Below are 114375 nucleotides of genomic sequence, written 5' to 3'. Positions count from 1 at the left end.
AAGTATATTTAACTCTAGCACATTCGACCTGTAATGTATAGAGATTGAGCCTACTTCCGATGTTTCCCAAGCCATAAGGAAAAGTAGCTTGGAAGCACGCCAAACCAACGATTCGCCAGTGGATCTTGCATCTGCTGCTGCGCTTCTTTTTTCTCGATCCGCTTTTGGACACGTTCTTCCTTCGGCTGATCCATATAGCGAACCAATTGCTGCGTTACGAATTTTACATAGTCATTTGTTGATGACATCTTCATCACCTCAGGCTTAGTATGCCCAAGGGGAAATTTACTTAATCAGCCCAAGCACCTCTGTACAAATATCTTCGACCGTACGACCCGTCGTGTCGACCGTAAAATCCGCCTGCTCGTAAAACGGTCTGCGCTTTTCTAAAAGCGACTGAAGTCCGTCTAACGAATGCTCCTGTACAAGCGGTCGGCCCGTATCTCCTTGAATTCTGCTTCGAATCTCATTCCAATCCGCATGCAAATAAATGCTGATTCCGTTCTCTTTAATAAACGTACGATTTCGCTCCTCAGCGAACATCCCGCCACCAGTGGAGACGATCACATCTTCCGTTGTAATTTCTTTCAAATAACGATGCTCAAGATCACGGAAAAACGCTTCTCCGTCACGCTCAAAAATCTCCGCAATCGTTCTTCCCTCTTTTTCCACGATATAGTGATCCACGTCCACTACCTGACACTCAAGCTTTGCTTTTAGCGCCTCACTAACGGTCGTCTTTCCTGCTCCCATAAATCCTACGATATATACCGACTTCATCCTACTCACTCCTATGCTTTTCTTTCCATTCCATGACGACCCCGTCTATCTTACGGAGCTTCGCCCATGCACGATATTGTTTATTATGAGCCGATTTTACGGTAATTTCAATGGAATATGAGAATTCGTCTGCGGTAGCCGTGTAGGAGACGCTGCCGTTTTGGAAACGGTAGGTATACTGTGGTGAGAATGATTGAGAGGTGATGTCTCGTTTTAGTAAGGTAAGACCGTTTTCTAGGAGATGGTTAAGCTTGTACTGTTCCTCTGCTTCTTTGTAGAAGAGCTTTTCGCTAATGTACGGCTGAAGCTGCTGGGTGACGAGGAAAATGGTGAGAAATGCGAGGATCATTGTAGTGGGAAGGATAAAAAAAGCTTTCATCCATTAACCTCCAACAAAAGAGCTAATACGCTGTTTGAAATGACGATCGTCTAGCGCGATGGTCGCTACCGTAATTCCTGCGGTAGACTGTGAGAAGACAATGGTTTTTATTCCTTGAAGAACAATTTCATGTCCTCTGCCGTCTACCTGTCTTCGTGCTTTATTTCCATAGCGCTCATACGTAACGGCTAGGTTGTCTTTCGTAATTAAAACAAGCTTCTGCTCCTGTATTCGAAATTCAGTGGCTTCCCTTAGATCAAAAGAAAGCTGTTGAATAAAAATCTCCCACTCCTGTAGCTCAATCGTCTCATCAGTTTGATGGAACTGTTTTATTAAGTTCATGAGTAACGGCTGAAAGGCAATCAAGAACGAGAATAGTGACAAGCTAATTAACATCTCTAACAAGGTGAACCCTTTTTGGTTTTTCATTTAAGAATATAATCACACCTTTCCATGGAACGCTTCAATTTATCCTCCCACTTAATACATGCTTTTAACTCCTGTTCGCTCGACTCCCACGACAGGTTGTATGTGCGCTGATTATGGGTAACCGTAGAAGGACTTGTCTCATTTCGATCATATTTGTAATGCAATATTTCTTCATGAAGCAGTCGGTCAGCTGTATTAATCGCAACTTGGTTGTCTCTTTCAATTCGAATGTGCGTATAAAGAGGGAATAGATGCAGGGTTAAAAGAAGTAAAACCGAGAATGCCACCATTGTTTCCAATAACATATATCCATTAGAATTTTTGAACATAAAATCTTCCACGTCCTATCAACACGACTACTCTGTATTTTTTCTCATGATGTTTTACAATGATCGTGCCACTTCTATCGACGTTTCCATCTTGTAAAAATGATACCCTTCCTTGTATAACTTCTGTTTGAAGAGTTACATCTTTCTCATAGTCTCGTGTCATAATCAGGTTGCCTCCTGATACCATTAAATATTTTGACTCGGCATTCAGAAATACGAGGGCTACACTTTTCTCACTATTAATGGCTACCTGCTGGGCATACCACATATCCGTTTGCAATTGTTTAAAAAAATAGTGTAATCGATATGTTTGCATGACAGGCTTTATAGAAAGAAGCAATACTCCCACCATGACTTGCAAAACCATTAAAACAAGCAGCATTTCTAGAAGAGTGAACCCTTTTTGATTACTTGCTGCCACTTTGCTGAACAACTCCGTCAACGATGGCAATCTCCTGCCCACCAGGACATTTAACATCTCCGTTAAGATAACCTTCTGTTTTTAATTCCTCTAGTGTTGGTATTTTGCGATTATCAATTTCATACGCTTCTACTTGTGACTGAACGGTTTTAATTAATGCAGAACATCCTTTCGTGTTAATTACCTCCTTATTTTTAACCACATTAGGAATAATAACGAGGAGCAAAACTGTAACCACTAGCATAACAACAAGCATCTCGATTAAAGTAAATCCTTTTTCTTTCATAATTACCTCCTATAATGACGACATCGTATTGAAAATTGGCAGCATGATGGAAAGATACATGAGTAGCACAAGAATCCCAATGGCTGAAAACATAAAAGGCTGAATGTATCCCAATACTTTCATAATTCTGGCATGCAATGTTTGCAACAACAATTCACTGTAATCGGAGAGTTCCTGACCTAAATTTCCATTTTTTTGCCCGTGTGAAATAATATAGGTAAGTTCTTTTTGATAATATTTTCTTCGTTGAAAGGTTTCTTCCAAAGAATAGCCCTCAGAAAGTTTCCGCATTAAATCATGCGCTTCTAATTGAAAAAAAGGAAAGTGACTTTGTTTCTCAAATAGAGAAAGAGATTCATAAACGGACAATCCTCCTCTAAGTAAATTACTCATATGAAAGGAAAAGAAATAGGCGTTGAACGTCCGAAGGTATGAACGGAGAAACGGAAGGTAGAAAAGAAACCTCATTTTAAATAAGGGAGACCTTTTACGAAACCACAGAGCGTAAAAAAGGCAAAGTATAACCAGAAAAACGAGGGCTAAAATCATTAGTATGGGCAAGTAAGCTAAAACGCTTAAAAAAGTGGAGGAAAAGGAGTTTTCGTTATCTTCGATGGATCCTTGTAAAGAAGTAAATTGAGGAAGAAGAATTTGGCTCATAATGATCATTACAATACCTAAGAACACCAAAAGAAACAATGGATATTGAATAACCTTTTTTAATTTCTGTTTTTGTTTTGTTTTTTCCATCATCATTCGACCTGCTTCTTTTAGAGAAAACGATAATTCTCCTCTATATTCAGCAAAAAACAAATAGCCTAACACATGATTATGGAAGTGGAGATCACGGAGGACTTCATGCAGTGAATGACCACTTTTGAGCTTAATTAAACACTTCTGTAAATCCCGCTTTAATGGTGGTCGAAAATGAAATTGTAAAAACTCTAAAGCAGTTGATAGCGTATAACCTTTGCCCAACAAATCAGATAATCGTAGCAGAAAAATCGATTGCTCACTCAATTTCCATTTATGATTTCTATTAATCATTACGCACCCATCTACTCAAATTTGAATCATGTACATATCCCAGAGCAATGCCTTTTACTATCGCATCCTTCAGAGTTTTGTAGTTATACGAGGACTCTTCTCCATTCACTTCATGAAGGACCGACATTAAGTTTTTTCCAGTTAAGATTTCATAAATGCTTGCTTGTCTATTTTTTCGACTACGCTTGCAAACAGGATGACAGGGCTCCCCACAAATGGGACAATAGATTTCTAACAGCCGTTGAGCGACCACTCCCACTAAAGTTTGTTCAATTTCTTGATAAGGGACACCAAACTCAAGCAATCTATAGATAGCACCTTTCGAGTCTCTTGTATGCATAGTAGTCAGAACCAAGTGACCAGTTAACGCAGCACGTACAGCTATTTGTGCCGTTTCCGCATCACGTATTTCACCTACCATAATGATGTCTGGGTCATGGCGCAATATAGCCTTTAAACCTGTTGTATAGGTGATGCCTGCCTTTTCATTGACCTGAACTTGCATAACCCCTTCACTTCTTCGTTCAATGGGGTCTTCTAGTGTAATAATATTTCGATTGAACATATTTTTGGATTCTTCCAGTAGCGTGTACAGAGTGGTTGTTTTTCCAGAGCCCGTTGGTCCTGTGAAAATCAATAATCCATGCGAATATTTGAGGAGTGCGATAAGTTTTGTGACTGTGTTTGGAAATAAAGAAAGCTTTTGAAGTGGTGTAAGGTGATTGGAAGGAAGTACTCGAATAACAAGACTTTCTTCATAAGCGGTTGGAAGCGTAGACAAACGAAGGTTAATATAGTCCTCTTGAATTGAAATTTTCAAAGCTCCATTTTGCGGTCTCCTTTTTTCTCCTATGTCCATTCCTCCTAAAAATTTAAAATGAGTAATGAGTCGTTCACATATCCGCTTGCTCATAGACTCTTTAAATACCAAATCATATCCGACCCTAAACTGTACGATAGCGTCTTGTTCTCTAGGTAAGATATGAATGTCTGACACCCTATGTTGATAAGCGTCAGTGATTAAATGTTCAGCTAGCTGTTCAATTTCTTGCAAATATTACTCCTCCCTTGCCTTTTAAATACACAGAAGCACGCGATTGTTTGCTTCTAAAACGTACAGTTCTACATTTATTGACAAATTCCTTCCAAATTTTTATGAAATTATAAAAAAAACGACCTCTATGGTCGTTTTTTAAACTACGCGCATTTCTTTCTCACGTACTTTGCGCTTCACTAAGTTTTTAAGAGCTGATTCATTATAACCGACCACAAGTTTTTTTCCATCTGTCAAAATAGGTCTTCTAAGTAAGCGTGGCTGTTCGATCATTAATTGTACAACTTCTGATAAACTCATTGCTTCAACATCCACATCTAAACTCTTATACTCTTGGCTTCTTTTTGCTAGTAGTTCATCAATGCCTTCAGTCGTTAGCGATAAGAGGTGCATCATTTCCTCGTACGTTGGCGTCTCACGGAACAAATGTCTTTCCTCTACCTTTGCTTGCTCCTCTGACAGCCATTTTTTTGTTTTCCGACATGATGTACAACTTGGATACGTATAAAAAGTTATGTTTTCCATTTTCTCGCCTCCATTAGTTTGTATAATCTTTGTTAAATGTATTGTACACCTTTTGTATAAGTTTTGTATACTATTTTAAATCTTATTTGTGAATTTTTTTTAACATTCCTCTTAAAACGCCTCTATAGTGTTTTATATTCATGACATTTGAACTATAATGGAAAAAATTAGCACTATAGGAGATGATACTGTATGAAGACCACCCTAAAAATCACAAAGGCCCTTGCAGATCCTACACGGTTTCACATCTATGAGTATGTATCACAAGTTCCAAAAGGCTCGCTTGTGCAAGAAGTTTCACAGAAATTCAAAATACATCCAAACGTTGCGCGTTTACATTTAACAAAACTTGAACAAGCAAAGCTACTTACCTCACTGAAATACCAATCTCCAAATGGAGGTCGCCCTAGTCGCTTGTACAAGCTAGCTGAAAAGCCCATCCACCTATCCTTCCCAACCCGCAACTACGAACTCCTCGCCTCTATCGCCGTTGAAGCGCTCGATTCACTAGGTGAAGTTGGGCATGAAGCCTTATTTGCGTATGCGTATGATTTTGGAATTAACTACGTAACACTCTATTACCCTCAAAGTATTGAATCTAGCCGTCCTTTATCAATTGATAAGAAAAAAATTTTATTTGTGGAAGCAGCAGGAAGTCTTGGGTTTACAGCAGCTTTCGATGAACAGCATGAACAGCTTGTTTTTTCTGTTCAAAATTCGTTGTTTAAGGAGATTTCCTTTTCAAATGACGATCTACCAAAGGAATTTCACGTGTCTCTTTTGCAGGGAATTGTGGACGCCATCTTTTTCGATCGCTCTCTTACAGCAGTTGAACCCATACCAGAATGCACTCACACATATGCCTACACGCTTTCTTCGATTAATTAAATGAAAACGCTTATTTACAATTGTGTGAATTTTCCTTTATAATTAAGGGAGCATTTTACATACGAGGACTTTTACACAAGGGGAATTCTGTAAAAGGGGGAGAACAGCGTGGAACGAATGTACCGTGTATTGGGATTTTGGACGGCTATTTTTGCTGTTATGTTCTATCTTGGACACATGGAAAAGGCGGCTCTACTTTTTCTCGGTCAAACTGGTTTTTTTGTCTTTTTAAGTTTCTTAAAATTATCTGAGCGCATGTATATCTATGTTTTTGGCGCTTATTTGACCGTTTTCTTCGTTGGCTTCACGTACTGGTCGACATTCATGATGATCCCAGGACAAGGGGAATAAAAAACAGCGGAAGCATTTGCTTCCGCTGTTTTTTATTGATGAAGAAGTTTTTTCCACTCTTCGCTTGTGAGAGAAAGACCTTTTTGTTGCAAACATACGTGAAAGTAGCTGCTAATCCCGCCGTCCATGACAAGCTGGCGCACAGCGCGATTTTGCTTGCTTTCACGAGAAAACGGATCAGGATTCGCCGTTGGAACGAGGAGCTTTAATAATCCAGCTTCTGCGAGGAATTGGTCCTGACGTAAAAAATCAACGAGTTGAAGCCCTTCCTCATTTCCCTTTTCGATAAGGGTATGAAATGGGATGTGTGAGGTCAGATCCATATCACCGGGATGCTTCAGGGGATCACGAACAAGCTGATGCTTAAAATATCCCCTGAGGCTGCCGCTATGACGCTCTGGCGTTTCCCACTCCTCCCTTACATATCCATAGTCAAAGGTGAACACCATTGCCCGTTCTGTATGCTCTGCGAGGTAGGTAATCATCTCAAGCATGACGAGCGGGATTTCAATGCGCTGCTGTTCAGATAGCGTGACGTCGTATACTTCCATATACTCTGCGATCTCTTCGTTCGCTAACGGATGATAGACCTCGATTAACTCATCGTGTTCTGTCATGGAAACAAACACCTCATAAAGCGCTCCGTCTAGCTTTTGTACAACGTGTACAGGAAGCGCATCAAACCATTCATTTGAAAAAATAATTCCATGGAATGAACGGTGATCAAAAAAGGCCATGAGGTGATCATGAAACTGAACGCGACCATCCTCGGCTCGTTCCCTGTGGTCCGGGCTTTTCTCAATCACATGATAGCGAAGGGAATTGTACGTATTCGGTGACATTTCTTTCCATTCGTCTAGCACCGCTTTAAAAAAAGCGCCGTCTCCACCACCTATTTCACAAATCTCTGGTGCAACAATCTCCTGTTCTACAAGCCTTGCGAATAGTCTTGCCATTACTTTTCCAAACACCGGGGAGTAGTGGCTGGTCGTTAAAAAATCCCCGTTTCTGCCGATTTTTTCACGTTCCTTCATGTAATAGCCGCACTGAGGATGATATAAAACGGTGTTCATGTACGCTGCATATGTGATGCATTGCCTAGGAGCATTTCGAATTTGCTGTTTCAAAATGTCGTTCATTGGCACTCCCCTTTAGTTCACTGATTTAAAATCCGTTCAAAAACGGATTTCCGTCCATTTCCTCTTCTACCGTCGTCTCTTCACCGTGTCCAGATAATACAAACGTATCCTCTGGAAGAGTGAGAAGCTTATCATGAATAGACTTCAACAGCTGTGGTTCATTTCCTCCTGGTAAATCGGTTCTGCCGATGCTGCGAGCGAAAAGGGCATCACCTGATACGACCCAGCGCTCCTCTGCAAAGTAAAACGATACGCTCCCAGGCGTGTGTCCAGGCGTTTCTAAAATTTGAAACGTGAAGCCGCCAATCGTTTGCTCGCCCTCTCCTTGGATCAGATCAGTTGCTGGTTTGGCGGTAATTTCGCCCAGTGGGAAAAAGCGAGAGCCGTTTAGCTCAGGATTTGTTGGCCATTCTTTCTCTAGTCGGTGCAAATGTACAGGAAGGTTGTAGCGCTCTCGCACTTCATCCACTGCTCCGATGTGATCAAAGTGAGCGTGTGTTAATAAAATGGCAAGCGGCTTTACTTTATGCTTTTCGATCGTTTGAAACACTTTTTGTGCTTCGCCTCCTGGATCGACGATTAAGCATTCTTTTTCATCATTAATAAGAAAATAGCAGTTTGTTTGTACTGCGCCTAACGGAATACGAATATACTTCATGTGTTCTCCTCCAATTTCACTATGTATTACTTCATATTTTACTACAAAGCTCACTTCTTAGAAAATCGTTCGCATCTTGACCTTCTCTCCCTACGATAAAAAGGCATTTTTCACCTCGACAAGATATAGGAAAACCATTAAAATAAATACTAGTTAGAAAATTTTTGCAAATGCTCATCTACGAAAAGAAAGCGCTAACTATTGATTGAAAGGAGACTCATAATGGGAACTGTCATTATCTTTGGTTTAATAGCTCTTCTTGGATTATTTGCAACCGTCTCAGCGTTCCGCAATAAAAACTTTCTCGGCCTAGCTTTTTCAGTTGCAACCCTTGCCGTATTTGGATGGTTCACTGTGATGACCGTCATTAATAGCGGATATCCTGTAGTTCACTAATACTTCTTCAGAATGTGCACATACAAAAAGACAAACCCTCAGGTTTGTCTTTTTTCTATTTTCGTACGCTTCCGATGCTCCGAACAACCTTCGCAATCTCTTCCATGCAATCTTCTGCCTGCGGGTAGACGCCCATTTTATCGATGAACGCGTGATCCATCCCCTTGTAGCGAATAACAGAGGTTGAAACGCCCGCTTTTGTAAGTCGCTTGGCGTATTCTTCAGCCTCTAAGCGCAGATAATCATATTCCGATGTTACAATTAACGTGTCTGGTAGACTCTCTAGACGCTCTGCAAGCAGCGGTGATAGAAGAGTATCTGTAATAGGATGATCTCTACAGTACAGACGACTTAGAAGCTCTCCTCCGTTTTCCATTCCGATTAAGTCCGCTAAAATGAGGTCTCTATGTTCCTCATTTTGAATGTCATAATGGCTGACATCCCACTGAAACAGCTGATCGTTTTTTCGATCAAGCAAAACGACCGGGTAAATGAGTGCTTGAAATTGGATAATTGACTTTCCAGAATTACGATCAAGAACAGAGCAGCCATTCGCTAAATTTCCTCCGGCACTGTCACCCGCTACGCTAATTGCGCCCGAGTGAATACCGAGCTTGTCTGCATGTTCATGAACCCATAAAACAACGTCATAGCAATCGTGGAGCCCAGCAGGAAACGGATGCTCAGGTGCTAACCGGTAATCAACGTTAACAACGACTGCACCTGCACGTTCCGCCAAGAACTTGCAGGCATTTTCTACGACATCGACACTTCCCCCGATAAACCCTCCCCCGTGGAAATAGACGACTGCCGGCTTTTTCTCTTCTTGCGGTGGCGTATAAATGCGAATCGGAATATCACCGCTTCGTCCACTAGCAAACGTATAGTGGACTTGAATCGCAGACGTTGTCACATCCGTATTTGGAAACCCCATACTCTTACGAATAGCCTCAATTGAGACGTCTTCAGCTGATTCTTCCTTTTTTTCTTCTCTAGCTGCACGTTCCTTCCGCTTCATTTCATACACGCGTGGATCTAGCTCACCGCTCTTTCTCGTATCTGGAATTGGCTTTTCCCAGAAAGAAACGTCCCCAAACTCTCCTTGTGAGGAGGTGTTTTTCAACAAATCTACCCCGTCTTTATATGCTAACTGCTTGCTCATGTGATTCCTCCCATCTCACCATATCATTCTCTTTGTTTGTTCCTAAGATAAACATATCATAATTTTCAGAATACATTCAAACGATAACTAAAAAAGGCACATGTCATCGCATGTGCCTCGTTCGTTTAGGAGCTGAAATTGGCGAGAATCCGCTTCTCTTTTCTGGTTAAATCCATAATTTCTTCTAGCTGATAGCCGTATAACGCCATCGTTCCATCAGGTGATAGTTTAAAAGGAATATTGTCTACGCCTTTAAAAAGTCGTTTCATTTTACCGTCTTTAAGTGAAAACGACACCATATCAAAGCCGCCTTTGTATTCACTTGCATCTCCCTTTTGATACGGAACGTACGTGTAAAAGACCTCTTGACGAGAATCAAACTGACTGTAAGGAAGGAGCCATCCTGAGAAGTTAGAAAGCACCGGCGCAGAAAACTGCTTCATTTTATGCCACTTGGAGGAATAAAACTCATACGTCCCATTCTTTTCTTTCTCCGAGTCTTCCATTGCTTTTACCGCCAGAAGCGTTTCTGGAAACATAGAAAACGTCCCAACTCCTTTTTCAAGCGTTGTCGTTTTACCTGTTTTCATGTTCATTTTACGAAGAGGCGCCTGAAGACTTTGTTGATCCTTCTTCCAATCTAGATACACCACTTCTTCCCCGTTCAACCACTGTGCGAACGGCTGTGGAATGTCGATTTTCTGTTTCGTATGCTTTTGGATATTGATTAAATACGTATTAAACGACCAATCTTCTCCGAAACCTGTAACGATGAGCTCGCTTGGCTTGGTCGGATTCCAGGAATATTGAATATCAAACGAATGAAGCGTAACGGAGTGAATTTCGTTTCCCTTTTTATCCAAAAAAAGCAATGATGCTTCTTTCTCTGACTTGCTTGTATAAAGAACGAATCTCGTATGGGAAGGATTCGCTTGCAGCGTAATAACTTTTTGAGGCGTTTTAAAAAACTCTTTTTTACTTCCGTTGTATAAATCATATAAAAAGATCGTTGAGATCCCGTTATGGTTTTCAATGTAAAACACGTGCCGATTATCATACCAATCAGCAAATGTATAGAAAGACGAATTTTGCACAGAAATTATTTTCACGTTCTGTATTGTTTGATGCGTAGTCGACTGATCTTGTTTTTGAGGATCTTTTTTAGTAGATGATTGTTCACACCCTGCTAAGAGTACGACAATTAATAGAAAAGCATATAGGATATATCGTTTTTTCACGTTTACTCACCTTTAATTTTTGTCCTTCTATATGCTAACACAGGAATCCCAATTGAAACAGCAATATCCCATTTATTTTGTTTGAATAGTAGCCAAAAGAATGCTCCGTGTTTCGCGATATATCTCCGGATACTGAGACAGAGGGAGAGGATTGACACCTTTGCCAAGCTCAAGCGTAAAACCAGGGCGACTCCACTCATGAATGAACCAATCCTTATACCCTGCGTGGCTGTCGACATTTCGCACGGACTTATAGCTGCTTACATCTGTAAGCTTTGACGCAATGCGTTCTGATTCTTCAGGTTCTTTGCCAAGATATCCCCAATAAAACTCCTTGCCCTGCGTATGAAGGGCGACCACACGATCAAACTGATAACGTTTTGTAAGCTCTGCCATTGCCTGTACCTCAGGCTCTGTTAACGGCTCTTCACCAGGATAGTCCCGCGGATAAGGCTCCTTTGGAATTTTCCGTTCTTTCTCAACATCCCAATAAGCGGGAAACTGATTGTTCAGGTCTATGCCTCTTATATTTGCTTTCCATCCTGTAAAGTCATCAAAGTCTCGATTGACGTATTGTACGAGAGAATAATAGGGTTCTACTAAGGGAGGTCCGTTCAGCACTAAGTTTACGCCGTCGGGATTCACCATCGGTACAACCGATAGCGTCACGCCTCCGTCACGTTCCTCGCTTTGTTTCATTCCTTCTGCATACTCTTCGATAAACTGCATGAGAACATTTGTCGTGATCCATTCATTCGCATGAAACGATCCGTTTAGGTGAACAGAGCGCTCACCCTTACCGAGCAATACGTGAAAGATCGGATAGCCAAGGACGCTCCTGCCAATGACTTCAAGCTTCATAAAAGGATAGCGGTATTGTAATACATACAAATCGTGAACCATTCGTTCATACGTATAGGGAATCATTGAATTCGTAATGCGGGTCATTTTCTCCTCACCTCATTCATATCTTTGTTTATTTATATGTTAAATGAAGGAGCTTTCATGAGTTTTTCCCGCACGTTTCTATTCATCGGTCTATATTATTAGTTGTAAAACCGAAGTAAGTCACCATAAATAATTTTGTCGGAATACTCGAGTTCTTTTTTCGCTTGATTCATATACGGCTTACAGAAGCTTTTATCAACTTCTTTTTTGGTATGCTGATTGTAGCATTTTGTATCCGTATATAAGTAGTCGTTTGTAATAAAACTACCGTTGCGTAGAACCGTCACGTTGTTAGCAGGAAGGGAAAAGAGATTATGACCAAACCGAACATCTCTCTCATCCGAAATGCCGAGCAGATGTAAAATCGTTGGCTTAATATCAATTTGTCCCGCTACGTTTGTAATCGTCCCCTTATAGCGGTCTCCTGGAATATGAATAATAAACGGCACGCGCTGTAGCTGTGTGGATAAAAAAGGCGTCACCTTTTCTCCCATGTATTGTCCCATTGACACTTGATGATTGTCTGAAATACCATAATGATCTCCGTAAATGATAATGATTGAATTATCATACAACCCATCTTGTTTCAGCTTCGTAATGAAATGCTTCAGCGCTTCATCCGTATAACGTACGGTCGGAAAGTAACGGTTTAGCGTTTTACTGTCAGACGTATAAGGTGCAATATACTGATCCTCCAAGCCGAGCTGAAATGGGAAGTGATTGGTAAGCGTAATAAATTTGGCGTAAAACGGTTGCGGCATATACGTCAAATATTCCATTGACTGATCAAAAAACGGAATATCCTTCAGTCCCCACCCAACGGAATTCTCGGGCGTTACATCATAATCACTTAGGGAAAAGAAACGATCGTATCCAAACTGTGGATACATCATATCCCGGTTCCAAAAGCTTTTATTGTTTGCATGTAAAACCGCCGAATAATAGCCGTGGCGCTTTAGGATGGTCGGCGTTGCATAATACTTATTGCCTGCATGCGTAAAAAAGACCGACCCGCGACCGAGCGGATAAAGGGAATTGTCCACTAAAAATTCAGCATCGGACGTTTTTCCTTGCCCTGTTTGGTGATAGAACTGATTAAAGTAGTAGCTTTCTTTTATGAATTGGTTCAAAAATGGGGTAATCTCCTGGCCATTGACCTTTTGATTAATCACAAAGCTTTGCGTGGATTCCATTGAAATGACGATTACGTTTTTACCCTTCGCCACGCCGAACAATGAATCCTTTTTTTCTTCGTGATTTCCTTGCATATAATTTTGAATCTCCACAAGCTCACTGCTATCAGCAAGCGCTCGCTGTGCTTTTGATTTTGATTGAAGAACCGCATCGTACACGTGGTAATTGTACGTGCCAAGGTTTTTTACGAGGATTTCCCGGTCAAATGTCCTCGTTAAGAGCTCCGGACGCTCTACTTCAGATAACACTAGGTTCGTACTGAATACGACTAGTACACATGTATAAAAGGCTGCTTTCATTTTCAAAGGCACATGAAACGCAGACGTTGATTCTTTTCGCTTCCATCTGCTCACAGCCCATAAAAGAAGGACATCACTAAATAAAAGAAAATCACTAACATTCAAAAGCTCTGCGACGCTTCCTCCTAAGTCTCCCATATTGCTCATTTGAAACAGCACGGGAAGCGTTAAAAAATCGTTAAAAAAGCGATAAAAGATCACATTCGCCGCTAATACGAATGATGTAAGAAAGCTTGCGATAATTATGTACCGATGGTGAGCACGCTGGCTTTTAAAAAAGAGCGAGAAGCCAAATAGAATAAGTAAAAAGCTCAGCGGATTTATAAATAAAATAAGTTCCTGATGCCAGTTTTCAATATCAATATCAAAGCACGTTTTATACACAATGTAAGTCTTGATCCAAAGTAATAATGCAGCGAATCCTAAAAAAGAAAATTTCCGTACATCCTTTTTTAAGCGCATAGGTCTCCTCCTTCCGATCTTCCCTCTGCTTCGTTCAGAAGGGTATCTTATATAGAATGACCTTAATGCGCTCATTTCTTACATCATTTGTATGTTTTTTCATGCACATTTCCTAAAAAAAAGAAAAAGCGAACCCCACTAAAAGGAGTTCGCCTCATATTTCATTAGTTTCCGCCAAATTTATGACGTGCTAACCATGCTCCGCCAATGACACCTGCGTCATTTCCAAGCGTTGCAATAGTTAATTCCGCACCGTCTGCGACACGTGGGAACGCAAACTTATTGAAGTATGCCGTAACAGGTTTTAAAAGCGTGTCGCCAGCTTTGGATACGCCGCCACCGATGACGATTTTTTCAGGATTTAAACCGTTTGCAATGTTTGCCAACGCTAATCCTAAATGAAATGCTACGTGATCCACCACTTTAAGAGCTAACGGATCGTTCTCTTTTACAGCATCGAATACAGTTTTAGACGAGAAGTGTTTTTCATCGTTATACAAATCTCTCAGCACGCTTGGTGTAGACGTGTTAGCGATTTCTTCAAGTGCCACACGAACGATTCCTGTAGCAGATGAAATGGTTTCTAAGCAACCTGATTTCCCACAATTACAGCGAGAACCGCCTTCTGGAATGGATGCGATATGACCAATCTCACCAGCTGCGCCGTTCGCACCGTGAACGATTTGACCATTCGCAATCACACCGCCGCCTACGCCTGTACCTAACGTAACCGCTAGCAATTCTTTCGCACCTTCTCCGGCACCTTTCCACATTTCACCGATTGCAGCAATATTTGCATCGTTATCAACGACAACAGGTAGGTTTACTTCCACTTCTAAAATATCTTTTAACGGGAAATCTTTCCACCCTAAGTTAACCGCTACATCAATGGAACCGTTTGCGGCATTGACCGGACCTGGTGCTCCAATTCCAATACCAAGAAGTCTGCTTTTCGGTTCATTAATTTCCTCTAGCTTTGTTACAACTGCTTTTGCGATCTGAATGGGAATTTTGCGTCCGTTTTCAGTTTTATCCGTTGGGACTTCCCACTTGTAAAGGATTTCACCGTAGTAATTAATAAACGCCATTTTAATTGTTGTGCCACCTAAGTCGACACCTACTAACCATTTTTCATCCATCGTATATTCATCCCTTTTTATCTTTTAATAGTTGTCGTTCACGTCGAACGATTAAGATTGCCATTTGATAGTCTTTCACATCAAGAAGCTGAGAGCTATATAGCTCCCTCAGCTCATCTTCCATTATCTCTAAATCAGCGATACGATCGCCTACATAGACGAAGATACCAAATGTTTTTAAAAGTTGTTGGACATCATAAAAAGTTTTCATTTAGTCACCTATCAATGCTTCATAAGCTACTAGTACATTACTAGAGTATAAAAGAACCTATCCCTTCGTCAAGAATAGAATCTTAAGCCCTATTAGGAATTTCCTTGTGGCACTTCTTGTTTGAGTCGATCTAGTAATTCTTGGTAACCTTGTGCGTCAGGATTTAGGTCTACTGCCTTTTGAACAAACTCTGTTGCTTTAGTAAGATCCCCTTCATTTGCATAAATCACACCTAGCACATAATAGGGATGAGCAAATGACGGATCATATTTAATCGCCTTTTCTAAATCGTCTCTAGACGCATCCATATTTCCCTTTTGAAATTCAATGACGCCAAGGGCCGTCATCATCTTTCCACTCTTAATATGGCGATCTTCATAAGGCTTCACAATTTTTAATGCTTCTTCGTACTTGTTTTCGGATACATATTGCTGAGTAGATTGAAAAGCCATATCTTCGTTTTTCACTAAATTTTGATCACTGTAGGAATACACGAGCGATCCACCAACAAGCAAAGCCGTCACAACAAATGCGCCGATTTGGAGGACTTTATTTCGATCTTTCGGCAGAGCCACGATCGCAGCAGCTAAAAAGCCACCGAGCATTCCTCCAATATGACCTGCGTTATCAATGCCGGACACGCTAAATCCGTAAATTAAGTTAATCACGATAATGCCAATAACGTTCACACCCATCGTGCGGAAAAAGAGTGCTTTGTGCTGCACGCCTAGATACAGCAGTGCCCCAAACAAACCAAAGATGGCCCCAGAAGCACCTGCAGAAAGCGAGGTACTAAACACCATACTTCCAAGCACTCCCGTAATTCCAGCTAGCAAATAAATAAAGACAAAGCGTGCTCGACCATAAATACGTTCTACTAGCGGACCAATGGAGTATAAAGCGAAGCTGTTCATTAATAGATGTAAAAAGCCGATGTGTAAGAAAATTGGTGTGACAAGACGCCACCACTCTCCTGCTAAAATATATGGCGTGAATTTAGCACCGTACTTCAAGAGCGTATTATTATCTTGACTTCCCCCGTTTAATTCCAACACAAGATACATAACAATTTGAATGGCTAAAAAGAGATACGAAAAGAAGGGCTTCGAGTAATTAAATAAATTCTTCTCTTTTTCCCTCTCCTCGTTAATTCCGTCCACAACTTCCATTTGCAACGCTCGTATGTCACTGTCTAACTCGTCCGTTTCTGGAATGAATAACGATAGTTGAAGCTGACGGTACAAGTCCTCATAGCTTTCTCGTTCTGCTGTGCTTAGTAAAAACGTTTGAACTTGAATGTGATCGGCTTTTTTAGCACCTATCACATCCGTCCAATCATTCACAGGCTCATGATCCGAGATATAAATATTAACAAGACGGAGGTTGCGCTTCATGCTGCGCTTTCGATATGTATCTGCTACGTAATAGACTTGATTTGCATCATGCTCCATTTCGTTCGCCCAGTTGAACGTATGTCGAACGACGCGTACGATCTGTGCTTCCTTTTTGGATTCTAGCCAAATTTCAGAAAGGTTTTCTGCAACTGACAACACGGAATACTTCTTTTCATGAATAAGCTTCCTTATCGTTTGCCAATACATGTATTCCTGCCTACTGCTCACTTCATCACCTCTTCATCAGATTTCGTTTACATAAAAAGAGACCCGTGGGAATACTCCCTACAGGTCTCTTTTTTCTCTCATGAATAGCGAAACACTTGGTTTAGCAATTTCTCACGCACAAATGGAAGTTTGAAAAATGAGCTTACCGCCAAGCCTCGAATAAATGGATTTCCTAAGATGATGTTGACGAATCGGTAGCGAAAGCGAAAGCCTACGAGCAATACCGCAAATCCTAGCAGCAGTAAAAGGAATCTTTGCATGCTTATAACCTCCTTTTACCATTACTCTGCCACCATTTAGGTTCAATTATCCATGATTCACTATTCAATTTTAAAAGTTACCCTACGCTATTAGGAGTATTGATATTTTGAAATTCGCGTTGCACGTTTGTATCGAAATGCTTTTCGGTTAACCAGTGTACGTTTAGAAGATCTAGCGCCTTCATGACACGCAGGTCCTGACGAGACAAGCAATCTTCTAACGTTGTCTTGACTCGTTCATGATACAAGCCTACAAGGGGCTGTGTGCGATTATGTATACAGCTTAGCACCGCATCGTCCTCGGTACGCTGATGTGAAAAGAATGTACGAATACTTTCCTTTGAAAGGTAAGGCATGTCACAGGGCATTACAAAGTACCAATGAGAATTCGCATAGTCCATCGCTGTGTAGATACCAGCAAGTGGTCCCTTTCCTGCATGATCAGGCACATCTGTGATCACCGTGACAGATGGCAGGAGCTTCTCAATAGTCGAGGCAATCGTTGAATGAGCAATAATCAGAAGATCATCCACTTCCTCCTGCAAAAGCTGTACCGCTCTTTCAATAAACGTTTGATTTCCAAGCTTCGCTAGTGCCTTTGGTGAGCCAAATCGCCTTGACTCGCCCCCCGCTAAAATGACGCCTGTTACAGTAGTTCGTTGATTCATAGGAATAGTCCTCCTATTAGTGTACCAAATAAAATAGATAGCGCATTCACAGCATCGTTATTTAAGAATGATATTCCACGTGCATAGACCGTTTTAGACCCACAGTGCTCTGTTCGCTCCGTTTCTATCCCGCATACCTGACAGCGATAGCTTACTTGAACGGTTGCACCTAGTACGCTATCAATCACGTTTCCAATAAATCCAAACAGCGCGATGAAAAGAGCCACACGCCATGTAACGGACGGAAACACGTAAAAAGCACCACAGGCAATGACAGCGCTCCCTCCAACAGCAGCGAATGTACCGAGCACGGAGATCGCCCCGGATGTTCCGCGGTCTACCACTCGTAAACGAAGTAAATGAAACGGCCTGCTTTTACTAAGTGATCCGATTTCAGATGCCCACGTATCTGAGTTTGCCGCCGCGAAACTCACAATCATCATCCACTCATAAAGCGAATGACCCGTAAAACGGTAGACTAAGGCGAACAGCGCCCCGATCCCTCCATTGGCACATACTTGAACCCAATCTCTTGCATCACTTTTTTCTAATTTTTCTTCCACGGCTTTCTTTTGCTGTTTTTTGTATTTACTCCAAAGAGTGGATGTTCCAAAAAAGAGTGCGAGAATGAATAGTCCCTGTATTCCGGCTCCGATCGAGATCGCCACGCCCGTTATGAAAGCAGCGACGGCTCCGCTGATCGTCAGTGCACGAAGACGATAGCCAGCATAAGCAATTACTCCGATTATGACATAGGTAAAAATGTCAATCCACATAAAGCACCGTCTCATTCGTGACAATTTGGTGAACAGGAACATCGTGCTTCTCGTAAGGAACGGAATTAACCAGCTGCCAGTCCATCGCCAGAGCGATTGTTCTGTGCGGATAATGAACTAAATAACGATCATAATAGCCGCCTCCGTATCCAACACGATACCCGCTGTGATCAAACCATAATCCCGGCACAATCATTCCATCAATTTGAGTTGCCTCAACCTTGATTGTTTTTTCAACGATCGGTTCCTTTAACCCGTAAAAGACCGTTTCAAGCTGATCAAAGGATGTAATGCGATGAAACGTCATTTCCTTCGTTTTTGGGTGGCATTTAGGGACAACAATGTCTTTCCCTTGCTCCCACGCCTTTTCAACAAGCATGAATGTTGAAACCTCTTTTGGCCCAGAGATCGTACATCCAATAACCTTACAGTTCTCCCAAAAAGAGCTATTTACTAGACGCTCTGTAATGAGCACGGAATAGCGATGAAGTTCTTCTGTCGTCATTTCATCCATTCGGGCTTTAAACGCGCTTCGCAATTCTTTTTTCACTTTGTTCACTCTCCTCTAGCTGTACGTGTTCGTAGCTCCATTATATCTGTTTCATCTTCTTAACTGAACTATTATAGCGTTTCGTTAAAAATGCATAAAAAAAAACAGTAGGAATAAATTCCTACTGCTTACTTTGTTTCGCGGTGTAGAGTAACTTTCTTAAGTCTTGGGCAATATTTTTTAAGCTCAAGACGGTCAGGATTGTTACGCTTATTTTTAGTAGTGATGTAGTTACGATCACCAGTTTCTGTGCAAGCTAATGTAATATTCACACGCATCATTTTTCCCTCCAAACATCAAAACATAAATCAGACTTTACTATAATATCATCTTTCTTATATAAATTCCAGCCTGTTTTTACGAAGAAGTTTATTTAATGTCGAAGCGACCTCTTTACTTCGACTTTTAATCACCCAATAAGAGGCGGAAACACTGCTAAATGGCGGTATTTCCCCTTCTAAAGTAAAGGCGCTCATTACATTTTTTGTTGATAAAGGCTGATAGTAAAGTCCACCTTTTTTTATATTTTCCCATAAATGAGGAAATGTATGTTTTTTCTGTGATTTTGTGGTGTACTGAATGATTCCTTTTTGTTGAAACGCTCCGTTGCAAACGTACACGTGTTTCAGAAGAGCATGAACAAGATATTGATCCGTAGGCGCATAGTATGCCATATGGTTACTGAGCTGGTGGTAGATTTCCTGCTGCATATATAACTTGATCCCTTTTTCTTCATTTGTATCATTATGAATGTGCATGACTAACTTTCCGACATCACATCCATTTAGCAAGGCCGTCGTAAAGTTCGCTTGTATGTCTAAGCCACGCCGTTCGACCTGCTCCTTGGACAGCAAATCATTCATCCAGACAAATTCTCCGTCCATCCAGAGTCCGATCGTGTGTTTCATTTCATGAAAATCAAAGCAGCTGTTATTCGTACTCATATATTCTTCGTTAAAGTTCGTATATAAAGTATCCATTGTTCACACCCTCTGATATTCTTTTATTTTTTCAATAAAATACGAAAGTGACTGTTCGGCGATTTGCTGATTAGTAGCATGTGAATAGATTGTTAAAATGGGTGCATACGAATCTGGCAAGATGAGTGTCCAGCTTCCATCATCATGGAAAATTTTGATCCCATCAATAAGCTCCTTATCAAATGCTTCTTCACTTAACTTACGCAGAACTTTTCCCTGCACCTCCCACGGACATTCGATATGTTCTTGTAGCATATGCACAACAGGAAGGTCGGCGAGTAATTCAGAAAGAAACGAATTTTTAACCGCGATAAGCTCCAAAAGCTGACATAACGCGTACAAGGCATCGGTCTGAAACTGAATAGGCGCTCTTGCCCTTATTATATCTCTCTTTTCCTTTTTGGTTCGTAGTGACGTACATCTAAAATGTTCGATCACCTGATCAAACGTCGACGGTGCGTGAACAGGAAGAGGAATTTCTTCGTTATTTTTCACCATGCATTCACTTAACACATACAAGGAGAGCATCTCCATTTCCGTCAGCTTCCGGCCTGTTTCATCAAACAAAACAAATTCATCACCGTTCGAAGAAATATTGATTCCAAGAAACGCTTTTTGCTTCGTAATCATCTCGCTCATTTCTTTGTCATTAATAGAAGGAGCGACGTGAATACACTCGACGCGAAGATCTCGGCAAATTTGCAGCAAAACGTCCCTCATGTAAGACGGACAACTAACAACAATAAACGCATTAACGCTTAAAATTTTAGGAATGTGAAACGAATAGACAAGTGAATCCACATACCCCTCTCGATCAAAGAGAGCCTGTTCTTTATAGCCCACGCGGTTAGAGGAATATAAACGGTCATTTGCCCAAAAAGCTTGTTCTAGCTGCCATTCTAGGCTTGATTCTAGCAACTCTCCATTGCCTTGGTAATATTCCATCTTCACTTCATGACGAGATGTGCTAACATGCACCCCAAACGAAGCTTTTGTAGTCATGACCATATGCTGTAGGCAAGGAACTGACAAACTATGTAAATCTCTTATTTCGTAGCCTTGAATCTGTAGCGAATGTGCGACAAGCTCCTTTATATGAAACGAGTCACGTTCTCCGTCACAGGCAATATACATCGTTGCCCCAGCTGTGTACAGAGAAGAAAATGCCTGACCAAGCCTCATAAGAAATTCTGACGTGATCTGAAAAAGCGGCTTGATCATTTGACCTTTTGAAAAAAGAGGCTCCCCTCTACTCAACCCTTTACCACCGTCACTAGACGTAAAAGGACTGCCATCTTCTCCGCTTTTTTTTATGGTAGAGAGCGTATGGTCTCCGCAGTGCATCATGACGCTGTGCAAGTGGCTTTCTTTTTGTACGTCGTTTTGTCCTAGCAAAATACTATACTGAACAGTAGAATCAGAGCCAATTCGGCAATTAGGGCCCACTACAGCGTAAGGACCTACCACAGATCGTTCTTGAATTTCTGTATTGGCTGCGATATAAATCGGCGGAATTAGAATGACTTCCTCGCCAATCGTCACGTTCTCCTCAATCCTTACGTAGTTTGACTGGTGCCTTTTCATAACGTCCCAATGCGCTTTTTTATAATGACTAACTTGCCCAATATCGACCCAATAAGGGTTTGTATAATAAGCAAAAATAGATTCATTTGCCGCAAGGAGCGTAGGAATGACATCAAGGCTAAAGTCAACTTTATGATTCTCTTGAATATAAGAAAGGGCCCGGGGTTCAAGAATATAAATACCTGTATTGATTCGATCACTCATTACTTCATGACGCTTTGGTTTTTCAATCACCTTTTCGACCTGACCTTCACCGTCACAAATGACCACTCCGTAATGAAAGGGATTCTCCACTTCCTTTGTCACCATCGTCATAATCCCGTGATGATTACTGTGGAAATCCATCACTTCTGCTAAATTCAAATCAGTAATGGAATCTCCGCTCATCACAATAAAAGGCTCTGTGAGAAAATGAGCTAAATGAGAAAGACTTCCCGCTGTTCCGAGCGGCTCTTCTTCAATAAAATATTGAATAGATACGCCCCACTTCTCTCCGTTACCGAAGTAAGTCATCACCGTTTCTGGCAGATATTCAAGCGTAATCACAATATCTGTAACGCCGTACTCCTTAAGAAGATTGATCGTATATTCTAAAACAGGCTTCCCAAGCAATGAAAGCATAGGCTTTGGCACATGTTTTGTCAGAGGATACAACCTGGTTCCTTTACCGCCTGCTAAAATGACTCCCTTCAAGTCGATATCCCCTTTCCGTTTCGATAATGACCAATTTCTGAACTAAAAAGCTCACTCGTATCAATCGCAACCTTATTCCAGCTAAATTCCGTAATCGCGTGCTTTTTTCCTCTAGCCGCCATCTCCGCTGCTCGATTTGCATCCCTCATTAGCCATTCAATTTGCTCACAAAGACTTTCTGAACTTCCAGGCGTCATTTTCAAACCGGTCACACCGTGCTCTACAATGCCTTTTAATCCGCCGGTATCAGATACAATCGTTGGTTTGTTTGCTACCATTCCTTCAAGAGCTACAATCCCAAATGGCTCATATAAGCTTGGAAATAGTACATAGTCAGCAAGAGATAAAAACTGATTGCGTTCGTCATCTGATATATAGCCAACAAACAATACGGTTCGTTGAAGTTGCTTGTCACTTACTAACTGGCGAAACTCTGCGAGAAGCGGCCCCTTCCCAGCAATCACAAATTGAATTGTTGGATATTTTTCCACTAGGTTTTCTGCCGCCTCGATAATCGTTTGAAAACCTTTTTCATAGACGATTCGGCCAATTGAAAATAACATCGGTCCTTGTGATAACTCATGCTTCTTTTTTAACTGACTATGTTTCGTGTGAGAGATCATCATATTTGGGTCGATTCCGTTTGGGAAAATGGATATTTTCTCCTCTGGAACATAAAATAAACGTGTAAGTTCTTCTTTCATATACTGACTGCACACAATGAGCGCATCCGACTGTTTGACGAGGCGTTCTTCTTTTTCATGGATCGTCTTTTGTAGTTCGGTGAAGATCCCGTTATTTCTTCCGTGCTCTGTTGCATGAATGGTCGTAATAAATGGAAGGGCTAGATGTTCTGCAAGAACCTCCGTCGCTTCACCTACTAGCCAATCATGCGCATGAACAAGGTGAAAGGACATTTGCTTTCCAAGCTTCATTCCCTGTCTCATCATCGCTACATTCAGACTGCTCACCCATAGGAGAAAATCTTGATGATGAGGTTGCAAACTCCGAACGCGATAGACATGAACCCCATACAACCTCTCATAAGATGGAAGGCCTTCTACAAAAGCCGTAATCACATACACGTTATGACCAAGCTTGACAAGTGCTCTCGATAAATCAAACACGTGTCTCGCTAATCCACCCACCACTAATGGTGGAAATTCCCATGAAAGCATTAGAATATTCATGCCTTCTTTTTTAGCAGGTGGGATGAACGGCTGAAGAGATGGATGTCTGAATGATGCGACACCGTAAAAACGTGCGACATAGGACAGCCATTTCGGCAGCGGTGACACGTAAGATTCTGTTCGATCCTGCCGCACATTAGCAGCTAGCTTTTTAAAATAAGTGAGCAGAGAGATAAAATAGCTCTCCTCACTACCTTGCGATAGATCGGTCTTCTCTTTTAAAAATATCTCGTGGCTTAGAAGCATCCATACCGATACGAGTTCAGTAAACTCCACCGTCTTCTCGTCTAAGCGATACGCTGGGTCATTCGCAAGCTCCACAATCGTCCTCTCCATGAAATGAAGCGCTCGGACGATCCATTCATTTTGTTCGGTTATCTGACTTTCTTTTTGTGGATTGACTCGTTCTCGTTCGTGCTGCAGTCCATTTATAAACGGGTAACAGCTTGTCATCACATCGCCGTTATTCGCCTCTTCGAAACAAACAAGCGTCGTTTGAAGCGATGAAACGTGAATGTGGAGCTGTTGTGTTTCAACATGATCACGACGAATCCCCAAAAATGCGGTATGAACGCCGTTTTCTCGTATCACACAATCTGCTACATCATCAAAGTGAGAAAAAGGAAAGTAAAAGGCTGATGGCCTACACCCTAACAATGTTTGACAAAGACGTAATGCATCGGATATTTGTGCCTGAAGCGCTTGCTTTGTCAAAAGCCAAGGCGTATACACACCTGTTAATGGCTTCAGGCATAACGTAATTTGCCCTTTTGTAATAAATTGTTTAAAGGTGGCCAATATATCGTGTCTACACGCTTCAAAGACGGTACTTCCATCATCGGTTGACATTCGCTCGCGTATTTTTTCTTGGATTGTTGAGTGTGCAAGTAAAGCGATGGTAAAGGGAGATAATACGAGAATCATTTCAGAAGAGGGGTGTTCTTCTAGCAGCTTTAGCGCAGGAAAATAGTTCTCAACTACTTCCTGACACATGCGTTCAAAAAGCAACTCTTCGTCATTCTCGTATTTTATATAGCATTCTTCTTGATCAATGAAAATATAATTAGTGAGGGTCATAGCTAGTCACCTTATTCGTTTCTAAATAACAAGAGTACGTACTGAACGTTTCTTTCCAGGCTGGGGGAGGTTCTTCGTCCTGCTTCCATCCTTCATTTGTATGAGAGCGTTCTGTATCTACATAGACAGGATTAGAACGAAGCAAAGCAAAGTATTGCTCATTTGGCAGCGTAATGCCTATTTCTGCCATATACGCCCCCTTAGCGAGGTCATCCATGAAGAAAGACGATTGATCAGACGAAACGTCGTAATCCTTGAACTGGTGAGCATTATGACCATTAAATGAAATACCTGTTACTTCGTACAGCCGGAGCGTTTTTGTGCATGTTACCCACGTTAATCCAAACATATTTCTTAGTAATGTTTGTGTTTCCCTAGAGGCACTCCAATATAAATAGATGGACTGATGATTTCTGTTGATGCCGATACATTGGTCTATATTTTCGCTTATTGTGTGATCCAAAACTGGTCCCCTGCCTCTTTTCAAAACGGTTACGCCTGTTTATTTTAATTTCTTATTTCTATCTTACCATCATCAAAAACTGCCTACAATAAACGCATTTTGTCGATTTAGCACAGATTTTGCTTCACCATTCGTGGAAAAACTCTATAACTTTTAAAATTTACATGATAAGATAAAGCAGGAAATCATTCCAATTATTAAATAATGAGAAACTCGTCATGCAATTACAAAACATCTTATTGATATTTGAGGTGATTCAATGAAACTCGTATTTATTATTTTAATCGTGACTAGTATTCTGCTTTACCTTTTGTCCTTCCTCAAAAAGGATCGTCTGAAGACATTAGAGAATCAGGTCGAAACGCTTTCGATCACAATGATGCAGGACCAATATCAGGTAAATAAAAAAATTGGGCTTCTCCAAGAAGAGCTACTGATGGACCACTCCCCGATTCCTGTTGCTACAGTAAAAAAGGAACATCCTAAAGCGGTCGAACATCCACTCGTTCAAAAACAAATTGTAGAACTGATTCAAAACGGAGTATCTCCTAGTGAAATTGCCACTACATTGTCTTTATCCATCCAAGATATTTTAGTTACGGTAGAAAAATACAAGCGAGGTCGTACGGAATGACTGCATCTACTATTCGATCCTTTTCCTTTGGACTGCTGCTTGCCACCTGTATTATTGGAATTGTCTATTACACATCGATGGAACAAACCATTGCCAAGCCGCAGGAACGGATTCCGAAACTGACTGAAAAAAGCGCAAAGAGTTTTCTAGAGGAAAAAGGGTACAAAATCGTGTCTAAGCAGGAATGGGCACAGCCACAGAGTGAACAGAAACCGGACAAACCGGTTTTGTCTCAGCCAGTGCCACCTTCGAACGTAACCATCACTGTTTCAGCAGGTACTACGAGCAGCGATGTTGCGAACGCGCTCCAAAAGCAAGGTGTAATTAAAAATACGCGTGACTTTATTCAATACTTAACAGATCATCAGCTCAATCAAAAGATTCAAATCGGTACTTACGAAATTAAACAAGGCATGAGTATCGTCGAAATTAGTAACATCATTACGCAATAAAAGGAGGCCGCTTAAAGCGCCTCCTTCTTTGTGTTAAATCGTAAAACGCTGCACGCTCTGTGTCAAATGCTCGGCATGATTTCCGAGCTGTGTGATACGTGTCAACATATGTTCAATTTCTTGATCTTGCTCTTGAATCGACGCTGAAAAATACATCGTGCCTGACGTAAAGTCTTGAGAAGTAGCCGCCACTTCCTGAAATGAATCTCGAACAAGACTTCCCTTCTCGTTAAGTCCCTGTAGCGCTGTAGAAATATGAACAATACGATTCGTCATATTTTCTACCTCTTCCTCAATATGAAAAAACTTCTGATTCGTTTCGGCCATTTGAGTGCTTCCTTCTTCTACTTGCGTGTATCCGTGTTGCAATGATTGCATCGTATCACGTGAGACGGACTGAATGGTTGCCGTCATAGCGGTAATATCGCGGACCGCATGATTCACTTGAGAGGAAAGCTTTCTGACCTCATTTGCTACGACTGCAAATCCCTTCCCAAATTCCCCCGCTCGTGCGGCTTCAATGGTTGCATTTAATGCGAGAAGATGGGTCTGAGCGGCAATATCTTTCACAATGGCCACTAGCTTTGAAATTTCCTCTGATTGCTGTTGCAAATCCTGCACTTTTTCATAGGATTGCATGACGACTTCATTAATTTGCTTCATTTTATTCATTGAATAGTTCATCGAACGGCTTCCTATGTATGTTAATTCTTTAACGTGCTGTGATGACTTCTCTAAAAATTTTCCTGATACGGCAACCTCATGAACGTCCTCAGAAAATGCTTCAATCGTTTCATTAATCACCGTGGCGTGATCAGCTTGAACCGTTGCATTACTTGCCAGTTCTTGAACAGCTCCTGAAATATCTTCACTTTTGCTTCGCACTGCTTCAGCTGAATGTAGTAAGCCCCTACTTTGTCCTCGAAGCTCGTCTGACACGGAAAATAGATGCGTAACCGTTTCTCGCAAATGATCTGTCATGCGCTGAACGGTCTTTGTTAAACGACCGATCTCGTCATTCGACTCATAAATACGCTGCGGAACAGCTAAATTTCCGCTCGCAATTTGTTCAGACGTATACACAACGTTATTTAGCTGGTGACGAATGACGCTTGTAAAAAACGTCACAATCAGAATGCTTACAAGCAGAATGATCACGACAGACAAAATCAACGCAAGCATCACGTAGTTCTGAAGCTTAGCAGAGGTTGTGTAGGCATGTTCACTTTCCTTCAACGCTTCCTTACGTAATTCCGCAAGAGTTTCCACGTTCTGATCACGCAGACTTGAAATATCTTTCCTAGCTGACGTATAAATGGCTGTATCCATTCGTACAACAGCAGGCGCCACAGTCGAAATGAACGTATCATCAATCTTCTCATTGTTATCCTTAATTCTGTTTAACCATTCCTTCTGTTTCGTACTAGACGTTTCGATCGTTACTTTATGTAGCAGTTCATTGAGCTCATTTCGAGCAGTTCGATATCCCTTCAAATCATCTTCTTTTAAAAAAGTGATATAGTCTGCAATACGGATATCCTTTGCTCGTATTAACGAGCCCATTTCTGTAATTACAACCGCCCGTTTGCTTTTTTCGTTAATAACCTCTGTCTCACCTGCAATGCTTCTTAGTGCCACCCCAACTACTAAAGTCGTAATAGCAATGAAAACAAATATAATTCCAAACACCAATCCAATTTTTTTACTAACGTTCAAATTGGCCCACTGTTGTTTCCCTGGAAATGCAGAGAGTTTCTTTAATGAACGCTCTCTTATTCTTTTTGTTCCTTTCCACATATGCTTTCCCCCGCTATTTATAGATCTAATTACCTCTTCTAGAGTAATTCATTTGACCTATAAAAGGCGGGTATTAACCAACTTTTAACAATATTTTTACATTCCTTAACATTTCAATCCATAAAAAAAAGCCCGTTTACTTGGGCTTTTTTTGCTACTCAATGATTAAGATCGTATAAATGGCCAGTCACTAAATAAATAATGTTTTCGCTGATGTTTGTAATATGATCACCGACGCGTTCAATGTTTCGGCAAATGAACGAAAGCTCCGTAATTTGCTTTACGTCTGACGTACGGATCGCCATTAGCTCCATAAGTTCCGTAATAATCTTTCCATACATCTCATCAACCGTATCATCTTTTGCGGCGATTTCTTTCGAGAAGTTGACGTCTTCTGAATAAAACGCTGTAACGGCATCTAATAACATCTGCTGAACAAATTGCATCATTTTTGGAATGTCTTCAATCGGCTTAATAAGAGGCTGATCTCCAATACGAAGCGTTGACTTTGCAATGTTCACCGCTAAGTCGCCAATTCGCTCTACGTCCGATGAAATTTTAATCGCTACGACAATGCGTCGTAGATCAGAAGCTACCGGCGCCTGCTTCGCCATAACAGCAATCGCTTTATTATTAATATCTAATTCCATCTGGTTAATAACGTTATCTTCATCGAGTACTTGCTTTGCTTTTTGTAAATCTTGATGCTGAAGGCTGTAAATGGCTTTGTCTAATGCTTTTTGTGCGAGCTCTGCCATGTTTAGTAGTTGATCTCTTAATTGTTTAAGCTCCAAATCAAAACTTTTACGAACGTTCATTGCTCTCCACTCCCTGAGATGATTTACAAATCTATAAAACGATAGTTATAGCTGTGTTGAATGACTTATCCAAATCGTCCGGTAATATAATCTTCTGTTTGTTTTTTCTCAGGATTTGAGAAAATTTTATCGGTTGCATCAATTTCAATGAGCTCACCCATTAAGAAAAAGGCTGTTTTATCTGACACACGAGCAGCCTGCTGCATGTTGTGTGTCACCATCACGATCGTGTACTTTTTCTTCAACTCAAGCACAAGCTCTTCAATCTTAATCGTTGAGATAGGGTCTAGCGCAGACGTAGGCTCATCCATTAACAGTACATCTGGTTTTGTAGCAAGGGCACGCGCAATACACAAGCGCTGCTGCTGTCCACCAGACAGCCCTAGAGCAGGAGCATCTAAGCGATCCTTAACCTCATCCCAAAGTGCTACGTCCTTTAAGCTTTTTTCGACTAACTCATCAAGCTCTTTTTTCTTTTTAATCCCGTGAATTCGCGGCCCGTACGCAACGTTGTTATAGATCGACTGTGGGAATGGATTTCCTTTTTGGAACACCATTCCGACGTTTTTACGTAAATCCACAAGATCCACTTTCGAATCCAAAATATTCATTCCGTCGTAATTAATTTCACCGGACATTTTCACGCTAGGATTTGTGTTAATCATTAGATTTAATGTTTTAATAAACGTTGATTTCCCGCATCCAGAAGGACCGATAATCGCCGTAATTTCGTTTCGATAAATCGAAAAGCTAATGTTCTTTAAGGCATGATTTGTTCCATACCATAAATTTAAATCCTTCATTTCAAAGGCTGCCGATTTCGTAGCCGGCTTTGTTAAAGTCTCAATCATATAAACGCCTCCTTAACCGAATCTTCCAGAAATATAATCTTCTGTTTGCTTTTGAGATGGACGTGTAAAAATTGTTTCTGTCGCATCATACTCTACTAGATCTCCGTTCAAGAAAAAGGCCGTTTTATCTGAAATACGAGAAGCCTGCTGCATGTTGTGCGTCACGATAATAATGGAATACTCTTTCTTTAGATCGAGCATCAGCTCTTCAATCTTTGCGTTAGAAATAGGATCGAGCGCTGATGCTGGTTCATCCAATAATAAAACCGTTGGCTTCATTGCAAGCGTTCTGGCGATACAAAGACGCTGCTGCTGTCCACCAGAGAGAGAAAGAGCCGAATCGTGAAGACGGTCTTTGACTTCATCCCATAGCGCTGCTTTTCGTAAGCTTTCTTCCACAAGCTGATCTAGGTCGCCTTTTCGCTTCGTGCCCGCAAATTTTAACGCGTGAGTGATGTTGTTATAAATGGACTTAGGGAATGGATTTGGCTTTTGAAACACCATCCCAATTTCTTTTCGAAGCTCAACTAGATTTACATCTCCGCGTAGGATATTTAAATCCTCATACATGATTTCTCCCTCTGCACGTGCTCCTGGGATTAAATCGTTCATGCGATTAATGCTTCGTAAAAACGTCGACTTTCCGCATCCAGATGGACCGATTAAAGCTGTTACCGCATGCTGATGGATATCAAATGAAATGGAATTAACCGCGCGCTTTTCACCATAATAAATGCTCAAATCACGAATTTTTAAAATGTGTGGCTGTGCGTTCACCATTTCTGCACCTCCATCAAGAACTGTGTTTCGTTCCAATTCCGCTACCATTTTTCCCATTGACAGAACCACCTATCTGTTAATTATTTTGATGCCGTTATTTTTTTATGAATAAAGCTACCGATAAATCGAGCTCCTAAATTGAAAATTAGTACTGATAATACAAGTACAGCCGAAGCACCGTTTGCAACTTCTTTTACGTCAGGAATTAAGCCCTGTGTGTTAACGGCCCAGATATGAACTGCTAACGTTTCTGCTGGTCGGAAAAGGTTAAGCGGTGACGTTGCAGAGAACGGATTCCAGTCGGCATAATTTAAAATTGGTGTGGTTTGTCCTGCTGTAAATAATAATGCCGCCGCTTCCCCAAATACACGTCCCGAAGCTAAAATGGCCCCTGTTAAAATAATTGGAAATGCACTTGGTAAGATAACGGTCTTAATTGTATGCCAGTGCGTGATACCTAGTGCCAAACTTGCTTCTTTTTGTTCTTTCGGAACAGAGCGAATTGCATCTTCACTTACACGAACCATAACAGGAATATTGAATACCGTTAGCGCAAGTGCACCACCGATGATGCTATATCCCCAACCTGTAAGGTTAACGAACATAAGTAAACCGAACATCCCGATCACGATTGAAGGAAGAGAAGCTAACACTTCAATACACGTACGAATAAAGTTTGTTACTTTTCCTGGTTTTGCGTATTCAGCCATGTAGATGCCCCCGCCTACTCCGAGCGGTACCGTAATAAGCATCGTAATAATTAAAATATAAAAGGAGTTAAATAACTGATCGCGGATACCAGCACCCGCCATAATATTACTCGATGGAGTCGTTAAAAAGTTTCCAGAAATATGACTCACACCGTTTACCAAAATGTATGAAAATAATCCAACGAGAATCGCAACGATAATAAAGGCAATTAATGAGAACACGCCCGTTGCAATTTTATCAGCTGTTCTACTATTCATTAAAACTTCCTCCTAGCAGATAGGTAACGGATAATCATGATGAAAATGAAAGACATCACTAGTAAGATTAAGCCCATTGACCATAGTACGTTGTTTTCTAAGCTTCCGAACGTCGTATGCCCCATGTTCAGCGTAATAATCGTTGTTAACGTAGCTGATGGATCTAAAATACTGCTAAATAAATTACGCGTATTACCAATAACCATTTGAACCGCTAACGCTTCACCAAATGCACGAGCCATCCCTAACACGACAGCTGTTAGTAATGATGGAAGCGCAGCTGGAATTAATACTTTACGAATCGTCTGCCAGCGTGTTGCACCGAGAGCATACGAACCTTCACGTAAGCTGTTTGGCAATGCGCTCATTGCGTCTGTTGCAATGGTTGTAACCGTCGGTAAGATCATTACTGCAAGGACGATCATACCGGATAATAAACTAAAACCTAGTCCTCCAAAATGTTCACGAACAAATGGCACTAACACTGTAAGCCCTATGAATCCATAAACAACAGATGGAATACCAACTAATAATTCAATGACAGGCTGTAATACTTTTCGTCCCCATGAAGGTGCGATTTCTGTCATGAAAATAGCTCCACCTATTCCTAACGGTGCGGCAATTAATGCAGCTAATACGGTAACAGCAAATGATCCTAGAATAAACGGAACTGTACCATATTCAGGGGAATCTCCACTAGGATTCCAATTCGTACTGGTTAAGAACTCAATTAGACTTACATCATTTTTAACAAATGCTTGTAAACCCTTTGTTACTAAGAAAATCGTAATCGCAAGCGTTGCGATAATCATAATCGCTGCACAAATCATTACAATTACTTTTCCTCTTACTTCATCCAAACGCCTATTTTTACTTGAATTAATCAGCCTTTCGCTGGCTGTTAACTTTATCTGTCTCTCCATTTTTAACACTCCCAATAACGGTATAATAGGGTAAATGCCTGTTTGACACGCACTTACCCTAGAATATAGCTAGTTGTGATCCTCTTACTTAGTGTTACCTTCTGCGTCACGTTCTACTTTCATGTCGCCTGCAGAAATGTATCCTTGTTTCGGAATGATGTTCTTTTTCACTTCGTCATCATTCATCATGTAATCAAGGAATGCTTTCGCTAATTCGTTAGGCTCTCCTTTTGTGTAAGAATGCTCATATGCCCAAACTGGGAATTCACCAGATTTTACGTTTTCTTCTGTTGCTTCTTTACCATCAATTGAAAGTGGTGTTACTTTGTCGTCCGTGAAGTATGAAAGAGCTAAGTAACCAACCGCACCTTTTGTTTCAGCAACGATCTTTTTAACTGTGTTTGAAGAATCTTCTGTGATTCCTTCTGCTGGAGTAGCACCATCTAAAGCAAATTTATTAAATACCGCGCGAGTACCTGAAGAATCAGGACGGTTTACAAGAACGATCTTTTGGTCTTTTCCGCCAACTTCTTTCCAGTTCGTTACTTTACCTGTAAACACTTTGATTAAGTCTTCTTTTGAAATATCTTTAATTCCAACTTCTGGGTTCACAGCTGCTGTCATTCCTACAACTGCCACTTTATGATCAACTAGCTTATCAGCTGGGATACCTTCTTTTTCTTCAGCGAATACATCAGAGTTTCCGATTTGTACAGAACCTTCAGCAACCTGACTAAGACCTGTACCGCTTCCTCCACCGTTAACTTGGATGCTAACTTTTGGATTCTTCGCCATAAACTGTTCAGCCGCTGCCGCTACTAAAGGCTGCATCGCACTAGAACCAGAAACTACTAACGAACCTGACAACTCTTTTCCTCCGCTTCCGTTTGACTTGTCTGAATCTGAAGCGTTATTCGAATTGCCACATGCTGCTGCAACTACCATCGTTAGTGCAAGCACTACAAGAAGAGTAAGACTTTTAAAGCGTTTCATTCAACAATTCCTCCCACGTTTGATCTCTTTGTATTTTGTTTCTTTCTACATTTCCTACAATAAAGCCCAAGTATTAATTGTGTTTGAAGGGAGTGTAAAGGTTTTGTAAATCCTATATCTATCGTATTAGTTAAAAGGTCACTAAATTGGAGACAACTTCCTTTCCCACCCCATTCGCATGGTGAAATTAAATAAGCAGACCAGTGAATTTCCCATATCCTAAACGCAAAAGGATCGTAGTGAAAGATGCATAGACTCCTACGGGATGGTCGAGTCAGCTGAAATCCCGCAGGAAGTAAAGCGACGAGGAAGCTCAGCGTCCGCCCCGTGGAAAGCGAAGCAATCTGTAATGGAGATCCGCACTATTAAAGGGGATTCCTTTTAAAAAAACGAAAACTTGTTTGTCTATCGCTACTTAGAACAGAGACAGACTGAATGAATCCTACTCCAACAACAAAAGGATCGTAGTGAAAGATGCGGAGACTCCTACCGGACTAGCGGTCAGCTGAGATCCCGCAGGAAGCAAAGCGACGAGGAAGCTCAGCGCTCGCCCCGTGGAAAGCGAAGCAATCTGTAATGGAGATCCGGACTAGTAACGCTTTTTTGAATTTATTCCATTCACATAATCAGACTAACGATCATTACACCTTCCCTATTCCAACAACAAAAGGGGCGTAGTGGAAGATGCGAAGACTCCTACGGGACTAGCGAGTCAGCTGAGATCCCGCAGGAAGCAAAGCGACGAGGAAGCTCAGCGCTCGCCCCGTGGAAAGCGAAGCAATCTGTAATGGAGATCCGAACTAGTAGAGGGGTTTTCAAATTTATCTCACTCACATAATCAGATTAGATAACCAGTCCACTGAACCTCCCCTATTCCAAACACAAGAGGATCATAGTGGAAGATGCGAAGACTCCTACGGGACTAGCGAGTCAGCTGAGATCCCGCAGGAAGCAAAGCGACGAGGAAGCTCAGCGCTCGCCCCGTGGAAAGCGAAGCAATCTGTAACGAAGATCCGGACTAGTAGAGAGGGTTTCCCTTTTAACGGAATATCTCCTTCGTGTCGCCTAGTGACAAGCAACGCAATTAGCTCGAAAATCCAAACTTATAAGCTTTGCATCCACAACAAAAACACAACAAAAAAGTCCACCCATTAACAGGTGGACTCACGAACTCTTTATTGAATTTTACTCACTTCAGATTCAATGCTTTTAGAAGACGTTTTGACAGAATTTTGATTCGCTTGACCCTGCTCCTCTAATTCCTTCTCTCCCTGCTCCTTCAACTTAAAGTAAGCATCCAACGCATCGCGACCAATCTCGCGACTAATTCCATTCGGAGACGTCGTATACGCATTCGGCACTACGACCGCAAATGCAACCTCAGGATTGTTATAAGGAGCAAATCCAACTAACGTAGAATTGTACGTCGGCTTCCCATTATAAAACGCTTGGGCCGTACCTGTTTTACCTGCCGGATCATAGCTTACGCCTCTAAAATAATTATAAGCCGTACCATGTGGCTCCTGATAAACCTTTTTCATTCCTTCTTGTACTTGCTTAATATACGATTCCTTCATCGTAATACGATTTAAAATCGTTGGTTCGGCATGATACAATACGTTGCTTGGCTCATTTTTATTAATTGTTGGCTCACGGATTTCCTTCACAATCTGCGGCTTCATACGATACCCGCCGTTGGCAATCGTTGAAATATACTGCGCCATTTCAAGAGGTGTGTACGTATCATACTGACCGATCGCAAAGTCAAGCGCCAAACCTGGTGTATGACTTTTCCCTTTGTAACCCGTCATCTCCTGTGGAAGATCAATCCCTGTCTTCACCCCAAGACCAAACTGGCTATAATATTGGCGCATCTCCTCAAAAATGGACGGACGAATATTCAACGACCCGTTGTACTTATACTCTGCTCCAGCCATTCGCATGATCGTCTTAAACATAAATACGTTTGACGACTCTTTTAAAGCGCGCTGTAAATTGATGGGCCCCATATTATGAGTCGACTTTTTCTCTTTTGTTCCTTTGAACTTAATCGGCGCATCGACTAAAAGTGTACTCGGCGTAATCGCTCCTGAATCCAGACCTGCGAGCACCGTAGCTCCTTTAACCGCTGAACCCATCGCGTAGGCAGACGTCATATTTCCAAGTGCAAAATCCTTCATTTCCATTTGACCCGTGTCGGGATTTTTCACAAGACGTTTCCCCGCCATGGTCAGAACTTCTCCTGTACGAGGATCCATCATGACGATGAACGCACGATCTAAATATTGCGTCGTAGGCTTCGCTTTCGTTTCACGAAGCTCTTTCTCAATGGACTGTTCCACTGCTGTTTGCAGCGCCACATCAATAGTTAACGAAATATCCTTTCCGCGCTGCCCTTTATCAATGGTCACTTGATCGACAATATTCCCTGCACGGTCTTCAATATCTTTTGTTTGAGATTTTTCGCCTCTTAGAATGCTTTCATACTGCTTTTCAATGTAGCTTGTGCCCACCTGCTCATTTCGACTGTATCCTTTAGAGAGGTAATAGTCTAAGCTATCAAGGGGAATTCCTTCGTTCGTAGACGAGATATTTCCAAACAGGGTACGTAGCGTATCATTAAACACGTAGTCACGATCCCAGTAAGTTGTCGTATCTATACCCGGAAGCTCAGCAAGATGCTCGCTCACTAGTGCATACTCTTTTGGTGTTACACCCTCGTTCTTAATCGTTTGAGTAGTTTGTGTGTAGCCGCTATCCATTTCGCGTTTAATCGCAATGACCTCAAGCTCTTGTTTCGAAATGGACTGCAAATCTTTTTCCGTAATACGTTCTAACTGCTTGTCGTAAATTTGCTTGTCCGTTAACTTGCTGTCACTAAACAGCGCCCATTCTTTTTTCGTAATTTTTTGCTTCGCCTGTTTTGGACGTGTTTGTAGCCAGTAATCTTTTTGGTCACGTTCTGTCACTTTGCTTGTGTCTTTGTCGATATACTGAGCCAATTTCCGTGCGACACGTAGGCGATCTTCCTGTGTCGTATTTGAGTAACGCGTATATGTAATAGCATTGAGCGGTTGATTATCAACCATTACACGATTGTAGCGGTCGAATATCTCACCTCGAGGCACAGGATTATCAATCGTTTTGTCCTCTGTTTTTTCTACCTGTTTTTCATACGTTTTCCCATTCACAATTTGGACGATTCCTAGTCGTAAAATCAAGGTAGAAAACAGGAGAAAAACAACCAAAAAAAGGACATTCAGTCTGCCCGTTAGATGGGTTTTCTTTTTTTTCTTTTTCTTCATTTCAACACCTGCAATTCTACATTTTCCTCTAGTAGTACTATACAGGACGTTGTTACGACTGAAAAGGAAAACCCCCTACCTTATCTAAAGAATAAGACCTGTCGGCCACAAAACATACTTTTTTTGTCACAAACGTAAGAAAAAAGAATAACCTCTCGTTTGCCCGAAGAACGTTTGTCTTCAACACGAGAGGCTTTTAAGAACTAGACAGGTGATTCACCGTCCCCTTCGTTCAAAATAGGTGTTGGTGCTTTCGGTTGTGTAATTTCTTGGGACGCTTGTTCTGCTTTTAATACAGATACGTGACGCACAAAAAAGTAGATGCACGTATGACCTGCTCCTACAATAGCTAGTAAGACAGGAACACTAATACGTTCGTTAAAAAAGGCCACCGCGATAATAAAACCAATAATCGATGTCATACGCCCCATATTTAAAAAGAGCTCTCTCACAACGATAAATTCAATACGCTTTTTACCTACATCTTGACACTTTCCAATCACATCATATGTTAAAGATGTGTAAGGGATCAGAAGCATTGGATAAGCTACAGCAATACAAATGGCATATAGAATTAAGTTTACAAAGGAAAGATGAACAATTAAAAGGTAGACGGAAGCATATAGAATGAGTCCACCTGTTAAGATTGCCTTTAACCGGTGCTTTTTCTTCAATAGCCTTGAAACAAAGTAATAGCCTAAAAACGCAACAGCCGAGTTCACTAGCCCAAATGTTCCAAGCGCTAGTTCACTGCCCGTCGTAATAAATACCAATACTGAAACAACAAAGATAAACGTTCCCTCTCTTAATCCTTGAAAGAAATGAGCGTTTAATACAAGCTTCCAATCACGATTGGTTGTTCGTTCTGCAAGAACCTCTTTTAAGTAGTAATGACCTTCTGCAGCACGCCTTTGAAGGAAAAAGCTTGTGATCACAGCTCCTACAAAAAGAGCCAACGAAATCCCAAACACGATGTTATATCCGTTAAAACGAAACAGAGTGGAAATAATCACACCAGCCACAATCGGCCCAATCATACCAGCGGAAGAGTTTAAAATCCCTAAAAACCCGTTGAAAAAATCTCTTGTTTCTGGCTCCGTAATTTCAAACGTTAACACGTTAAACGCTAGCCAATAAAATCCGGCTCCAATTCCTTGAATGGCTCCAAATAGCACTAAAAACTGGTGAGCATGTTCCCCAAACACTAACACGGCAATGTAGAAGGCTGCCAGAAAGGAGACACCGAGGCGTAAAACAACCACTCGATCAATTTTTTTCGCCAATTTCCCAGCCAATAAAAAGGTAAGCGGTTGAAACGTTACAATCGATAAATTATAAATACCGATGTCCAACAATTCACCAGACTGTTTCCACAAATATATATTCACAAATGAATTAGATAGCGCAATACTTAATGCATATAATCCTCCAATGGTTAAGAGCAAAAGTAAGTCTTTGCTTACTTCGACTTCACCCATGACTTTCTTTAAAACACTCATGATAAAAACCCCTTTTTTCTTCTCCACTATAGTGTGTGGAAAAGAAAAGGAGTTATGTAAAAAGGATTTATTGGAAAACAAAAGCCGGCAGAAGGTTCTGCCGGCTTTTGATTATAAGTAAAACTTATTTAGCGTTAGCGTAAAGTTTTGAAACCTCATCCCAGTTTACTACGTTCCAGAATGCTGAAATGTAGTCAGGGCGACGGTTTTGGTAGTTTAAGTAGTATGCGTGCTCCCAAACGTCTAAGCCTAGGATAGGTGTTTTACCTTCCATTAATGGGCTGTCTTGGTTTGGAGTGCTTGTTACTTCAAGCTCACCGTTGTTTACTACTAACCAAGCCCAACCAGAACCGAAACGGCCTTTAGCAGCGTTTGCGAATTCTTCTTTGAACTCATCTAAGCTACCGAATTTAGAGCTGATTGCGTCAGCTAATTCACCAGTTGGCGCGCCGCCACCGTTTGGAGAAAGTAATGTCCAGAATAAACTGTGGTTAGCATGTCCGCCACCGTTGTTACGTACTGCTGTACGTACTGATTCTGGTAAAGCTTCTAGATCAGAAATTAATTCTTCAACGCTTTTACCAGCTAGGTCATCATGACCATCTAACGCACTATTTAAGTTTGTTACGTATGTGTTGTGATGTTTTGTGTGATGAATGTTCATCGTTTCTTTGTCAATGTGTGGTTCTAGTGCGTCATAAGCGTAAGGTAATTGTGGTAATTCGTAAGCCATAATTAATTTCCTCCTTCAATGTATGTACCTAATTTGAGGTGATTAACACCTTTTAAAGTAAGATTAGCAAATTCAGGCTATTGTTTCAAACAATTTGCCTAAAAGATTGCTTAACGACTATATATTTTCCACTTACCCTCAATGTATACCTGCTAAACACATTGAAATTCAAAAAAGAAGCAGCGGCCATCGCTACTGCTTCCTTGCGTCTATTAAAAGAAAAGATGTAAGATTTGATACACAAGCGCTGCCATAATTGCTGAAACTGGCAGTGTGATAATCCACGTAATAACAATACGCTGTGCTACGCCCCATTTTACACCTTTGACACGTTGAGCAGAACCCACACCCATGATCGCAGATGAAATAACGTGCGTTGTACTTACTGGTAGATGCACTGTTGTTGCACCAAAAATAATCATTGCAGAAGATAAATCTGCTGCCGCACCGTTAACCGGACGGATTTTCATGATCTTTCCACCAACGGTTTTGATGATTTTCCATCCACCAATGGATGTCCCAATCCCCATTGCAAGAGCTGCTGAAATACGCACCCAGAACGGGATTGTATCGCTTGATGTATGCATGCCTGCTGAGATGAGAGCCATTGTGATAATCCCCATCGCTTTTTGTGCATCATTCGTTCCGTGTGTGAATGATTGCAGCGCCGCTGTGAAAATTTGGAACGTACGGAAGCCACGATTTGTTTTTTCCAGATTGAAGTTTTTGAACACAAAACGGAAAATCGTCATGACGATAAATCCTATTGCCAAGGCAAGGAATGGAGAAAGAATAAGTGCCTCAAGGATTTTAATAAATCCATCGTAGTTCAACACTTTAAATCCTGCCGCTGAAACCGCAGCACCTGCAATCGAACCGATGATTGCATGCGAAGAACTACTTGGAATTCCGAAATACCACGTAACTAAGTTCCAAATGATCGCAGAAATTAATCCAGACAAAATAACAATGGAACCATTTTGTAATGCAAATGGATCAACAATATCTTTTGTAATGGTTGTGGCAACACCTGTAAAAGTTAATGCCCCTACTAAGTTCATCGTTGCGGCCATTATGATCGCAATACGCGGAGACAATGCGCGCGTTGAAACTGATGTTGCAATCGCATTTGCCGTGTCATGGAAACCGTTAATAAAGTCAAATGCCAAGGCAAAAATAACGATTAGAATGGTTAAAAGCAATACCGTATCCATAAATAAACTCCTTACGCGTTTCTCATGATAATTGTATCTAACGTATTGGCTACATCTTCACAGCTATCCGCGATATCTTCAAGCATTTCATATAGCTCTTTAATTTTAATTAATTGAATCGGATCTTTTTGAATAACAAACAAGTTTTTAATCGATGAACGCAATAGCTCATCACAGCGAGACTCAATATCTTTAATTTCGATACCATGCTTACGCATTTCGCCAAGCTTCTTGCTTGCTAATAATTCAATCGCTTTTGAAATTTCAATGGATGCTTGATGAATCAGAGCAAAGAATTTTTTCATGTAATCGTCTGTTTCTGTCACAGAATACATTTCTAAACGAGCAACCCACTGTTCTAAGCCGTCTAATACATCATCCATCTTCATTGCTAATTGTAGGATATCCTCACGCTCAATTGGTGTAATGAACGTCTTATTTAGTGCCACAATTAATTCGTGAATATAAGAATCACCTTTATGTTCGTAGTTCTTCATTACTTCTGCAAATTCTTTTAAGTCACTTGCATTTTTAATGTTGTAATCAACGAAGAAATGTGTGGATTCTTTCATGTTAGCGGAAATTTTCGATAACATTTCGAAAAACACATCTTTTTTTGGTGAAAAAATCATAGGAAACCCTCCAAAAATTTATATATATATTTAAGAACCAACTGCTCACATTTTATCAGATCATGTCGAATTTACAATCGGTTTATTTAAAATTTACAAACTCTTAACAATTCCATTAACATTTCGTCGTGCCTTGCTTTTATCGTGCCACAAAACAAGAATTTATTGCACAAAAAAAAGACAAGCATCTGCTTCTCTTTTGAAATGTATATGTAATATGGAGGAGGAAGGGGGATTCGAACCCCCGCGGGCTGTTACACCCCTGTCGGTTTTCAAGACCGATCCCTTCAGCCGGACTTGGGTATTCCTCCGCGCTATAATGGTGGACCCTGCAGGACTCGAACCTGCGACCGGACGGTTATGAGCCGTCTGCTCTAACCAGCTGAGCTAAGGGTCCTATATGGCTCCACAGGCAGGACTCGAACCTGCGACCGATCGGTTAACAGCCGATAGCTCTACCACTGAGCTACTGTGGAACGTAATCATTCAAAATATGTAGTAAATAGCGGCGGAGGGGATCGAACCCCCGACCTCACGGGTATGAACCGTACGCTCTAGCCAGCTGAGCTACACCGCCATATGGCTCCACAGGCAGGACTCGAACCTGCGACCGATCGGTTAACAGCCGATAGCTCTACCACTGAGCTACTGTGGAAAAATCACAATTATGTAACGACATTAAAAATTTACCATGAATGCTTTCCACTGTCAATACGTTATTTTAATACCGCATATAAGAAATAGCCAACCATGAACAGCTGAATAAGCCCCTTCGTTAATACACCGCTAAAAAAGCCAATTAGTGATCCGATTCCTACCATAAATGCTTCTTTTAATGAACGCCTTTTAAAAATAAGCTCCGCAAGAACAGCCCCAACAAAAGGCCCGATAACAATTCCCACAATCGGTATAATGAATGGCCCAACAAGCAACCCAACCGTACTTCCCCATACCCCAGCTTTTGTTCCTCCGTATTTTTTCACTCCAACCAAATTCGCTAAATAATCAGCAAGGAACAGCGCAATGGTAAGAAATCCTTGGACGAACCAGAACACGACGCTATAAGAAGCGAAACCGTAAAACAATCCGTACAGAATAAATCCAATTGCTACGAATAACACGCTAGGAATGATCGGGTACACTAGCCCTACAAACGCAATTAAAAATGAGACGCTAATTAAGATCCAATATAGAATATCCATCTGTCACCTCCATCATTTCCTTTTTATTATAATATACCCCCCTTCTAAAAGAAATATTTGCTACCTTACTCTGACCGATAAAATTGTGAATATTTCCTTGTCTTTTACCGCCCTTCTTTTTACAATTAAAGGGATAGGAGGAGGAAAAATGAATATCCTTCAACAGACGCTTTACAGTCTTTATTCACCTAAAAAAATCGCACTTTTTCGTTTACTAAGTATCGGTCGAGTATTGAAGATGGGATTTTTCCTTGTCTTCCTTTCACTCATCCCTTTTTTCATTTTCTTTTCTCAGACGGTTTTGTCCGGATACGATGAATTTCAATCGTTTCTCTCCAAGCACCCTCATTCTTTCGTCATTAAAGATGGAGAGCTTATTTCCTCTGGCCCAAAAACCGTCGCTCTTTCAAAAAAGAAAATGATCTATTTTATCGACGACAAGCACTCTATAGAGGATCTTACCTTATCATCCCGAGAAGCCATTGGATTATCAAAAGATGGATTCGTTATTAAATCCAACAATCAGACTCAAGTATATTCCTATTATTTATTAGGGAATAAACCGTTAACCGGTGATCAGGTAGCCGATAAGCTTCAAGAATTTAAAACCTTTACTTATTTCCTTTTACCTCTTTATTTCGTTCTCGTTTATCTTTTTTCAGCCATGATGAAGTTTATTGGTATCAGCTTGTTTGGTTTCGTTGCAATGGCTATAGCAAAGTTGTTCAAGCGTACCCTTCTCTACAAGCAGCTGTGGACGATCTCTTTATATAGCACAACGTTCTCAACGGTCTTTTTTTCCTTGCTATCTTTAATAGGTATCTATACAGAACAGGTGTCTCTCCTGCACATCGGCATTTCACTTCTATTTATCATGATGAGTATTAAATCCGTCCCCCTAAAAAAAACAAAAGCGCCGAACAAACAGCTTCCTGCTTAATCGGCGCTTTTTTCTTTGCTGAAATTCTTTCCTAAAAAAGGATTCACAGAGACTTGCGTTGAACATGTAGCTGTATTCGTTTGTTTACACTACACCTCTAAGACCCACTCATACATCTTCTTGGACAGGCATACGTTGTATTAATGATGCATTTGCAGGAGGATAAGATGAAAAAACTGATAATCCTAGTCGTATGCTTGTTTTTCGCTTTTATTATCTACCACGATATTGCAAAAGGTACGTTACCTATCACGGCAACTACTGCTTCTGCTCCTGTTTACAAATCAACCGAAAAAGCTACAAAGAAAACCAAAAATTCTTCCTACGTCACCGTGAAAATCCAGCCTGGTGATACCGTATTGTCGATCATCGAAGAAGTGAATAAAGACACGCGTTCTATTCCTATGCAACGTATCATTTCAGACTTTTCAGGGCTAAATAAACAGACAACGCCTGATAAAATTCAGGTAGGCAAAACCTATAAATTTCCGATTTACAGTAAATAACAGCTTATTTCTTGTCAACATTGAGAAAACATTGATACAATATCAATTGGTTTCAGATTTTATACTAGTTATTTTCTCTACAAAGCGTTATTCTAGTAGGTGAATCAATCATTTGATTTAGGTTTAAAGGAGAGATTAACACGTGAGTGAAATTATACATCGTACAAAAACACGCCCCGTTAAAGTAGGTAATTTAACGATTGGCGGTAATGACCAAGTAGTTATTCAAAGTATGACAACAACGAAAACACATGATGTGGAAGCAACAGTAGCTGAAATTAAGCGTTTAGAAGAAGCAGGATGCCAAATTGTTCGCGTCGCTTGTCCTGATGAGCGTGCTGCAGATGCCATTCCTGAAATTAAAAAACGTATTAATATTCCGCTTGTTGTTGATATTCATTTCGACTATCGCCTAGCGCTAAAAGCAATTGAAGGCGGAGCAGATAAAATCCGTATTAACCCGGGTAATATCGGTCGTCGTGAAAAGGTAGAAGCAGTGGTAAAAGCAGCAAAAGAACGCGGCGTACCTATTCGTATTGGGGTTAATGCTGGTTCCCTAGAACGCCGTATCCTTGAGAAGTATGGCTATCCAACAGCAGATGGAATGGTTGAAAGTGCCCTTCATCATATTAAAATCCTAGAAGACCTTGATTTTCACGATATCATCGTGTCCATGAAGGCTTCAGACGTTAATTTGGCAATTGAAGCGTACGAAAAAGCTGCAAAAGCGTTTGATTACCCTCTACACTTAGGGATCACAGAATCTGGAACGCTTTTCGCTGGAACAGTAAAAAGTGCTGCTGGTTTAGGTGCGATTCTTTCAAAAGGAATCGGAAACACAGTACGTATTTCCTTAAGTGCTGACCCAGTAGAAGAAATTAAAGTCGCAAAAGAATTATTAAAATCATTCGGTCTTGCGGCAAATGCACCGACACTAATTTCTTGTCCGACATGTGGACGTATTGAAATTGACTTAATCAGCATTGCGAATGAAGTAGAAGAGTACATCTCTTTGATTAAAGCACCGATTAAAGTAGCTGTGCTTGGCTGTGCAGTTAACGGACCTGGTGAGGCTCGTGAAGCTGATATCGGTATCGCAGGGGCACGTGGCGAAGGACTGTTGTTCCGTCATGGTAAAACGGTACGTAAAGTACCTGAAGAAACAATGGTGGAAGAACTGAAAAAAGAAATCGACATACTTGCTGAAGCGCATTATGCTAAACAAGCTGCTGAGGCTGAGAACGCACAAAAAGCTTAAACAAAAAACGGAGACAAAGGTCTCCGTTTTTTTTTGTTTAAAAGAATGGCAAAATGAAAATGCCGATCACTAACGATACGATCCCAATTCCAATTGACCAAGCTCCTAGAGCATGTGCTCCTTTTCGTCTTGCGATAAATCCTAAAATGATACCTGCGGCACCAAGGATAACCGGCAAGAAAAACAGAGATAGAATTGCTGCGGCAATTGCTAAATATCCGTATACTTTCCCTTCCTCTGCTCCGTCACGGTCGATATCGTGATCACGATCGAGGTCACGATCATACTCACGTTCACGCGCAGTGGTTGGCACAGCATACTCAGCGGCTGTTTCTTCCATGAAATCTGGTTCTTGGTCTTTTATATCACGCTCATAGCGTTTGTGTTCATCATATTTCTGATCCATTCGTCTATCCCTCTCTTTCTTAGTAAGGATCATGTTTAGTATTTGATGAACGGACGAAATTATAGTTGTAAATGTTTGCTTAATTCGGAAACGCTTTTCTAAAAACCATCTGTGTTACAATATCATTGGACATTTTGTATCGAATTTTTTATCCCAAAAAGGAGTGCAGCTATTTTGAATAAGCGTTTTGGAATTGATATTGACGGGACGGTTACTTCTCCGTCAACTTTTATTCCCTATCTTAATAAATCATTTGATTTGTCATTAACCCTTGAAGATATTACCGAATACGATTTAGTGCCGATCGTGAAGGCTCCTGAACAGGAACTAGCGAATTGGTTCTTAAAAAATGAAGCGGAAATTTACGAAAATGCTCCGCTTGCAGAACAAGCGAAAGATGTGTTAGTAGATTGGGGGAAAAAGCATGAACTCGTCTTCATTAGCGCACGTCATGATGCCCTATTAGACGTTACAAAGAAATGGTTCAACAACCACGAAATTGCTTATAACCATATTGACTTGATCGGGTCTCACAATAAGATTGAGGCTGCTAAAACATATGATATTGATGTCTTCTTCGAGGATAAGCACGATAATGCCTGTGATATTAGCGAAGAGTGCAATATTCCCGTCTTATTATTTGATACTCCTTATAACCGTCTCCCAACGCCTAAAAACGTTGTACGAGTCTACAACTGGGCAGAAGCAAACGATTGGATTCAAAGCTGGCTTAAAACACAATAAAAAAACGAGGCGGCCGCCTCGTTTTTTTTATGCAATACATTCCTGACATCGTCCATAAATCTCAAACTTATGACCGGTAATTTCACATCCATTTAAATCTTGGCTAATTTGCTCCATCGGGCAAACCGCAATTTCAGCCGTCTTTCCACAGTCCAAGCAAATAAAATGATGATGGTGATGACTTGTTGCACACTGAAAGCGGAAGTTTTTTTCACCAGAAAGCTCTGTCATTTCTAAAATGCCTAACTCAGCAAACAGTGCCAAATTACGATAAATCGTATCAAAGCTTAATCCAGGGTAATCCCCTTTCATATGGTCAAGTACATCTTTTGCCGTTAGATATTTGTTCGTTGTCGCAAACAGCTCTAACATATCTTCACGTTTTCCCGTATGTTTGTATCCTTTGTCTTTTAACAACACAATGGCTTCGGATAAATTCATTTTCGTCCACCTCGCCCTTTATTAATTAAAATGGAAATCACTAAAATGAGAATCGCTAAAATAACGATTGTTCCCCCTGGTGCCAAATCTAAGTAATAAGCAGAGAACAAACCACCGACAACCGAAATTTCACCAAAGATAATCGCAAATACGATCGTTTGCTTAAATCCATTTGCTAGTCGAATACTTGCCGCAACCGGGAGCGTCATGAGCGCTGACACTAACAGGACTCCGACAATTCGCATAGATGATGCGATAACTAATGCTACCATAAGGATGAATACAAAGTGAATGCCGCGAGCTTTTACACCGGATGCGGCGGCATGCTCCTCATCAAATGATAAAACAAATAGTTCTTTATAAAACAAGATAATAACCGCAATAACAAAAATAGCGATACCAATAATCGTCCATAAATCGGCACGACTTACGGCACTAACGCTTCCAAATAGATAATTAAACAAATCGTTGTTAAAGCCGTCTGCTAGAGAAATTAGTAATACGCTGACCCCAATTCCACCTGATAAAATAATTGGGATCGCGAGCTCTTGATAATGCTTGTACACTCGGCGCAGCTTTTCAATAAACAGCGATCCGATGACGGAGAAAATCATTCCCATGTAAATCGGTGTGACCCCTGCCATAACACCAAACTTTTTCTCTAGCAGCACGCTCGCTGAAATTCCGGCGAGCGTAACGTGACTTAATGCATCCGCTATAAGCGACAATCGCCTGACAACGATAAACGCCCCTAAAAGCGGCGCGATAAGTCCGATAATAATTCCTGCCAAAAAGGCATTTCGTAAAAATTCAAATTGAAACAAACTCGAAATCATACTGGCTGTCCTCCGTGATCATGTGTTAAAACGTGCACGTGATGACCATAAAATGCGGACAGCTCATGCTGACATAAATGTTCATATTCTTCTGTTTCACCATGGAAATGTAGCTCCTTGTTTAAACATGCAACGTGCGTGACCTTCTCCGTAATTGTACCCGTATCATGTGTAACAAGCAGAAGCGTAAGACCATGGTTTTTATGCAAATCCTCTAATAGCGTGTAGAAATTATCGACGTTTTGACTATCGATTCCAACCGTAGGTTCATCTAAAATAAGCAGCTCTGGTTCACTTACTAACGCTCGTGCGATAAAGACGCGCTGCTGTTGACCACCTGAGAGCTCACCGATATTTCGACGTACAAAATCACTCATTCCAACTGCTTCAATCGCATCTAATACTTTTTGTTTATGATTTTTGTTCATAAAACGAAACAAACCAATTTTAGATGTTAAGCCTGTTGCTACGACTTCAAATACAGAGGCTGGAAAACCGGTATTAAAGCTATTTGCTTTTTGAGAGACGAATCCAATCTTACTCCAGTCACGAAATTTTGATATGTCTTGTCCGAATAAGCGAATGGTTCCTTGCTGTGGCTTATGCAAACCTAAAATACATTTAATTAACGTTGATTTACCTGAACCGTTCGGCCCTACTAAACCTAAAAATGATCCCTTTGGTATAGAAAGCGTAATATTATCTAATACCGTTTGGCGATCGTATTGAAACGATACATGATCAATTTCAATGATATGTTCATTCATTTTATCATCACCATACTTTTTATTTTCACCTTTTTAAGAATCGTTACGATTTACTTTATAAACAATTATCAAGTATACAGCCACACGCTACATTTGTAAACCATCTTTTATTTTCTGCGTTTTTTTATTGAATTTAGGCACATCTTTCTCTCTTCCCCCATACAATGATACATAACAAGGAGGGCGAATGATGAGAATCTTTCAACAAATTATTAACAACAAAGTCAATAACATTTCTGTGAAAGAACTGCTAAGCTTTAGCAAACAGTACAAGGTGCACTTAACCGAGGACCAGGCGCGTAAGCTTGTCGGCATTATTCGTGAACGGCCGATTGATATATACAATACCGCTGATCGCCAAGACCTACTAAAAAAAGTAGCTCGCGTTACGAATTACGAAACAGCTCAAAAAGTTCAAGAGCTATTTGATCAAATCGCACGCTAATAAAAAAATCCCTCTTTCTTGAGAGGGATTTTTTCGTTAACTCATCAATTTATTTTGTAGCTCTTCGTCAAATGTTTTCGCACGGAGCATTTCAATTTCTAATTTGTAAGGTGCTTTTTTGTTTTTCTTATCTGTTCCGACATAGGGTGTTTCTAAAATTTTCGGAACATCCGCTAGCGCTTCATGATGCACGATATAGTTGAGCGCTTGGAAACCAATATGACCAAACCCAATGTTCTCATGACGGTCTTTACTTGCCCCCATCGGATTTTTGCTGTCATTTACGTGCAGCACTTTAATACGATCAATTCCCACCGTTTTATCAAAATGATTTAATACCCCGTCAAAATCATTAATCAAATCATATCCCGCATCATGCGTATGACACGTATCAAAGCAAACGGAAAGCTTCTCATTGTGCGTTACGCCTGCAATAATTTGAGCGATTTCCTCAAAGGAACGACCGCACTCAGAGCCTTTTCCAGCCATTGTTTCTAATGCAATTTGTACTTCTTGATCTGGTGTTAATACTTCGTTTAATCCTTTAATGATTTGCTGAATTCCAGCATCAGCGCCTGCTCCTACGTGTGCGCCTGGATGAAGGACGATTTGCTTTGCCCCTAAAGCAGCCGTACGCTCGATCTCAGAACGTAAGAATTCTACTCCTAATTCATACGTAGCAGGATTTGTTGTATTGCCGACGTTAATAATATACGGTGCATGAACGACGATATTATCAATTCCATGCTCTTTCATATGTGCTTGGCCAGCAGCAATATTTAGCTCTTCAATTTTTTTACGGCGCGTATTTTGGGGTGCACCCGTGTAAATCATGAACGTGTTTGCTCCGTATGATGCCGCTTCTTCACTTGCACCTAACAGCATCTTTTTTCCACTCATTGATACATGAGATCCAATTCTCAACATGAACGACCACTCCTTTTTGCTTTATGAATTCATGAAAAAGCCTTTTAAGACCGTAACGTCCTAAAAGGCATTCACATTACTTGTTGCGCGTGCTACGTTTTTGTTTCTTTACATATTTCTCAATTTCATGCTCACGTTTTTTCTTATATCCAGGTTTAACCTTTTTCGGTTTTTTAATCAGTTTACGAGCCGTCGCGTCAGCCTCGTCCACTTTCTTTTTACGGTTTTTACGACGATTGCGATCCTCAATATTTGTCCATTGACCATTTTGGATATCACGGTTTACGAATTGGATGTCCATTTTTTCTAAACGTGCAATCGCATCCTCATCACTTGATGAGAAAATCGTTGTCGCAATTCCAGAATAGCCAGCGCGTGCTGTTCGTCCTACACGGTGAATATAGAAATCTAGGTCAGAAGGAAGCTCATAGTTGATGATATGGCTCACACCTTCAATGTCAATACCACGTGCCGCAAGATCTGTTGCGACTACATATTGAAACTCTAGGTCTGTAATTTGCTTCATCATTTTTCTACGCTCACGCGGGCTTAAGTCTCCATGAATACGTCCAACACGCATTCCTTTTGCTTCTAGTCCACGAGCTACTTCTTCTGCTTTCTTTTTCGTATTCGTAAACACAATCGCTAAATACGGATTATACGATAAAAGAATGTCCTGAAGTAAGTTCACTTTGTTACGGTGGCGCTCAGGAACAAGTACATGCTCAATTTTTTCAGCCGTTGCCCGTTTTGGCGCAACGTGCGTGTATTTTGGATTTTCAAGATATTTCTTTAAAAACGGCTTTAATTTCTCAGGAATCGTTGCTGAGAAAACAAGCATTTGAATTTCTTCCGGCATTTTTGCTCCAATACGATCCACGTCTTGAATGAACCCCATGTCTAACATTAAATCGGCTTCATCAACAACTAATGCCTTTGCATTGTGAATAAATAGCGCTTGGTCATACACTAGATCAGCAATACGACCAGGTGTTCCAACTACGATTTGAGGCTGCGTTTTTAATTTTTCAATTGTACGCTGCTTGTCCGTTCCTCCGATAAAACATTTCGCAGTAATCGGTGCATCCGGCTCGCAAAAATTCGTGATTTTTACTACCTCTTTGTAAATTTGCGAAGCGAGCTCACGAGTTGGCGCTGTAATAATTACTTGTACTTCTTGTTGAGTTGGATCGACGTTTTGTAAAAGCGGCAGCAAATAAGCGTGCGTTTTACCTGTCCCAGTCTGTGATTGACCGATCGCACTTTCTCCTTTTAATAATGAAGGAATTAAGCGCTCCTGGATCTCAGTTGGCTGCTTGAACCCTAATTTTTCAACAGCTTGTATAATAAATGGCCGAAAATCAAAACGGTCAAAATTCGTTTTTGTCATTTTTTTCTCCTTTTTACTTCTAAATTACGTTCCTATAAGTAAACACAGTATATGATTATAATCGATTTTTTTCAAGCTGACTACCAAAGTTATTGAATTAAGCGATGTTCGACAAACATTTATCTCCGCTTTGCATAAGATAGTAATGGTCATTTGACTCAATATAAGGAGGTGCTCGACATGCTCGGAAACAGACAGCCCTTTCCACCGCAAATGCAAAACCGCATGATGCCCAATCAAATGCCTAACCAAATGATGAACCCCATGATGCAGCGTCAGATGATGCAGGGACAAAATCCAATGATGCACAACATGCAGCAGATGCCAAATCAGTTTCATCCCCAATTTCCCTATCAGCAGCAACAGCCGCAAATGCGCAACCGAGGCGGAGTACTATCAAAAATTTTTAATCGTAATCAAAATCAAGGGCAACAACCGTTTATGAATAATCAAGCTTCGTTTGCTGATAGCCGGGGAATCGGTGGTGGACTCAGCGGCATTGGAGGAATAGGTAGCGCTGCTGGAAGTGGTTCAGGAGGTTTAGGTGGCCTACTAGGTGGATTTCGAAATTTAACTAGCGCATCCTCTCTTTCATCGATGCTTGGAAATGTTCAAGGCGTAATGAAAACAGCGGAATCATTCTTACCAATGGTGCAGCAATACGGACCGATGGTGAAAAATTTACCTGCTATGTACAAAATCTATCAAGCGTTAAAAACAGATGACGGTGAAACGTCCACATCTGAAGAGAAAAAAGAAACCAAGGAAGCTGGGAAAGCGGAAAAGGTGCTCCCTGCATCGAAAGAGGAAACTGAATACGAAGAGTTTCTAGACGATTTTGCAGGAAAACAAAATCAGGGCTCTTCACGTCCACGCCTCTATACGCAAACTACTCGTCCATAATTGATTAGCTTTGTATTATCTTCTTATCTCCTTTATAATAGAACCGAGTTAAGCTGTTAAGCTGTTCGGACATCTATAAGGGAGGATGTTTATTGTTTATGGAAATTATTAAAATCGCCCCACGTGGTTATTGCTATGGCGTAGTTGATGCAATGGTAATTGCTCGAAATGCGGCGTTAGATACAACACTACCAAGACCTATTTATATATTAGGAATGATTGTTCATAATAAACACGTCACAGATGCGTTTGAAGAAGACGGAATCATTACATTAGACGGCGCAAACCGTTTGGAGATTTTAGATCAAATTAACGAGGGTACAGTTATTTTTACTGCGCACGGTGTTTCACCTGAAGTGAAAAAACGCGCAAAAGAAAAAGGCCTTTTCACCATTGATGCTACATGTCCAGACGTAACGAAAACGCACGATTTGATTGCGGAAAAAGAAAAGCAAGGCTACGAAGTTATTTACATCGGTAAAAAAGGGCATCCGGAGCCTGAAGGTGCTGTGGGCATCGCTCCTCATATCGTGCACCTTGTGGAAAATGCACAAGATGTAGAAAATCTCTCTATTCAACGAGACAAAATCATTGTCACAAACCAGACAACGATGAGTCAGTGGGACGTTTTAGACATTATGGATAAAATTAAAGAAAAATATCCCCACGTTGAAATACACAAGGAAATCTGCTTAGCGACTCAAGTACGTCAAGAAGCAGTAGCAGAGCAGGCAACAGAAGCGGACGTAACCATTGTGGTTGGAGATCCAAAAAGTAATAACTCCAATCGTCTTGCTCAAGTATCCGAGCAAATTGCCGGTACAAAAGCATATCGTGTATCAGACGTAACGGAAATTGAAATCGAGTGGCTAAAAGGAGCGAAGACTGTTGCTGTAACAGCTGGTGCTTCAACTCCTACGCCAATTACAAAAGAAGTTATTAAGTTTTTAGAAGCCTTTGACGGTGAAAAAGAAGAAACGTGGACGCGCGAACGCTCTGTGCCACTTTCTAAGATCTTACCGAAAGTCAAAGCACCTAAAAATGCCTAATAAAAAGCGACAGGAGCCCCCTGTCGCTTTTTTCATTACATAAACGTAAATGGATCTGTATGGATTGTCGAAGCCTCAACCTCGCATGAAAAATTCTTTTCAGCGAACAGCTCCTTCATTTTCTTGGTTACACCTTGCATCATTACTTTTTCCACGTGATGTCCGGGGTCTACAACATTTAATCCAAGCGCCTTTGCGTCATGCGCGACATGGAAATATAAATCACCCGTTACGTACGCGTCAGCTCCCTTGAATTTTGCCTGTGTGATGTATTTGTTTCCATCGCCCCCAAGCACCGCTACTTTTCGAACTTTGTCTGTAAGATTTCCTACAACACGAAGTCCTTTCACATCTAACGAGCGTTTGACGTGTTGCGCAAATTGCTCGAGCGTCATTTCCTCTGGGAGTTTGCCAATACGACCAAGTCCATACTCTTTCCCTGGATTGTCGAGCGGATAAATATCATAGGCTACTTCTTCATAAGGATGCGCTTTGATCATTGCTTGAACGACTCTGCGCTGAAGATCAACAGAAAAAATGGACTCCACCTTCACTTCTTCCACGCGTTCTAACGCGCCCTGTGAGCCGATGAAGGGCTTTGTTCCTTCTTCTGGTAGGAAAGTTCCTTCTCCTGGCGTAGAAAACGTACAGTGGCTGTAGTTACCGATATGACCTGCTCCTGCATCGGTTAATGCCGTTCTCACCTGTTCAGCGTGTGTCTTCGGTACAGAAACCGCCACCTTCTTAAGTGCCGTTGTTTGCGTTGGAATTAAGATATCTAAGTCCTCAAGGCCAAGAGCATCTGCCAATAGGTCATTCACCCCTCCTTCAGCCACATCTAAATTCGTATGAGCTGCATATACAGCAATATCATGCTTAATACACATTTCAACAAGTCGGCCTGCGGGCTGATCTGTCACGATGTTCTTCATCGGACGGAAAATAGGCGGATGGTGGGCAATGATTAAATCTACGTTCCCTTTCACCGCTTCCTCTACTACTTCCTCTAATACGTCTAACGTGACCATTACTTTGTGAATCGGTTTGTTAAGCGTTCCAATTTGAAGGCCAATTTTATCTCCTTCCATTGCTAGGCTTTTAGGGGAAAACGATTCAAAAAGCTGAATGACTTCATAGCCATTTGGTGTTTTACTCATACTAAAACCTCCTCGATAAGCTTAATCTCTTGTTGAAAACGAGCTAACTTTTGTTTGCTTTCTTCTGTTTGCGCACTGCTGCTCAGACGAGAGGCAATTTGTTTCAGGTGCGCTAATTCATGCGTCCATTTCTTTACGAACGCTTCATTTTTCTCTACCCTTAGAACAGGACCTACTAACAACCCGCTCTCTAGTTCGTCTCCGTAAGGCTTTTTAGCCTCTCCACGTTCTGCTACCACAATTTCATAAATGCGCTTTTCATCTTCTAAAATCTTCTCATCAATAATTTCCCATTCGTTGTCTAGCAACCATTTGCGCACATTAATTGCGCCAATATTCGGCTGAAGGATAAGGCGGGTAACACCTTCAAGCTTTTCTTTTCCATCTTCTAAAATCGTGGAAATTAGCGTTCCGCCCATTCCAGCAATCGTTACACAGTCTACTTCGCCTTTTTCAAGGACTGCTAAACCGTTTCCTTTTCGTACATCAATCACGTTCTCTAAATCAACCTTCTTCACTTGATCTTTAGCAGATTGAAACGGACCTTCCACCACTTCACCGGCGATTGCTTCTGTTATGTATCCTTGTAAATAAGCATAGCACGGCAAATACGCGTGATCAGACCCAATGTCAGCGATACGTGCTCCTTTTGGAATTGATTTTACGACTTCTTCTAAACGCTTTGATAACTTTAATTCATTCATATTTTCACCTGTTTGATTTTCTTTTTATAGTAACGGCTGTGACAGCTTCTTTCAAGAAAAGTATGTTATTTCTAACTAAAAATCATACTTATAAATCGTCAAAAGAAAAAGTCCTTCTACCTATGTAAAAGGACAATTATCGCACTGTATTTATAGTTTACTAAATTTACTTGATCTTTGAAACCCATTCCGCCATTTTATCGGCGTTATTAGCAGGCACCATATTTGGTGGCATTCCGCCTCGCCCTTTTGTAATGACTTCTTTAATTTCAGCTTTTGATAAACGATCCCCTACCCCTTTTAATGAAGGACCTGTACCACCTTGATATTGATCGCCGTGACAGCCAATACATGTGCTCTTATAAATATCTTCTGGATTTGAAGGCGTTTCTTGCTTTGCGCCTCCACCTTCTTTTTCTGATGCCATTTGTTTAGCGTTATCCACACCGTTAATTGAAAAAAGAAACATAAGTCCAACGCCGATAATCATGATGAGAAAAAATGGAACAAGTGGATTTCGTTTCATCACCTATACCCCCTTTTTATGTACCCATCCCGCAGTAAATTTCCACCGAGTAATAGAAACATCTCTATTTTACTTTAAATTACATTTTAGTGAAAGCCCTTTTATAGAAGTTGTCTATTAAATTTATGTAATACTTAAAAAATTCAAAAAGCAAACTAAAAGACGGATCGATTAGTTTGCCTCATTTGTTTAACAGCCAATTTGTCTTGCAATAACCATTCGCTGAATTTCCGATGTTCCTTCGCCGATTTCAAGAAGCTTGGCATCACGCATATAACGTTCTACTTCGTACTCCTTCATATAGCCATAGCCACCATGAATTTGTACGGCTTCACTTGCTACTTGCATACAAATTTCAGAGGCATAGAGCTTGCACATTGCAGCTTCTTTTGTAAAAGGTCTGCCCTGATCTTTTAGCCATGCTGCTTTGTATACCATTGTACGAGCAAGTTCCACTTTTAACGCCATGTCTGCAAGCTTGAATTGAATAGCTTGAAACGTCGATAGCGATTTCCCAAACTGCTTTCGCTCTTTGGAATATTTGAGCGCACGCTCATACGCTGCCTGAGCGATCCCCACAGCCATTGCTCCAATTCCAATCCTTCCACCATCTAAGGTCACTAAAAACTGTTTAAAGCCATCTCCACGCTTCCCTAACAGGTTCTCTGTTGGAACTTCTACGTCCTCTAAAATTAATTCCGTCGTATTCGAAGAGTGCAGCCCCATTTTTTCGTATTGATCGAGCACCGTAAATCCTTTTGAATCAGTTGGGACGACGATGGCGGATACTTCCTTATGATTATCTTTTCTTCCTGTAATAGCTGTTAACGAAACAAATTGTGCAAAGCTCGCATTCGTAATATAGCATTTACTTCCATTAACGATGAATCGATCTTCTTGCTGAACAGCTTCTGTTTGCGTTCCACCTGCATCACTTCCTGCGTTGGGCTCTGTTAAGCCGAATGCCCCAAGTGATTCACCCGAACAAATTTTTGATAAATAGTGTTCCTTTTGCTCTTTCGTTCCGAATAGATGAATAGGTGCACCACCGAGTGAAATATGAGCTGAATATGTAATACCTGTGGAACCACATGCACGACTAAGTTCCTCAACGACAATGGCAAAGCTTGTTGTATCTGCCCCTGCTCCGCCAAATTCTTCTGAGAAGGGTAGCCCCATCATTCCGAGCTCCCCGAGTTGGTTAAAAATCTCTCTTGGAAATTTTTTATCACGATCACGTTGTATCGCTCCGGGAGCGACCACCTCATCTGAAAATTCTCGAATCGTTCGTTGAATCATTTTTTGTTCAGTTGTCAGATCAAAATTCATACCCATCCCCCTAATTTTTGAATGCGCTTTCAAATAGATTATAAAGAGGATATAAAATTTTCTCAACTTTTAAAAAAATTATTTCTTTCATGTTATAATAAAAATGAAATCCCAACTCCGCATGAGGCAACGATCCCAGCAATTTGAAAATACAATAAAGAAAATTTTCGTCCCATGACAAACCATATGAGGCAATTAAGAAATAGCAAACCTTTTAATGCCCCTAGATTATGCGGAAAATAAGTGAAGCTGAGATTACTCGAGAACACTAAGAGTACCACTGCCATCGCTGTAAGCGAGGTGTGACGCACAAGAGCAGATCGTTTCAAAAGCAAGAGACCAGTTAGACAAAACAGGATAAAAATACTGCTCATGACCATTTGCAAAACGAATGACAATTCAGTAAAATAAGTGACAAGAAGAAGTATTGGTAAAAATAACAAAATCAAACTGGTGAACAAATTAATTGAAAGCGTTTGACTTCGCTTAGGTTTTGATTCTTTCTCGTCAAAATCATTGTTCCCACCTGTATACAGTGTTAAGAGGTAGTCACAGAAATGAGCTGGCAATAAGCGGTTTTCTTTCCAAAATAAAATTTCGTTCACGATTATTTCATTTTTCTCTTTTTGATTTGGCATTCACTGTCACTCCAAAAAAATAGTTTACTCCTTATGATAAGAAGTAAACTATTTAAAGTAAATACCGTAACGAGTAATATTTTATTCTAAAAAGTCTTTTAAACGTTTGCTACGGCTTGGGTGACGTAGCTTACGAAGTGCTTTAGCCTCAATTTGGCGGATACGTTCGCGCGTAACACCAAATACTTTTCCGACTTCCTCTAACGTTCTTGTACGACCATCATCTAAGCCAAAGCGAAGACGCAGTACGTTTTCTTCACGGTCTGTAAGTGTGTCGAGTACATCTTCAAGCTGTTCTTTTAATAATTCATACGCTGCGTGCTCTGAAGGCGAAGTCGCATCTTGGTCTTCAATGAAGTCACCTAAATGTGAATCATCTTCTTCACCAATTGGTGTTTCAAGTGATACAGGTTCTTGTGCGATTTTTAAAATCTCACGTACTTTATCTGGTGTTAAATCCATGTCTTCTGCAATTTCTTCAGGGCTTGGCTCACGACCTAGATCTTGAAGAAGCTGACGTTGTACACGAATAAGCTTGTTGATCGTCTCTACCATATGAACAGGGATACGAATCGTTCTTGCTTGGTCCGCGATCGCACGCGTAATAGCCTGACGAATCCACCATGTTGCATACGTACTAAATTTATATCCTTTACGATAATCAAACTTTTCAACTGCTTTGATAAGACCCATATTTCCTTCTTGAATTAAGTCTAAGAAGAGCATACCGCGGCCCACATAGCGTTTTGCAATACTAACAACAAGACGTAAGTTTGCTTCAGCTAAGCGACGCTTTGCTTCTTCATCGCCTTCTTCAATACGTTGGGCGAGCTGAATTTCTTCTTGTGCCGATAATAAGTCAACACGTCCAATTTCTTTTAAATACATGCGCACAGGATCATTGATTTTAACACCAGGGGGAACACTTAAATCGTTTAAGTCAAATTCTTCCTCTTTTGATGAATCTTTTGAGTTTGAATCATTGTTGCTTTCTACTTCTGATTCACTCAATACTTCAACGCCTTGTTCTGTTAGGTACTCGTAATAGTCATCCATTTGATCAGCTTCTAACTCAAAGCTAGAGAGACGTTCTGCGATCTCTTCATATGTTAAGACACCACGTTTTTTACCTATTTCCGTTAATTGTTCTTTTACTTGATCGAGGGTTAACTCTGATTCAAGTTCTTTAGAATGAGCTGATTTTTCAGCCATTAGGTCCCCTCCTTCCGAGATTTCAACCACAACTTATGGGGTAACAAGCTATTTATTTTAAGAGCTTTTTAAGTTGAATAATTTCCATAGCAATTGATGCAGCCTTTAAATAATCCTTTTGGCGTTCAGCAGCCTGTTTCTCTTGTTCTTTTTCTTTTATTGTTAACCATTTTGGATAAATCAACACCTGCTGAATATAATCATTTAACACTTGTTCTGTGATTTCTTCATCAACGTCGATCATGGCTAACTGAGAGGCAAGGCGTGACAGCTTCGGATCTTCTAACTTTTGCATAAACAAACTTAATTCTGGTTCATGACCTTCTTCATAAAAGGCATATAAATACGTAACAATCGCCCGGTGCTCCTCTACGTTAAAGTTTCCTTGTAGAGCATCCTGCACCCGAAAAGCAACGTCTCGATCTTTTAGCATATGCGCAATTAAAAAGCGCTCCGCATTTTGGTAGGCGGGTAACAATTTGGATTGTATAACGGCTGGTCTCGCTATAGTATTTCGATCAACATGGTCGTTATCCTTTTTCCTTTTCTCAAAACGATTATTTTGTTGCGTTTCTTGCTTAAGCGCATCGAGAGAAAGAGAAAATTCTTGGGATATTTGACGCAAATAATGATCGCGCTCTACAGCCCTCGGTAGAAGACTAATCTCCTTCACAACCTCATCAATATATCGGATGCGTTCAGCTTCGTTTTGGAGGTTTTTACCGCGACGCAAATAGCGCATTTTGAATGCCATTAACGTTAGGCTCGCCTCTAACACTTCACCTCTAAATGCTTCCGTGCCATATTGATTCACATAGTCATCAGGATCATAGCCAGATGGCATAACGGCTACCTTCACTGTACAGCCTACTTTTGTAAGTACTTGACCTGCTTTGTAAGCAGCCTCTATTCCTGCACCGTCTGAGTCGTAACAAATAATGACGTTCTCAACGTTTCGCTTAATAGTCGCTGCCTGTTCTTCTGTTAGAGCGGTCCCCATCGTTGCTACTCCATTAAAGCAACCTGCTTTATGAGCAGCAATTACATCGGCGTACCCTTCTAAAAGAATAACTTCTTGATTCTTACGAATGTGTTTTTTAGCGCGGTGAAAATTATATAAGATCTTCCCTTTGCTAAAAATAGACGTTTCTGGTGTATTTAAATACTTAGGTTGGCCTTCTCCTAAAATACGTCCAGAAAAAGCAACGGTTTTCCCTTGTAGGTCAGCTAAAGGAAACATAATCCGATTTCGGAAACGGTCTAGATAAGAATCTTTTCCCTCTCGCTTCACTAATATTCCTGCTTTTTCTAATTCTTCAGGTTCATAGCCTCGCTTCGTTAAAAATTTCGTAACAAATTCCCATGAATCAAGAGCAAAGCCGATTTCAAATTCATCAATTACTTCCCGAGTAAAGCCCCTTCCGATTAAATAATCGTAAGCTTCCTGACCCTCTTTTGTGTTTACGAGCAAATGATGGTAAAATTTCCTTAAAAGATCGTGAGCTTCAATCATCTTGTTGGACGGTTTCGGTGTTGAAGAACTTGGAAGCTGTTCTTCGTATTCAAATGGAATGTCTGCTTTTTCAGCAACTGTTCGCACAGCTTCTGTAAAAGACAAGCCTTCTAACTCCATTAAAAAAGAGAAAGCATTCCCACCTGCACCACAGCCAAAGCAATGATAAATTTGCTTGTCAGCGGAAACAGAGAACGACGGAGTATTTTCTCCATGGAAAGGACAGAGTCCAAAATAATTGCGCCCCTGTTTTTTTAATTGTACGTAGTCACCTATTACATCGACAATATCAACCGAATTACGAATTTGGTCAATAACCACATCTGGAACTCGATTCACCATATTAACAGCTCCGTGTCATTGATATTATTCGTTATAAAACGCTAAATTCCTGCAAGTTTCGACAAGAGTTTTTGAAAAGTCTCTTTAAAACGCTCTCGATCACGATCTGTAAAACGTTTTGGACCTTTGCCATAGTGGCCTGCTCTTCTTTCTTTTGCAGAGACATAACGCATAAACAACGCCTCACTCATATCCTTCTCTTCAAAGTACCTTCCTCGTGGGGAAAGCACGTTCACACCCTGCTTCACTAAAATACTGGCTAAGCCAATATCTTGCGTCACAGCCACATCCTGTGGTTTTGCTTGATTCATAATGTACAAATCCGCAGCCTCTTTTTCAGCATCAACATATTTCCACTCGCCCTCTGCATTATGAGCGGACGCTTGGTTGTAAGACGCCACATAGATGACAGCTACGTTCAAGACATCTGCAATGGTACTAATTTCTTTTTTGACAGGACAAGCATCGGCGTCGACAAAAACTCGTATATTTCTCTGATTATTACTGAATATTCTACATCACTCCAGGTATTCCTGCTTTTAAATGTAAATTCATTAAAAACCTTGTCGAATCTTTCATTTCTTTTTCCACATATATCAATAGTTTATTCGTTATTGACAAAGTCTAAACCTAAAACTATTCCTTTTTATCACAATTTTTTATTATAATATAAATTGCTCGTATTTTCCATACAAAAGTCATAAAAAAATGTTTTTAGCAATACGTAAAAAAGCGACGTCATCCTTAGCAAGAGACGATTTCGCTTTCTGTTGAACTATCTATTGTATTGAATGATATTTAAGATGACCCCAGCTGTTTCTTCCACTGCTTTATTTGATACATCGATCACCTTGCAGCCGATTCGTCCGATCAAACTATTAAAGAATTCAATTTCTTCTTTAATACGTTCTATATTAGCATAGATAGCCTGATCATTCAGCCCTAACGACTTGAGGCGCTCTTTTCGGATATAATTGAGCTTCTCTGGACTAATCGTAAGCGCGATGCATTTTTCAGCAGGAATTTTAAATAGCTCTTCTGGTGGCTCTACCTCTGGCACGATCGGTACGTTTGCAACCTTTAAACGCTTGTGTGCTAAAAACTGCGAAAGAGGTGTTTTTGATGTACGAGAAATTCCTAGTAATACAATATCGGCTTTTAAAATTCCCCGAGGGTCTCTTCCATCATCATATTTTACAGCAAATTCAATTGCCTCAATCTTTTTGAAGTAATCTTCATCAAGCTTTCGAACCATTCCCGGCTCATAGCGAGGCTCCATTCCATAAGCCGTTTGAATTTTATCGATAAGCGGTCCAATAATATCAAACGCTTCGACCCCTTGTCTGGATGCCTCTGTGATTAGAAATTCGCGCATTTGTGGCTTCACAAGGGTGAAGCCAATAATCGCCTGGTTGAGCTTTGCAAGTGACACTACTTCTTCTAATGTCTCCGTATCTTCTACGTAAGGCACCCGCTTAATGACGATATTCGCTAAATCAAACTGACTAGTGGCTGCTTTTACAACCAGCTCTGCTGTTTCTCCCACTGAATCTGATACAACATATAAGAACGGATTGTTCATTTCGTATGCACAGCCCCTTTATATAATTTCATCGTTTGCCAATGCGACTAATAATTTTGTTACGTTCGTTTTTGTAATACGACCTACTACTTCAAAGCCTTCATCTGAATCTTTCACCACGGGAACAGCATCAATTTGCTTATCAATTAATACCTTCGCTACATCAATTAGCAGGTCCTCTCTCGTGCAATAAGTAATGTTCGGCATTCTTGTCATAATGATATGAACAGGAATAGAAGTTAATTCTTGTTTTCCGATACTTGCTCGAAGCAAGTCTTTTCGTGATAACACCCCAACAAGCGATGCGTTCTGATCGATCACAAAAAGAGTTCCAACATCCTCTAAAAACATCGTACAAATAGCATCATAAACAGAGACATTCTCATTTACTAATACCGGCAAGGATTGGTACTCTTTCACTTGAATTTTACGAATTTTATCCGTTAACAGCTGAGCGCCTGTTTTTCCTGTATAAAAGTAACCTACTCTAGGTCTTGCTTCAAGATAACCTGCCATCGTAAGAATTGCGAGATCCGGACGCAATGTCGCTCTTGTCAAATGAAGCTCATCTGCAATGTGCTCCCCAGTTATCGGTCCTCTTTCTTTTACGATTTGCAAAATATGTTCTTGGCGTTTATTTAATTCGATTGTACTCACCACCCTAAGCTTTGTTTAATTGTGTTATACTATTTATACAAACATGATATACTTTTTTCAGTCAAAGGGAAAGAATATTATCAAAATATTTTCGGTTCCTTTGTCTTCTTTATGTATCCATTTTCAAGAAAAAGACCAAGGCGATCTCCTCGTTGCAGATCGCCCTCATCCTTTATTATACAGCTGAAGCAAGAATTCTATTCTATGAGTCTTTGAATGTATCTTTTAATTGTTCCATCTGCTTCAGAAAGCGTTTTGACTTCAGTACAATTCCTGAATATTCATCATAATACATGTCCACTACAAGCCTCAGCTGTTTCTTCGTTTCTGGCTTCAATGAAATCGTGCCAAGACGCGTCAGATCTAAATAATAAAACAACCGTAACAACTTAACAGTTGCTGGACTAATTTGCAAATGATAAGGATCTTTCTCTGCACAACGATGACAGATCAATCCTCCCTCACGAATCGAGAAGCCAAAACGACCGTCCGTTGCCCCGCAAAACGTGCAACGATCGAGCTGTGGATACAAGCCGAGCACATTCAATATTTTCATTTCAAAAATAATTGCTAATACTTCCATATCAAATCCTTCTTCTAGATAGGACAACGTTTGATATAGAAGCTGAAATAAAAAGGGATTGATCTGATTGTTCTCTGTTGCTTTATCCGTCAACTCCACAACGTAAGAAGCATACGCAGTCAGAAAGATATCCTCGCGTATGCTTCTCATAGAAGAAATGCTTTCTCCTTGTTGAAGAGTTCCCATTCCACTTCCTCCACCTTGAAACAAAAACTGTCCATAGGTGAAAAGGTGAGTTAAGGAAGACAAGCGGCTACTCGGTTTTCGAGCACCTCTAGCCATCAAACCTATTTTACCAAGCTCTCTTGTATATATTGTGATAATCTTATTCGATTCACCGTAATCATTTGTTCGAATAACGATGCCTTCACATTTTTTTAGCATTGTGAACACCCGCCTATCTGAAGAAAGAAGGCTATGAAATTGGATGATCGAGGACTTTTACTTCCTCTGATATTCCCTCCGGCTGCGGTATTGATTCTCGTTCCATCTCTTTATAAAGGAGATATGTGTCAATGCTCCCGGTACTGGTGAATACTTTCCAAGTAAGATCTAACATAAGAAACCCCCACCTTTCTAAGATACCAATTTCTTATGTTTAGATTGACCTTCCTTCTTCAAAATCATGCAAAACAAATTTTGTCAAAAATTTTATCAGTACTCGTCCTCACGAAAACCAAAGTCACGAAGCTGATTTGCTTTGTTTCTCCAGTCCTTTTGAACCTTTACCCAAAGCTCTAGGAAAACCTTTGATCCGAGCAATGATTCAATATCAACACGTGCGCGTTTTCCAACTTCTTTTAACATAGTGCCTTGCTTCCCAATGACGATCCCTTTTTGAGAGTCACGCTCAACAACAATTGTTGCTGCGACATACACAGCATTACCGCCTTCACGTCGTTGAATGGAATCAATTGCGACTGCAATGGAATGCGGAATTTCTTCTCGTGTTAAATGGAGAACCTTCTCACGGATTAATTCTGAAATGATAAAACGCTCAGGATGATCCGTTACTTGGTCTGCCGGATAATACTGGGGTCCTTCAGGCAAACGCTGTTTAATTTGAGTAAGTAGCGTATCCACGTTGTTCCCTTGAAGAGCAGAAATTGGCACAATTTCAGCAAACGGATATAACCCTTTGTATTGTTCAATAAGAGGTAACAGCTTGTCTGGGTGAAGATCATCGATTTTGTTGATGATTAGGAACACAGGCGTATCTGTATTTTTTAAACGCTCAATAATGAATTCATCCCCGCGTCCATACCCTTCAACAGCATTGACCATAAATAAAATAAGGTCCACTTCTTTTAACGTATTTTGTGCGACTTTCATCATGAAATCGCCTAGCTTGTGCTTTGGTTTATGAATTCCCGGTGTGTCAATAAACACGATCTGTGAATCAGTCTCTGTGTATACACCTTGAATTTTGTTACGAGTTGTTTGAGGCTTGTCGCTCATAATCGCAATCTTTTGGCCGATTACGCGATTTAGAAATGTTGATTTTCCTACATTTGGTCTGCCGATAATCGAGACAAACCCTGATTTAAATTGTTGATTAGTCATGTAAATCCTCCGATGAAAATGCTCCTGGCAATAATTCATCTACGATCAATTCGTAGATGTCTCCCTTTAAATTCGTTAATATAACTTTCATGTCCTTTGAGCAAAGCTCTGAAATAACTTGACGACATGCTCCGCACGGAGAAACCGGTCGATCGGTGTCCGCAACAACCGCGAGAGCCTCATACTTTGTATCCCCTTCAGAATAGGCTTTAAATAAAGCTGTTCGCTCTGCGCAGTTACACATGCTGTAGGCTGCATTTTCAATGTTACAGCCATGATAGACCTTGCCGTCTTTCGTTAACAGCGCAGCTCCTACTTTAAACGTTGAATACGGTACATATGCACGCTCTCTTGCTTTTTTTGCCTCTTCGATCAACTGTAATTTCTCCATGTTTGCTCGTCCCCTTATTCATTCGAAATTTAACCTTTCCTCCTCATTTAAGGAAGGATGTGCGGAAGAAAGATCATGCATCCAATTACTATGGCGATAATGGTCATTACTAATACGGCTCCTGCTGCGGCATCCTTTGCTATTTTTGCAAGCGGATGATAGCGATCCGTAATTAAATCTACGGTCTTTTCAATCGCTGTATTCACAAGCTCTAGACTTATTACCGCACCGATAAGTATTAGTATTATACACCATTCAACTTGTGAAAGGTGAACATACAGACCGGTTATAACCACAATAATCAAGGCGCAAGCATGTATTTTCATGTTTCGCTCTGATGAGAGCACATAGAAAATCCCCTGAAACGCATGACCAAAACTTCCAACTAAAGTTGGCTTTTTCCCCCCGCCTCCCCTTTTATCTTGAGAGTCCATACTCATCTAAGATAGCGCGCTGTTTTGAAAACATTTCTTGCTCGTCCTCAGTTGTCTCATGGTCATAGCCTAAAAGATGAAGAAAGCCATGAACCGCTAAAAATCCTAGCTCACGTGTAAACGAATGGCCATATTCCTCTGCCTGTTCTTTCGTTCTTGGAATCGAGATAATGATATCTCCTAATACACGAGGCATATCTTCACCAATAATTTCAAGCTCTCCTTCTCCCATTTCTTCTAGTGCGAAGGAAATGACATCTGTCGGTTTGTCTTTATCTCGATACTCACGGTTAATTTCTTGGATGCGGTCATTATCAACGAATGTTACGGAAACTTCCGTATCGTCTGCAACTTCTTCCTTTTTTGCCGCAAGCTCTAGGAGTCCTTCGATCGTTTTTGTCATGTCATCTGTTACTTCATTTGTTTCATCAATAAAATCAATTACTAAACTCACTTTTTCTGGTCACCTCTCTTGTTGAATTCTGGATATTCAATTCGACTATGGAAAATTCCATTTAACGTTTCACATAGTGATCGTGCAACGGTCTCTAATTCCTTTAGCGTAATATCACATTCACTAAACTGCTCGTCTTGCAAACGATCTTTAATAATATTTCGTACGAGCGATTCTATTTTTTCAGGCGTTGGATTTGGCATGGATCTTACAGCTGCTTCTACACTATCTGCAATTCCAATAACGGCCGCTTCCTTTGTTTGTGCTTTAGGACCTGGATAACGATAATCTTCTTCTTTTACATGATCTTTATCCAGTTCTAGCGCTTTATAGTAAAAATATTTTAACAAAGTTGTCCCGTGATGTTGAGCGGCAATATCAACAAACTCTCTCGGTAGTTTATGGCGACGCAAAATCTCCGCTCCGTCCGTTGCATGGGCAATAATAATACTTCGGCTAACTTCTGGTGACAGCTGATCGTGTGGATTTGACACGTTCATTTGATTTTCAATAAAATATTGAGGTCGTCTTGTTTTGCCAATGTCGTGGTAATAAGAACCGACTCTCGCTAGTAAACCGCTAGCTCCAATTGCTTCACAGGCTGCTTCTGATAAATTAGCCACCATAACGCTATGATGATATGTACCTGGAGCCTCTGTTAAAATTTTGCGCAGTAGCGGATGATTCGGATTCGATAATTCAATGAGCTTCATGGTTGATAAGATACCGAAACCAGCTTCAAAAAATGGAAGCAAGCCTATCGTCAGAATAGAAGCTACCAACCCTGATACTACTGCCATAATACCATAATAGCCTAAATTAATCGTCTCTAACTGTCCGTTATTTTTAATCAACAAAATTGCTAAAATTACGACAACATTAATCAATGAAACGAACAAACCAGCCTGTAAAATGCGCGAACGTCGATGTTGTTCGCTGAGAAATAAGACACCGGCGACACTACTAATCAGAAAATAAAGGCCAATTTGTCCGTTAAACGCGGTGGTCGTTCCTGTATTAAAAATAATACTGCCTGTCCCTGACAATAAAAAGCTTGTGGCAATCGCAATGCGCTCATTAATAAGAATACGTACTAACAGCGCTCCTAATGCGACAGGCGCTAAATAACCAAGATCGGTAAACTCAATTTTTTGAAACAAACTTACGATCTTCATAATGATAATTGTAACGCTCACGGTAATGACATACATGAGAAGGGTGCGATACGTTGCTTTTTTCAGCTGCTGAAAATAATACATAATCATCGCTAAAAAGACGATGACGATGAGAAGCAATCCAAGAAACGGTTGAATCGTATTTTTATTATCCAATAATCCTACTAGCTTTAACTGACGATAAATGTCTCTTGTAATCAACTGGCCTTCTTCAACTAAAATCTGGCCTTGCTTGATAATCACAGGATCTACCTGCTGAATAGCTGTTTGGCGGCGATCCGAGGTTTCACTTCTGTTGTAGACCACGTTTGGAATAATCGAAAACTCTGCCACATCATACATCGCCTTTTTCACATCGCTCGACACGTTCGTATACACAAGCTGACTTTTCGCCTGTTCTTTTTTACTTTGCACATCGGATACGGTAATACGTCCCTTCATCAAGTAGTGAACGACGGTCACAACCGAATCCTTCGCAGTAGACAGCTGCTTGTCATTTGCTTGGAAAAGATTCAACAATGTGTCTTGTCCGAGCGATCTCACCACGTCTTTTGGTAGCTTTGTTTCTAGCATCGCTCTTTTTTCTTTTAAAACAGCCTCTGCATCTAATGAAGCATCATCTGACTTTTTATCATATTCTTTATTCACATCCTGAATCGAATCAAAAATGGTGCTTACCAAATCAACCTGATTTTGGGCGTATTCCGTATTCAGTGAATAAATGTCCTCGACTTCATCTTTTGCCTGCTGCTGCTTATCTTTCGTACTTTCTTTATCTTCAATCGTAACAGGTGAATAAATATTTGTTGGTGATTCGTCTAACAATTTTAAATGAAGCATTTCCGGCTTAACATTGCTATACATAGAGACATATAAAATAATCCCTAATACCGTATAGAGAGCTACATAAAGCAAGCGCATACGCTCCATTTTCAAAAAAGCTTCTTTCAACACTTGCAACTTGGACAAGAGCTTCCCCCCTTAAAAAGCAAAATAGACCCTATCAAGATAGGGTCTTATCTTCTTTGAGTCCATACGCTTCAATGATACGTCCCACTAGTGGATGACGTACGACGTCTGATTGCTCCAATGTAATGAACGAAATACCTTTTACCTTTGCTAGTATCTCCTTGGCAACCGATAAACCTGAGCGAACTCCTCTTGGTAAATCTACTTGAGAAACATCTCCCGTAATTACCATTTTTGACCCAAAGCCAAGTCTTGTTAAAAACATTTTCATTTGAGCAGTCGTTGTGTTTTGCGCTTCGTCCAAAATAACGAAGGCATCGTCTAACGTTCTACCACGCATGTAAGCAAGTGGAGCAATTTCAATCACTCCTCGCTCAATTAAGCGCTGAGTATGCTCGTTGCCAAGCACATCGTTCAGGGCGTCATAGAGAGGACGAAGATACGGATCGACTTTTTCTTTCAGATCCCCTGGAAGGAAACCTAGGCTCTCACCGGCTTCTACTGCAGGTCGTGTTAAAATAATGCGTTTGACAAGACCATTCTTCAGAGCAACCACGGCCATTACAACCGCTAAATAGGTTTTACCCGTTCCGGCAGGACCAATTCCAAATACTAAGTCATTCTTTTTAATCGCGTTGATGTATTGACGCTGACCAAACGTTTTTACACGAATAGGTTTACCTTGTGCAGTCTTTGCAATTTCTTCGTTATACATGTCTTCGAAAAATTCTAATGAGCCCTTCTTTGCCAATTGAATGGCGTAAACGACATCACGTTCTGAAATTGTCACGTTTTTTCGAATAACAGCAAGCAGGCGCTTTAAAATTTCTTCGACAGCTTTGCGTTCTTCACTTTCCCCCGCAACATTTACCTTTTCACCGCGAGATACAACAGCGACACCCATTTCATCTTCAATCAGCTTCAGATGGGCGTCCTGCGCACCAAACAGCGCAATTGCTTCATTTGGATTCTTAAGTTGTAAATCAATCGTTACTAGATGTTCTGACATTCCTCAATCTCCTTGAATAATTGGTTGAGTCATTGCAATATTTTCTATAACTTGGTAATGAATTACTAACTTTACTTTACCATTCTCGATAGATTGGTGCAAAACTTTTTCACCTTTTATCTTTGCATCCTTATCAATTTTAGACTCTAATTCTTTTCTTCCCGTTTCAATGCCCTTTTTAACCGCTTCTGTTCGAGAATAATGACGAACCGTATGTTCGCTTTGATGGGTACTTATTTTTTCGTACGATAATGGCATTTTCCATTTGAAAAAATAGACCGGCTGCACCACATCGTCTACCTTTTGACTTGCGTACGTTTCTTTATTAAAAGCCCACACAGGCATTTTCCATCCAAAAATCTGTAGATAATGCTTATTGTATGATTTACCTGTTAACACCTGGAAGCTCGTGTCTAACGGAATGCTTACTTCTGCTTTGTACCATACTTCTCCGTAGACGGCGCCTTTTGATGCTACAACCTTCTGTGTCTCATTCTTTCCAATAACGCCTGAAACTAAAAGCTGACCCTTTTGAACGAAGTCGTGTACCTTCACAAGTGGTTGTCCTTTTTCGACAAACATATAGGTGACAACCGCTTTCTTTTTGGCAATAATATTTCCAGGTGATGTCTGCTCCACCACTTTTGGAATATTCTTCTCCACCACTTGAAAGTGATAAGCTGTTCCTTTTACTTCTACACCCACCCATGTTAGATCTTGAATTTTCTCTGTTAATTTCCGCTGAATTGTATCCGGATCGTCAAGCACAAACTTTAATTTTCCTTTTTGCACGCCCATTGCATCAAGCTCCTTCATAATCCGGTAGCTCATATACGGCGTGGCTCCTTTGACATCAATCTTCCATACCATGTTAGACAATACCAAAATGACACATAAGAAGGCAATAAGTCCGAGTACGAACCCACTGTTTCTCCACATCTTTTTCAATAAAAAAGGACCACCCTTTTTTTGGTGAAAAAAGAGCTTACATCCGCTTTTGCGCATTGTCGTACGAATGGCTGAAATGTCTTCCACAAATATTTCAGCCATAATCGTCTGTTCGTCCATTTTTTTGACATTTCGAAATGAGATTCCATTTCGAATAAATTGATTCATTAATCGTTCAATGCCCTTTCCCGTAATGGAAACGCGTACTGTTCCTTTTAAATAGCTTATCCAATCATTTTTCATTCCAAAACCCCCCCGTGGCTATTCCTCTAGATAAACCACTTGATTGATTTTTCCTTCTAGGACAATTTCTTCGGGGAGGATAACTTTGATGACTAGTCCTTCACCTTTAATTAACAGCTGGCCCTGCTTCAATAACAGACGAACCTCTATATCCGAAAAGGCGAGAAGCCCTTTGTGATTCTCAATATAAATGTGAATCTGGCCAATCATTGTAATACGAGGAAGGTCCAGCGTAACGTCTGCGGGTAGTTCCATTTTGTCTGTTATCCATTTTTTTACCTGTTTTCTCCATTTTGCGCTCATAAAAAGAACCCCCTTCATCTCATATTTATGAGGAAGGGGGTCCTAGTATCACTTCAAATTACGAATAAAATTTTTCCTTTATCGCTGTCTTTGAGAATGATATGGATTTTTAGACCGCGGAGGTCCTAGTATTTCTGACCATATCACTCCTTGCACCACTTGTTTTTTCGACACATGCAAAGAAGGTGCAATTGGTGGAACCTTCTCCTTTTTGACACGCACATGGGGTACAACCGGCGGAACAGGAATTTCTGCTTTCGCTTGTTGCTTTGCTTCTTTTAACTTCTCTTCTAGCGACTCTGTAGACCGCTGACGCTTTTTTATTTCCTGCTCAACTCTTTTCCTCATTGGAGAGGTTTGCTGAGGAACAAAAGGCTTTGGCGCTCGTTTTGTTTCTTTTTCTTTTGTGTCTGATGAAAGTGACCCTTTAAAGAACGAAACAATTCCCGCGATGACGACAAGCACAATAAAAAAGTTATGCAAAAGGAAGTCAAGTATATTCACAGAACGACTCCTCCTTTTCTACTTAGCTTTCGTTGTCATCAACATCTTTATTTAATTTGCCGATTGAGTTACGCATATCAGTATCCGCTGAAATGTTTTTAAAGTTCATGTAATCCATGACGCCCATGTTTCCAGAGCGTAATGCTTCTGCCATCGCTAAAGGCACCTCTGCTTCCGCTTCAACTACCTTCGCACGCATTTCTTCTACGCGCGCTCTCATTTCTTGCTCGGTTGCGACAGCCATTGCACGTCGCTCTTCTGCTTTCGCCTGAGCGATGTTTTTATCCGCTTCCGCTTGGTCAATTTGAAGAACCGCGCCGATGTTTTTACCAATGTCGATATCAGCAATATCAATGGATAAAATCTCAAAAGCTGTTCCAGAATCTAGTCCCTTATTTAAAACTGTTTGTGAAATCATATCTGGGTTTTCAAGCACACGCTTATGATCGTTGGACGAACCGATGGTACTAACGATCCCTTCCCCTACACGCGCTACGACCGTTTCTTCACCGGCTCCACCGACAAGTCTTTCGATATTGGCACGCACCGTGATTCTTGCTTTTGCTTTTACTTCGATTCCGTCCATTGCAACACCCGCAATAAACGGTGTTTCAATAACTTTTGGATTAACACTCATTTGGACGGCTTCCAGTACGTCACGTCCTGCTAAATCAATTGCAGCGCAGCGCTCAAAGCTCAGTTCAATATTGGCACGGTGTGCAGCAATTAACGCATTTACTACTCGGTCAACATTCCCACCTGCTAAATAATGACTTTCAAGCTGGTTAATTGATACATCGATTCCTGCTTTACTTGCTTTAATAAGTGGATTAACGACTCGAGACGGAATAACACGTCGCAACCTCATCCCGACGAGTGTAAAAATACTGATACGAACGCCTGCAGCTAGTGCTGAAATCCAGAGCATGATTGGTACAAACGTTAAGAAAACGGCAACGAGCACAATCGCTAAACCTACCAATATAAAAAACATAATTGAACCTGCTTCAACCATAAAATCCCCACCTTCTTAAATTTTTCGAACTACGATCCGAACGCCTTCTACCTTAATAATTTTCACTTCTATATCCTTCGGTAGATAGCTTCCTTCCGTTACGACGTCTAAATACTCCTCATCTAGCATCAGCGTGCCAGACGGTCGTAGCGGTGTGGTTGTGACACCAATTTTCCCGATCAAATCCATACGCGATGGATTCGACACATACCCTGACTCTGTTTTCATTGAGTCATTTAAAACAAATTTTTGAAACCCCGAAAGCTTGCGTCCAAAAAACTTCACCATCATCCATGCACCCCCCAGAGCTACAATTACCGCTATAATAATAGCTATGCCTGTTACAACATTATTATCAGTAGCTAAAAAGAAGCTTGTGACAATTGCTCCAACACCTAATACTCCTGCGATTCCTCCAATGAGAAAAATTTCAAGCAGAATGAGTACAATCCCCACAATAAAGACAATAACCGCATCAAAACCAGAAACACCAGTTATGAGATGGCCAAAAAAGAAGAGAAAAAAGGAAAGTAATCCAATTGTCCCCGACAAACCAAATGCTGGTGTAAACAACTCCAACACTAATCCAACACAGCCGATTGTAAGTAAAACGATGACCATAAGTGGACTAGTTAAAAACTCACCAATTTGATGGATAACCGATTGATTTGAGTGGATCGTTTGCGTTGCGTGGTGAAAGCTCTCTGCTGAGTAAAATGAAGATGAAAATGCGTTATGTGGTAGTAAAAAAAGAAAAATGAGAGCCAACATGCTGCTTGTTACATATCGAGCAATATACGTCATAAGCCTCCTCCATCTTTAAATAATCGTGTTGCCTAGTTATATGTACGAATCATATCCAAAAAGGTTTCAAAAAATTCGCCAGAAATGGAAAAAACCATCTTACAAAATGTAAGATGGTTTTTTTATGACAAATGTTGAAGAACAAGCTTATTAACGAGTCCGCCATCAGCTTTGCCTTTTACCTTTGGCATAATCGCTCCCATTACTTTTCCCATATCGGACTTTGAGGAAGCCTGAACTTCTTCAATCGTTTCTTTAACAATTTCAGTTAATTCGTCTTCTGTTAGCTGCTGTGGCATATATACCTCTAAGACAGCTAGCTCTGATTGGATTTTATCCACAAGATCTGAACGACCTGCTTTTTCAAATTCGTGGAGGGAGTCTTTGCGTTGTTTTAACTCACGAGAAATGACGGTTAATTCGTCTTCTTCTGTTAAGTCACCGCCTGCTTTGATAGCTTCGTTTTGAAGAGCAGCTTTCACCATGCGAATGACCGAGAGCTTCTCTTTTTCTTTGTTTTTCATAGCTTGCTTCATATCAGTGTTTAAACGCTCAAGAAGACTCATAAATACACCCTCTTTTAGAATTTACGTTTTCTAGCAGCTTCAGACTTTTTCTTACGCTTTACGCTAGGCTTTTCATAGAATTCGCGCTTTCTAGCTTCTTGAATTGTACCTGATTTAGATACAGTACGTTTGAAGCGACGAAGAGCATCTTCAAGCGATTCGTTTTTACGAACGACTGTTTTTGACATTCTAATTCCCTCCCTCCGAACAAAACCAATAACATCATAATTAAAAGACATGAAAAACATGTCTTTTGCAATTATAATATAATGACGTCTCTAGGTCAACTGCTTTAAACAAATATATGGTATTTCTCTATAGTATTTCTATGCAAAATCCATTCATTTTGCCACTAAATTCCGCTTTTGTTCACCTTTTGCTCGTTCGATGGTGATTTTGACACCCTGAGACTACTTTTTTTAGTAGTCACGGTCAGCTGTTAGCCCTTGAACAATAGACACACCTGAACTCGCGCCAATTCGTGTTGCCCCTGCATCGATGACGGCTTTAGCTTGTTCTGCGTTACGGACACCACCGGAAGCTTTTACGCCCATATCCGGTCCTACTGCTTCGCGCATAAGTGCAACATCCTGTGGTGTCGATCCACCCGTCGAGAACCCAGTAGACGTTTTTACATAATCGGCACCGGCTTTTGCTGCTAATTTGCATGCTCTGTTTTTTTCTTCGTCCGTTAAAAGGCACGTCTCAATGATCACTTTGGACAGAGCTTTTCCTCGTGCAGCAGCTGTAACAGCTTGAATGTCTCGCTCTACAAGCTCGTCGTTTTTATCTTTTAACGCGCCAATGTTAATAACCATATCCACTTCTGTAGCACCGTTTTCGATCGCATTTTTCGTCTCAAACGCCTTAACCTCTGGTGTCGTGGCACCTAATGGGAAACCAATAACCGTACATACTTTCACATCTGTTCCTTTTAGCAGGCTAGCAGCAAGCTCCACCCATGTCGGATTCACACAAACAGAAGCGAACCCATACTGAGCCGCTTCCTCACAAAGCGTCACAATCTGCTCTTTTGTTGTATCTGGTTTTAAAGCCGTATGATCAATCATTTTGGCTATTTCTTGTGTCATAAAATTAAACTCTCCTTTCAATCGATGAAGCTTCCTTAATCATTCTATGTTTTCCCCTGCTGAAAACGCATCAAACATGTTCCACTACTAGAGGATAAAATCGCTCTTTTATTGTATCCCCCTTCTTGCGAAAAGGTAGTCATGAAAAAAGACATCAGCACGCTGATGTCTTTTCATTGTTTATGAGCTCATTTTCATCTGAGCTGTGTCTTCTTCTAATACACGTACAAACTGTCCTTCGTTATGTGGATAGCCTGCTTTTTCAATTTTCACTTTTACGAGTTTCCCAACCATATCTTCTGTTGCAGGGAACACAACTTTTAGATAATTGTCGGTATATCCTACATAAAGACCGCTCTCAGGTGCTTCCTTGTATACTTCTTCTGGAATTACTTCAAGCACTTCGCCTTCAAACTGTGACGCATATTCTTTTGCTAATTGATCAGATAGCTCAATTAAGCGGTGTACACGAACGTTTTTCACTTCTTCATCAATTTGATCGTCCATACGAGCTGCTGGTGTACCCGTGCGTTTTGAATATGGGAACACGTGTAGTTCAGAGAACTGATGTTTTTTAATGAAATCATATGTTTCCATGAATTCTTCTTCTGTTTCACCTGGGAATCCAACAATTACGTCTGACGTAATCGCAAGACCTGGAAGAGCTTCACGTAAGCGATCTAAACGCTCTCCGAAGAACTCCATCGTGTATTTACGACGCATGCGTTTTAACACCGTGTTAGAGCCAGACTGAAGCGGAATATGAAGATGGCGTACAACCATTTTAGAATTTTTCAACACGTCAATTACTTCATCCGAAATTTGACTTGCTTCAATAGAAGAAATACGAATACGTTTCAGACCTTTTACGTTTGCTTCTAAATCACGTAAAAGCTGTGCAAGATTGTAGTCCTTCATATCTTCACCGTAACCACCTGTATGAATACCTGTTAACACGATCTCTTTGTATCCTGCATCAACAAGCTGCTGCGCTTGTTGAATAACTTCTTGCGGATCACGAGAACGCATTAAGCCACGAGCCCAAGGGATGATACAAAACGTACAGAAGTTGTTACATCCTTCTTGAATTTTCAATGAAGCACGCGTACGGTCTGTAAATGCTGGTACATCTAATTCTTCGTAAATGCGTGCTTTCATGATGTTTCCTACACCGTTAATTGGCTGACGTTCTTCTTTATATTGCTCAATGTATTCGAGCATTTTAACACGATCTTGTGTGCCGACTACGATATCAACACCAGGAATCGCCATAATTTCAGCAGGTGATGTTTGAGCGTAGCAACCTGTTACACAAATAACGGCGTCCGGATTTCTTCTTACCGCACGGCGAATTACTTGACGGCTTTTCTTATCACCTGTATTTGTTACTGTACATGTATTAATTACATACACATCTGCTGAATGTTCAAACTCTACACGATCGTAGCCACTATTTTTAAACAGCTGCCAGATGGCTTCAGTTTCATAGTGGTTTACTTTACAACCTAGCGTGTGAAACGCAACTGTTGCCATGTTCATCACTCCATTAGTTCAGTTTGGTACGAAACAGCTGCTAGCACATACATAGACGCTGTTTCCGTACGTAAAATCCTTGGGCCGAAGCCGCATATAACAGATCCATTTTCTTTTAAAAGTTGGACTTCTTTTTCGGTTAAACCGCCTTCAGGTCCAATTACGACAAGAACGGATTGGCCCTTTGTCAGACTAGAGAGGCTTTTATATAAGTTAGCAGATTCTCCCGCCTTCGCTTCTTCCTCATACGCAACGATGATGCGATCATAGTTCTTTGCTTCTTCAATGAGTTTTTGAACCGTTAACGGCTCTGTTACTACCGGACATTTGGTTCGATGAGATTGCTCGGCTGCTTCCTTGGCAATTTTCTGCCAGCGCTCAAGCTTCTTTTTGCCTTTTTTCTCATCCCATTTCACAATAGAACGACCTGCAATAAAAGGGATAAACTTTGCTGCACCGAGCTCGGTCCCTTTTTGAATAATCAGTTCCAGCTTATCCCCTTTAGGCAATCCATTCGCTATAGTCACTGAAACAGGTAATTCCTTTCGTTCGTCAAGCCATTTCGTTACGTTCAACACAACATCGCCTGATGATACATCTTCGATGGTGCATAAAGCGGATTCATCCTTCTCATTACAACATATTACTTCGTCACCGGCAACCATCCTCATAACGCGAATGATATGGTGAGCATCATCACCTTTAATCACGACACGCTCATCTTCAAAATCATGATTAGCTAAAAAATATCGTTGCATAGGTCCGCACCTTTCCTCGAACATTTTCCCGTAAAGGAAGGACAAGGAACCTCAGTTCCTTGTCTATAGTTGTTATTCATTCCCATAAACGGATTTATTTTATCAATTATTCAGCAGGTTTTTGGGCAATAATCGCTACCCAGTCCTCCATCAACGTTGTTTCTTGAATTAAGAAACCAGCATCTGTTAAGGCTTGCTTAACATCTTCTTTCTTCTTGTTAATAATTCCTGATGTGATGAAGAAACCACCTGGTTTTAAAATACGTGCCGCATCCTCTACAAAACGCACAATAATTTCAGCTAAAATATTCGCTACTACCACGTCTACAGGTCCTTCAACGTTATCAAGCAGGTTATTTTGCGAAACCGTTACAACGTCTTGAACTTTGTTTAGCTTAATGTTCAAACGAGCAGATTCAACCGCTACTTCATCTAAATCCATCGCGCGAACTTCTTTTGCTCCAAGCTGCGCTGCACCGATGCTTAATACACCAGAGCCTGTCCCAACGTCCACAACCGTATCACCCGGCTGTACTTTTTTCTCGATTGCTTGAAGTGACATAACCGTTGTAGGATGTGTCCCCGTTCCAAATGCCATTCCTGGATCTAGCTCAATAATAAGCTCATCTGTGCTCACCGGTTCATAATCTTCCCACGTCGGAACGATTGTAAAGCGCTCAGAAATTTTAACAGGATTATAATACTTTTTCCATGCTGTTGCCCACTCTTCTTCATGCACTTCGCTAATCGTTACAACGTTTGCTCCTAAATCGAAGTTATAAACAAGCAGACTATTGATGGATTCTTTAATCGCGTCAACCGTTTCGCCTAAAAAGCTATTAATAGGAAGGTATGCTTTGACAAGCACCCCTTCCACCGGATAATCTTGCGGATTGAGTTGGTAGATCTCGCCGAACTTGTTTTCACGCTCTTTAATTAAGTCCTCTGGATCTTCAATCACAACTCCACTTGCTCCTGCTTCATGTAAAATATTCGAAATCGGTTCGATTGCTTCATTTGTTGTATGAATGCAAATTTCAGACCATTTCATTATCTACCAACTCCATTCCTAGATTCCTAAATGCTTATTCACCTTTAAAGGCACGGCGTACTTTTGCGAAAAATGAATCATGTTGCTCATCGGGAGCTCCTTGCCCACTTAAATCTACAAAATCGCGTAATAACTGTTTTTGTTTATCCGACAGTTTAGCTGGCGTAATGACGCGCACTTGGATGTGCTGGTCTCCTTGTCCATAACCACGCACGTTTGCAACACCTTTTCCTTTTAGACGGAATTTTGTGCCTGTTTGCGTGCCTGCTGGAATTTTCAGCTTCACTTTTCCATGTAACGTCGGTACTTCAATTTCGTCACCGAGCGCTGCTTGAGCAAATGTTAACGGCATTTCGCAATAGATGTCATCACCATTTCGCTCAAAGAATTCGTGAGAACGAACTTGGAATACAACATACAGGTCACCTTGTGGGCCACCGTTGACACCTGGCTCGCCTTGACCGGATACGCGTAGCTGCTGACCGTCATCCACACCTGCTGGAATTTTGACGTTAATTTTTGTTGTTTTTGTTACTTTTCCATCACCATGACACGTTTTACATTTGTCACGAATGATTTTGCCCGTTCCATTACAATGGTGACATACACGGCGATTGACGATTCGGCCAAACGGAGTTGATTGCTCGACGTTTAGCTGCCCTGAACCATGACAGTGTGAACAAGTGTCCACTTTTGTTCCCGGCTTCGCTCCTGTACCGCTACATGTATCACATGTTTCTTCACGTGGAATTTCAATTGTTGTATCTTTTCCAAACACCGCTTCTTCAAAGCTTAGTGTCATCGTATATTGTAAATCGGCGCCTTGACGCGGTGCGTTTGGATCACGTCGACGTCCCCCACCGAAAATAGAGCTGAAAATGTCTTCGAATCCGAATCCACCACCGAAGTCGCCGCCTCCGCCAAATCCACCAAAGCCTTGGTTAGGATCTGTATGACCGAACTGATCGTAGTGAGCTCTCTTTTGATCATCACCTAACACTTCGTACGCTTCTTTAATTTCCTTAAATTTATCGGCTGCGTCCGCTTCCTTATTGATGTCTGGATGATACTTCTTGGATAGTTTTCGGTACGATTTTTTAATTTCGTCCTTTGAAGCACCTTTACTAATTCCAAGGACTTCGTAATAATCTCGTTTACTCATCAATACTCACCCCGGTTTCTTTCACATAAAAATTATTCTATCACTAACGTTCTTTTCATCGCAATACTAAACTCCATTGTTTCCAGATAAACTACAAAAAGTCAAAGCCAAGACGAGCCTGACTTTGACTTTTTGTTTTCGTACATGTGTAATATTACTTGTCGTCTTTTACTTCTTCGTATTCAGCGTCCACTACATCGTCATCGCCTTTTGTTGAAGCTCCGTCCGCAGCGCCTTCAGCACCTTGTTGAGCTTTTGCAGCTTCTTCATAAAGCTTTGTTGTCAATGTTTGAACGATTTGTTGAAGTTCGTCTTTTTTCGCACGAATTTCTTCAAGATCGTTTTTCTCGATTGCAGCTTTTAACGCGTCTTTCGCTTCGTTTGCTTTCGCTACTTCTGCTTCGTCTACTTTACCTTCAAGGTCTTTTAACGTTTTTTCAGTAGCAAATACAAGCTGGTCAGCTTCGTTGCGCAGGTCTACTTCTTCTTTACGCTTTTTGTCAGCATCAGAATTTTCTTCTGCTTCTTTTACCATACGTTCTACTTCTTCATCAGAAAGACCTGAAGATGATTGAATTGTGATGGCTTGCTCTTTGTTTGTACCTAAATCTTTTGCACGTACGTTTACGATACCGTTCTTATCAATATCAAACGTTACTTCGATTTGTGGTACACCACGTGGAGCTGCTGGGATATCTGTTAATTGGAAACGACCTAATGTTTTGTTGTCGCTTGCCATTGAGCGCTCACCTTGTAATACGTGAATATCTACTGCTGTTTGGCTATCAGCTGCTGTAGAGAATACTTGTGACTTGCTTGTTGGGATTGTTGTATTACGATCAATTAGCTTCGTGAACACGCCGCCCATTGTTTCGATACCAAGTGAAAGTGGCGTTACGTCAAGTAACACAACGTCTTTCACATCACCAGTCAATACGCCACCTTGAATTGCTGCACCTAGTGCTACAACTTCATCCGGGTTTACACCTTTGTGTGGTTCTTTACCTGTTTCTTTTTTGATTGCATCTTGTACAGCTGGAATACGTGTAGATCCACCAACAAGAATAACTTTGTCAAGTTCGCTTGGTGAAAGACCAGCATCTTTTAGTGATTGGCGTACAGGAGCCATTGTACGTTCTACTAGGTGTGAAGATAGCTCTTCAAACTTAGCACGGCTTAATGATACTTCTAAGTGAAGTGGGCCTGCTGCACCTGCAGTGATGAACGGTAAAGAAATTTGTGTTGATGTAACACCTGAAAGATCTTTTTTCGCTTTTTCAGCTGCATCTTTTAAACGTTGTAACGCCATTTTATCTTGAGCAAGATCAATGCCGTTTTCTTTTTTGAATTCTGCTACTAAGTGGTCAATGATTACTTGGTCAAAGTCATCTCCACCAAGACGGTTATCACCAGCTGTAGCGCGTACTTCGAATACGCCGTCACCTAGCTCAAGGATTGATACGTCGAATGTACCGCCACCTAGGTCATAAACTAGAATTGTTTGATCTTCGTCTGTTTTTTCAAGACCGTACGCTAATGCTGCTGCTGTTGGTTCGTTGATAATACGTTCAACTTCTAAGCCCGCGATACGACCAGCATCTTTTGTTGCTTGACGCTCTGCATCGTTGAAGTAAGCAGGAACTGTAATAACAGCTTTTGTTACTTCTTCACCTAAGTAAGCTTCAGCAGATGCTTTTAAGTTTTGTAGGATAATTGCAGAAAGCTCTTGAGGTGTATAGTTTTTACCTTCTACTTCTACTTTGTAATCCGTACCCATGTGACGTTTGATTGAGATGATTGTGTTTGGGTTTGTAATTGCTTGACGCTTCGCTACTTCCCCAACTTGACGCTCACCGTTTTTGAATGCCACAACAGATGGTGTTGTACGGTTTCCTTCTGGATTTGGGATTACTTTTGGTTCGCCGCCTTCAAGAACTGCGACACAAGAGTTTGTTGTTCCTAAGTCAATACCAATGATTTTACTCATCGAATTCTACCTCCTATATAATATGTATTTATTATTGATTCACTTTCACCATAGATGGGCGAATGACTTTATCTTTTAGCTTATATCCTTTTTGGAATTCTTCTACAACCGTGTTCGGTTCATAAGAATCATCTTCAACTTGCATAACGGCTTGGTGAAGATAAGGATCAAACGGGCTTCCTACCGCTTCAATTGCCTCAAGTCCTTCTTTTTGAAGAGCTTCAGCTAGTTGACGATAGACCATTTGCATTCCTTGTAAGATTGCATCGTTTTGAGCTTCCTCTGTATCTACTTTTAACGCTCTTTCAAAGTTATCAAGAGCTGGTAAAATGTCAGTAATAAGTTTTTGAGCACGATACTTCTCAGCAGATTCTGCGTCTAAGCGTGTGCGGCGACGAAGGTTATCAAAGTCTGCTTGCAGGCGTAGATAGCGGTTTTCCTGCTCATCTACTTTTGCTTGAAGGGCTTCAATTTCTACGTCTTTCGCATCTTTCTCTTCAGCTTGTTCCGCTGTTTCCTCGTGTACATCAGTTTCTTCTACTTCTTCAGTATGAACTGATTCCTCTACCATTTCTTCCGATGTGTGTTTCTCGTTTGCCAATGGTTTCACCTCCCTTAAATATATAGCCATTGGCTATTTGACCAGGACATGCCCCCTAACAAGCAACAAGGGCACACCCTCTTTATACTTTCCATATTGCATTTTATTCTAAACCTACATTACACACAAATAAGCTATTCTTTTAAATGTAAGTTTTGCCAGCCTTGCGCAAAATCGTGCGAGAATAACTGCAGTAGACTAATTACACGTGAATATTCCATTCGTGTTGGACCTAACACCGCAATTCTGCCTAACTGCTCGCCTCCTAGAGAATACGTAGCCGTAATCAAACTACAATTCTCCATCGCGCTTTCTTGATTTTCGCGACCGATTTTCACTTGAATACCTAACTTATTCGAGTGTAGCAGGCGCGTTACCTGATCTTCTTGCTCAATCATTGTAAGCAATGAACGAACCTTATTAATATCATTAAATTCTGGCTGATTCAACATATTTGTCTTACCGCCAATGAAGATCTTCTCCTCATTGTCGACATGCAAAATGTTTGAGATCATCTCTACGGATTGCTCATATTCATGAATATGAGCGCGCAGTAAGACCGCGATCTCTTTATAAATCCGATCGTGTAATTCAACCATCGGGACGCCTACAAGTCGTTCATTTAAAATGTTGACCATTTTTTCGAGATCTGTTCCTCTTACAGTTTTCGGCACGGAAATTGTTTTGCTTTCAACATGTCCCGTATCCGTTACAATAATGGCAACGGCTGACTCACCGCTAAGAGGTAAGATTTGAATTTGTTTTAAACGATGTGTGGTAACTCTTGGTCCTAACACGATAGATGTCAGATTTGTTAATTCAGATAAAATTTGTGCTGATTTTTGGACGACCTGCTCTAGCTCGAAGATCCTTTCCGCAAAAAGAGACTTTACCTTAGAGATGTCAGCTACTGTTAACAACTGTGGGGATATTAAATGATCCACGTAATAGCGATATCCTTTTTCAGAAGGAACTCGACCTGAAGAGCTATGGGTTTTTTCAATAAATCCTAATTCTTCTAAATCCGCCATTTCGTTTCGAATCGTAGCAGAACTAAAGCTAATGTCTTCTTTTTTCGATAAGGTTCGAGAACCTACCGGCTGTGCAGATCGAATGAAATCGTCAATAATCACTTGCAAAATCAACAATTGTCGTTCTGTTAGCACCTTTCATCACCTCTGTTAGCACTCCTTTATAACGAGTGCTAAATCTAATACTAAATTACCAAATCACCTTTTTAATGTCAATCATTAATCCCTAGAAACGCTTGAAACACTTCGTTACCTAAAAAACGACCTTTTGTCGTAAGGCGTACATAGCCATCTTCATCCGTTAGTAAGCCTAGCTTTGCTTGCTCAGCAATTGCCTCACCGAATACAGATTGAATGCTTTGGCCAAATTTTTCCGCAAAGCGCTCTTTGGAAACGCCTTTCGTTTTTCGAAGACCAAGGAACATTTCTTCTTCTAGCTGCTCGCCCACTGTGACAACATGTTCATCTAAATAGGCAAAGCCCTTTTCTTCTACGAGATCCATGTATCGTTTAATCGGCGCTACGTTGGAGCGTCTAACGCCTCCTACATAACCATGTGCCCCAGCTCCAATCCCATAATACTCTTCATTATCCCAGTATGTTAGATTGTGCCTGCTTTCATAACCTGGCTTTGCAAAGTTGCTGATTTCGTATTGATTGAAGTTTGATTTCGCTAACGTGTCCATCAAGAACCCGTACATCTTCGCTTCATCATCTTCTGACGGTGTATGAAGCTTGCCTTTTCTCATCAAGTTATAAAAAACGGTTTTCGGTTCAACGATGAGTGAGTATGACGAGATATGTTCAACGTCCAATTCGAGTGCTTTCTCGATAGACTGATGGAACATCTCTAAGTCTTGTCCAGGAAGTCCATACATCAAATCCAAGCTAATGTTCGAGAAGCCCATTTCTTTTGCGAGCTTTACTAAGCGCTCCACTTCCTCATTTGTATGAACACGACCGATGGTTTTTAGAAGCTCTTCATTAAATGTTTGCACGCCAATGCTAAGACGGTTTACACCGTACTCTTTTAAAAGCGTCAATTTTTCTTTTGTTAGCTCATTAGGATTTGCTTCGAACGTATACTCCCCGTTATTAGCTAGCGGCAAGTGAGTGCGAATGCTCGTTAAAAATTGCTCTAATTGCTTTTCATCTAGTGCTGTAGGTGTTCCTCCCCCTACAAAAATGGTCTCCAACTCTTTGGTTGGGAAAGCAGAAACGGTTTGTTTCATTTCTTGATCCATTGCCTCTAGATAAGCCTCAACTGGCTGATTTTGAAAAAACACTTTATTAAAATCACAATAGTGACAAATGTGATGACAAAATGGAATATGCAAATAGGCGGCTTTCACCATTGTAGCTTCACCTCGTTTGGATAAGAATTAGAAAAATACCGCAGACAGATTCTGCGGTATTTTTCCTGTTTCCCATCTGAATGGGATTTATTATAACACGTAAAAGATTGAAAGACTGTTCAAACGATCAGGATTTCATTTCCTTTTTCTCTCATTAATCTTCGTCCATTTTCAGAACGGCCATGAAGGCTTCTTGTGGAACCTCTACAGAACCTACTTGCTTCATACGCTTTTTACCTTCTTTTTGCTTATCAAGCAATTTACGCTTACGGGAAATATCTCCCCCGTAACATTTAGCTAATACGTTTTTACGCATTGCCTTGATCGTAGAACGAGCCACAATCTTTTGCCCTACGGCTGCTTGAATCGGTACTTCGAACTGCTGACGCGGAATAAGCTCTTTTAGTTTTTCAACAATAAGCTTTCCACGGTCATAAGCTGAATCACGGTGAACGATGAAAGAAAGCGCATCGACTTTTTCAGCATTTAATAGAATGTCCATCTTCACAAGTGACGACGCTTTGTATCCAATTAACTCGTAGTCAAAAGAAGCATATCCTTTTGTGCTTGATTTTAACTGATCAAAGAAGTCATACACGATTTCTGAAAGTGGAATTTCGTACACAATACTTACACGGTTCTCATCTAGGTATTGCATATCGATGAAAATACCACGTTTCTTCTGACAAAGCTCCATTACAGCCCCAACATAATCATTTGGAACCATTACCGTTGCTTTCACATATGGTTCTTCAACATGGTCAATCTTTTGTGGATCTGGCATGTTAGAAGGGTTATCTACACGTAACGATTCTCCGTCTGTTAAATGCACGTCGTAAATAACACTTGGTGCTGTTGTAATAAGATCGATCTTGAATTCGCGCTCAATACGCTCTTGGATGATCTCCATGTGCAGAAGACCTAAGAACCCACAGCGGAAACCGAACCCAAGCGCTTGAGATGTTTCTGGCTCGAACTGTAGAGCTGAGTCATTTAACTCAAGCTTCTCAAGAGCTTCACGCAGATCGTTGTATTTCGCTGTATCAATTGGGTACAGACCACAGAATACCATTGGATTTAATCGACGATAACCTGGTAGAGGCTCTGTTGCACTGTTCTTAACGTGCGTAATTGTGTCCCCTACTCGTGTATCACCAACGTTTTTGATCGCAGCCGTTAAGAAGCCAACGTCTCCAACAGATAATTCTTCTTTCGCCACTGCTTTTGGTGTGAACACACCTAGCTCGGTTACTTCGAATTCTTTGCCCGTTGCCATCATTCTGATTTTGTCTCCAACTTTCACACTACCTTCAACAATTCGAATGTAGGCTACTACCCCACGATAAGAGTCGTATAAGGAGTCAAAAATCATTGCTTTTAGCGGTCCTTCAGGGTCTCCTATTGGTGCCGGCACTTTTGCCACGACTTGCTCTAGAATTTCTTCAATTCCGATACCAGCCTTAGCAGAAGCTAGAACTGCTTCTGAAGCGTCTAATCCGATCACGTCTTCTACTTCTTGACGAACACGCTCTGGCTCTGCACTTGGCAAATCAATTTTATTAATAACAGGTAGAATCTCCAAGTCATTGTCTAACGCTAAATAAACGTTTGCTAGCGTTTGTGCTTCAATTCCCTGAGCCGCATCTACTACGAGTACCGCACCTTCACAGGCTGCAAGGCTTCGGGAAACTTCGTATGTAAAATCGACGTGCCCCGGTGTATCAATTAAATGAAAAATATACTCTTCTCCGTCTTTTGCTTTGTATGTTAACTGGACGGCATTAAGTTTAATCGTAATTCCACGTTCACGTTCTAAGTCCATTGAATCTAAAAGCTGTGCTTTCATCTCACGAGACGTTAACGCATTCGTTTTTTCTAGAATGCGGTCTGCTAGAGTAGATTTTCCATGGTCAATATGAGCGATGATTGAAAAGTTACGAATTTTTGACTGTCGCTTTAATTTTGCTTCTCTATCCATTCACTACTTCACTCCTACTAAAAATCGACAAGAATACATTAGTTTAGATTATATCAATAGAAACTACAATATACAATATTCAATATTAGAGAAAAGAGTGCCCCTCGTCCGTGTAAAAGCAAAAAGTCTAGCATGTCCTACCGAATTGGTATGCTAGACTTTTTATGAACGTTCATCCATTTCAACGCAATGGCCCTTACTTAAAAATGCCATCTAATAGGTGCATCCCTTTTTCCGCTGCTCCTTTTGTTGCGTTGGCAATTTTTTTACCCGCATTTGAAAAAAGATTAAACGCTTTTCGTTTTTCTAATAGCTGCTGCTTTTCTTCTAAATTGAATTTTGATTTAGCACCTAACACGGAGGCTTCTACTTCTCCATCGTCTGTTGAAATATTAACCGCTTTTGACAGGGCGGGATCTTCGTAGCCCTTCATTTTTATTAATCCTTCATTAGCCGTTTGCATCCCCAGCAGGACACCAAAGAACAGCAGCGAAGCGACAAGTAAACAACGAATCGTAAATTTCACCATTGGGAATTACCTTCCTTTTCCCGATCTTTTATTTCCATTATGGCTATTCAGACACGGTTCCATTCACATCGATTGCTTCTTGACTGCACGTTCGCGCTTTTGGAACTCTACTCTATCTATACGCTACTAGATAAAATGATAGAACCACCGAACGGTTAATGAGTATATGACCCCAAATTATCTTGGTCAATTTGATGATGAAGCGCCGCATTCAATCCACCTGCTACAACGTTTGCCATGTCTTCCATGAACATATCCACTTCTTTTGGCGTCACCATTAAGTTATGTCCGAGCGGAGAAAGAACTTCGTGAATAAGCTTTCGCTTTTCATCTTCTGGAAGAGTTCCAATCATCCCTAGATACGTTTGACGCTGTTCTTCAGCAGGAAGATCGTCTTCTGTTAGCTTCTTCTTCTCACCAAACGTCATTCCAGCAGGTACAAGCGATTTGGAAGGCTTGTCTTGATCTTTCATTTCACGTCCGAAGTGTTTTAAAATAAAATCGATCGTATCACTCGTAATCGATACAGCATCGACAACGGTTGGAATACCAAGTGCGATAACTGGAATACCGAGCGTTTCATAACTAAGCTCTTTTCGTTTATTCCCAACACCAGATCCCGGATGAATACCTGAGTCAGATAATTGAATGGTTGCATTGACGCGCTCAATTGACCGAGCTGCAAGTGCATCAATTGCAATGAGAAAATCCGGCTTCACGCGATCAACAATCCCCCGAATCACTTCGCTCGTTTCAATTCCTGTAATCCCCATCACACCCGGTGCAAGAGCACAGACAGGGCGGAACCCTTCATCAACGCTTTCAGGCTCTAGTTCAAAAAGATGGCGCGTAATCACCAAGTTTTCGACTGCCATTGGGCCGAGCGCATCGGGCGTTACGTTCCAGTTTCCGAGCCCCACTACTAGGCACGTAGCGTCGTCCGCAATGTTTAACGTTTTAATAAAGTGATGAACTTCTTTGGCGAGAACTCGTTCCACACGACTTTGAAATTCCGAGTCTTTATCACGTATGCCGATAGCTTCTAACGTTAAATAACGGCCTTTCTTCTTTCCGATGGCCTCTTCACCTTCAGCCGTTACCTCCACGTGCGTCACTTTAATTCCATCCACATCTTTTTCTTTCACAATGACGCCTTTAATTTCTGACGATGTCTGTTCTTTTTCACGGTCCTGCACAACCATTTCACGTGCTTCAATCGCTAAATCAGTACGAACACTATATTTACTTAAATCCAATTCCTGACCCATTTTTCATCCCTCCGATATAATCAATTACAAACTTCCCTTATTTTCCCCTCGATCATTGAGAACATGCATATTCGTTCACATATGCAAAATTATAAAATGATCGCTAGATTCTATTGCATTATGCTCGTGGGTTTGATAGAATATCTTGTGTTCTAATTGCTAAAATTATCGAGTTAACCATTACCTCGATTTGTATTTTTTTTAGGAGGTGAATTGGATGCCAAATATTAAATCTGCGATCAAACGTGTAAAAACTAACGACGCTCGTCGTGCTCACAATGCTCAAATCAAGTCTTCAATGCGTTCTGCAATCAAGACTTTCGAAGCTTTAGTTGCAAGCAAAGACGCTGACAACGCGACATCTGCTTTTGCAGTTGCTTCTAAAAAATTAGACAAAGCTGCTCGTAAAGGTCTTATCCATAAAAACGTTGCTGCTCGTCAAAAGTCTCGTTTAGCAAAACAACTAAACAGCCTAACTGCTTAATTGCAGAAAAAAAAAAACGATCCCTTTGGATCGTTTTTTTATTGTGCGGATCGCTGTAAGAAAAAGAGCTGCAAAATGAGCGATTTGTTCATTTTTCCTGTTTTCATTTCATAATCGGCGTTTGCCAAATCCTTCATAATTCCTTTCAGTTCATTTTCCTCAAAGCCTCGACTTTGCTGCATCGCGAGCTTCACACGAAACGGATGAACCTTTAGCGTTTGAGCAATTTGCTGTTGTCCGTATCCTTGTGCAGAAAGTTGTTTTGTGTGATACAACAATCGAAACTGTGACACCAACAGCGCTAGGATTTTAATCGGCTCCTCGTTATTTCGAACCAATTCGTCATACATCACAAGCGCATCGGAAACTTGACGCTTTACAACAGCTTCCACTAGTGCAAATACGTTTTGCTCAAGCGTTTTGGGCACTAATTTTTCAACATGCTCTCTCTTAATCATGCCGCCTTCACCAATGTATATCGTCAGCTTGTCGAGCTCGTTGATGACAAGAGACAGCTTTAATCCCGTCAACTGAAGAAGCAGATCAACTGCAAAGTCTTCAATATCTATGGAATTCTCCCCAAGACGATCAATGATAAAAGAACGCAGCTCCCTTTCACCCATTTCATTCGCTTCTATACACGACGCATTTTTTTTTAGTAGTTTTGTCACCTTTTTCCGTTCATCTAACTTTTCATAGGTCGCCATGATGATGACAACTGAAAACGGTGCAGGCTCTTCAATATAAGCCTGTAGCTTGTCTAAATTATGTTCAATTTTCTCTTTTGTTTTTTCAGCTGTTAAAAAGACAGGACGATTTAAAATGACTACCCTTCTGTCTCCGAAAAAAGGCAGTGTTTCCGCATCTTCTATTGCCACTTCAATGGGCGTATCCTCTAGATCGTAATTAGACAAGTTAAATTCTAGCTCATCCTCATTCAGTGCTTGATCAATAATCTTTTTCTTCTGCTCATTTAAAATGAACGTGTTCGTTCCATGTAATAAATAGATGGGGGCTAACGCGCCCTCTTTTTTTGTACTTTTTGCCGTCACTATCAAACGCTCCTGACTCTTATAATAGATGAACAGCTTAAACCGTTCGGGGTATTATGCCGTGATCACCTGGATCATTGCGTAATACACATACTACTAGAGTAGCGGTCTTCAGTTGATTTGACAAGAATAGCATTGCTCTTTTATGTACATCGCCCAATACGTTGATTGTTTTTTCAGCGCATTGGGCGATCTTCTTACCTTTCTCACTCAGGCCCTCGCATAGCGCGGGCTTCATCTATAATAAACACCAACAAGAAAGACCCTAGGAAATCCTTCCGTTAGTGATAGCTACCTGATGTTATTATCGTTTCCGAAAGTCATCGAACTATTTGTGACAACTCTTGTCAGGAAAGGAAAGATCAATATCTCATATGGATTTTTTTAGTAATATCCCGTATAATGAGACATACAATGGGAGGGGTAGAAATGAACGAATTTGAGCAAAATGTCCAAAGTAAACGTAACGATGCTGTGGATTCTGGGGTAGGCTTTGTCGTATCATTTGGCTTTTTTACTACTTTGTTTATCATTGCAACTGTGGTCAAATTGTTAAGCTAGCACACCACAAAGGCTGCGTTTTTGCAGTCTTTTTTTTATTATAGGTTATGGAGAATGCCATCGAAAGGTTCCACTTTTACGCGAAAAGCTGTAGATAACCTGCCCATTTTTATCACTGCGCAACATGTTCACTCCATGCTCCTGTAAAAGCGCCACTACCTCTCCATGAGGATGCCCATATCGATTATCTTTTCCGACTGATAGTAAGGCAAGCTTTGGACCTATGCGTTCCAAAAACTCTCTTGACGTCGAAGAGCGACTTCCGTGATGACCAACCTTCAGTATATCCACCTGCAAATTAGGGTAGCGCCGAATCAATTTATGTTCTTCTTCCACACCTAAATCACCTGTAAATAACCACTTATAAGGACCCAGTTCTCCGTATAATACGATCGATGCCTCATTTTGGTTCGGTTCATCTCCTATAGGGGATAAAACAAAAAAGCGTGCAGCGCCCTCTTTCCATCCGTCCCCCGACTTTGCAACAGATACAGTCGTTTTCTTTTGATTTGCCAATGACACGACCCTTCTTTCAAGCTGACTCCATTCTTTTTTTTCACCAAGCAACAGTTCAGACGTAGGAAAAGCAGTAAGTATTTTCATGCTTTCCCCTCCGTGGTCCGTATCTCCATGCGTAAGAATAAGCTTATCAATTCGACGAATTCCTCTTGACTTTAAATACGGAATAACGATTCGATCTCCTATCGAAAACTCCGAGCGCTTTTGCTGCCATTCCTCTAGAGGAAAAGCAAGCTGACCTCCCGTATCAATTAAATACGTGGCTTTTCGAAACGGCAATTCGATTAAAATGCTATCTCCTTGTCCAACATCAATCATTGATACTCTTCCATATGGATGAAAATAGTGGGTAAAATAATGGGCGGTATACGAAAAAAAGAGCACGGTAATGGCCACCTTCCATCGCCCGTTTCTCCATGATTCCCATTCATATAGAAACCAAATGGTCACTCCATAAAACAAGGCGACAAACCAAATAGACGGTTTTCCGAATAATAACGACAGCACCTTCAGACGTGCCACTACAGCCACTAACTCATTGCTATACAGCAAAATCATTTGTAAAACCCAACCTAAACCAAAGGCAATGGTAGGAAATAACACGAGGCATGGCAAAATAAGCAAACAAAGCGGCAAAATAATAAAGGAAAAAAGCGGAACAAAAATTAAATTCAATAAAAAGCTGCTTAAGGAAAATTCAAAAAAATAATAGATGATGAGTGGAAGTGAAGCAAGTTGGGCGATAAACGTGACCTGAAGAAGCAAAAGAAGCGGATGATGAATGAGCTTTAGCAGATGCCCTGCACTTAAAATTAAGAACAGTGTGACCACATAGGAGAGCTGAAATCCAATATGAAAGACCGCATAAGGGTCTATGATAATCATGATAATGAACGAAAAGCTAATTGCATCTAGAGGCGATAAAAGATGATTGAATTTCAACGAGCCCATGACTAAAAAAGCCGTTATGCAAGCTCTTACAACAGAAGGAGAAGCTCCTGCGATAAACATATAAAATGGCAAAGCAATTAAGATGCAGGTGATCGCTCTTTCTCTCGTCACGCCAAAGCATATGAGGAGGTAAAAAAACATCGCAACGAGCAGCGACACATGCTGACCTGAAATTGCAATAAGGTGAATAATGCCGCCTTTTTGATAATCGTTCAATACCTGCTCATCAATATCCTTTCGTTCACCGTAAATCATGGCCTGCATAAAAGAGGACGCTGGCTCCGACATATTTTCTTTGATCTGCTTAATACCTTGATCTCGCACAGAGAAAAGTGTATGAACCATTGATTTTGTTTCTCGCTCACACTGTGGCGATTCATTCGCTTGTAGCACCCAATGGATGGATTGACGATATAAATACTGTTTGTAGTTAAAGAGCGACTCATTACGATTATTCTCAGGAGAAACTAAGTCCCCCTTTAAGCGACATTTCATCCCGATCGTTACAGAGGCAAGGTGGTCTTTTTGCTGCTTCGTTTGAATTTTATAACGCACCATTAATTTTTCACGTTCCGTGTTTACTTGAAACCGAAGAATGTCTCCATTCAAATCTGGAGTGGTCGCAATGATCCCTATAAAATGGCGGTTTGAAGATGTATAAGAGGATTGATTTCGATTATCGTGGATTACGTAATAGAAGGCCGCGAGAGTCATCATAGTAACACAGATCGCGACTAACCGTGGCGAGAGATGAAAACATAGAAAAATGATATATCCTATAAGCAACAGCGGTGCAAGAAAACCTGTATAAAACGCACAGGTCAGCAGAACCAAGCAGATACCAAGTGCACTGTAAATCCATTTGCCAATCATGTTATTCCCCTAACTTTTAAAAAATGATGGGCGTCCATTCGCTACAACACCCATCACTTTCATTAGTTAAATAGATTCATTGCTTCTTTTTTTAACTCTTCCATGCGCGGATCAAGCGCGTCTTTTTTCGCTACTTCTGAAAAGATTTTTTCAATTAAAACAGCTTTTTCCTGACTGTGGAAATCGATGATATTTTCTTTCAGCTCTACTTGTGCAACGTTTACGCCTGCCTGTTCAAAAAGCTCAATCGCGTACGGATGATTTTTGTAGTTTTTTGCATAATAAACCGTTTGAATTCCTGACTGGATGATTGCTTTGCAGCAATGAATACACGGAAAATGCGTGACGTAAATCTCCGCCCCGTCTGTTTTCGCACCAAACTTTGCGCATTGCAACAATGCGTTCATTTCTGCATGAATCGTTCGAACGCAGTGCCCGTCCACAACATAGCATCCTTCGTCAATACAGTGAACGCCTCCACTAATTGAACCGTTATATCCCCCTGCAATAATGCGTTTATCTCGAACAATCGTCGCTCCCACGGCTAGACGTTCACACGTGCTTCGTAAAGCTAACAAATGACTTTGTGCCATAAAATACTGATCCCAAGCAATTCGTTTCACATTTATTCCCTACTTTCATTTCGTTAAATAGATCCATACTCTCCCTAAAAAAAGCTTGGGAAAATAGCAGACGTTTTTGCTTGTTCGAGTTCAACAAAACAAGCCTCTTCCGTCTATTTTCTTTCTAGTGTATCGGGAATCTTCTCTGGTCGTCAACAGTTGTATTTTCCTCCTATTGAACACGAATAGACTCTTTTAGCTTATCAAACGACTTTTGACCAATTCCTGACACGTTCATTAAATCTTCTATCTTTTGGAATGGACCGTTTTCTTCTCGATATGCAATAATAGCGGAGGCTTTCGCAGGACCGACTCCATCTAGTTGCTGAAGCTCCTCAGGTGTAGCTGTATTGAGATTAATAAGGGGATTTTCTGTATTAGAGGAAGTTCCAGGAGAGGTATGTGAAGAAATCACCACCGATTCACTCTCACCTATTTTTGGGACGTAGACAATCATCTCATCTTGAAGCTTTAAAGCGAGGTTTACGGCATTTTTATCTCCTTGATTGGTGATACCACCCGACAGACGAATTGCATCACGTATTCGACTGCCTGCGGCTAGCTCATATACACCTGGAGTCTTTACTGCTCCCTTTACATCTACCAGCACAGTCGTTTGCTGTGTAGTAGCCTGCACCTTTTGCTTATCTTTTACCTTCAGATCTTCTCGTTCTTCTTCTAATCCTAGTGAAAATTCTTGGTTTGAGGTCTCCCTTCCCTGAAAGACATACACACCGAAAAGAAGCAAAATTGCGCACACCAATATGGTGCTAACAACAACCTGTTTTTTCGAAAAATGCAACTTTTACACATCCCTTCTAGTTTCTGTTTGCAGGCATGGCTCTGCATAAATTGTTTTTATCGTACATATGGTGTAGGAGAGTAATTTTTATTAAGGAGGGGATGAACCAGTGAATATAGGGTTTATCGGCACAGGAAATATGGGGCGAATACTAATTGAGGCGCTCATTGAATCCAAAGCAGCACATCCCTCAATGATCACCATGACGAACAGGACGATTCAAAAAGCCTATCATATAAAAAAGCTGTATCCTGAACTGCGTGTTGTTCCTCATGCTCAAGATGTGGTCAATGAAGCTGATGTAATCTTTATTTGTGTAAAACCGTTAGACATTCACCCGCTAATAACACAACTTCAATCAAGCTTAATGCCCCGACACGGCATTATTTCGATTACAAGCCCACTGTCGGTAGAGCAGCTAGAAGAAATCGCCACTCCTGAAGTGGCGAGAGCAATACCTAGCATTACAAATCGTGCGCTTTCAGGCGTTTCTCTCCTTACATTCGGAGATAAAAGCACGTTAGCATTTCAGCACAAGGTTCAGGACCTACTTTCACACATCTCAAAGCCTATTGCGATTGATCAGTCCGTTACACGTGTAGCTTCAGATATTGTGAGCTGTGGACCCGCATTTTTTAGTTTCTTGCTGCAACGATTTATTCAAGCAGCGGTAAAGGAAACAGACATTTCAGAAGAACAGGCGACCATTTTGACAAGTGAGATGGTGGTAGGAATGGGAAAATTACTGGAGAAGAACATTTTTACACTACCGACCTTACAAGAGAAAGTATGTGTAAAAGGTGGGGTAACCGGTGAAGGGATTAAAGCACTTGAAGCTGGCGTAGGAGAGATGTTTGAGCATGTCTTTCAAAACACCCATGAAAAATATTATGAGGATATTGAGAAAATTAAAGAACAGTTCACGTATAAATAATTCGTGACAGACTGAAAAATTCCTTTCTCCTTTTTACCATTTGGCAATAAAAAAAGAGCAGTCCGGATATCCGGACTGCTTTTCTCTATTTTTGAACGCAAAACAGAATGCGTTCAGCTTTATCAGTCGGTGAGTCGCTTGTAAAATCAGCAGTCGTCTCAACCTTTGAAAAGCCAGCTTCTGTAAGCCATTGCTTGTACGTGTCAACAGAGTACGTGCGCTGCTTATGCAACTCATCAAATCGGTCGTACGCGTCTTTACGCTCATCATACACAAAAAAGGTGAGATCATGTTCAACAGAGTTTGGATGCTCTCCTTGGAAACAGCTCCATATATATGACAGTTCTTCTTCATTGTACGTAAACGTATTTTCACCGAAAACATGATTCACTTTATACAAGGAATGAACATCAAATAACAGCAAGCCTCCTGGCTCTAAATGATCATATACGCTTTTAAACGTCCCTTTTACCTGGTCTTCTGTCTCGAGGTAGTTGAGGGAATCGCAAAATATAACGGCGCAGTCGAATGAAGAAGGCAGCTCTAATTGAGACATATCTTGCTGAAACAGAGAAAGCTGTACTCCTTCACCTTGGGCCTTATCTTGTGCGACCGTCAGCATATCATCTGACAAATCAACTCCTGTCACGTCATAGCCTGCTTTGGCTAAACGAACCGAAACCTCTCCTGTTCCGCAGCCAATATCTAAAATAGACGGTGCGGACAAGCCGTTTTCTTGAAGCTTGCGAGCTGCATATTCAACCCATCGGTCATAAGGAACGTCTTTCATTAATTCATCGTACACATAAGCAAATTCCCCATAACTAAATGACGTCATTACAGTACTTCACTCAAGTCCACGTGCGGAGCATCTCCCCATAGACGTTCTAATTTATAATAATCACGTTCGTCCTTGTGGAAGATATGAGCAACAACATCACCAAGGTCAACTAATACCCATCTAGCTTCTTCAAGACCTTCAATGCGTTTTACATTTAGCTCGTTTTCATGAGCCTTTTCTTTAATTTCACGTGCAATAGCCTGAACTTGTTTATCAGAATTACCATGACAAATCACAAAGTAGTCTGCCACTAGAGATACCCCTTGCATGTTTAGGGCGATTACATCTTCTGCTCGTTTATCGTCTGCTGCTTTTGCAACAAGAGTTAGAATTTCACGTTCTTGCATTTACTTTCCTCCTAAAATTAAGCTGTTATATGTGTAGATCGTATCCGGATACACCATTTGACTTTTCTTTAGTAAAAAGGAAATGGTATTTCGTAACGATTGAACCAACGCTTGATCTAAATCCACCTTCGCAGTTTCTCGGACTTCATCAACTCCAGGAAAGTGGCGACCTGGCTCGATATAATCAGCTAAGTAAATTACCTTTTCAAGTAGCGTCATATCTGTCCGTCCAGACGTGTGGTAACGGATCGCAGACAAAATATCTGGATCTGTGATACCGACTTCTTTTTCGACTAAATAAGCGCCGACCGGAGCATGCCAAAGCTCAGCATTGTGCACAAGAAGATCTTCTGGCATGTTCTCGGTTCGAATAATTTGCTCCATTTCATCTTTGGAACGAAATTTTGCATAGTCATGGAAAATCGCAGCCGTTTCTGCTTTTTTCTCATCTACTCCGTACAGCTTTGCAAGCTGAATAGCTGTTTCCATTACCCCAATTGTATGCTGGTAACGATGTTCAGTAATTTGCTCTTTTACAATTGCTAATGCTTTGTCACGATTCATATAAATGATTCTCCTCAATGTATCGTTTCACAGTATCTGGTACAAAATAGCGAATGGTTTCGTGCTTTGTTACCCGATCACGAATAAAAGAGGACGAAATTTCCAGCTGTGGAATTTCGACTCTCTGGATCGGATAGGGTGTCTCAATATCAAAACCAGGGCGCTGGACGCCAACAAAATTCACTACTTCTACTAGCTCATCAATGCGATGCCACTTTGGCAAATATTCGATCATATCTCCACCAATGATGAAGTAGAATTGATGATCGGGATACATTTCTTGAAGTAGCTGCATCGTTTCAATCGTATAAGATGTTCCCTTTTTTTCAAACTCAATCGGCTGAACCTCAAATTGTTCGTTGTCCTTTACCGCTCGTTCAATCATACTCAAGCGGTGCAGAGGATTCATTCCCTTTTTAATCTCTTTATGTGGAGGGATGTAAGAAGGCAAGAACCACACCTTGTCTAGCTCTAATGCATGAAGCACTTCGTTAGCAATCGCAAGGTGACCAAGGTGGGGAGGATTAAATGTTCCTCCGAGAATACCAATTCGCTTCAAACGTACCCGACTCCTTTAAGATTATTTTGGCAATACTAACTGTTTGTTTTCACGTGATTCTTTGTACAACACAATTGTATTTCCAATTACTTGCACAAGCTCCGCTTTTGCTCCAGAGCTGATTTGCTCTGATACTGTGTAGCGATCTTCTTCACAGTTTTGAAGTACGCTCACCTTAATTAGTTCACGAACTTCTAATGCTTCTGTAATTTGTTTAATCATATTGTCATTTACTCCGCCCTTCCCTACTTGGAAGATGGGATTTAAATGATGCGCTTTTGAGCGTAAAAAACGTTTTTGCTTACCTTTTAACATTGTAATTCTCCTATTTCTTATGATTTAAGTGTTTCAGGACGATTGCTTCCATCGCTTTTTTGTCCGGAGCACGACCTGTCCATTTTTCAAATGCTAGTGCGCCTTGCATAATAAACATTCCTACTCCATTATGCGGAACGGCACCTGCCTGATCCGCATTCTTCAACCATTTCGTTTCAAGTGGATTGTAAATAATATCACTTACAATCGCTCCTTCTTGAACGCGTTGAAGATCAAGCGGCTCTTCATCTATATTCGGGTGCATGCCAACAGAGGTGGTGTTAATCACAATATCCACCTCTTGCAACAACTCTTTCGCATGTAGAAGAGAAACTGCTTCAGCTTCCACCTCAATGGGACATGCTCCAATTAATGCATCTGCTCTTTGAACGGTGCGGTTCGCTAAATAAATGCCCTTCGGCTTTTCGGTTTGCGAAGCCAACGTGTAAAAAATAGCTTTTGCAGCCCCTCCTGCTCCAATAATGAGAACATGTTTAGCAGAAAGTTCTCTCTCATTAACCACCTGAAGCAGGGATTTTACATAGCCCTCTCCATCCGTATTGTATCCAACGTAGCGCCCTTCAACATTGCAGACGGTGTTAACCGCTCCAATTGCCTGCGCTAGCGGATCGATTTCATCCAAATGCTCCATGATGTCTACTTTATAAGGAATCGTTACGTTAAACCCTTTAATTCCTAAAGCTTTTAACCCTTGAATGGCCGTACTGAATTGAGCCGGATCAATATCAAATGCTTGGTAATGTGCGTCAATACCAAGGCGCTTAAAAGCATCATTATGCATAGCAGGGGACAATGAATGGCCAACGGGATGACCAATTAAACCAAATAATTGCGTCATGTTGCTTTCTCCCCCTTTTTATTTAGCGTATCGATTAAATTAAAGACTCGCGTACAAACACGCCGACTCCCTGTGGAACGTGCGCAACTACTTTCGCACCAGGCTCGTTTACCGTTACCCAACCCAGGCCAGAGAAGACAATGTCTGTTTTTCCTTCTTTAATATTAAACTCATGAGCGACAAGAGGTGGGAACTCATCCAACTGCTCTTGACGAGGTGGCTGTAAAAGCTCTCCCAAATGATTTGCATATAAGTCATCTGCTTTTTCAAGCTTTGTACGATGAATATTAATATCATTGGATACATAGCATGTAAGCGCACGCTTGCCGCCACTCACATAATCCAAACGAGCTAGTCCTCCAAAAAAGAGCGTTTGCGCTTCATTTAATTGATAAATTTTTGGCTTAATCTCTTTTTTAGGCGAAATAATTTTCAAATCACGCTTGTCTACATAGTGAGCCATTTGGTGATGATTGATAATTCCTGGCGTATCATAAAGCGTCGCCGTTTCATCCAAGGAAATCCCAATTAAATCTAACGTTGTTCCAGGGTATTGTGAAGTTGTAATAATATCCTGCTCACCGCTAAACTCTTTAATCAGACGATTGATGAACGTTGATTTTCCTACGTTTGTACAACCAACAACGTATACGTCCTGCCCATTTCGATACTCTTCAATCGCAGCAGCAAGCTCCTGAATACCTTGTCCTTTATCCGCACTGATTAAAAAGACATCCGCTGCACGAAGTCCAAGATCCTTCGCTGATTTTTTCATCCAGTTTACAAGCTTATTCTTTTTAGCCGATTTCGGCAATAAGTCAACTTTGTTTCCTACTAATAAAACGTCGTTGTTCCCGACAAAACGGTGTAGTCCTGGTAACCAGCTTCCGTTAAAGTCGAAGATGTCGACGATTTTTACCACTAGTCCGCGCGACTGCCCAATACCGTTTAAGATTTTTAGAAAATCATCGTCCGTTAAAGACACGTCTTGAATTTCATTATAGTGTTTTAAACGAAAACAACGTTGGCAAATGACAAACTCTTTTTCTAACGCTGATGCAGGAGTATAGCCAATTTCAGACGGATTTTCTGTCTGCAATTCCACTCCACATCCCATACAGTGCAATACTTCTTCAGTCAATGTTTTAGTCCTCCCAATTAATCATGCCTTTTCTTTTCATAAAGGCCAATATTCTTCGTTCCATACGACGGTTAAATTTCGTAATAAATCCGTCCGTCTGAGCAACAGGTACCACTAAAATGGTATACACGCCGAGACGATTTCCGCCGAGTACATCTGTCAGAAGCTGATCCCCTACTACGACGACCTCTTCTTTTTTCAGGTTCATGGCTTTTAATGCGCGTCTAAAAGAACGACGCAACGGTTTTCGCGCTTTAAAAACAAACGGAAGCTCTAATGGGTCAGAAAAGAATTTAACACGCTTTTCAGCATTGTTTGAAACGATGGTCACTTGAATACCATGTTCCTTCATTTCTTTAAACCATTGAATAAGCTCTGGCGTAGCATCGGGTCGATCCCACTCCACTAATGTATTATCAAGATCGGTGATGATCCCTTTAATTCCTCGTTGTTTTAACTCTTGTGGTGTAATATGAAATACGTTTTTCACATGCTCGTTAGGTAAAAATAATTTTAACACTTTTAAACACCTCTATGATATGTCGAACTTTGGATAAATGAAGCACAACTTTTAATTATAACGCTTGATCTATATTTTCCAACCATAAATAATGAATTATCCTAACCTATCCTTGGGTTCCGTCATTTAATAAATAATACATTCCCCTACGAAATAAATAAAGCCCTACAAAAATTTTTCGACAAATCTTGAACTCATCCAGCCTGTGGATAAATCTATCAACAATATACCGTCGATGTTTTCAACTTTTATGGTAATTATAAACAAGATACCCACATTTTATCCACTTATTCCTGTGGATAACAGAACGATTGTTCGAAAAGAAATTTCGTGGTAGATTGATTGTAGCGCATTCAATTAGTATATGCGCCCATCATGTCAGTCAGAACCTCTACTACTTAATAGGAGGTGGAAGCCTGATGCATAAGTTATCAGACAAGCTTCTCGTGGAATCATATTGCCGAGCTACAGAATTGAAGCTGAATCCTGAATTCATTCATCTAATTGAAAAGGAAATTAAGCGCCGTTCTCTTCAAGTAGAAATTATAGGTTAACATATAATCGACTTCTTCATATGAAAACGCTAGGTTTTACTGCAAAGAAGGGTGTCATCGCTCGACATAATATTAGTCGTCCGATGACACCCTATTACGCTTATTCCTATACAATCTAGATCGTTCCAATTCGTTCGCCTACTCGCACAGGTTGCTGTGGCTGTAAATGATCTGATAAATGAAGTTTTCCTTTTTCTAAAAATAACACGACCGTCGAACCGAAGGAGAAATACCCAACCTCTTCACCTTTTTTCACATGCTCATTCTTAACCGTTGTTTCAATGCTATTAATAAACATCGCTCCTACTTTGACTAGCAGTAAATCGCCGGTTGAACCTTTCATTTGCAGGAGCTTTCGATAGTTTTTCGTAATGGGATCTTTCCCATATTTTAATCCCCACGAGTTCACAGGATACGACTTTCCTCCGAGCGTCCATTGTTTGTCAATCGTTGCTTGAATCGGGCTATGAATACGATGATAATCCTTTGGACTTAAGTATAAAATAATGTACTCTCCGCCCACATATTTCTGTAGAATTTCATCGTCACCAATCATCTCTTCAATGGAGTACTGCTTATTTTTAACCGTAATTTCTTTTTCCGGCGTCACTGTTCCCATACTCTCAATCACAGCATCTACAGGGCTTACAATAGACGTCAAATCTGCGTCAATAGGTCTTGCTGTATCCTTTAATTCACGAATGAAGAATTCTTGCAGCGTTTTATATGTGTTTAACTCATTTTTCATTTCATTTTGATTAATTTTGTATACACGCGCATATGATGATATGAAATGCGAGCTAATAGATGATAGTGAAAATCGCTTAATCATAGATGATGAAAGGGGATGATTCGTTAATTCAATCATGAAGCGATAAAGATTTTTACGCAATAAAAATTACCTCCGCCATCGTAATACCTCTTTACTAACCTTACAATTAAGACTACAATAGGGTTACGTTTGTTGTTTTCCGTTTGGCATTATATACCATCCTAGTAAAGGGAGTGAGAAACATGTTTTTGTCTGATTATGTTGATCACACAATCAAAAAATTGAAAGCTCAGTCTGCTAACACCTTAACTATATTAAATCTCAGTTTAGGCGGATTCGCAATCCTTTGTATATTAAAAGATCAATTTAATTTAAGCTTACTTTTAATCTTCTTAGCAGCATTCGCTGATAGATTCGACGGAATGGTCGCTAGAAAATTAAATATCGAATCTGAATTTGGAAAACAACTTGATTCGATGTGTGATATCATTTCGTTTGGAGTCGCACCTGCTCTCTTAATTTATCAAACAGTATTAGGAGATTTCGGAGCTCCTGGTGCAATTTTCACCATTATTTATATTGCTTGTGGTGCATCTCGTTTAGCGCGATTTAACATCACTGAAAGCAATGGATATTTCACCGGCCTACCTATTACAGCCGCTGGTTGTTTACTTACACTAAGCTATTTAACCGTCTCATTTATTCCCGTCCATTTCTTCATGTTTATTGTCATTATTCTTTCATTCTTAATGGTTAGCACATTTAGACTTAAAAAAGTGTAAGTTTAAAACTCGTTTCTTACTCAAAGAAGCGAGTTTTTTTATCGTTTACCATGAAGACAAAATAGAAAGAACCTGCCTCTTTCTTTATGATTCACACCTACTCCACCTATCCAATAATCCCCACTAACTAATTTTTCAAAAAATTGTTGCTTTTTGACGAAAAAGCAATTAAAGTATGTCTATATTCTCCCTAAATATCGTGAAACGGTCTAAATCCCTTTTATTTTTTTAGCCGTCAGTGATTTTTTTGGTTTATTTTATCAGAAAATTCAAACAAAACTTCGGAGGTTTACTATGAGTTTATTCAGGAAAAAATCCATCGCATCTTTGATAAAAGAAACGACAGGAAAAGATGTTGCACTAAAAAAGGATCTAGGCGCTTTTGATCTAACCATGTTAGGCATTGGCGCAATTATCGGAACAGGTATTTTCGTTTTAACTGGCGTAGCCGCCGCAGAGCATGCAGGACCTGCACTCATCATTTCTTTTATTTTATCTGGACTTGCCTGTGTATTTGCAGCCCTATGTTATGCCGAATTTGCTTCTAAAGTACCTGTATCAGGAAGTGCCTATACTTACAGCTATGCGACGTTTGGTGAAATAATCGCATGGATTCTCGGCTGGGACTTAATTTTAGAATATGGGCTCGCCTCATCCGCCGTTGCAAGTGGATGGTCTGGTTATTTCCAAGGACTGCTTGGTGGATTTGGTATTCATTTGCCAACAGCCATCACAAGTGCTTACGATCCGTCAAAAGGAACGTTCATTGATATACCTGCTATCGCCATTGTATTTATTATTACATTACTTTTATCACAAGGAACGAAAAAATCAGCCAAATTTAATGCGGTGATGGTTCTTATCAAGCTTGCGGTCGTAATTTTATTCATCGCTGTTGGCGTATGGTATGTAAAACCAGAAAACTGGACACCGTTTATGCCGTTTGGCTTTAGTGGAGTGGCAACAGGTGCTGCTACTGTATTCTTTGCTTATATTGGCTTCGATGCTGTTGCGACAGCTGCTGAAGAAGTACGTAACCCGCAGCGCAACATGCCAATTGGAATTATTGCTTCCCTACTTGTTTGTACAGCACTATATATTATCGTTTCAGCTATTTTAACTGGGATTGTTCCTTACACTGAATTAAATGTTAAAAACCCTGTAGCGTTTGCGCTAAATTACATTAATCAGGACTGGGTTGCTGGTCTGATCTCTGTAGGAGCAATCACAGGAATTACAACGGTTCTACTTGTAATGCTTTATGGACAAACTCGTTTGTTCTATGCGATTAGCCGTGACGGTTTGCTTCCAAAAGTCTTCTCAAAAGTAAGCAAAAAGAAGCAAACGCCTGTAGCGAATACATGGATTACATGCTTGCTTGTTTCTTTCTTTACAGGTTTTGTGCCATTAAGCAAACTTGCAGAATTAACAAATATCGGAACTCTTTTCGCTTTCATGACGGTATCAGTTGGGATTTTGTATTTGCGTCGCTCGAAAGATCAAGGTGAAACAAAATCAGGATTCTCCGTTCCATTTGTACCGTACGTACCCATTTTAGCTTTCGTATTTTGTGCATATCTTGCTCTTCAGCTTCCACGTCTAACATGGATCAGCTTTGGCGTATGGTTAGTTCTTGGTTTAATCGTATACTTCCTATACGGTAGAAGACATAGTAACTTGAACACTCAAACAAACCTTAACAAAAAGATTGGATAACGACAAAAGGGCTCATGCGCATGCATGAGCTCTTTTTAATTCCACCAGTTGCAGTAGCAATTAAAATAATAGAAGCTTCCAAAAATCAAAAGCAGGACAAATAAAATAATTAGTAACGCAAAGGCAAAGCCGCCTCCGTATCCATACCCACACCCATAGCCGTATCCAAATGATCCTGGATATCCATAGTACATGCGATTCCCACCCCTTTTTTGCTTATTTAGTACAGCGTATGATGAGAGGGAAATTTGGTTTGGGACATTTGTGGATATTCGCTTCTATTTAACGGTTTTCACGCAGCGGACGAATCCACAGTAGAACAATGGAAATGACGGTAATGAGAAGTACCGCGACCCATTTCCATTCCATGCCGTCTTTTAAAATATTGTTAATGACTCCTCCTACAATGACGAGCCCTACTAAAAGCAAAAAAATTTTTCTCATTGTGTTTCATTCTCCACCTTTTTCTTTCCATTGTAATCAAGAAGCACAAACAAATCCAAAAAAAATGCATAAATAATAAAAATCCCCTTTTAAATATATAAAAACCCATTAACAAGTAATAGGAAGTAACCGATAGAAAAACTAGAGGAGCAAGAGCAATAAGTCTCCAACTTTAGAGATACACAGGTGATAGAATGGATAAAACATCGATATTTGGTTTGATAATTGGCATCATCGCTGTATTTGTCGGAATGATTTTAAAAGGAGTAAATCCAGTTGTTCTTTTAAATCCAGCTGCTTTACTGATCATCTTTTTAGGTACCATTGGGGCCGTGGTCATTGCCTTTCCAACAAGAGACATTAAAAACGTTCCTAAGCTGTTTAAAGTAATTTTTAAAGAAACGAAGGTCCCGAAAAACGAAGAGATTATTCCGCTGTTTGTTGAACTAGCAACGTTAGCAAGACGTGAAGGTTTACTTGCTCTTGAAGGTAAAATTGACGAGCTTGAAGATCCTTTCCTAAAAAACGGGTTGACGCTCGCTGTAGACGGACAATCTCAAGAATTTATTCGTGACGTGATGATGGAAGAAATTTCAGCTATGGAAGATCGTCATCAAACAGGTGCGTCTATTTTTGTACAAGCAGGAACATATGCCCCCACTCTTGGGGTACTAGGAGCCGTTATCGGTCTTATTGCGGCACTTTCGAACATGGGAGATACCGAAGCTTTAGGACATGCGATTTCCGCCGCATTCGTTGCGACATTGTTTGGGATCTTTTCTGGTTACGTACTTTGGCATCCTTTTGCCAATAAATTAAAGCGTAAATCAAGACATGAAGTAAACGTTCGCTCTATGATGATTGAGGGGGTTTTATCAATTGTAGAAGGTCAGGCTCCGGCTATTATTGAACGAAAATTAACGTCATTCCTTTCTATTAATGAGCGAGAAAATTATTTCGCAAAAGGTGAGAAAGCGAATGAGTAAAAAAAGGCGTAAAAAAAAGCAGGATGATCATATTGATGAAAGCTGGCTCATTCCTTACGCAGATTTATTGACTCTATTACTGGCTCTCTTTATCGTTTTGTTTGCGATGAGTAGCATTGATTCCACCAAATTTAAAGCACTAGCTAATTCATTTTATAACGAATTCCAGGGTGGTACAGGACTGCTTGACTACACGTCCCCTGTTGAACCACCTACACAAGATACGGTAGGCGATGTAAAGGCTGAGAACAACAAAAATCAGCCAAGTGCCACTCCAACACCTACCAAGTCACCTACGAAGAAGAACAACGAAAGTGCTGCAGATGCAGAAAAGAAAAGACAAATTGCTGAACTAAAGAAAAATGTGGACGGGTACATTCAATCGAAAAATTTAACGGGAAAGTTAAAAACAACGATTACCCAAGACGGATTGCTGATTACCATTTTCAACGATATTTTATTTGATTCAGGAAGCGCAACGGTTCGCTCTCCTTACCGCAAAGTCACGACTGATCTAGCAGGACTACTTGTTAACAGCAATCCCAAAACCATTACGATTACGGGACATACAGATAACGTACCGATTCGTAATAGTCGCTTCCAATCTAACTGGGATTTGAGCGTCATGCGTTCCGTGAACTTTATGAAAATTTTGCTCGACAACCCAGGACTTAGCCCAAAATTATTTAGTGTAAAAGGTTACGGTGAATACAAACCGGTAGCACCCAATACAAGCGCGGAAGGTCGAAAGAAGAACAGACGTGTCGAAGTTTTGGTTGAACCTAAAGTCATTGTTCCAAGCAATCGCTAATCGAAAAAACCTTGTAACTTCTCTGTTAAGTTACAAGGTTTTTTAATGTTCTCAAACCTTTTTGGATGGTACAGACACTATTTGTTTCCCCTCTGCATACATTTAAACTACAGGTTAGGCGACATAGGAGGTGACGAAATGTCTGCTTTTTTGTCAGCTATAGGATACTTGTTTAAAGAAGTGATTTTTCTTGTATCTTATGTAAAAAACAACGCTTTCCCTCAGCCACTGTCCGCAAGCGACGAACGGAAATACTTAGAATTAATGGCCCAAGGTGATGCCCAAGCCCGAAATTTATTAATTGAACATAACTTACGTTTAGTGGCACACATTGTGAAGAAATTTGAAAACACCGGTGAGGATGCGGAAGATCTTATTTCAATCGGTACAATCGGTCTCATTAAGGCGATTGAGAGCTACTCACAGGGAAAAGGCACAAAGCTTGCAACCTACGCCGCTCGTTGTATCGAAAATGAAATTCTGATGCATTTGAGAGCGCTTAAAAAGACGAAAAAAGATGTGTCCCTTCATGATCCAATTGGTCAGGACAAAGAAGGAAATGAAATCAGCCTAATCGATGTATTAAAATCAGAATCTGATGATGTTGTCGATACGATTCAGCTTACGATGGAGCTTGAAAAAATTAAAGAATACATCGATATACTGGATGATCGCGAAAAAGAAGTCATTGTTGGGCGCTTTGGACTGGATTTGCAGGAAGAAAAAACGCAGCGTGAAATTGCGAAAGAGCTTGGAATCTCTAGGAGCTACGTATCTCGCATTGAAAAGCGCGCGCTCATGAAAATGTTCCACGAGTTTTACCGCGCTGAAAAAGAGAAGAAGCAAAAAGGCTGAAGGGGAATCCCCTCCAGCCTTTTGTTATTTACTTTTTCGTCTAAATGGCCATATGACTACTCTCAGTAAAATCATATGCGTCCCCTCCTCCTGCAGTTAGGTGGAATCTTTCTCCACCAACAGCCAAATCAATAAAAATGGATTTTTCATGCTCATTTCCTTCTACTCCTTCCTCTACCTTGTCGTTTTTTTAGAACCAGCGTGGATATTGTGCGCGTCGATTCATCATTTCTTCTTCAACTGCTTCTGCATGTCTAGCACGCTCAAGCTCTTCGTGATTTAGCGCTCTTTTGTTAATCGTAATGGTTAAAAAGAATATGTGTAGGGTCAATGTTCTCACCTCCTTTGCAAATAAAAAGCCACAGGTTCATAGCACCTGTGGCAAAAAGACATAATAAAGCCACAGGCAAACTATTCAAACCTGTGGCGGCTAATATTCAATATACACGTGATATGAATAGGTTAGCGGATCGCTCTCCGGGTCGGTCGAATAGCATATGAAGATGTATTTAATTCGTTCTTTAAATAGATTACGTTGACTAATAACATCTTCTTCGACCTCCTTTTTTCATTATCACTACATTGGTAATTATATCCACGAACTGTCGTTTTGTAAACCACTTTTTGTAAAAAAGGGCTTCTTTATTTTTCGTCAAATAGCGACTTCTTTAACTTTTTTGTTCTCCATGCAAAATAAAAAGCGGCACCAAGGAACAGAACCAACACGCCCATCATCGTATCAATCTTAACGGGTGACTTGTCGCCCATTCCGATTAATACACCGATATATAAAAATGTACTTACTGCCAGCAGAATATAAATGAAGCGCGTATAATCTTCAATTTTTGCTTTCACATTTTTTACGTATTGCTCTGTATTCATCTAATCACGCCTTTCGATCTGTGTATAATCTTCTTTAAAAATGATCCTCTACTAGCGTAACATAAACTATAAGACTTCTTTTCTTGTAATTTATGTAAAAAAAGAGAAGGCCCCTTAGCCTTCTCTTCTCCACATTATGATAAAGCATTCTCAAGGTCTTCAATAAGATCTTGAATATCCTCTAATCCAACAGAAATTCTCACAAGGCCATCCGTAATTCCTAATTCCTGACGGCGGTCTGCTGGGATGGATGCATGGGTCATTTTAGCTGGAACAGAAATCAGACTTTCAACAGCGCCAAGGCTCTCTGCAAGAGTAAAGTATTTCACTTTACGTAGAAGCTCATCTGCTTTTTCACTGCTTCCCACATCAAAGGAGATCATTCCACCAAACCCTCGTGCATTTTTCTTTGCAATGTCGTGGTTTGGATGACTTTCAAGTCCAGGGTAATGAACTTTCGTTACCTGTGGGTGCTGGATAAGGAAATTGACAAGCTTCGCTGCATTTTCCTCATGCTCTTCCATACGAATTCCAAGCGTTTTAATACCACGAATTAATAACCATGAGTCCTGAGGCCCGAGAATGCCTCCTGTTGAGTTTTGAATGAAGTGAACATCTTCTGCTTGCTGTTCTGAATTCACGACAACAAGACCCGCTACAACGTCACTATGGCCACCTAAATATTTTGTTGCGCTGTGTAATACAATGTCTGCACCGAAGTCAATCGGGTTTTGCCAATATGGCGTGCTGAACGTATTGTCTACAATTGTGAGCAAGTTGTGCTTTTTCGCTACTGCAGACGCTTCTTCTAAATCAGTAATTTTAAGCAATGGATTCGTTGGTGTTTCAATGTAAAGCGCTTTTGTATTTGGCTGAATCGCCGCTTCAATTGCTGCCACGTCACTTGTATCAACAAACGTCGCGTCAATGCCAATACGATTCAATACTTTTGTAATGACGCGGTACGTGCCGCCGTATACATCATCTGTTAGTACAACGTGGTCACCGTGATTAAAGAGCATCATTACAGCTGTTACGGCCGCCATCCCTGAACCAAAGGCGAAACCTGCTTTTCCACCTTCAAGATCCTTAATGAGTTCTTCTAACGCATGACGCGTTGGATTTCCAGTACGTGAATATTCGTATCCTTTATGAACACCAACAGATTCCTGTTTGTATGTGCTCACTTGATAAATCGGTACCGATACTGCTCCTGTTTGCGGATCTTCTGAAATACCACCGTGAATAAGCTTTGTTTTTTGTCTCATCCTTAAATCCCACCTTCGTAGATTTTTTTGCTCAAATATCGATCACTGCCATCAGGGAAAATTGTAACAACATTTGTTCCTGATGGAGAATTCTGCGCTTCTACTAATGCTGCATAGAAGGCTGACCCTGACGAACTTCCGACTAGGAGTCCTTCACGTTTTGCAAGCTCCTTTACTTGTGTAAAGGCATCCACATCTGAAACGGTATAAATGCTGCTAAAATAAGCTTCATCCATATAATCAGGAAGAAATTCCATACCGATCCCCTCTGTTTTATGAGGACCAGGATCTCCCCCGTTTAAGATCGATCCCTCTGGTTCCACAATGACCGTTTTTATCTTCGGCAATTGTTCCTTCAGGTATTTTGCGGTTCCCATAAAAGTCCCACCAGTACCAGCCCCTGCCACAAATACATCGACTTGGCCATCTAGCTGCTCATAAATCTCTGGTCCAAGCGTTTTGTAGTAAGTGAGGGGATTTTCTGGGTTCGCAAACTGTTGGGGACAATAGGAGTTGGGGATTTCCTTTAGAAGCTGTTGTGCCTTTTGAATGGCTCCACGCATTCCCTCTGCCGTTGGTGTTTGCACGACTTTTGCCCCTAATGCCTTCATCAAATCCTGTTTTTCAACGCTGAATTTTTCCGGTACACATACAATCACATTCACATCATAATGAACCGCTGCGAGCGCTAATCCAATGCCCGTATTACCTGCGGTTGGTTCAATGATTGTACCGCCCTTTTGAATTTTCCCCGTTGCAAGTGCCTGTTCAATAAGCTCTTGTCCTAAACGGTCTTTTACGCTGCCACCTGGATTTAAGTACTCAAGCTTGGCAAATAAGCGAACACCTTCTGGTAAAGAGAATTTCGTAATTTCAAGGATGGGTGTGTGACCCACTAATTCATGAATGCCTTTTGCTACTTTCACCAATTCCACCTCATTAACTCATCATCGCTTTTACGCAGTGAAATATTTTGTCTACACATGGAAATGAGGGAATTTAGACGTCGTGTCAAAATACCCTCATCCAGATCATTACTTCGTTAGTTGATTAACAATGCCTAATACGAGGCTTGCTGAATTCAATGCTGCTTTGTCTAAGAACTGATCAAATGAAACGTTTGATTCTTTTCCAGCAATATCAGATAGTGCACGGATAATCACAAACGGTGTTTCGAATTGATGACAAACTTGAGCAATCGCCGCTGCTTCCATCTCAGCTGCATATAAATTCGGGAACTTCTCACGTACAAATTCAACGCGAACAGGATCGTTCATAAATGAATCGCCTGTTGCAATAAGCCCCTTCACAATTTGCATGTCCGTAATTTCTTTGGCAGCTTCCTCAGCAACACGTACAAGCTTCTCCTCTGGTAAGAATGCAGCTGGCATACCAGGAACTTGCCCGTACTCATAATTGAAGATCGTTACGTCGACATCGTGATGTCTTACTTCTGTCGAAATCACTGCATCCCCAACATTTAGTTCTGGATGGAAACCTCCTGCTGAACCTGTGTTGACAACATAATCAGGCTTGAACTTCTCCAGCAGGACAGCTGTTGAGAGCGCTGCGTTTACTTTTCCAATTCCTGATTTTAATAAAACGATGTCCACGCCATCGATTGTACCTGTTGAATACTCAGATCCACCAATAACGGTTTGTTCTAAGTTCTCTAGTTTGTCACGTAGAATTGTTACTTCTTCTTCCATTGCTCCGATAATTGCTACTTTCATCGTTTGAAAAACTCCTTTATTTTTTAGTGGCGTTCATCACCCACACAAAATGATTAAAACGTGTAAACTCAACGTCAAAATCGTACTTCTCTAAAATGGAGCGAAGCACTCCAATTGTTGTGTAATACTCACGTTGTAAATCTTCTGCGAGGTTATGATAACCTTTTTCTTTGGATTGCTGAATGGTATCTGTATAAGCTTTCTTATCTTCAAACATCGTATCAGCAAACACTATTTTACCACCCACAGGAAGGAAGTTTCCATAGTTTCTAACAGCTTCATCTTTTTCAGCATCTGTTAGATGATGAAAAGCATACGTGCTCACAATGGTATGAACCGATGTACTCGGAAGATCAAAGTTTAAAAAATCTCCGTCGCTTATGCTCACACTGTCACCAAGCTTCTCTACTGCTAGATCACGCATCGGCTTTGAAGGCTCAACGCCAAACACCTCTAGACGATTTCCTAACAGTTTCGTTGTCAGATTTCCCGTTCCAACGCCAAACTCTAACACGTTGCCTACAGAAAGGTCTGCAACCTTTTGTAAAATGTCTTCGTATCGTGCAAACACTTCTTTATATTCTTCATCATGTCCTGTTACGGACGTGTCATATTTGTCTGCCCAATCTTCAAATATATCTAGAAATTCGCGACCCATGGCCTTTTCCTCCTAATACAAATAATTCATATGAGTATAGTATGAATTAAAACATCAAGTGATCTAAAATTAACACATTATGATGTTTTGTTCAAGTACTATCTCCCCGATTCGTGTAAAATTATAGGGTACATTTATCTTATGAAAAAAAGGAGTAGGCGTTCATGAATTTTCATTTAAATATGATTCAAGACAAGATTGAGTTTTTTGAGGCACACGATTTGGAGACGCTAGAAAAGAAAATCAGCGAAAAAATCGAGCAAAATACCGCGATCATGCTTGAGGTGAAACACGTATCGCACCAAATGAGCATTGATTACGATAAAGGTCTGAAATGGTATTCGGCCGTTGTCCATTTTAAATACAAGGCATAAAAAAAAGATGCACCAAGGTGCATCTTTTTTTACTTCATCTCTTCCATTTGAACAGGTTTCCAGCCTTCGCCGTCTACCCAGTCAATTTGAACACGATATTTTTTTTGCTGTGATTTGGATTCAATGGTCGCGACTGCTTTTTGCGGACTTCCATTGTTTCCAATACGCCAAATAATCATATCGCTCTCTGAAACACCTGTTGCTGAGCTAACAGCTTTCAGCATTTCGTTCCAGTCTGTAGAGCCCTTGTCATATGTTGCCACGTGTTCACCTTGTTGTTCTGTGCCCACCGGCTTCCAATTTGGATCTACAACCGTTTTATCAACGTCAGATGATGGATCGTTGTTTTCAGTAACCTGTACGTCACCTTTATCTTCATCCTGATTTTCATCATCAGCGCTTTGCTCGTCTTCTGTCGCTTGATCATCTACAGTTGAATCATCTGAGCTTTGATCATCAGCACTTTGATCATCTTTATTTTGATCGTCATCAGCTTTGCTTTTATCGCTCTTGTCTTCTGACTTATCGGAATCACTTTTGTGATCTTTTTTCACTTCAGAAGAAGCAGTTTTTGTATCCGCAGGCTTGTCCTTATGATTCATCATGAGGCTACCACCAACAAACACAATCAAAACAGCGACAACGGCAATGAGTACGTTATAAATGCGATTGGTCTTTTCTTTCCGTTTTTCATGTCGTTGTGAAAATCGTTTGTTTTCCATAAACTAAGATTCCCCCAGTTTTTATAATGAACTATTTTACCACTACGAGCTGAATTCTTGAAGTAATATCTGAATTTTGATGAACAATTGTAATATTATTGGTACATTTTACAGGTTACTACTTCGGATACAGCGTATTTACTATATCATAAAATACAGCGTTTGTAGGGGTCGTACTACTTTCTGTATTTAAGTCTACCACAACAAGCGCATATTTTGGATGATTGGCGGGAAAATATCCTGCGAACCATTTGTTAATAATATTCGTATTTTTCCCTTCAACCGCGCGGATATCCGCCGTTCCAGATTTTCCTGCTACTTGAACAGCTAGCGACTGAAATCGTCTTCCCGTTCCCTTTGGATGATCCACCACTTCTTTTAGCAATTGCCGCAGACGAATGGCGGTGTACGGTGCAATATGATCTCCTTGAAGCTTTTGGGGCTGAAAGGTGTACAACGTAGCGCCATTTTTATATTGAATACGATCCACGACACGAACCTGCTTCTTTTCTCCTCCCCTTGCGATTGTGGCCATCATGTTGGCCACGGCAAGCGGTGTCACCCGTACATCTCGCTGCCCGATCGCCGTTTGGGCAATTTCTTTTGAATAAGTAGACGCCTTGTCTTGATGCCAAATGATACCTTTCCCTTCATTGTCAAACTGCTTAAAATCATCAAAGTGAAACACATCTCCTTGCCACCCCACAGGATCGACTAATCCCAGCTTGTTGGCATATTCATCAATAATCGTTTTATTTTCTTTGACCATTTCCTTTGCGACCGTTCCAAACGTATAGTTACAGCTCTCTGCAAAGCTGTCTTGAAAATTAAGCATTCCCTTTCTTTTCGCTTGCTTTTCCAACTTGTTATAGATGTCTAAATCACAGTTAAATGTCCGTTTATACGTATCAATCCCAGAGTCAATCGCCGCGGCCGCAATAACCGTTTTAAAGACAGACCCTGGCACTTGAGGGACGAGCATACGATTTCCGACGCCACTGCTTCGCTGCTGATTAATGTGAGGTCTGCTCGTCATGGCGACTACTTCATTTGTATCAATATCAAGAAGAACCGCGCCTCCCTCTTTAAGGGCGTGCTCATCTAAAATGTTCTCCATTTTTTGCTGGATGGAAGAATCAATTGTTGTTTGCACACTAACGGGATAAAAGGGATTTCCCGCACCAGTATACTTTACTTCTATGCCAAACAACGGACCACCTCGGCGGTCAACGTGGTAAAGAAGCTTAGATTCCTGCTCTGGTATTAAAAACTCATCAAAGGACGACTGTAAGCCAGATACTCCTATTGGTGTATTAATGGACAGCTCGCCATCATTCACTTTCTTATTGTAGCGCTTTGTCATGACATTTTTATTTTCGCCTGTGATTCCAATCAGCTGTTCAGCCACTGGATTTTTTACTTTTTTTTGTACATTCAGCGCAAACACGCCAGGAATTTTAAGCGCATTAATTTCTTTTGCTTGTTCACTTGTGAGCGTTTCACCAATGACAGCAGGCTTATCTAACGTGTTAATTTGCTCATCTAAAGTAGCTGATGTATGCTGCATAATACTTGCCACTTTTTCTTTCGGCCACGTCATTTCTTTTACAAACGGAAATACAACCAGCCTTCTTTCCTTTTGAACAGTTAGTGGTACGCCATTTTTATCTGTAAACTGTCCGCGACCATCATTTAAGATCATTTCTTGCGTTCGCTGTTTGACGCTAGATTCGATCAGATTTATTTTTTCTTTTGAAAAAGATTCGGTATCAATGAGCTGAATTTGTGCCATTCGTCCTACGAGCACGCCAATCATAATCATCATTATAATAAGAACAAAATGAATGCGTTTGACCGTGTTTTTCATTCTCGTCACCTCTTCATCATTGTTGACGAGAATAGGGTGGTTTAAAACGAGAACACTGAAAAAGTCCTTAAAGGCTTGCGTTCATAACGGAGTCGGTTGATTTCCACTCCAGGTTGCTTCGCTTTCCGCGGGGCGTGCGGTGAGCCTCCTCGCTGCTCTGCGGGGTCTCACCTGTCACGCTAATCCCGCAGGAGTCTCGCACCTTCCGTTCCAAACAACCTAGAGCGACTGCATCAGATCATAATAGCCAAGTTCCCATTTTAAAAGGAACTTGGCTGTTTTTTGCTTTAACATGAAGAAAATCTATTTATTCAAAAGGATGGTTCCAATTATTCTGTTTCATTGACGTCAATGGAACATACGAAACAAGCACCTTTTCAAAGAGAAGCATACTTTAAGGAGAAATCCAAGGAACGGTCTAAAATTGACG

The 114375-nt window shown here is 40.7% G+C and carries 130 protein-coding genes and 5 tRNA genes; 22 read left to right on the top strand and 113 right to left on the bottom strand.

From position 1 onward, the window contains the following. Positions 1 to 50 precede the first annotated feature (50 nt). The 10 genes from AMD01_RS14515 to AMD01_RS14470 form a co-directional block, all read right to left on the bottom strand. Positions 51 to 248 (bottom strand): YqzE family protein, encoded by a 198-nt coding sequence (locus tag AMD01_RS14515; RefSeq protein ID WP_053402146.1) that lies wholly within the window; start codon positions 246 to 248, stop codon positions 51 to 53. 37 nt (positions 249 to 285) lie between these two features. Beyond that, positions 286 to 780, bottom strand: coding sequence for a shikimate kinase (locus AMD01_RS14510; protein WP_053402145.1), 495 nt, complete (start codon positions 778 to 780; stop codon positions 286 to 288). Position 781: 1 nt separating this feature from the next. After that, on the bottom strand, positions 782 to 1159 hold the full coding sequence (gene comGG, locus AMD01_RS14505; RefSeq protein WP_053402144.1) for a competence type IV pilus minor pilin ComGG: 378 nt from the start codon (positions 1157 to 1159) through the stop codon (positions 782 to 784). A gap of 3 nt (positions 1160 to 1162) precedes the next feature. Then, positions 1163 to 1588, bottom strand: a complete 426-nt coding sequence (gene comGF / locus AMD01_RS14500; protein ID WP_053402143.1) for a competence type IV pilus minor pilin ComGF — start codon at positions 1586 to 1588, stop codon at positions 1163 to 1165. Then, entirely contained in the window at positions 1585 to 1893 is a 309-nt protein-coding gene (locus AMD01_RS14495) for a hypothetical protein (protein WP_169775970.1), read from the bottom strand. The genes comGF and AMD01_RS14495 overlap by 4 nt, the downstream gene beginning before the upstream one ends. A 7-nt stretch (positions 1894 to 1900) precedes the next feature. Continuing rightward, a complete protein-coding gene (gene comGD, locus AMD01_RS14490; protein WP_157052748.1) occupies positions 1901 to 2359 on the bottom strand; it encodes a competence type IV pilus minor pilin ComGD in 459 nt (152 codons plus the stop codon). After that, a complete protein-coding gene (gene comGC, locus AMD01_RS14485) occupies positions 2325 to 2624 on the bottom strand; it encodes a competence type IV pilus major pilin ComGC (RefSeq protein ID WP_053402140.1) in 300 nt (99 codons plus the stop codon). The genes comGD and comGC overlap by 35 nt, the downstream gene beginning before the upstream one ends. Before the next feature lie 9 nt (positions 2625 to 2633). After that, positions 2634 to 3671, bottom strand: a complete 1038-nt coding sequence (gene comGB / locus AMD01_RS24950) for a competence type IV pilus assembly protein ComGB (RefSeq protein WP_053402139.1) — start codon at positions 3669 to 3671, stop codon at positions 2634 to 2636. Further along, the gene (gene comGA, locus AMD01_RS14475; protein WP_053402138.1) at positions 3664 to 4725 is read right to left on the bottom strand and encodes a competence type IV pilus ATPase ComGA; all 1062 of its coding nucleotides are present in this window, start codon (positions 4723 to 4725) and stop codon (positions 3664 to 3666) included. The genes comGB and comGA overlap by 8 nt, the downstream gene beginning before the upstream one ends. Before the next feature lie 138 nt (positions 4726 to 4863). Continuing rightward, entirely contained in the window at positions 4864 to 5250 is a 387-nt protein-coding gene (locus tag AMD01_RS14470; protein WP_053402137.1) for a Spx/MgsR family RNA polymerase-binding regulatory protein, read from the bottom strand. Between the two features lie 192 nt (positions 5251 to 5442). Between AMD01_RS14470 and AMD01_RS14465 the strand changes: the two genes are divergently transcribed. Further along, positions 5443 to 6138: a helix-turn-helix transcriptional regulator gene (locus AMD01_RS14465; protein WP_053402136.1), complete on the top strand. Its 696-nt coding sequence runs from the start codon at positions 5443 to 5445 to the stop codon at positions 6136 to 6138. 108 nt (positions 6139 to 6246) lie between these two features. Continuing rightward, positions 6247 to 6489, top strand: coding sequence for a DUF2626 domain-containing protein (locus AMD01_RS14460; RefSeq protein WP_053402135.1), 243 nt, complete (start codon positions 6247 to 6249; stop codon positions 6487 to 6489). 32 nt (positions 6490 to 6521) lie between these two features. Here the strand turns inward: AMD01_RS14460 and AMD01_RS14455 are convergent, their stop codons facing one another. Together AMD01_RS14455 and AMD01_RS14450 are read right to left on the bottom strand one after the other, a co-directional pair. After that, the gene (locus tag AMD01_RS14455) at positions 6522 to 7628 is read right to left on the bottom strand and encodes a class I SAM-dependent methyltransferase (RefSeq protein WP_053402134.1); all 1107 of its coding nucleotides are present in this window, start codon (positions 7626 to 7628) and stop codon (positions 6522 to 6524) included. A 25-nt stretch (positions 7629 to 7653) separates the two neighbouring features. After that, complete coding sequence (locus tag AMD01_RS14450; RefSeq protein WP_053402133.1) at positions 7654 to 8286, bottom strand: MBL fold metallo-hydrolase; 633 nt, start codon at positions 8284 to 8286, stop codon at positions 7654 to 7656. Between the two features lie 222 nt (positions 8287 to 8508). Here AMD01_RS14450 and AMD01_RS23565 point away from each other — a divergent pair, with 222 nt between their 5' ends. Further along, positions 8509 to 8682, top strand: coding sequence for a DUF2759 domain-containing protein (locus AMD01_RS23565; RefSeq protein ID WP_083446561.1), 174 nt, complete (start codon positions 8509 to 8511; stop codon positions 8680 to 8682). Between the two features lie 55 nt (positions 8683 to 8737). Here AMD01_RS23565 and AMD01_RS14445 read toward each other — a convergent pair whose 3' ends face one another. The 16 genes from AMD01_RS14445 to AMD01_RS23560 form a co-directional block, all read right to left on the bottom strand. Beyond that, complete coding sequence (locus tag AMD01_RS14445) at positions 8738 to 9844, bottom strand: alpha/beta hydrolase (protein WP_053402132.1); 1107 nt, start codon at positions 9842 to 9844, stop codon at positions 8738 to 8740. Between the two features lie 125 nt (positions 9845 to 9969). Then, entirely contained in the window at positions 9970 to 11082 is a 1113-nt protein-coding gene (locus AMD01_RS14440; RefSeq protein WP_053402131.1) for a YqgU-like beta propeller domain-containing protein, read from the bottom strand. 72 nt (positions 11083 to 11154) lie between these two features. Further along, positions 11155 to 12030 carry a M14 family metallopeptidase gene (locus AMD01_RS14435; RefSeq protein ID WP_053402130.1) on the bottom strand — a complete coding sequence of 292 codons (876 nt, stop codon included), beginning with the start codon at positions 12028 to 12030 and terminating at the stop codon, positions 11155 to 11157. A 98-nt stretch (positions 12031 to 12128) separates the two neighbouring features. Continuing rightward, entirely contained in the window at positions 12129 to 13985 is a 1857-nt protein-coding gene (locus tag AMD01_RS14430) for an LTA synthase family protein (protein ID WP_053402129.1), read from the bottom strand. A 164-nt stretch (positions 13986 to 14149) separates the two neighbouring features. After that, positions 14150 to 15124: an ROK family glucokinase gene (locus tag AMD01_RS14425; protein WP_053402128.1), complete on the bottom strand. Its 975-nt coding sequence runs from the start codon at positions 15122 to 15124 to the stop codon at positions 14150 to 14152. Positions 15125 to 15131: 7 nt separating this feature from the next. After that, the gene (locus tag AMD01_RS14420) at positions 15132 to 15335 is read right to left on the bottom strand and encodes a YqgQ family protein (RefSeq protein ID WP_053402127.1); all 204 of its coding nucleotides are present in this window, start codon (positions 15333 to 15335) and stop codon (positions 15132 to 15134) included. A gap of 92 nt (positions 15336 to 15427) precedes the next feature. Then, entirely contained in the window at positions 15428 to 16957 is a 1530-nt protein-coding gene (locus tag AMD01_RS14415) for a rhomboid family intramembrane serine protease (RefSeq protein ID WP_157052745.1), read from the bottom strand. Positions 16958 to 17034: 77 nt separating this feature from the next. Further along, positions 17035 to 17217: a hypothetical protein gene (locus AMD01_RS14410; RefSeq protein WP_053402125.1), complete on the bottom strand. Its 183-nt coding sequence runs from the start codon at positions 17215 to 17217 to the stop codon at positions 17035 to 17037. 77 nt (positions 17218 to 17294) lie between these two features. Continuing rightward, positions 17295 to 17885 carry a molybdenum cofactor guanylyltransferase gene (locus AMD01_RS14405; RefSeq protein WP_053402124.1) on the bottom strand — a complete coding sequence of 197 codons (591 nt, stop codon included), beginning with the start codon at positions 17883 to 17885 and terminating at the stop codon, positions 17295 to 17297. Beyond that, positions 17882 to 18676, bottom strand: coding sequence for a DUF92 domain-containing protein (locus AMD01_RS14400; protein WP_245638953.1), 795 nt, complete (start codon positions 18674 to 18676; stop codon positions 17882 to 17884). Before AMD01_RS14400 ends, AMD01_RS14405 begins: the two co-directional genes overlap by 4 nt. After that, a complete protein-coding gene (locus AMD01_RS14395) occupies positions 18651 to 19211 on the bottom strand; it encodes a 5-formyltetrahydrofolate cyclo-ligase (protein ID WP_053402122.1) in 561 nt (186 codons plus the stop codon). Before AMD01_RS14395 ends, AMD01_RS14400 begins: the two co-directional genes overlap by 26 nt. A 128-nt stretch (positions 19212 to 19339) precedes the next feature. Then, positions 19340 to 19489, bottom strand: a complete 150-nt coding sequence (gene rpmG / locus AMD01_RS14390) for a 50S ribosomal protein L33 (protein ID WP_053402121.1) — start codon at positions 19487 to 19489, stop codon at positions 19340 to 19342. 57 nt (positions 19490 to 19546) lie between these two features. Beyond that, positions 19547 to 20191 carry a hypothetical protein gene (locus AMD01_RS14385; protein WP_053402120.1) on the bottom strand — a complete coding sequence of 215 codons (645 nt, stop codon included), beginning with the start codon at positions 20189 to 20191 and terminating at the stop codon, positions 19547 to 19549. A gap of 3 nt (positions 20192 to 20194) precedes the next feature. Further along, positions 20195 to 22468: a sugar phosphate nucleotidyltransferase gene (locus tag AMD01_RS14380; RefSeq protein WP_053402119.1), complete on the bottom strand. Its 2274-nt coding sequence runs from the start codon at positions 22466 to 22468 to the stop codon at positions 20195 to 20197. Further along, positions 22465 to 24735: a glycosyltransferase gene (locus tag AMD01_RS14375; protein WP_053402118.1), complete on the bottom strand. Its 2271-nt coding sequence runs from the start codon at positions 24733 to 24735 to the stop codon at positions 22465 to 22467. Before AMD01_RS14375 ends, AMD01_RS14380 begins: the two co-directional genes overlap by 4 nt. Beyond that, positions 24722 to 25198 carry a DUF4912 domain-containing protein gene (locus AMD01_RS23560; RefSeq protein ID WP_169775969.1) on the bottom strand — a complete coding sequence of 159 codons (477 nt, stop codon included), beginning with the start codon at positions 25196 to 25198 and terminating at the stop codon, positions 24722 to 24724. Before AMD01_RS23560 ends, AMD01_RS14375 begins: the two co-directional genes overlap by 14 nt. 259 nt (positions 25199 to 25457) lie before the next feature. Between AMD01_RS23560 and AMD01_RS14365 the strand changes: the two genes are divergently transcribed. Both AMD01_RS14365 and AMD01_RS14360 read left to right on the top strand, forming a co-directional pair. Further along, complete coding sequence (locus AMD01_RS14365; protein WP_053402116.1) at positions 25458 to 25832, top strand: hypothetical protein; 375 nt, start codon at positions 25458 to 25460, stop codon at positions 25830 to 25832. Then, the gene (locus AMD01_RS14360) at positions 25829 to 26284 is read left to right on the top strand and encodes an endolytic transglycosylase MltG (RefSeq protein ID WP_053402115.1); all 456 of its coding nucleotides are present in this window, start codon (positions 25829 to 25831) and stop codon (positions 26282 to 26284) included. Before AMD01_RS14365 ends, AMD01_RS14360 begins: the two co-directional genes overlap by 4 nt. Positions 26285 to 26317: 33 nt before the next feature. On the opposite strand, the gene AMD01_RS14355 is transcribed toward AMD01_RS14360, so the two are convergent. The 18 genes from AMD01_RS14355 to AMD01_RS14270 all read right to left on the bottom strand — a co-directional run bounded on the left by AMD01_RS14355 (position 26318) and on the right by AMD01_RS14270 (position 41999). After that, on the bottom strand, positions 26318 to 28081 hold the full coding sequence (locus AMD01_RS14355; protein ID WP_053402114.1) for a methyl-accepting chemotaxis protein: 1764 nt from the start codon (positions 28079 to 28081) through the stop codon (positions 26318 to 26320). A 158-nt stretch (positions 28082 to 28239) separates the two neighbouring features. After that, entirely contained in the window at positions 28240 to 28899 is a 660-nt protein-coding gene (gene phoU, locus AMD01_RS14350) for a phosphate signaling complex protein PhoU (protein WP_053402113.1), read from the bottom strand. Positions 28900 to 28964: 65 nt separating this feature from the next. Continuing rightward, positions 28965 to 29702, bottom strand: a complete 738-nt coding sequence (gene pstB / locus AMD01_RS14345) for a phosphate ABC transporter ATP-binding protein PstB (protein WP_425415146.1) — start codon at positions 29700 to 29702, stop codon at positions 28965 to 28967. Positions 29703 to 29762: 60 nt separating this feature from the next. Then, positions 29763 to 30530, bottom strand: coding sequence for a phosphate ABC transporter ATP-binding protein PstB (pstB, locus tag AMD01_RS14340; RefSeq protein ID WP_157052755.1), 768 nt, complete (start codon positions 30528 to 30530; stop codon positions 29763 to 29765). 80 nt (positions 30531 to 30610) lie between these two features. Beyond that, complete coding sequence (pstA, locus tag AMD01_RS14335) at positions 30611 to 31498, bottom strand: phosphate ABC transporter permease PstA (RefSeq protein ID WP_053402111.1); 888 nt, start codon at positions 31496 to 31498, stop codon at positions 30611 to 30613. Continuing rightward, positions 31498 to 32421 (bottom strand): phosphate ABC transporter permease subunit PstC, encoded by a 924-nt coding sequence (pstC, locus tag AMD01_RS14330; RefSeq protein ID WP_053402110.1) that lies wholly within the window; start codon positions 32419 to 32421, stop codon positions 31498 to 31500. The genes pstA and pstC overlap by 1 nt, the downstream gene beginning before the upstream one ends. 84 nt (positions 32422 to 32505) lie before the next feature. Further along, the gene (locus AMD01_RS14325) at positions 32506 to 33414 is read right to left on the bottom strand and encodes a phosphate ABC transporter substrate-binding protein (RefSeq protein WP_053402109.1); all 909 of its coding nucleotides are present in this window, start codon (positions 33412 to 33414) and stop codon (positions 32506 to 32508) included. Positions 33415 to 34589: 1175 nt separating this feature from the next. Beyond that, a complete protein-coding gene (locus AMD01_RS14320) occupies positions 34590 to 36719 on the bottom strand; it encodes a peptidoglycan D,D-transpeptidase FtsI family protein (RefSeq protein WP_053402108.1) in 2130 nt (709 codons plus the stop codon). Between the two features lie 203 nt (positions 36720 to 36922). Continuing rightward, complete coding sequence (locus tag AMD01_RS14315; protein WP_053402107.1) at positions 36923 to 38218, bottom strand: MFS transporter; 1296 nt, start codon at positions 38216 to 38218, stop codon at positions 36923 to 36925. A 124-nt stretch (positions 38219 to 38342) separates the two neighbouring features. Continuing rightward, positions 38343 to 38951 carry a superoxide dismutase SodA gene (gene sodA, locus AMD01_RS14310; RefSeq protein WP_053402106.1) on the bottom strand — a complete coding sequence of 203 codons (609 nt, stop codon included), beginning with the start codon at positions 38949 to 38951 and terminating at the stop codon, positions 38343 to 38345. A gap of 212 nt (positions 38952 to 39163) precedes the next feature. Then, entirely contained in the window at positions 39164 to 40165 is a 1002-nt protein-coding gene (locus AMD01_RS14305; protein WP_053402105.1) for an inorganic phosphate transporter, read from the bottom strand. Positions 40166 to 40176: 11 nt separating this feature from the next. Further along, positions 40177 to 40797, bottom strand: coding sequence for a DUF47 domain-containing protein (locus tag AMD01_RS14300; RefSeq protein WP_053402104.1), 621 nt, complete (start codon positions 40795 to 40797; stop codon positions 40177 to 40179). Between the two features lie 218 nt (positions 40798 to 41015). Further along, positions 41016 to 41108 (bottom strand) — tRNA-Ser (locus tag AMD01_RS14295). A gap of 9 nt (positions 41109 to 41117) precedes the next feature. After that, positions 41118 to 41194: transfer RNA gene (locus AMD01_RS14290), tRNA-Ile, on the bottom strand. A gap of 4 nt (positions 41195 to 41198) precedes the next feature. Beyond that, a tRNA-Asn gene (locus AMD01_RS14285) sits at positions 41199 to 41273 on the bottom strand. Positions 41274 to 41300: 27 nt separating this feature from the next. Then, positions 41301 to 41374, bottom strand: a tRNA-Met gene (locus AMD01_RS14280). Between the two features lie 3 nt (positions 41375 to 41377). Next, positions 41378 to 41452, bottom strand: a tRNA-Asn gene (locus tag AMD01_RS14275). Positions 41453 to 41513: 61 nt separating this feature from the next. Next, the gene (locus tag AMD01_RS14270) at positions 41514 to 41999 is read right to left on the bottom strand and encodes a DUF456 domain-containing protein (RefSeq protein ID WP_053402103.1); all 486 of its coding nucleotides are present in this window, start codon (positions 41997 to 41999) and stop codon (positions 41514 to 41516) included. A gap of 148 nt (positions 42000 to 42147) precedes the next feature. On the opposite strand from AMD01_RS14270, the gene AMD01_RS14265 reads away from it, so the two are divergent. From AMD01_RS14265 to ispG, 3 genes are all read left to right on the top strand, one after another. After that, entirely contained in the window at positions 42148 to 42939 is a 792-nt protein-coding gene (locus AMD01_RS14265) for a DUF1189 domain-containing protein (protein WP_053402102.1), read from the top strand. 167 nt (positions 42940 to 43106) lie between these two features. Next, the gene (locus AMD01_RS14260; RefSeq protein WP_053402101.1) at positions 43107 to 43445 is read left to right on the top strand and encodes a hypothetical protein; all 339 of its coding nucleotides are present in this window, start codon (positions 43107 to 43109) and stop codon (positions 43443 to 43445) included. 142 nt (positions 43446 to 43587) lie between these two features. Further along, a complete protein-coding gene (ispG, locus tag AMD01_RS14255; protein WP_053402100.1) occupies positions 43588 to 44703 on the top strand; it encodes a flavodoxin-dependent (E)-4-hydroxy-3-methylbut-2-enyl-diphosphate synthase in 1116 nt (371 codons plus the stop codon). A 37-nt stretch (positions 44704 to 44740) separates the two neighbouring features. Here ispG and AMD01_RS14250 read toward each other — a convergent pair whose 3' ends face one another. Continuing rightward, positions 44741 to 45109, bottom strand: a complete 369-nt coding sequence (locus AMD01_RS14250; protein ID WP_053402099.1) for a DUF308 domain-containing protein — start codon at positions 45107 to 45109, stop codon at positions 44741 to 44743. Between the two features lie 174 nt (positions 45110 to 45283). On the opposite strand from AMD01_RS14250, the gene AMD01_RS14245 reads away from it, so the two are divergent. After that, a complete protein-coding gene (locus tag AMD01_RS14245; protein ID WP_083446558.1) occupies positions 45284 to 45853 on the top strand; it encodes a 5' nucleotidase, NT5C type in 570 nt (189 codons plus the stop codon). 27 nt (positions 45854 to 45880) lie between these two features. On the opposite strand, the gene AMD01_RS14240 is transcribed toward AMD01_RS14245, so the two are convergent. The 3 genes from AMD01_RS14240 to AMD01_RS14230 are packed head-to-tail and all read right to left on the bottom strand — an operon-like array spanning position 45881 to position 47897. Beyond that, positions 45881 to 46294: a Fur family transcriptional regulator gene (locus AMD01_RS14240; RefSeq protein WP_053402098.1), complete on the bottom strand. Its 414-nt coding sequence runs from the start codon at positions 46292 to 46294 to the stop codon at positions 45881 to 45883. Next, the gene (locus AMD01_RS14235; protein WP_053402097.1) at positions 46291 to 47130 is read right to left on the bottom strand and encodes a metal ABC transporter permease; all 840 of its coding nucleotides are present in this window, start codon (positions 47128 to 47130) and stop codon (positions 46291 to 46293) included. The genes AMD01_RS14240 and AMD01_RS14235 overlap by 4 nt, the downstream gene beginning before the upstream one ends. Beyond that, on the bottom strand, positions 47127 to 47897 hold the full coding sequence (locus AMD01_RS14230) for a metal ABC transporter ATP-binding protein (protein ID WP_053402096.1): 771 nt from the start codon (positions 47895 to 47897) through the stop codon (positions 47127 to 47129). The genes AMD01_RS14235 and AMD01_RS14230 overlap by 4 nt, the downstream gene beginning before the upstream one ends. A gap of 187 nt (positions 47898 to 48084) precedes the next feature. Between AMD01_RS14230 and AMD01_RS14225 the strand changes: the two genes are divergently transcribed. Next, entirely contained in the window at positions 48085 to 48342 is a 258-nt protein-coding gene (locus tag AMD01_RS14225; protein WP_242170167.1) for a DUF2624 domain-containing protein, read from the top strand. A gap of 36 nt (positions 48343 to 48378) precedes the next feature. Here AMD01_RS14225 and AMD01_RS14220 read toward each other — a convergent pair whose 3' ends face one another. Together AMD01_RS14220 and AMD01_RS14215 are read right to left on the bottom strand one after the other, a co-directional pair. Further along, a complete protein-coding gene (locus AMD01_RS14220; RefSeq protein ID WP_053402094.1) occupies positions 48379 to 49269 on the bottom strand; it encodes a deoxyribonuclease IV in 891 nt (296 codons plus the stop codon). Between the two features lie 76 nt (positions 49270 to 49345). Next, positions 49346 to 50659, bottom strand: a complete 1314-nt coding sequence (locus AMD01_RS14215) for a DEAD/DEAH box helicase (protein WP_053402093.1) — start codon at positions 50657 to 50659, stop codon at positions 49346 to 49348. Positions 50660 to 50839: 180 nt separating this feature from the next. Here AMD01_RS14215 and vrrA point away from each other — a divergent pair, with 180 nt between their 5' ends. Both vrrA and AMD01_RS14205 read left to right on the top strand, forming a co-directional pair. Next, positions 50840 to 51562: a VrrA/YqfQ family protein gene (gene vrrA / locus AMD01_RS14210; RefSeq protein WP_053402092.1), complete on the top strand. Its 723-nt coding sequence runs from the start codon at positions 50840 to 50842 to the stop codon at positions 51560 to 51562. Between the two features lie 98 nt (positions 51563 to 51660). Beyond that, positions 51661 to 52611, top strand: a complete 951-nt coding sequence (locus tag AMD01_RS14205) for a 4-hydroxy-3-methylbut-2-enyl diphosphate reductase (protein WP_053402327.1) — start codon at positions 51661 to 51663, stop codon at positions 52609 to 52611. Positions 52612 to 52646: 35 nt separating this feature from the next. Here the strand turns inward: AMD01_RS14205 and AMD01_RS14200 are convergent, their stop codons facing one another. The 37 genes from AMD01_RS14200 to gpr form a co-directional block, all read right to left on the bottom strand. After that, a complete protein-coding gene (locus AMD01_RS14200; protein ID WP_053402091.1) occupies positions 52647 to 53768 on the bottom strand; it encodes a Nif3-like dinuclear metal center hexameric protein in 1122 nt (373 codons plus the stop codon). Then, a complete protein-coding gene (locus tag AMD01_RS14195; protein WP_053402090.1) occupies positions 53765 to 54472 on the bottom strand; it encodes a tRNA (adenine(22)-N(1))-methyltransferase in 708 nt (235 codons plus the stop codon). The genes AMD01_RS14200 and AMD01_RS14195 overlap by 4 nt, the downstream gene beginning before the upstream one ends. 166 nt (positions 54473 to 54638) lie before the next feature. Continuing rightward, positions 54639 to 54998, bottom strand: coding sequence for a cytochrome c550 (gene cccA / locus AMD01_RS14190; protein WP_053402089.1), 360 nt, complete (start codon positions 54996 to 54998; stop codon positions 54639 to 54641). A gap of 189 nt (positions 54999 to 55187) precedes the next feature. Further along, a complete protein-coding gene (locus AMD01_RS14185; RefSeq protein WP_053402088.1) occupies positions 55188 to 56327 on the bottom strand; it encodes an acyl-CoA dehydrogenase family protein in 1140 nt (379 codons plus the stop codon). Positions 56328 to 56419: 92 nt separating this feature from the next. Continuing rightward, complete coding sequence (locus tag AMD01_RS14180; RefSeq protein WP_053402087.1) at positions 56420 to 56965, bottom strand: hypothetical protein; 546 nt, start codon at positions 56963 to 56965, stop codon at positions 56420 to 56422. An 81-nt stretch (positions 56966 to 57046) separates the two neighbouring features. Continuing rightward, positions 57047 to 58177: an RNA polymerase sigma factor RpoD gene (rpoD, locus tag AMD01_RS14175; protein ID WP_053402086.1), complete on the bottom strand. Its 1131-nt coding sequence runs from the start codon at positions 58175 to 58177 to the stop codon at positions 57047 to 57049. A gap of 52 nt (positions 58178 to 58229) precedes the next feature. Continuing rightward, positions 58230 to 60032, bottom strand: a complete 1803-nt coding sequence (gene dnaG / locus AMD01_RS14170; RefSeq protein ID WP_053402085.1) for a DNA primase — start codon at positions 60030 to 60032, stop codon at positions 58230 to 58232. Positions 60033 to 60073: 41 nt separating this feature from the next. Further along, on the bottom strand, positions 60074 to 60520 hold the full coding sequence (locus tag AMD01_RS14165) for a YaiI/YqxD family protein (RefSeq protein ID WP_342666998.1): 447 nt from the start codon (positions 60518 to 60520) through the stop codon (positions 60074 to 60076). A 287-nt stretch (positions 60521 to 60807) separates the two neighbouring features. Continuing rightward, positions 60808 to 61614 (bottom strand): pyruvate, water dikinase regulatory protein, encoded by an 807-nt coding sequence (locus AMD01_RS14160; protein ID WP_053402084.1) that lies wholly within the window; start codon positions 61612 to 61614, stop codon positions 60808 to 60810. 18 nt (positions 61615 to 61632) lie between these two features. Continuing rightward, positions 61633 to 62271, bottom strand: a complete 639-nt coding sequence (ccpN, locus tag AMD01_RS14155) for a transcriptional regulator CcpN (protein WP_157052744.1) — start codon at positions 62269 to 62271, stop codon at positions 61633 to 61635. Positions 62272 to 62473: 202 nt separating this feature from the next. After that, a complete protein-coding gene (gene recO / locus AMD01_RS14150) occupies positions 62474 to 63238 on the bottom strand; it encodes a DNA repair protein RecO (protein ID WP_053402082.1) in 765 nt (254 codons plus the stop codon). Between the two features lie 31 nt (positions 63239 to 63269). Continuing rightward, positions 63270 to 63413: a YqzL family protein gene (locus AMD01_RS23555; RefSeq protein WP_083446556.1), complete on the bottom strand. Its 144-nt coding sequence runs from the start codon at positions 63411 to 63413 to the stop codon at positions 63270 to 63272. A gap of 95 nt (positions 63414 to 63508) precedes the next feature. Continuing rightward, positions 63509 to 64417 (bottom strand): GTPase Era, encoded by a 909-nt coding sequence (era, locus tag AMD01_RS14145; RefSeq protein WP_053402081.1) that lies wholly within the window; start codon positions 64415 to 64417, stop codon positions 63509 to 63511. Continuing rightward, entirely contained in the window at positions 64410 to 64808 is a 399-nt protein-coding gene (locus tag AMD01_RS14140; protein ID WP_053402080.1) for a cytidine deaminase, read from the bottom strand. The genes era and AMD01_RS14140 overlap by 8 nt, the downstream gene beginning before the upstream one ends. 47 nt (positions 64809 to 64855) lie before the next feature. Next, entirely contained in the window at positions 64856 to 65248 is a 393-nt protein-coding gene (locus tag AMD01_RS14135; protein ID WP_211263400.1) for a diacylglycerol kinase family protein, read from the bottom strand. After that, positions 65226 to 65696 (bottom strand): rRNA maturation RNase YbeY, encoded by a 471-nt coding sequence (gene ybeY / locus AMD01_RS14130; RefSeq protein ID WP_053402078.1) that lies wholly within the window; start codon positions 65694 to 65696, stop codon positions 65226 to 65228. Before ybeY ends, AMD01_RS14135 begins: the two co-directional genes overlap by 23 nt. Continuing rightward, positions 65693 to 67801: an HD family phosphohydrolase gene (locus AMD01_RS14125; protein ID WP_053402325.1), complete on the bottom strand. Its 2109-nt coding sequence runs from the start codon at positions 67799 to 67801 to the stop codon at positions 65693 to 65695. Before AMD01_RS14125 ends, ybeY begins: the two co-directional genes overlap by 4 nt. 73 nt (positions 67802 to 67874) lie before the next feature. After that, positions 67875 to 68849: a PhoH family protein gene (locus AMD01_RS14120; RefSeq protein WP_053402077.1), complete on the bottom strand. Its 975-nt coding sequence runs from the start codon at positions 68847 to 68849 to the stop codon at positions 67875 to 67877. Positions 68850 to 68852: 3 nt separating this feature from the next. Further along, positions 68853 to 70040 (bottom strand): sporulation protein YqfD, encoded by a 1188-nt coding sequence (yqfD, locus tag AMD01_RS14115; protein ID WP_053402076.1) that lies wholly within the window; start codon positions 70038 to 70040, stop codon positions 68853 to 68855. A gap of 18 nt (positions 70041 to 70058) precedes the next feature. Then, positions 70059 to 70343: a sporulation protein YqfC gene (gene yqfC, locus AMD01_RS14110; protein ID WP_053402075.1), complete on the bottom strand. Its 285-nt coding sequence runs from the start codon at positions 70341 to 70343 to the stop codon at positions 70059 to 70061. A 78-nt stretch (positions 70344 to 70421) separates the two neighbouring features. After that, positions 70422 to 70847: a hypothetical protein gene (locus AMD01_RS14105; protein WP_053402074.1), complete on the bottom strand. Its 426-nt coding sequence runs from the start codon at positions 70845 to 70847 to the stop codon at positions 70422 to 70424. 22 nt (positions 70848 to 70869) lie between these two features. Further along, complete coding sequence (gene floA / locus AMD01_RS14100) at positions 70870 to 71841, bottom strand: flotillin-like protein FloA (RefSeq protein WP_425415145.1); 972 nt, start codon at positions 71839 to 71841, stop codon at positions 70870 to 70872. Positions 71842 to 71877: 36 nt separating this feature from the next. Continuing rightward, positions 71878 to 72666: an NfeD family protein gene (locus tag AMD01_RS14095; RefSeq protein ID WP_053402072.1), complete on the bottom strand. Its 789-nt coding sequence runs from the start codon at positions 72664 to 72666 to the stop codon at positions 71878 to 71880. Between the two features lie 122 nt (positions 72667 to 72788). Continuing rightward, a complete protein-coding gene (locus AMD01_RS14090; RefSeq protein WP_053402071.1) occupies positions 72789 to 73232 on the bottom strand; it encodes a GatB/YqeY domain-containing protein in 444 nt (147 codons plus the stop codon). Between the two features lie 14 nt (positions 73233 to 73246). Further along, the gene (gene rpsU / locus AMD01_RS14085; RefSeq protein ID WP_015595024.1) at positions 73247 to 73420 is read right to left on the bottom strand and encodes a 30S ribosomal protein S21; all 174 of its coding nucleotides are present in this window, start codon (positions 73418 to 73420) and stop codon (positions 73247 to 73249) included. 231 nt (positions 73421 to 73651) lie between these two features. After that, positions 73652 to 74323 carry a deoxyribose-phosphate aldolase gene (gene deoC, locus AMD01_RS14080; protein ID WP_053402070.1) on the bottom strand — a complete coding sequence of 224 codons (672 nt, stop codon included), beginning with the start codon at positions 74321 to 74323 and terminating at the stop codon, positions 73652 to 73654. Positions 74324 to 74503: 180 nt separating this feature from the next. Then, positions 74504 to 75856 carry a tRNA (N(6)-L-threonylcarbamoyladenosine(37)-C(2))-methylthiotransferase MtaB gene (gene mtaB / locus AMD01_RS14075; RefSeq protein WP_053402069.1) on the bottom strand — a complete coding sequence of 451 codons (1353 nt, stop codon included), beginning with the start codon at positions 75854 to 75856 and terminating at the stop codon, positions 74504 to 74506. A 5-nt stretch (positions 75857 to 75861) separates the two neighbouring features. Next, positions 75862 to 76614 carry a 16S rRNA (uracil(1498)-N(3))-methyltransferase gene (locus AMD01_RS14070; protein ID WP_053402068.1) on the bottom strand — a complete coding sequence of 251 codons (753 nt, stop codon included), beginning with the start codon at positions 76612 to 76614 and terminating at the stop codon, positions 75862 to 75864. Between the two features lie 106 nt (positions 76615 to 76720). Then, positions 76721 to 77665: a 50S ribosomal protein L11 methyltransferase gene (prmA, locus tag AMD01_RS14065; RefSeq protein ID WP_053402067.1), complete on the bottom strand. Its 945-nt coding sequence runs from the start codon at positions 77663 to 77665 to the stop codon at positions 76721 to 76723. Positions 77666 to 77699: 34 nt separating this feature from the next. Continuing rightward, positions 77700 to 78827 carry a molecular chaperone DnaJ gene (dnaJ, locus tag AMD01_RS14060; RefSeq protein WP_053402066.1) on the bottom strand — a complete coding sequence of 376 codons (1128 nt, stop codon included), beginning with the start codon at positions 78825 to 78827 and terminating at the stop codon, positions 77700 to 77702. A gap of 154 nt (positions 78828 to 78981) precedes the next feature. Further along, on the bottom strand, positions 78982 to 80814 hold the full coding sequence (gene dnaK, locus AMD01_RS14055; RefSeq protein ID WP_053402065.1) for a molecular chaperone DnaK: 1833 nt from the start codon (positions 80812 to 80814) through the stop codon (positions 78982 to 78984). Positions 80815 to 80845: 31 nt separating this feature from the next. After that, positions 80846 to 81415 carry a nucleotide exchange factor GrpE gene (gene grpE, locus AMD01_RS14050; RefSeq protein ID WP_053402064.1) on the bottom strand — a complete coding sequence of 190 codons (570 nt, stop codon included), beginning with the start codon at positions 81413 to 81415 and terminating at the stop codon, positions 80846 to 80848. 134 nt (positions 81416 to 81549) lie between these two features. Further along, positions 81550 to 82581 (bottom strand): heat-inducible transcriptional repressor HrcA, encoded by a 1032-nt coding sequence (gene hrcA, locus AMD01_RS14045; protein ID WP_053402063.1) that lies wholly within the window; start codon positions 82579 to 82581, stop codon positions 81550 to 81552. A 77-nt stretch (positions 82582 to 82658) separates the two neighbouring features. Continuing rightward, positions 82659 to 83801 (bottom strand): radical SAM family heme chaperone HemW, encoded by a 1143-nt coding sequence (gene hemW / locus AMD01_RS14040; protein ID WP_053402062.1) that lies wholly within the window; start codon positions 83799 to 83801, stop codon positions 82659 to 82661. A gap of 154 nt (positions 83802 to 83955) precedes the next feature. Then, positions 83956 to 85779 carry a translation elongation factor 4 gene (gene lepA / locus AMD01_RS14035; protein ID WP_053402061.1) on the bottom strand — a complete coding sequence of 608 codons (1824 nt, stop codon included), beginning with the start codon at positions 85777 to 85779 and terminating at the stop codon, positions 83956 to 83958. Positions 85780 to 85975: 196 nt separating this feature from the next. Further along, positions 85976 to 86308 (bottom strand): YqxA family protein, encoded by a 333-nt coding sequence (locus AMD01_RS14030; RefSeq protein ID WP_053402060.1) that lies wholly within the window; start codon positions 86306 to 86308, stop codon positions 85976 to 85978. A gap of 155 nt (positions 86309 to 86463) precedes the next feature. Then, positions 86464 to 87576, bottom strand: a complete 1113-nt coding sequence (gene gpr, locus AMD01_RS14025; RefSeq protein WP_053402059.1) for a GPR endopeptidase — start codon at positions 87574 to 87576, stop codon at positions 86464 to 86466. Between the two features lie 217 nt (positions 87577 to 87793). On the opposite strand from gpr, the gene rpsT reads away from it, so the two are divergent. Continuing rightward, positions 87794 to 88060, top strand: a complete 267-nt coding sequence (rpsT, locus tag AMD01_RS14020; RefSeq protein ID WP_053402058.1) for a 30S ribosomal protein S20 — start codon at positions 87794 to 87796, stop codon at positions 88058 to 88060. Positions 88061 to 88098: 38 nt separating this feature from the next. On the opposite strand, the gene holA is transcribed toward rpsT, so the two are convergent. Then, positions 88099 to 89118: a DNA polymerase III subunit delta gene (gene holA / locus AMD01_RS14015; RefSeq protein ID WP_053402057.1), complete on the bottom strand. Its 1020-nt coding sequence runs from the start codon at positions 89116 to 89118 to the stop codon at positions 88099 to 88101. Positions 89119 to 89541: 423 nt separating this feature from the next. Between holA and AMD01_RS23550 the strand changes: the two genes are divergently transcribed. Continuing rightward, entirely contained in the window at positions 89542 to 89673 is a 132-nt protein-coding gene (locus AMD01_RS23550) for a YqzM family protein (protein WP_083446554.1), read from the top strand. Positions 89674 to 89718: 45 nt separating this feature from the next. Here AMD01_RS23550 and AMD01_RS14005 read toward each other — a convergent pair whose 3' ends face one another. The 3 genes from AMD01_RS14005 to AMD01_RS13995 form a co-directional block, all read right to left on the bottom strand. Continuing rightward, the gene (locus AMD01_RS14005; RefSeq protein WP_053402055.1) at positions 89719 to 92016 is read right to left on the bottom strand and encodes a DNA internalization-related competence protein ComEC/Rec2; all 2298 of its coding nucleotides are present in this window, start codon (positions 92014 to 92016) and stop codon (positions 89719 to 89721) included. A gap of 62 nt (positions 92017 to 92078) precedes the next feature. After that, positions 92079 to 92639: a ComE operon protein 2 gene (locus tag AMD01_RS14000; protein ID WP_053402054.1), complete on the bottom strand. Its 561-nt coding sequence runs from the start codon at positions 92637 to 92639 to the stop codon at positions 92079 to 92081. 172 nt (positions 92640 to 92811) lie between these two features. Further along, positions 92812 to 93399, bottom strand: a complete 588-nt coding sequence (locus tag AMD01_RS13995) for a helix-hairpin-helix domain-containing protein (RefSeq protein WP_245638950.1) — start codon at positions 93397 to 93399, stop codon at positions 92812 to 92814. A 151-nt stretch (positions 93400 to 93550) separates the two neighbouring features. On the opposite strand from AMD01_RS13995, the gene comER reads away from it, so the two are divergent. Continuing rightward, on the top strand, positions 93551 to 94375 hold the full coding sequence (gene comER, locus AMD01_RS13990) for a late competence protein ComER (RefSeq protein ID WP_053402053.1): 825 nt from the start codon (positions 93551 to 93553) through the stop codon (positions 94373 to 94375). Positions 94376 to 94460: 85 nt separating this feature from the next. On the opposite strand, the gene AMD01_RS13985 is transcribed toward comER, so the two are convergent. The 8 genes from AMD01_RS13985 to AMD01_RS13950 are packed head-to-tail and all read right to left on the bottom strand — an operon-like array spanning position 94461 to position 99521. After that, a complete protein-coding gene (locus tag AMD01_RS13985; protein WP_053402052.1) occupies positions 94461 to 95213 on the bottom strand; it encodes a class I SAM-dependent DNA methyltransferase in 753 nt (250 codons plus the stop codon). After that, positions 95213 to 95563 (bottom strand): ribosome silencing factor, encoded by a 351-nt coding sequence (gene rsfS, locus AMD01_RS13980; protein ID WP_053402051.1) that lies wholly within the window; start codon positions 95561 to 95563, stop codon positions 95213 to 95215. Before rsfS ends, AMD01_RS13985 begins: the two co-directional genes overlap by 1 nt. Continuing rightward, the gene (gene yqeK / locus AMD01_RS13975; RefSeq protein ID WP_053402050.1) at positions 95564 to 96127 is read right to left on the bottom strand and encodes a bis(5'-nucleosyl)-tetraphosphatase (symmetrical) YqeK; all 564 of its coding nucleotides are present in this window, start codon (positions 96125 to 96127) and stop codon (positions 95564 to 95566) included. After that, positions 96117 to 96686, bottom strand: a complete 570-nt coding sequence (locus AMD01_RS13970; protein WP_053402049.1) for a nicotinate-nucleotide adenylyltransferase — start codon at positions 96684 to 96686, stop codon at positions 96117 to 96119. The genes yqeK and AMD01_RS13970 overlap by 11 nt, the downstream gene beginning before the upstream one ends. A gap of 21 nt (positions 96687 to 96707) precedes the next feature. Beyond that, the gene (yhbY, locus tag AMD01_RS13965) at positions 96708 to 97001 is read right to left on the bottom strand and encodes a ribosome assembly RNA-binding protein YhbY (RefSeq protein ID WP_053402048.1); all 294 of its coding nucleotides are present in this window, start codon (positions 96999 to 97001) and stop codon (positions 96708 to 96710) included. A gap of 10 nt (positions 97002 to 97011) precedes the next feature. Further along, positions 97012 to 97860, bottom strand: coding sequence for a shikimate dehydrogenase (gene aroE, locus AMD01_RS13960; RefSeq protein ID WP_053402047.1), 849 nt, complete (start codon positions 97858 to 97860; stop codon positions 97012 to 97014). 34 nt (positions 97861 to 97894) lie between these two features. Next, positions 97895 to 99001 carry a ribosome biogenesis GTPase YqeH gene (gene yqeH, locus AMD01_RS13955; protein WP_053402046.1) on the bottom strand — a complete coding sequence of 369 codons (1107 nt, stop codon included), beginning with the start codon at positions 98999 to 99001 and terminating at the stop codon, positions 97895 to 97897. Positions 99002 to 99005: 4 nt separating this feature from the next. Then, positions 99006 to 99521: a YqeG family HAD IIIA-type phosphatase gene (locus tag AMD01_RS13950; RefSeq protein ID WP_053402045.1), complete on the bottom strand. Its 516-nt coding sequence runs from the start codon at positions 99519 to 99521 to the stop codon at positions 99006 to 99008. 419 nt (positions 99522 to 99940) lie between these two features. On the opposite strand from AMD01_RS13950, the gene sda reads away from it, so the two are divergent. Continuing rightward, on the top strand, positions 99941 to 100075 hold the full coding sequence (gene sda / locus AMD01_RS13945; RefSeq protein ID WP_053402044.1) for a sporulation histidine kinase inhibitor Sda: 135 nt from the start codon (positions 99941 to 99943) through the stop codon (positions 100073 to 100075). Positions 100076 to 100190: 115 nt separating this feature from the next. Here sda and AMD01_RS13940 read toward each other — a convergent pair whose 3' ends face one another. After that, a complete protein-coding gene (locus AMD01_RS13940) occupies positions 100191 to 100967 on the bottom strand; it encodes a phosphatidylserine decarboxylase (RefSeq protein WP_053402043.1) in 777 nt (258 codons plus the stop codon). A gap of 122 nt (positions 100968 to 101089) precedes the next feature. On the opposite strand from AMD01_RS13940, the gene pssA reads away from it, so the two are divergent. Both pssA and bcaP read left to right on the top strand, forming a co-directional pair. Next, positions 101090 to 101629 (top strand): CDP-diacylglycerol--serine O-phosphatidyltransferase, encoded by a 540-nt coding sequence (pssA, locus tag AMD01_RS13935; RefSeq protein WP_053402042.1) that lies wholly within the window; start codon positions 101090 to 101092, stop codon positions 101627 to 101629. Between the two features lie 294 nt (positions 101630 to 101923). After that, the gene (bcaP, locus tag AMD01_RS13930; RefSeq protein ID WP_053402041.1) at positions 101924 to 103345 is read left to right on the top strand and encodes a branched-chain amino acid transporter BcaP; all 1422 of its coding nucleotides are present in this window, start codon (positions 101924 to 101926) and stop codon (positions 103343 to 103345) included. A 35-nt stretch (positions 103346 to 103380) separates the two neighbouring features. Here bcaP and AMD01_RS24195 read toward each other — a convergent pair whose 3' ends face one another. Both AMD01_RS24195 and AMD01_RS24190 read right to left on the bottom strand, forming a co-directional pair. Then, positions 103381 to 103539 carry a sporulation protein YjcZ gene (locus tag AMD01_RS24195; RefSeq protein WP_157052743.1) on the bottom strand — a complete coding sequence of 53 codons (159 nt, stop codon included), beginning with the start codon at positions 103537 to 103539 and terminating at the stop codon, positions 103381 to 103383. 88 nt (positions 103540 to 103627) lie between these two features. Next, positions 103628 to 103789 (bottom strand): hypothetical protein, encoded by a 162-nt coding sequence (locus tag AMD01_RS24190; protein WP_157052742.1) that lies wholly within the window; start codon positions 103787 to 103789, stop codon positions 103628 to 103630. Positions 103790 to 103983: 194 nt separating this feature from the next. Between AMD01_RS24190 and motA the strand changes: the two genes are divergently transcribed. The 3 genes from motA (at position 103984) to sigK (ending at position 106441) form a co-directional block, all read left to right on the top strand. Beyond that, positions 103984 to 104775, top strand: a complete 792-nt coding sequence (gene motA / locus AMD01_RS13925) for a flagellar motor stator protein MotA (RefSeq protein WP_053402040.1) — start codon at positions 103984 to 103986, stop codon at positions 104773 to 104775. Further along, entirely contained in the window at positions 104768 to 105586 is an 819-nt protein-coding gene (motB, locus tag AMD01_RS13920; RefSeq protein ID WP_053402039.1) for a flagellar motor protein MotB, read from the top strand. The genes motA and motB overlap by 8 nt, the downstream gene beginning before the upstream one ends. Before the next feature lie 138 nt (positions 105587 to 105724). After that, entirely contained in the window at positions 105725 to 106441 is a 717-nt protein-coding gene (gene sigK, locus AMD01_RS13915) for an RNA polymerase sporulation sigma factor SigK (RefSeq protein WP_053402038.1), read from the top strand. Positions 106442 to 106631: 190 nt separating this feature from the next. On the opposite strand, the gene AMD01_RS23545 is transcribed toward sigK, so the two are convergent. From AMD01_RS23545 to AMD01_RS13890, 6 genes are all read right to left on the bottom strand, one after another. Next, entirely contained in the window at positions 106632 to 106772 is a 141-nt protein-coding gene (locus AMD01_RS23545) for a YrzI family small protein (RefSeq protein WP_157052741.1), read from the bottom strand. 311 nt (positions 106773 to 107083) lie between these two features. Continuing rightward, complete coding sequence (locus AMD01_RS13910) at positions 107084 to 107323, bottom strand: YrhC family protein (protein ID WP_053402037.1); 240 nt, start codon at positions 107321 to 107323, stop codon at positions 107084 to 107086. Positions 107324 to 107457: 134 nt separating this feature from the next. Next, positions 107458 to 108591, bottom strand: a complete 1134-nt coding sequence (locus tag AMD01_RS13905) for a bifunctional cystathionine gamma-lyase/homocysteine desulfhydrase (RefSeq protein ID WP_053402036.1) — start codon at positions 108589 to 108591, stop codon at positions 107458 to 107460. 2 nt (positions 108592 to 108593) lie between these two features. Beyond that, on the bottom strand, positions 108594 to 109517 hold the full coding sequence (locus AMD01_RS13900; protein ID WP_053402035.1) for a PLP-dependent cysteine synthase family protein: 924 nt from the start codon (positions 109515 to 109517) through the stop codon (positions 108594 to 108596). A 108-nt stretch (positions 109518 to 109625) separates the two neighbouring features. Then, positions 109626 to 110324 carry a 5'-methylthioadenosine/S-adenosylhomocysteine nucleosidase gene (mtnN, locus tag AMD01_RS13895; RefSeq protein ID WP_053402034.1) on the bottom strand — a complete coding sequence of 233 codons (699 nt, stop codon included), beginning with the start codon at positions 110322 to 110324 and terminating at the stop codon, positions 109626 to 109628. A 16-nt stretch (positions 110325 to 110340) separates the two neighbouring features. Further along, a complete protein-coding gene (locus AMD01_RS13890) occupies positions 110341 to 110982 on the bottom strand; it encodes a class I SAM-dependent methyltransferase (protein WP_053402033.1) in 642 nt (213 codons plus the stop codon). Positions 110983 to 111146: 164 nt separating this feature from the next. Here AMD01_RS13890 and AMD01_RS13885 point away from each other — a divergent pair, with 164 nt between their 5' ends. Beyond that, positions 111147 to 111356: a DUF2536 family protein gene (locus AMD01_RS13885; protein WP_053402032.1), complete on the top strand. Its 210-nt coding sequence runs from the start codon at positions 111147 to 111149 to the stop codon at positions 111354 to 111356. Between the two features lie 29 nt (positions 111357 to 111385). Here AMD01_RS13885 and AMD01_RS13880 read toward each other — a convergent pair whose 3' ends face one another. From AMD01_RS13880 to AMD01_RS24510, 3 genes are all read right to left on the bottom strand, one after another. Beyond that, on the bottom strand, positions 111386 to 112078 hold the full coding sequence (locus AMD01_RS13880; protein ID WP_053402031.1) for a YrrS family protein: 693 nt from the start codon (positions 112076 to 112078) through the stop codon (positions 111386 to 111388). A 118-nt stretch (positions 112079 to 112196) separates the two neighbouring features. Continuing rightward, complete coding sequence (locus AMD01_RS13875) at positions 112197 to 113945, bottom strand: peptidoglycan D,D-transpeptidase FtsI family protein (protein WP_053402030.1); 1749 nt, start codon at positions 113943 to 113945, stop codon at positions 112197 to 112199. Positions 113946 to 114012: 67 nt separating this feature from the next. After that, positions 114013 to 114159 (bottom strand): hypothetical protein, encoded by a 147-nt coding sequence (locus tag AMD01_RS24510; protein ID WP_169775968.1) that lies wholly within the window; start codon positions 114157 to 114159, stop codon positions 114013 to 114015. Between the last annotated feature and the right edge of the window lie 216 nt (positions 114160 to 114375).

Source organism: Priestia koreensis (assembly GCF_001274935.1).
GTDB classification, from domain to species: Bacteria; Bacillota; Bacilli; order Bacillales; family Bacillaceae_H; genus Bacillus_AG; species Bacillus_AG koreensis.
This window is presented reverse-complemented; position numbering and strand designations above follow the sequence as displayed.

What these genes read in the sequence shown, in the direction of transcription:
- AMD01_RS14510 (WP_053402145.1), bottom strand. Translation starts at nt 780, where the DNA reads ATGAAGTCGGTATATATCGTAGGATTTATGGGAGCAGGAAAGACGACC.
- cccA (WP_053402089.1), bottom strand. Translation starts at nt 54,998, where the DNA reads ATGAAACGAAATCCACTTGTTCCATTTTTTCTCATCATGATTATCGGC.
- AMD01_RS14030 (WP_053402060.1), bottom strand. Translation starts at nt 86,308, where the DNA reads ATGGTGAAATTTACGATTCGTTGTTTACTTGTCGCTTCGCTGCTGTTC.
- AMD01_RS14400 (WP_245638953.1), bottom strand. Translation starts at nt 18,676, where the DNA reads ATGAGACGGTGCTTTATGTGGATTGACATTTTTACCTATGTCATAATC.
- yqfC (WP_053402075.1), bottom strand. Translation starts at nt 70,343, where the DNA reads ATGAGCGCAAAATGGAGAAAACAGGTAAAAAAATGGATAACAGACAAA.
- AMD01_RS14225 (WP_242170167.1), top strand. Translation starts at nt 48,085, where the DNA reads ATGATGAGAATCTTTCAACAAATTATTAACAACAAAGTCAATAACATT.
- pstA (WP_053402111.1), bottom strand. Translation starts at nt 31,498, where the DNA reads ATGAATAGTAGAACAGCTGATAAAATTGCAACGGGCGTGTTCTCATTA.
- AMD01_RS13880 (WP_053402031.1), bottom strand. Translation starts at nt 112,078, where the DNA reads ATGGAAAACAAACGATTTTCACAACGACATGAAAAACGGAAAGAAAAG.
- mtaB (WP_053402069.1), bottom strand. Translation starts at nt 75,856, where the DNA reads ATGGCAACAGTTGCGTTTCACACGCTAGGTTGTAAAGTAAACCACTAT.
- floA (WP_425415145.1), bottom strand. Translation starts at nt 71,841, where the DNA reads ATGTTTTTTATATTGGTAGGTTTAGCGATTGTGCTCGTTGCCGTTTTC.
- AMD01_RS14305 (WP_053402105.1), bottom strand. Translation starts at nt 40,165, where the DNA reads ATGGATACGGTATTGCTTTTAACCATTCTAATCGTTATTTTTGCCTTG.
- AMD01_RS14125 (WP_053402325.1), bottom strand. Translation starts at nt 67,801, where the DNA reads ATGGAGCGTATGCGCTTGCTTTATGTAGCTCTCTATACGGTATTAGGG.
- vrrA (WP_053402092.1), top strand. Translation starts at nt 50,840, where the DNA reads ATGCTCGGAAACAGACAGCCCTTTCCACCGCAAATGCAAAACCGCATG.
- AMD01_RS14455 (WP_053402134.1), bottom strand. Translation starts at nt 7,628, where the DNA reads ATGAACGACATTTTGAAACAGCAAATTCGAAATGCTCCTAGGCAATGC.
- yqeK (WP_053402050.1), bottom strand. Translation starts at nt 96,127, where the DNA reads ATGAATCGTGACAAAGCATTAGCAATTGTAAAAGAGCAAATTACTGAA.
- comGB (WP_053402139.1), bottom strand. Translation starts at nt 3,671, where the DNA reads ATGATTAATAGAAATCATAAATGGAAATTGAGTGAGCAATCGATTTTT.
- rpoD (WP_053402086.1), bottom strand. Translation starts at nt 58,177, where the DNA reads ATGGCTGAAAAATCAGCTCATTCTAAAGAACTTGAATCAGAGTTAACC.
- bcaP (WP_053402041.1), top strand. Translation starts at nt 101,924, where the DNA reads ATGAGTTTATTCAGGAAAAAATCCATCGCATCTTTGATAAAAGAAACG.
- AMD01_RS14120 (WP_053402077.1), bottom strand. Translation starts at nt 68,849, where the DNA reads ATGTCAGAACATCTAGTAACGATTGATTTACAACTTAAGAATCCAAAT.
- AMD01_RS13985 (WP_053402052.1), bottom strand. Translation starts at nt 95,213, where the DNA reads ATGACGTCATTTAGTTATGGGGAATTTGCTTATGTGTACGATGAATTA.
- dnaK (WP_053402065.1), bottom strand. Translation starts at nt 80,814, where the DNA reads ATGAGTAAAATCATTGGTATTGACTTAGGAACAACAAACTCTTGTGTC.
- AMD01_RS14450 (WP_053402133.1), bottom strand. Translation starts at nt 8,286, where the DNA reads ATGAAGTATATTCGTATTCCGTTAGGCGCAGTACAAACAAACTGCTAT.
- sodA (WP_053402106.1), bottom strand. Translation starts at nt 38,951, where the DNA reads ATGGCTTACGAATTACCACAATTACCTTACGCTTATGACGCACTAGAA.
- AMD01_RS14235 (WP_053402097.1), bottom strand. Translation starts at nt 47,130, where the DNA reads ATGATTTCGAGTTTGTTTCAATTTGAATTTTTACGAAATGCCTTTTTG.
- aroE (WP_053402047.1), bottom strand. Translation starts at nt 97,860, where the DNA reads ATGACGCAATTATTTGGTTTAATTGGTCATCCCGTTGGCCATTCATTG.
- AMD01_RS14200 (WP_053402091.1), bottom strand. Translation starts at nt 53,768, where the DNA reads ATGAGTAAAACACCAAATGGCTATGAAGTCATTCAGCTTTTTGAATCG.
- AMD01_RS14445 (WP_053402132.1), bottom strand. Translation starts at nt 9,844, where the DNA reads ATGAGCAAGCAGTTAGCATATAAAGACGGGGTAGATTTGTTGAAAAAC.
- AMD01_RS14410 (WP_053402125.1), bottom strand. Translation starts at nt 17,217, where the DNA reads ATGCAAAGATTCCTTTTACTGCTGCTAGGATTTGCGGTATTGCTCGTA.
- AMD01_RS14360 (WP_053402115.1), top strand. Translation starts at nt 25,829, where the DNA reads ATGACTGCATCTACTATTCGATCCTTTTCCTTTGGACTGCTGCTTGCC.
- rpsU (WP_015595024.1), bottom strand. Translation starts at nt 73,420, where the DNA reads ATGTCAAAAACAGTCGTTCGTAAAAACGAATCGCTTGAAGATGCTCTT.
- AMD01_RS13905 (WP_053402036.1), bottom strand. Translation starts at nt 108,591, where the DNA reads ATGAGACAAAAAACAAAGCTTATTCACGGTGGTATTTCAGAAGATCCG.
- AMD01_RS14090 (WP_053402071.1), bottom strand. Translation starts at nt 73,232, where the DNA reads ATGAGTCTTCTTGAGCGTTTAAACACTGATATGAAGCAAGCTATGAAA.
- AMD01_RS14270 (WP_053402103.1), bottom strand. Translation starts at nt 41,999, where the DNA reads ATGGATATTCTATATTGGATCTTAATTAGCGTCTCATTTTTAATTGCG.
- motA (WP_053402040.1), top strand. Translation starts at nt 103,984, where the DNA reads ATGGATAAAACATCGATATTTGGTTTGATAATTGGCATCATCGCTGTA.
- AMD01_RS14180 (WP_053402087.1), bottom strand. Translation starts at nt 56,965, where the DNA reads ATGCCAAATCAAAAAGAGAAAAATGAAATAATCGTGAACGAAATTTTA.
- AMD01_RS14135 (WP_211263400.1), bottom strand. Translation starts at nt 65,248, where the DNA reads ATGAGTATGGACTCTCAAGATAAAAGGGGAGGCGGGGGGAAAAAGCCA.
- AMD01_RS24190 (WP_157052742.1), bottom strand. Translation starts at nt 103,789, where the DNA reads ATGAGAAAAATTTTTTTGCTTTTAGTAGGGCTCGTCATTGTAGGAGGA.
- AMD01_RS24195 (WP_157052743.1), bottom strand. Translation starts at nt 103,539, where the DNA reads ATGTACTATGGATATCCAGGATCATTTGGATACGGCTATGGGTGTGGG.
- lepA (WP_053402061.1), bottom strand. Translation starts at nt 85,779, where the DNA reads ATGGATAGAGAAGCAAAATTAAAGCGACAGTCAAAAATTCGTAACTTT.
- AMD01_RS14260 (WP_053402101.1), top strand. Translation starts at nt 43,107, where the DNA reads ATGAAAAAACTGATAATCCTAGTCGTATGCTTGTTTTTCGCTTTTATT.
- AMD01_RS14095 (WP_053402072.1), bottom strand. Translation starts at nt 72,666, where the DNA reads ATGACGTATATTGCTCGATATGTAACAAGCAGCATGTTGGCTCTCATT.
- sda (WP_053402044.1), top strand. Translation starts at nt 99,941, where the DNA reads ATGCATAAGTTATCAGACAAGCTTCTCGTGGAATCATATTGCCGAGCT.
- deoC (WP_053402070.1), bottom strand. Translation starts at nt 74,323, where the DNA reads ATGACACAAGAAATAGCCAAAATGATTGATCATACGGCTTTAAAACCA.
- AMD01_RS14470 (WP_053402137.1), bottom strand. Translation starts at nt 5,250, where the DNA reads ATGGAAAACATAACTTTTTATACGTATCCAAGTTGTACATCATGTCGG.
- comGF (WP_053402143.1), bottom strand. Translation starts at nt 1,588, where the DNA reads ATGAAAAACCAAAAAGGGTTCACCTTGTTAGAGATGTTAATTAGCTTG.
- AMD01_RS13890 (WP_053402033.1), bottom strand. Translation starts at nt 110,982, where the DNA reads ATGGGTCGCGAATTTCTAGATATATTTGAAGATTGGGCAGACAAATAT.
- AMD01_RS14375 (WP_053402118.1), bottom strand. Translation starts at nt 24,735, where the DNA reads ATGACCCTCACTAATTATATTTTCATTGATCAAGAAGAATGCTATATA.
- AMD01_RS14405 (WP_053402124.1), bottom strand. Translation starts at nt 17,885, where the DNA reads ATGAATCAACGAACTACTGTAACAGGCGTCATTTTAGCGGGGGGCGAG.
- AMD01_RS14265 (WP_053402102.1), top strand. Translation starts at nt 42,148, where the DNA reads ATGAATATCCTTCAACAGACGCTTTACAGTCTTTATTCACCTAAAAAA.
- AMD01_RS14070 (WP_053402068.1), bottom strand. Translation starts at nt 76,614, where the DNA reads ATGCAACGATATTTTTTAGCTAATCATGATTTTGAAGATGAGCGTGTC.
- AMD01_RS14185 (WP_053402088.1), bottom strand. Translation starts at nt 56,327, where the DNA reads ATGAATTTTGATCTGACAACTGAACAAAAAATGATTCAACGAACGATT.
- AMD01_RS14140 (WP_053402080.1), bottom strand. Translation starts at nt 64,808, where the DNA reads ATGGAGAAATTACAGTTGATCGAAGAGGCAAAAAAAGCAAGAGAGCGT.
- prmA (WP_053402067.1), bottom strand. Translation starts at nt 77,665, where the DNA reads ATGAAATGGTCTGAAATTTGCATTCATACAACAAATGAAGCAATCGAA.
- AMD01_RS14430 (WP_053402129.1), bottom strand. Translation starts at nt 13,985, where the DNA reads ATGCGCTTAAAAAAGGATGTACGGAAATTTTCTTTTTTAGGATTCGCT.
- AMD01_RS14205 (WP_053402327.1), top strand. Translation starts at nt 51,661, where the DNA reads ATGGAAATTATTAAAATCGCCCCACGTGGTTATTGCTATGGCGTAGTT.
- pssA (WP_053402042.1), top strand. Translation starts at nt 101,090, where the DNA reads ATGTTTTTGTCTGATTATGTTGATCACACAATCAAAAAATTGAAAGCT.
- mtnN (WP_053402034.1), bottom strand. Translation starts at nt 110,324, where the DNA reads ATGAAAGTAGCAATTATCGGAGCAATGGAAGAAGAAGTAACAATTCTA.
- AMD01_RS14195 (WP_053402090.1), bottom strand. Translation starts at nt 54,472, where the DNA reads ATGAATGAATTAAAGTTATCAAAGCGTTTAGAAGAAGTCGTAAAATCA.
- AMD01_RS13885 (WP_053402032.1), top strand. Translation starts at nt 111,147, where the DNA reads ATGAATTTTCATTTAAATATGATTCAAGACAAGATTGAGTTTTTTGAG.
- comGC (WP_053402140.1), bottom strand. Translation starts at nt 2,624, where the DNA reads ATGAAAGAAAAAGGATTTACTTTAATCGAGATGCTTGTTGTTATGCTA.
- sigK (WP_053402038.1), top strand. Translation starts at nt 105,725, where the DNA reads ATGTCTGCTTTTTTGTCAGCTATAGGATACTTGTTTAAAGAAGTGATT.
- yqfD (WP_053402076.1), bottom strand. Translation starts at nt 70,040, where the DNA reads ATGAAAAATGATTGGATAAGCTATTTAAAAGGAACAGTACGCGTTTCC.
- pstC (WP_053402110.1), bottom strand. Translation starts at nt 32,421, where the DNA reads ATGGAGAGACAGATAAAGTTAACAGCCAGCGAAAGGCTGATTAATTCA.
- rpmG (WP_053402121.1), bottom strand. Translation starts at nt 19,489, where the DNA reads ATGCGTGTGAATATTACATTAGCTTGCACAGAAACTGGTGATCGTAAC.
- pstB (WP_157052755.1), bottom strand. Translation starts at nt 30,530, where the DNA reads ATGGTGAACGCACAGCCACACATTTTAAAAATTCGTGATTTGAGCATT.
- recO (WP_053402082.1), bottom strand. Translation starts at nt 63,238, where the DNA reads ATGCTAAAAAAATGTGAAGGCATCGTTATTCGAACAAATGATTACGGT.
- AMD01_RS23555 (WP_083446556.1), bottom strand. Translation starts at nt 63,413, where the DNA reads ATGTTAGATCTTACTTGGAAAGTATTCACCAGTACCGGGAGCATTGAC.
- comGG (WP_053402144.1), bottom strand. Translation starts at nt 1,159, where the DNA reads ATGAAAGCTTTTTTTATCCTTCCCACTACAATGATCCTCGCATTTCTC.
- AMD01_RS14425 (WP_053402128.1), bottom strand. Translation starts at nt 15,124, where the DNA reads ATGGATGAAAAATGGTTAGTAGGTGTCGACTTAGGTGGCACAACAATT.
- AMD01_RS14005 (WP_053402055.1), bottom strand. Translation starts at nt 92,016, where the DNA reads ATGATTGGCAAATGGATTTACAGTGCACTTGGTATCTGCTTGGTTCTG.
- AMD01_RS14515 (WP_053402146.1), bottom strand. Translation starts at nt 248, where the DNA reads ATGTCATCAACAAATGACTATGTAAAATTCGTAACGCAGCAATTGGTT.
- AMD01_RS14355 (WP_053402114.1), bottom strand. Translation starts at nt 28,081, where the DNA reads ATGTGGAAAGGAACAAAAAGAATAAGAGAGCGTTCATTAAAGAAACTC.
- motB (WP_053402039.1), top strand. Translation starts at nt 104,768, where the DNA reads ATGAGTAAAAAAAGGCGTAAAAAAAAGCAGGATGATCATATTGATGAA.
- AMD01_RS23565 (WP_083446561.1), top strand. Translation starts at nt 8,509, where the DNA reads ATGGGAACTGTCATTATCTTTGGTTTAATAGCTCTTCTTGGATTATTT.
- AMD01_RS14315 (WP_053402107.1), bottom strand. Translation starts at nt 38,218, where the DNA reads ATGAGTGTTTTAAAGAAAGTCATGGGTGAAGTCGAAGTAAGCAAAGAC.
- AMD01_RS14365 (WP_053402116.1), top strand. Translation starts at nt 25,458, where the DNA reads ATGAAACTCGTATTTATTATTTTAATCGTGACTAGTATTCTGCTTTAC.
- yhbY (WP_053402048.1), bottom strand. Translation starts at nt 97,001, where the DNA reads ATGTTAAAAGGTAAGCAAAAACGTTTTTTACGCTCAAAAGCGCATCAT.
- dnaJ (WP_053402066.1), bottom strand. Translation starts at nt 78,827, where the DNA reads ATGAGTAAACGAGATTATTACGAAGTCCTTGGAATTAGTAAAGGTGCT.
- AMD01_RS14325 (WP_053402109.1), bottom strand. Translation starts at nt 33,414, where the DNA reads ATGAAACGCTTTAAAAGTCTTACTCTTCTTGTAGTGCTTGCACTAACG.
- AMD01_RS14495 (WP_169775970.1), bottom strand. Translation starts at nt 1,893, where the DNA reads ATGTTATTGGAAACAATGGTGGCATTCTCGGTTTTACTTCTTTTAACC.
- AMD01_RS14420 (WP_053402127.1), bottom strand. Translation starts at nt 15,335, where the DNA reads ATGAAAACTTTTTATGATGTCCAACAACTTTTAAAAACATTTGGTATC.
- gpr (WP_053402059.1), bottom strand. Translation starts at nt 87,576, where the DNA reads ATGGGTCAGGAATTGGATTTAAGTAAATATAGTGTTCGTACTGATTTA.
- phoU (WP_053402113.1), bottom strand. Translation starts at nt 28,899, where the DNA reads ATGAACGTTCGTAAAAGTTTTGATTTGGAGCTTAAACAATTAAGAGAT.
- AMD01_RS14160 (WP_053402084.1), bottom strand. Translation starts at nt 61,614, where the DNA reads ATGAACAATCCGTTCTTATATGTTGTATCAGATTCAGTGGGAGAAACA.
- AMD01_RS14240 (WP_053402098.1), bottom strand. Translation starts at nt 46,294, where the DNA reads ATGAATTTATCCGAAGCCATTGTGTTGTTAAAAGACAAAGGATACAAA.
- rpsT (WP_053402058.1), top strand. Translation starts at nt 87,794, where the DNA reads ATGCCAAATATTAAATCTGCGATCAAACGTGTAAAAACTAACGACGCT.
- AMD01_RS14435 (WP_053402130.1), bottom strand. Translation starts at nt 12,030, where the DNA reads ATGACCCGCATTACGAATTCAATGATTCCCTATACGTATGAACGAATG.
- AMD01_RS14230 (WP_053402096.1), bottom strand. Translation starts at nt 47,897, where the DNA reads ATGAATGAACATATCATTGAAATTGATCATGTATCGTTTCAATACGAT.
- rsfS (WP_053402051.1), bottom strand. Translation starts at nt 95,563, where the DNA reads ATGCAAGAACGTGAAATTCTAACTCTTGTTGCAAAAGCAGCAGACGAT.
- AMD01_RS14215 (WP_053402093.1), bottom strand. Translation starts at nt 50,659, where the DNA reads ATGACAAAAACGAATTTTGACCGTTTTGATTTTCGGCCATTTATTATA.
- AMD01_RS14320 (WP_053402108.1), bottom strand. Translation starts at nt 36,719, where the DNA reads ATGAAGAAAAAGAAAAAAAAGAAAACCCATCTAACGGGCAGACTGAAT.
- AMD01_RS13910 (WP_053402037.1), bottom strand. Translation starts at nt 107,323, where the DNA reads ATGAATACAGAGCAATACGTAAAAAATGTGAAAGCAAAAATTGAAGAT.
- AMD01_RS13875 (WP_053402030.1), bottom strand. Translation starts at nt 113,945, where the DNA reads ATGAAAAACACGGTCAAACGCATTCATTTTGTTCTTATTATAATGATG.
- AMD01_RS14300 (WP_053402104.1), bottom strand. Translation starts at nt 40,797, where the DNA reads ATGATTTTTTCACCAAAAAAAGATGTGTTTTTCGAAATGTTATCGAAA.
- AMD01_RS14465 (WP_053402136.1), top strand. Translation starts at nt 5,443, where the DNA reads ATGAAGACCACCCTAAAAATCACAAAGGCCCTTGCAGATCCTACACGG.
- pstB (WP_425415146.1), bottom strand. Translation starts at nt 29,702, where the DNA reads ATGAAGGATTTAAATTTATGGTATGGAACAAATCATGCCTTAAAGAAC.
- AMD01_RS14385 (WP_053402120.1), bottom strand. Translation starts at nt 20,191, where the DNA reads ATGGATACTTTATATACGAACTTTAACGAAGAATATATGAGTACGAAT.
- hemW (WP_053402062.1), bottom strand. Translation starts at nt 83,801, where the DNA reads ATGGTGAAAGCCGCCTATTTGCATATTCCATTTTGTCATCACATTTGT.
- era (WP_053402081.1), bottom strand. Translation starts at nt 64,417, where the DNA reads ATGACTAATCAACAATTTAAATCAGGGTTTGTCTCGATTATCGGCAGA.
- dnaG (WP_053402085.1), bottom strand. Translation starts at nt 60,032, where the DNA reads ATGGTGAATCGAGTTCCAGATGTGGTTATTGACCAAATTCGTAATTCG.
- AMD01_RS14250 (WP_053402099.1), bottom strand. Translation starts at nt 45,109, where the DNA reads ATGGATCAGAAATATGATGAACACAAACGCTATGAGCGTGATATAAAA.
- AMD01_RS23550 (WP_083446554.1), top strand. Translation starts at nt 89,542, where the DNA reads ATGAACGAATTTGAGCAAAATGTCCAAAGTAAACGTAACGATGCTGTG.
- AMD01_RS14220 (WP_053402094.1), bottom strand. Translation starts at nt 49,269, where the DNA reads ATGTTGAGAATTGGATCTCATGTATCAATGAGTGGAAAAAAGATGCTG.